This is a genomic window from Flavobacterium sp. (genome assembly GCF_034111225.1).
In the GTDB taxonomy this organism is placed as follows: Bacteria; Bacteroidota; Bacteroidia; order Flavobacteriales; family Flavobacteriaceae; genus Flavobacterium.
The window spans coordinates 1-115343 of the sequence record NZ_JAWUXR010000011.1 but is presented as its reverse complement, the minus strand read 5'-3'; the positions used below and the strand labels follow the sequence as shown (position 1 = coordinate 115343).

Sequence of the window (115343 nt, the reverse complement as noted above, 5' to 3'; positions counted from 1 at the left end):
CTTTAGTAGTATTATAAATCAGCACACTATGAAAAATAATCACTGGATTTGGATGGTTTTAGGTTGTGTCCTACCATTACTGTTCATTTTTTTAGCACCTACTCTTGGTATAGGAAGTAGTTCCTCACTTTTCCTTTTCATCCTTTTTATGTTTGCCTGTCACCTGTTTATGCCTCATGGATCGCATCGACATGATAATCACTCACTTCATAATCAAGAAGAGTTAAAAAAGAATAACAAACACTAAAATATTAAAAAAACAAATAAACTAAGTATAACGGATTTATTAATATTAAAATAAAAAAAATGAAAACAATTGTAAAAACAGTAATAATTATCATAACAGTAGGTACAATGATTAGCTGTAAATCAACATTTAATGCCTCTGAAACAATGGGTGTTCAGGGTAATCGAACTGCAGTTTATCAGGAAATAATTTCAAACCCAAGCCAATTTAAAGAATTTATAGATCTGGCTCAGCAAGATGAAGAAGCAAAAAAGATAATGATGCAAAACCACATGAAAATGATGGAATCTGGAAACATGAAAATGATGATGGAGAAAAACCCTGAAATGAAGCAAAAGATGAAAATGCACATGGATAAAATGATGGAAGAGAATCCTGAAATGAAAGAAAAAATGCAGGCGAAGATGCTAGATAAAATGATGGAAAGTCCTGAAGGAAGAATAATGTTGATGCAGAGAATGCAAGAAAACAAAGATATGCAAGAGGAAATGAAAGAAAAAATGAAAGAAAAAATGAGAGAAAACCCAGCAATGATGGAAGAGATGATGAAGAAAATGAAAAATGAAAAGCAATAATTTCCTTCCTGGTGATTGGGGTAACTAAAAATAAAAACATTTATTAACTATTAAACTATAAAATTATGATGATGTGGTTATGGATACTAATACCGATTGTGCTTGTATTGATCTTTTTTAAATACAAAGGACGAAATAGATAAAATACCTGAAGATGGAAAATCAAATGGATTTTCTAGAAATCCTATTCACAAAGGGCAGAAAGTCCAAAGTGGAATAGTAAGAAATAAACAAATGTTAAACTCTAAAAAATAAAATTTAAAAATCATGGAATATTATTTCAGTAAAACAATTACAGACAGTTTCGAAAATGCCATTCAAAAAGTTACAGAAGCGCTTAAAGCTGAGGGATTTGGTATATTAACAGAAATTGACCTAAAAGAAACATTGAAAAAGAAATTAGATGTGGATTTTTACAATTACACCATTCTTGGCGCCTGTAATCCGCATTTTGCATACAAAGCACTATTGGCAGAAGATAAAATAGGAACAATGTTGCCTTGTAATGTAATTGTTCAAGAGAAAGTAAAAGGTCAGGTAGAAGTTTCAGCGGTTGATCCTGCAGCATCTATGAAAGCGGTAGAAAACGCAGCACTTGGGGAAATTGCAATAGAAATTAGAGAAAGGCTTCAAAAAGTAATTAGAAATTTATAAACCCTATTTAGACCATGCTCTTAGCCAACAAGTCAAATGGCATTTTTAAATTAATTAAAATCAAATAACATGAAAACACTAGTAATTATTTTTTCGGTAATCGGACTCTTAAGCTTAAACAGTTGCGATCAAAAAAGCGATTTAAAAACAAAGCTTAAAAATCCTGAAACAAAGAGTGAAATCATTAAAAATATTGCAGAAAATATAGATTATATCTCACCCTTTCACAATGGTGTTTCTGCGGTCAAAAAAGGGAATAGTTGGGGGTTTATGGACGAAAAAGGTACTATAGTCATCAATTTTAGGGATGATTTGGTTTCCACCGAAACAAGCAATGATAATTACCCAATTTTCAGTAATGAAAGGTGTCTCATCTACAACGAAAAAGCGGGTATCTCATATTTCGGATACATAGATAAATTTGGAAAGACAGTTATTGAACCTCAGTTTCTAAATGCTACCAATTTCAATAAAAATGCAGCTATTGTATTAAAATTGGTCAAAGAAAAATTGGGTACGAATGAATTGATGAAGGATGTGGTGAGTTACGATTACTTCGAAGTAGTTATTGATAAGAATGGTGAAATAGGTCAATATTTAATGGAAGAACCTATACACATTACACTCGCCAATCAGAATGTGAAAAACAAACCTGTAATTACCTCCAAGTTTATTTCTGATAACCTGATTGCTATCTGGAATGATTCTAAAAAATGGACAATAAAAGCAATCAACGAAAAACAGGGAGAAATTCAATAAAAACAATCATTAATTAAAAATAGATTTAGATGAAAACAGTAGTGATTATTTTTGAAAACCCTGATTCAAGAAAGTAGCTTTTTAGTACGATTACATAAAGATTATGCACAATTACGAAGCACATTATGGAGGAATGCACCTTATATGGTGGATTATATGGATGGTATTAATCATATGGATTTTGCAACACCATGGAGTATTCCTGGGCAAAGAGCAAAAAAAGATTCACCACTCGATATTTTAAAAAAACGCTTTGCTAAAGGAGAAATTACAAAGGAAGAATTTGAAGAATCGAAAAAGATTTTAAACGCGGGCAAATAACTTAAAATCCCAATACTATGTATCAATTAAACGTAAAAAAGCTTGGTTTTGCATTCGGTCTAACAGCTGCCTTTCTTTATCTCGGCTGTATGATTGTAATGGCAACTTCAGGAAAAGAAGGAACCATTACTTTTTTTAACAGCTTGTTACACGGACTAGATACTAGGAATATTATAAGAATGGATGTGCCTCTTTTAGAAGCTTTCTTTGGGATTATTCAAACATTTATTTTAGGTTGGCTTATAGGGGCTTGTATTGGAGTATTTTATAATATTCAAATTAAAGTAAAAAAATAATTCATTATTAAAACAGGTTTCCTATCTGATTTAAAATATAAAAAGAGGAAGCTCATACAAATATTTTAAATAATTAGACATGAAAAATATTGCAGTTATAGGCTATGGTGTAATAGGAAAAAGAGTGGCTGATGCCATAAATAAACAAGACGACATGAAACTTTCAGGAGTTTGTGATATCATTAGCGATTGGCGTATTCAAAATGCTGTAAGAAAAGAGTATGATATATATGCAGCAACAACTGAAGCTGCAGATAACATGGAAGCAGTAGGAATCACTGTAAAAGGAGATATGCAGTTGCTTTTAGAAAAGTCAGATCTCGTTGTAGATTGTACACCAAAAAAAATTGCAGCACAAAATGTAATAATATACAAAGCCCAAAAAATAAAATTCATTTTACAAGGTGGCGAAAAACACGAAACTACTGGTCATTCCTTTAGTGCCGAAAATAATTACCAATCAGCATTAAATTTAGAGGCAACAAGAGTTGTTTCATGTAATACCACTTCCATTTTAAGGACATTAACTACCTTAAAAAAAGCGGGTTTATTGGAGTATGCAAGAGGTACATTATTAAGAAGAGCTACAGACCCATGGGAAAGTCATTTAGGAGGTATAATGAATACAATGGTGCCCGAAAAGGAAATTCCAAGTCATCAAGGGCCTGATGCAAAAAGTGTAGACCCAGACTTAGATGTAATTACCGTTGCGGTAAAAGTTCCGGAAACCTTAAGCCACATGCACTATTGGAATGTAAAGTTAAAAAAAAGCACAACTAAAGAAGAAGTACTAACAGCTTTCAAAACATCAAGTCGTATTAAATTAATTCGCTACGACCAAGGATTGGTTTCTAACAATACCATTAAGGAAATGTTTCTGGATATGGGAAGACCATGGGGAGATATGTACGAAGTAGCTCTTTGGGAGGATATGCTAAAAGTAGTGGGCGATGAACTTTTCTATGCCTACGTAGTAGATAACCAAGCTATTGTTATTCCTGAAACTATTGATGCCATTCGTGCACTCACAGGAATTGAAACGGATGCTCAAAAATCCATTACGAAAACCAATATAAGTTTAGGAATTAGTTAAACACTATAAAAATGAAAGCAACCGAAAGTATAACCGAAATTCTAGGAAAAAAAGCGACATTTTATTTAGACCATGTTTGTGAAAAAATAACCAAGGATGAATTACAAAATCCTTCAAAAAGGAGTCTGGATAATATTTTTATTCAATCAAATAGAAGTCCTCAAGTTCTTCGTAGTCTTTCTCAATTATACAACCATGGAAATTTAGGTAAAACAGGTTATTTAAGTATTCTTCCAGTTGACCAAGGTATTGAGCATAGTGCAGCTTTTTCATTTTATAAAAATCCTGATTATTTTGATCCAGAAAATATTATAAAATTAGCTATTGAAGCTGGTTGCAATGGTGTAGCATCAACTTTTGGTGTACTTGGTCTTAATGCTAGAAAATATGCACACAAAATTCCTTTCATTGTAAAAATTAATCATAATGAACTACTGACTTATCCAAACAAATATGACCAAACACTATTTGGAAAAGTAAAAGCCGCTTGGGATATGGGTGCAGTTGCAGTTGGTGCAACCATCTATTTTGGTTCGAATGAAAGTAACAGACAACTCAAAGAAATAGCCGAAGCTTTTGAAGAAGCCCACAATTTAGGAATGGCGACCATTTTATGGTGTTACCTTCGAAATGATGCCTTTAAAACAGATAAAGAAGATTATCATGCATCAGCTGATTTAACTGGACAAGCCAATCATTTAGGGGTTACAATACAAGCAGATATCATCAAACAGAAACTTCCAACAAATAATTTTGGGTTTAAAAATATTGGTTTTGGGAAATATGATGATGAAATGTACAAAACACTAACTACTACCCACCCTATCGATTTATGTAGATTACAAGTTGCAAATTGTTTTATGGGTAAAATTGGGTTAATCAATTCGGGGGGTGGTTCTAAAGGCGAATCAGATTTGGTTGAAGCCATTACGACCGCAGTAATCAATAAGCGTGCTGGTGGTTCTGGTCTAATATTAGGGAGAAAAGCGTTTCAAAAAACTTTTAAAGAAGGTATAGAATTGTTGCATACGGTACAGAGTGTATATTTAGATAATAGTATCACAGTTGCATAACATCTTCAAAACTTTAATGAATTATTTAAAAATGAAAAAAGAAAATGAAAACAACCATATTTAGTACACATAAATTTGAAGCGCCATATCTTATCAAAGCCAATAATGGAAAGCATGAACTAAAAATGCTTGAGACTCGCTTAACTAAAGAAACAGCTATACTTGCAAAAGGTTCTATAACAGTGAGTATATTTACTGGTGATGATGCTTCAGCAGAGGTACTAAAGCAATTAAGTATTTTTGGAATTAAAAATATTGCTTTGCGTTCAGCGGGTTTTAATCATGTTGATTTAGAACAAGCTGCAAAATTTGGGATTAAAGTTGTTCGCGTTCCGGCATATTCTCCTTATGCTATTGCAGAACATGCCATTGCTTTAATATTGGCTTTAAACAGAAAATTAATTAAAGCTAATAATAGAGTTCACGAACAGAATTTTTCATTGAATGGATTAACAGGTTTTGACCTTAATGGAAAGACTGTTGGTATTATAGGAACTGGTAAAATTGGAGCTGTTATGGTTAAAATTCTACATGGTTTTGGTTGTAGAATACTGGCTTTTGACATACAGGAAAATGAGGAAATAAAACAAAAATACCAAGTTGAATACACAGATTGTAAGTCATTATGTAGACAATCCGATATTATCACATTGCACGTTCCTTTGAATGAACAAACCAAACATATTATTAATAAATTATGTATTGAGAATATGAAATATGGTGTAATGCTTATCAATACCAGTCGTGGCGCTTTAGTCGATACTAAAGCAGTTATCGGTGGTCTAAAGACTAAAAAGATCGGCTATTTCGGCATGGATGTTTATGAAGAAGAAGAAGGATTGTTTTTTGAAGACCATTCCGAAGACATTTTATTAGATGATGTGATTGCACGACTTATGACCTTCAACAATGTTTTAATAACCAGTCATCAGGCTTTTTTAACCGAAACAGCATTGACCAATATTGCCGAAACTACCATATATAATCTGGATTGCTTTGAAAAGCGCAAAGTTTCAGGAAATGAAGTTACCATAGATTGATTTATAAAGAAAAATAATTCAAAATGAAAAATATACTCGTACCCACCAATTTTTCCAATAACTGCATTAAAGCAGCGCAACTTGGCATAGCAATGGCTAAATTATATAATTCGGAAATACACTTTTTACATTTACTGAAAACACCCGTAGATTGGGTAAAACTGGATAAACTAAAAGAAGACATAACCGATGCTTTTAAAAAGGTAATAGCCATAGCCAACAAATGTGATGCTCGAATTCATTTATTACAAATAAATACAAAAACAGATTTTAATAGTATTGAAAGTAGCTTAACAAATATCGATTTACTATTGAAAAAATTTCCGGATTTTGAAAATTATTCAAAAGCAGTCTATAATGAGGAATCAGTAGAGGTAGGTATTAATAAATTCATAGAGCAACAACCAGTAGATTTAATTGCAATGGTAACACATGTTAAAACCGGTTTTTTAAGTTTATTCTCTAAAAGCATAGTTGAAGGTGTAACAAATCACAGCACATTGCCAGTAATGACCTTACATATTTAAAAATGGAAAACACAATAAACATAGTAAAATATTCTGGAGAAACTGTTCCGTTTAAAGTTGAAAAACTTATCAATTCATTGAGACGTTCCCAAGCAACAGAAGAATTGATTCAACAAATAGTGTCGCAAGTTGAAAATCAAATTTATGAAGGCATTACCACTAAAAAAATATATCAAATGGCCTTCAAGATGCTAAAGAGTAAATCGAGGGTTAGTGCTTCAAAATACAAGCTAAAAAAGGCCTTAATGGAATTGGGACCTACAGGATTTCCTTTTGAAAAATTTGTGGGAAAGATACTGGATCACGAAGGCTTTAAAACCCAAGTAGGTGTCATTGTGCAGGGTAATTGTGTGCAGCACGAAGTAGATGTGATAGCACAAAAAGACAATAACCATTTTATGATTGAATGCAAATACCACAGCAGCCAAGGTAGATTCTGTGATGTAAAAATTCCATTGTATATCCAGTCAAGATTTTTAGATGTAAAAGCAAAGTGGGAACTTCAAACAGGTCACGAATCAAAACTCCACCAAGGTTGGGTATATACCAATACACGATTTACTACCGATGCCATTCAGTACAGCAACTGTGTTGGGTTACAACTCTCAAGTTGGGATTACCCAATAGGAAACGGTTTAAAAGACAGAATAGATAAGTTGGGGCTACATCCTTTAACGGCATTAACAACGCTGACTAAAGCCGAAAAAGCAAAGTTGTTGAGCACAGGCATTGTGCTTTGCAAAGAACTTCACCAAAACCCTAACATACTAGAACAAGTAGGAGTGCCAAAAGCTAGGCATAAAAATATTTTAGACGATTCAAATGAACTATGTAATAATCATTAAATAGTATGGACAAATGAAAAATAACAAAATAAACATTCACTTTTTAGGTGCAGCAGGAACCGTAACAGGTTCAAAATATTTAGTGGATACAGGAGATAGAAAGATATTAATAGACTGTGGCCTTTTCCAAGGTCTCAAGGAGTTACGACTTAAAAACTGGGAACATTTACCTGTGGATGTTTCAGAAATTGATATGGTATTGCTTACTCACGGTCATTTAGACCACACGGGCTACCTGCCAAGGTTGGTAAATCAAGGATTCAAAGGTCCCATTTACGGTACCAATCCCACATTGGACATTGTAAAAATAATTTTGAATGACAGTGCGAAAATTCAAGAACAGGAAGCAGAACGTGCCAATAAGGAAGGTTATTCAAAACACAATCCAGCTGAGCCGCTATATGGTTTAAAAGATGTTGAAGTTACAATCCCACATTTTAAAGCTATCCCACAAGCACAATGGATTTTTTTATTCGATGGTATCAAAGCACGTTTTCAGTACAATGGGCACATTTTAGGAGCTACTTACATAGAATTAGATATAAATGGTAAACGCTTTGTCTTTTCAGGCGATATAGGAAGAATTAATGACTTATTACTTTACCCACCACTCAAACCTAAAAAAGCGGATGTTCTGTTCATAGAATCAACATATGGAGGACGATTTCATCCAGATGAAATCGAAGCTATTCCACAAATAGAAAAATTAGTAAATGAAACCATTAATAACGGAGGGAGTTTATTCATTCCAAGCTTTTCAGTTGAAAGAGCGCAACTAATGATGTTGATTTTTTGGAAATTACTCAAAGAAAATAAAATACCAAAAGTACAAATGATTATGGATAGCCCAATGGGAGCTAATGTTTTGGAACTCTTTCACCATACAAGGGATTGGCATAGATTGGAGGACAATGAATGTGATGAGATGTGCTCGCACTTTACGGTCGTAAAAAGTTATCGGGAAACATTAGAATTACGTGCTGATAATAAACCAAAAATTGTGATTGCAGGAAGTGGAATGCTTACAGGAGGACGAATGCTCAACTATCTTGAAACTCAGGCCCAAAACCCAAATAACACTTTACTTTTTGTTGGATATCAAGCGGAAGGAACTCGTGGAAGAAAAATATTAGAAGGTGAAAAAGAATTAAAAGTGTATGGAAAATGGGTGCCTTTTCATATGCAAGTAGCTGAAATTGAAGGATTATCAGCTCATGCAGACCATAAAGAACTTATAGATTGGATGAGTAAAATAAAAAACAAACCAGAGAGAATCTTTATAGTACACGGCGAAAAAGAAGGTGCAGAAGCATTACGAAAAGGCATCAAAGAAACCTACGGTTGGGAGAGTGAAATTCCGCAGCTTTATAGTATTGAAGAAGTATAATTTTAAATGCGAAAAAATTGAAAGAAACAAATAAAACAAACAGTACCAATTGGTATGTTATAACAGGTGGTCCAAGTTCAGGCAAGACTACCACAATAAATATGCTTCACGCAAAAGGTTACAAAACCACGATAGAACACGCCAGACATTATATAGATACCATGCGAGAAGTTGATGAAACTGTAGAAGAAATGAGAAACAACAAAAGAAAATTTCAATTAGGTGTTTTAGACATGCAAATTGAACAAGAAGCTTCAATAAAACCTGAAGACGTTGTTTTTCTGGATAGAGCCATTCCAGATGCCTTGGCATATTATCGTTTTTTGAATTTGGAAGTAGATAAAATTCTAAAAGAGGCGTTGCAAAATGTAAATTATAAAAAAATATTTATTCTAGATAAACTACCTTTGATAAAGGATTATGCACGAATAGAAAGTATGAATGACCAAATAAAAATCCATAATCTTATAACAGAAGTTTATGAAAACCTTGCTTTTCCTGTACTACACGTACCAGTTTTAAAACCAGAAGAAAGAGTTCAATTTATATTAAATAATTTATGAAACACATATATCACATAAAAGGAATGACCTGTTCGGGTTGTGAAGCCAAAGTAAAAGCCGATTTGTTCAAAGTAGAATATGTTACAAATGTTGTGGTTTCAAAAGAAGATAAATTGGGCACAATTACCATGTCAAAACATGTAGAGTTGTCAGTTTTCCAAAAAGCATTAGGAGGAAAAGACAGTAAATACCAAATTTCATTGCCTAATGCTAATCCAAAAGTAGAAGAAAAATCAAGTTGTTGTTCAACAGAAAATAAATCTCATAATTCTAATCATCAAAAACAAAACCATCCTGCAGGAAAATACTATTGTCCCATGCATTGTGAAGGAGACAAAGTATATGATAAAGCTGGAGATTGTCCTGTTTGCGGAATGGATTTAGTTAAAGAACCAACATTAGTTCAAAATACACAGTTCACTTGCCCAATGCATCCTGAAATTATTCGTGATACACCTGGAAGTTGCCCAAAATGTGGAATGGATTTAGTGCCAATGGAACCAACAGATTCGGAAGAAGATAAAACCTATCAAAAGTTATGGTATAAAATGAAAATTGCGATGCTTTTTAGTATTCCAGTTTTTATTATTACCATGTCGGATATGATTCCAAATAATCCATTATACAAATTAATGGATTTAGAAAAATGGAATTGGGTGCAATTCTTTTTAACCATTCCAATAGTTTTTTATGCTTGTTGGATGTTTTTTGAAAGAGCTTGGAAATCTATAGTGAACTGGAATTTAAACATGTTTACGCTAATAGGTATTGGAACTGGAGTAGCATTTGTTTTTAGTATTGTTGCAATGTTATTTCCATCTGTATTTCCATCCGAATTTAAAACAGAAAGTGGAACCGTTCATTTGTATTTTGAAGCAACGGCAGTTGTTTTAACTTTGGTTTTATTAGGACAATTATTAGAAGCAAAAGCGCACAGCAGAACAAGTGGAGCAATCAAAGAATTACTAAAATTAGCACCAACGGAAGCTACTTTAGTTAAAGATGGAGAAGAAACTGTTGTTTCCATTCACGATATTCAAAAAGGAGATATTATTCGTGTTAAACCAGGTGAAAAAATTCCTGTAGATGGAATAATAGTGGAAGGAAGCAGCACTATTGATGAATCTATGATTTCTGGAGAGCCAATTCCTGTTGATAAAAAGAAAGATGATGAAGTAAGTTCTGGAACCATAAACGGAACTAAATCATTTTTAATGTTAGCTGAGAAAGTAGGTTCTGAAACTTTATTGTCTCAAATCGTTCAAATGGTTTCTGATGCTAGTCGATCAAGAGCGCCTATTCAAAATTTAGTAGATAAAATTTCAAAATATTTTGTACCAATTGTAGTATTAATTTCGGTTGTCACTTTTATCGTTTGGTGGCAATTTGGACCAGATCCAAAATTAGTCTACGCTTTTGTAAATGCTATTGCGGTTTTAATTATTGCTTGTCCGTGTGCTTTAGGTTTAGCTACGCCAATGTCAGTAATGGTTGGAGTAGGTAAAGGAGCGCAATCTGGTGTGTTAATTAAGAATGCGGAAGTCCTAGAGAAAATGGATAAAATTGATGTTTTAATTACTGATAAAACAGGAACACTAACTGAAGGAAAACCTTCAGTTGAAAAAATCATAGTAAAAGAGGGAGATGAAAAAGAAGTATTAGGAAAAATAGCATCATTAAACCAAAATAGTGAACATCCATTAGCAACAGCTGTAGTTACTTTTGCCAAATCAAAAGAGGTCTCTTTTTTTAAAGTAGAAAACTTTGATTCTGTAACAGGAAAAGGTGTTATAGGATTTATAGAAAATGTAAAAATCAGTTTAGGAAACAAAAAATTATTAGAGCAAGAAGGAATTCAAGATTTTTCAATTATAGAACAAGAAGTAATTGCAGAACAAAAACAAGGGAAAACCGTTTCTTATATTGCTATTGATAAAAAAGTTATTGGTTATATTACAATTACGGATGCAATTAAGAAATCAAGTTTAGACGCAATTAATGAATTAAAACGTCAAGGAGTACAAGTCATCATGCTAACTGGCGATAATGAAAATACTGCAAAATCTGTAGCTTCTACCCTAGGACTAACTGATTTTAAAGCGAGTTGTTTACCACAAGACAAATTAGAATATATTAAAACATTACAAGTACAAGGTAAAATTGTTGCTATGGCTGGTGATGGTATAAATGATGCTCCTGCTTTAGCACAATCTGATATTGGTATTGCTATGGGAACTGGAACCGATGTAGCCATTGAAAGTGCCAAAATAACATTAGTAAAAGGAGATTTACAAGGAATTGTAAAAGCGAAGAATTTGAGTCATGCTGTGATGAAAAATATCAAACAAAATCTATTTTTTGCATTCATCTACAATACAATTGGAATACCAGTTGCAGCAGGGGTTTTATTTCCAGTTTTCGGAATTTTATTATCTCCAATGATTGCAGCTTTAGCAATGAGTTTTAGTTCGGTTTCCGTAATTGCAAATGCACTACGATTACGAACCATAAAAATTTAAAATGAAAAAATTATATATATTATTTACGTTAATTTTAGCCGGTACAACTTTTGCCCAAAAAGTAGTACGATACGATTTGCACATTCGTGATTCAATTGTCAATTTTTCGGGAAAAGAAAAAAGAGCGATTGCTGTAAACGGACAAATTCCGATGCCAACGTTGACTTTTACCGAAGGTGATGTTGCCGAAATTCACGTGTACAATCATTTAAAAGAAGGCACTTCGTTGCACTGGCACGGATTGTATTTACCCAATAAAGAAGATGGCGTTCCATATCTTACACAAATGCCAATCGAACCAGGAACAGAACATGTGTATCGTTTTCCAATCATTCAGTCTGGTACGCATTGGTATCATAGTCATAGTGGTTTACAAGAACAAATAGGAATGTATGGCTCGTTAGTTTTAAAAAAGAAGGAAAGTGATAAAACATTCAGAAAAGGAATCGATGATATTCCACAAATACCCATTATTTTAAGCGAATGGACGGATTATAAGCCAGAAAACGTACATAGAATGTTGCACAATGCTTCCGATTGGTTTGCTATTAAAAAAGGAACCACACAAAGTTACGCGGAAGCCATTAGAGAAGGTCATTTTAAAACCAAATTAACCAACGAATGGAAACGTATGTTGGCTATGGATGTAAGTGATGTCTATTATGATAAATTCCTAATCAACGGACAAAATGAAAGTCAACTTTCCCAATTTAAAGCTTTAGATAAAATACGATTGCGAATTTCAAACGGTGGAGCATCTTCTTATTTTTGGTTAAAGTATGCTGGAGGAAAAATGACAGTTGTTGCTAATGATGGAAATGATGTAAAACCAATAGAAGTTGACCGATTAATTATTGGTGTTTCGGAAACATATGATGTAGTGGTTACTATTCCGGCTGAAAATACTTCTTATGAATTTCTAGTCACTCCAGAAGACAGAACGAAATCGACTTCTATTTATATTGGAGCTGGAATTAAACAGTTGATTAGCCCAATGCCGAAATTGAAGTATTTTGAAGGAATGAAAATGATGAACGACATGATGAACATGGACGGAACTATGAACGATATGGGAATGGATATGTCACTTCAAAAAATGGATATGAATGCAGTAATGTATCCTGAAATTTCTGGAAGTGTTATGAAAATTAAGAAAGATGAAAATCTAAAAGATATAGTGACTTTAAATTATTCGATGTTAAAATCACCAAATAAAACAACTTTATCAAAAGATGCACCTGTTCGTGAATTGCGATTTGAATTAACCGGAAATATGAACCGCTATGTTTGGAGTATGGATAATGTAGTCCTTTCAGAAACAGATAAAATTCTGATTAAAAAAGGCGAAATTGTTCGCATTACGTTATACAATAACTCCATGATGCGTCACCCAATGCATTTACACGGTCATGATTTTAGAGTTTTAAATGGTAAAGGTGAATATGCGCCTTTAAAAAATGTATTGGATATTATGCCAATGGAAACCGATGTGATCGAATTTGAGGCTAATATAGAAGGAGATTGGTTTTTTCATTGTCACATTTTGTACCACATGATGGCAGGTATGAATCGAGTTTTTAGTTATGAAGACCAACAACCTAATCCATATTTGCCTAATAAAGCAAAAGCATATAAAAAGCTACAAGCAGAAAGTAATCAGTTTCATTTTATGGCTGAAAATGATTTTGCTACCAATGGAAATGATGGGAAGGCAATGTTTCAAAACACACGATGGAGTTTCGAAACTGAATGGAGATTAGGTTACAGCGACCACCATGGTTATGAATCAGAAACTCACATTGGAAGATACATTGGAAGAAATCAATGGTTTATGCCTTTTATTGGTTTTGATGCCCGTTATCGAAAATTAGATATGGGTGAAATTGAAGAAAATATTTTTGGACAATCCAGTACAAAAGATAAAAGGCTGCAAGCCAGTATAGGTTTTAATTACACCTTACCTTTGTTGCTAATTTTTCAAGCTGAAGTTTTTCATGATGGAAATGTAAGAATGCAATTGATGCGTGAAGATATTCCAGTTTCAAAGCGATTGCGAATGGCTTTTATGGTAAATACCGACAAAGAATATATGACAGGTTTTAAATATATTGTGGGTAAAAATATGGGAATTACCACGCATTATGATAGCGATATGGGAATAGGTTTAGGTTTAAATTTTAATTACTAGACCAAAATGCTACCGCCTCAAAATTGCATAAGTAAAAAAATAATGGGGTTTTAAAACCCCATTATTTTTTTGTCTTTTTGAAATATTTTAAAAAACTTACAACTGATACTTCAGCAAAGTAGCTACAACCTCATAGTATTCCTTTTCAATTTCAAGAAAAGAATTATAAGAGTTATTATAATAGTTCAATTCCACAAAGTATTCCAAAACAGAAATTTGACCAGCTGCTAAAGCTTTATCCAAAAGTGGTATAGGAGCAACAGACTGATTTATTTTTTGATAATCTTCCAAAATACTTTTCAAACTTTCATAGCGACCATACAATTGCTTGTTTTCATAATAATGTTCGTTAGTATGGTCTGTTAAAGCACTTTCAGCAAAAGTCATTTTAGCCTTTTGAAGCTTTACAGTGTTTTTACTTTCCCAAAGGGGCAACGAAATACCAGTATGAATTCCATTATATGTTTGTCCCAAAATACCTTGATAATGATACCCAACTTCCATTTTTGGCAAAGCCATAGCTTTACTTACATCAATTTGCTTTTGAGCAATAATCTTTTCTTGCTCTAACGTTTTTCGGATATAATCTTGTGTTTCAATTTCCTTTTCTAAGGTTTCAAAATCTGAAATAACAGGAACATCAAAATAAGCAACATCAGTAATAACAAGTGCATTGCCACCATTCAAACTCGTCAATTGTTCATTAAGTTTAGCAATAGCAGAAGCATTGTCTTGAAACTGTTTTTTAATTTCAAGCAACTGAATTTCGGCTTTGTTAACATCTAAAATAGTACCGTCACCAATTTCCAATTTCTTTTTAAAATGAGCCAACCATTTTTCAGTAGCTTCTTTTCTTTTAGTTAAGGGAAGTTGCAATTTGTTTCGGTAAACCAATTCAATACAAACTTTTTTAGCTTCTAACAACAAATCTTGATTAGCTGCTTTTAATTCTAAATCAGCTTGTGTAGTTCGTGCTGTTGCCAATTGATTTTTCTTTCCATAAACCGTTGGAAAATCAAAAGATTGTGCAATAACAATATCCGTTTGATTTCCTGCATTTGCAGGAGTACCTTTCAAATAGTCATACTCAACCGTTGGGTTATACAAAGAATTTCCGGTTTTATATTGGACTTTCTGTGCATTCCAATAGTTAGTATTTGCTTGTATGGTCTTGTTATTTTTGGCAATCTCGCTTAATGCTTTATCAATAGTAGATTGAGCAGTAATGGTACCAAACGATAAAAGGACAAAACCAAGTAGTATGTTATATTTCATTTGTTGCTTTTTTACGATTAGACAAATAATAGACTACAGGAACAATAAAAATGTTCAATAATGTAGAAGTAAATAAACCTCCTAAAATAACTTTTGCCATCGGACTTTGTATTTCATTACCTGGCATATCACTTGCTATTGCTAACGGTATTAAAGCCAATCCTGCCGTTAAAGCAGTCATTAAAATAGGACTTAATCTATCTTTTGAACCCTGAATTACGGTTTCATAAAGTGCTAATCCTTCTTTTTCCAATGTTTCATAATGCGATACCAATAGAATTCCGTTTCGTGTAGCAACTCCAAAAAGTGTAATGAAACCTATAATAGCAGGAATACTCAAAATACCACTGGTAAAATAAATACTAAACACACCACCAATTAAGGCTAAAGGAAGATTTAACAAAATAATAGAAGCAGTTTTTACTTTTTTAAATTCTTGGTACAGAATTAAGAATATAGCCAATAACGAAATTAGTGAAGTTAAAACCAACGTTTTGGAAGCTTCGGCTTCAGCTTCAAATTGTCCACCATATTCAATATGATATTCTTCTGGTAATTGTACTTCGTCAGTAATGATTTTCTGAATATCAGCCACCACACTTTTTTGGTCACGACCTGAAACATTAGCAGAAACAACTGTTTTTCGTTGCACGTTTTCACGATTAATAGTGTTTGGTCCAGATGTACTTACAATATCTGCAACATAATACAACGGAACTTTTTTACCATCATGTGTGTCAATCAGAGCATTTTTAATATGTTCCATTTTACCTTTATTGGCATCATCAAATCGAAGAATTAAATCAAACGTTTTATTACCTTCATATATTTCAGATACTTTTTCTCCTGCAAAAGCAACATCAACAAATTCATTAAACTGACCAATGGTAATACCGTAATGATTCAATAAATCACGTTTTGCCTTAATTTGAATTTGCGGAATTTCTACTTGTTGCTCCACACTCAAATCAACTAATCCTTCTATATTCTGAATTTTAGTTTTAATTTCGTTAGAAAGCGTAAACAATTTATTCAAATCAGAACCAAAAATCTTAATAGCTATATTCGCTCTCGTACCCGATAGCATGTGGTCAATTCTATGTCCAATTGGTTGTCCAATAGTTATATTAACACCAGTAACACCAGCTAATTTTTCACGAACATCAGCCATAAATTCCTCTCGGTCTCTTTCTTCTAAAACAAATGGAGCGTCTATTTCAGCAGCATTCACACCTTGTGCATGTTCATCCAGTTCGGCTCTTCCTGTTCTTCGGGTTGTAATTTTAATTTCAGGAACGGATAGCAATGCTTTTTCCACTTGCGTTCCTATTTTATTACTTTCTTCCAAAGAGATTCCTGGTAAACTAACGGCACTAATAACTAAAGAACCTTCATTAAATTCAGGTAAAAAACTTCTACCCAGTTGGCTCATAATAAATAAGGCAACTAAAAATAAACAACCAGCACTTATAAGCACTACTTTTTTCATTTCCATTACTTTTTGCAAAGCATTAGAATATCCTTTTTGCAAACGTTCTACCAACCAACTTTCCTTGTGCTGTTTTAAAAGCATTTCATCACTAGTTAATAAGTAACTTGCTAAAACGGGTGTAAGTGTAATAGAAACAATTAACGAAGCAAATAAGGCAACTATAAAAGCTATTCCAAGTGGTGCTAACAATTTACCTTCCATTCCAGATAAAAAGAATAAAGGCAAGAAGGCAACAATGATAATAAAGGTTGCGTTAATTACCGAACTTCTTATTTCAAATGAACCGTCAAAAATTACAGTAATTTTATCTTTCTGTGCTGCTTTTGGTTTTAACGCATTTTCTTTGAGTCGCTTAAATACGTTTTCCACATCAATTATGGCGTCATCAACTAAATCACCTATAGCAATTGCCATACCTCCTAAACTCATCGTATTGATGGTAAAACCAAGCCATTTTAAAGTTAATATGGCAACAATTAACGAAATAGGAATAGCTAATAAGGATATAAAAGTCGCTCTCCAATTCATCAAAAACAAAAACAAGATGATAATAACAAAAGCGGTTCCTTCTAATAAGGTTTTCTGAATATTACTAATAGATGCATTAATAAAATCGGCCTGACGGAAAATTTTAGTATTTATATGTACATCCTTTGGTAAATTCTTTTGAATATCAGCAATAGAAGTATCAATAGTTTCAGTAAGTTCCAAGGTATTGGTTGAAGGTTGCTTCATTACCGTCATAATTACAGCAGGTTCTCCTTTCAAAGAACCGTCTCCAATTTTTAAAGAAGCACCAATTTTAATTTCAGCAACATCTTCAATTTTAATAGGATTTCCATTTTGAATTTTTATGATAGACTTTCCAATTTCTTTAATGTCGTTAGTTCTACCAATACCTTTAACAATATATTCGTTATTGTATTCATTCATAAAACCACCAGACGAATTTCCATTCGCTTCCTCGCTGGCTTTTAATAATTCATTTAAAGAAACATTATAGTAACTCATTTTTTGAGGAGAAGCCAATATTTGATATTGTTTGAATTCTCCACCAATAACAACTACTTGTGCAACTCCACCAGTTGCTAATAATCGTGGTCGAATAGTCCAATCAGCAATAGTTCTTAAATCAATTTGAGAAGTACTATCTGCTGTTACACTAACCAACATAATTTCTCCCATAATAGAAGATTGTGGTCCCATTGTAGGATTTCCAACTCCTTGTGGTAATTTTTCAGATACTGCTATTATTTTTTCATTTACAATTTGTCGGGCTTTGTAAATATCAGTATTCCATTCAAACTCTACCCACACAATAGAAATACCTGCAGATGAGGAAGAACGAACACGTCTTACATTCGTTGCACCATTTACCGAAGTTTCTAACGGAAACGTTACAAGTTTTTCTACTTCTTCTGGAGCCATGCCATGTGCCTCCGTAAGTATTACAACCGTTGGAGCTGTCAAATCAGGAAATACATCCACTTCCATTTTAGAAGCGACAACACTACCAAAAATCAACAGTAAAACGGATGCTATCACTACAAAAAATCGATTGTGTAGTGAAAATTTAATTATTTTATTTAGCATAAGTTATAGATTAATGTTCGTGTCCGTGAGCAGGTAAAGCACCTGATGCACTAGATAATTTAATTTGATAACCACCTTTTGTAACTACTCTTTCACCTTCAGTTATACCTGATAAAACCTGCACATTTATTCCATCGCTTGCACCTAATTTTACTTCTCTTTTTTGGAAACTTTCACCACCTGTTTGCACATAAACATAAAACAATCCTTGTTCTTCAATCAAGGAAGTTGTCGGAATTAGTAAGGCATCAGGTATAGCAGTAGATTTTAAATAAACTTCTACTATTGAACCAGGTATAAAATCACCTGTATTGTTAATTTCAAAAGTTATTGGAATAAAAGGAGTAGAAGCAGAAGCACTCTTACCATAAGAAACAATTTTTCCGTTTAATTCAGCTGTATTGTAAACAACATCATTTTGAGGTGTTTTAAAATTAGCAGAACGAATACTAGATAAACTACTAAAATTGTTTTGAGATACATTGGCTTGCAGTAGTAAATTCTTGTTTTTTGAAAGAGTAGCTAATGGTGTTCCAGAAGACACATATTGTCCTTCTGTTACCAATACATTTTTAACAAAACCAGACATTGGAGAAAGTACATTCTGACCTTTAGTAGTATAATTTTTTGCTACTGTATTATAAGCAGTTTGAGCATTATCATATTGTAATTTCACTTGTTGATGGTCTCTTTCCGAAACAATTTTATCTACTACTAATAGTTTCGAACGTTCATAATCGGCTTTGGCTTTTAAATAATTGGATTTAGCCTCTTTAACTGAAGCATCAATATTACTTTCTGTCATATCTGCACCACTAATAGTAAAAAGTGAATTCCCTGAAGTTACAGCAGAACCAACAATAGTGTTTTTACCAGAAAAAACAACCACACCACTTGCTTTTGCAGTGACTATCATTTCATCTCCAGGTGCAGAAAGAAGTTGACCGCTTGTTTTAATAACAGCATTAAAATTTTGTTTTGTTATAGCCATATTGGCAAATTCAACTTTCCATGCTTGTTCTTTCGAATAAGCTATATCACCACTTTCTGCATGTTCAGGTTGTTTGGATAAAGCTGTTTTTTCATCAGGATAAACCACTACATTTTCTATTGTAATTTTGTCTGTATAGTCTTTAGTTACAATATCAAAAACTAAAGTTCCTGTTCCAGCAGTTTTGGGTGCTAGAGCCAATCGGAATATTCCAGGAGAACTTGGAGCAGCAACCGAATTTTTAATGCCTTTAACTCCAACAATCAAACTTACTGTAACTGTTGCATCGGTTAAAGCTTTAAAGTTTTCACCCAAAATAGTGAAATGAGCAGCAAACTTTGAAGTGCTACCAACAATTAAAGGTTTAAACTCTACAAACAATTCAGTATGTTCTGTATAAAGTGTATAGGCTAATGGTTCAAGGGAAGAAGCAGTATCAGCTTGTTCCTTATTATTGCAACTTGTAAATCCTATCATAAGGAAAACAAGAAGCGTTATATTTTTTATTATTTTCATATGTTTATAATTTATTTTTAGCGGTAACATATGGTATCGCTTTTAAATAAATGGTGTTTGCTTTCGCAAACTTTTTGTTTTGGCGATTTCATATATATAAAAGTAAAATGAGATGCCTATAAAAATAAATGTATAGGCATCTCATAAGATTAATGTTCGTGTTTTTCTCCGTTTTCATGTTCATGACCGTGTACGTCCTCTTTAACGATACTATCACTTGTAACTGTAAACTCTTCTTGGTCTATAGTTTCGTCTGAATGATTCTCATGAGTTTCACCATCTGCGTGTTCATGAGTTCCATTCGTATGGTCATGTCCGTGTTCGTCTGTTTTTTTTCCATTACATGCAGTAAAAAGCATAGCTACAACTGCCATAGAAAGCAATAGTTTTTTCATTTTTTTGGATTTAAAAATTAATATATATGAAAATGACTTATAGCCTAGAAATGGCAATAAGTGTCTTGTAATTCAAATATTGAATAGTTTAGATAAAAAGTGTGGGTGGTCCACGAAATTGCAAGGAATGTAAATAGGGAGAAATAAAGACATGCGATTCTTTATTTTGAATCACCTCTTTTTTAAAATAAAACCCAATAGAATTGGTAAAAGCTGAAATATCTTGAACTAAGACAATTGAATTAGTGACTTTTTTATTGGTTTTTACAGCATCTTCTAAATGATTATTCGGAAAAAATTCAGAAGAATGATTAAAATGGCAAAAGAAATGTGACAACGTATTTTCTTCAGAACCTTCATCGTGATGATGGTGATGTTCTCCATTATGATGGTGCTCCTCTACATGAGTATGAGGAAACAAGCTATGTCCTAAATAAAGAGAACTAGCTAAAACAAGAAATAATATAGATACTGATTTCTTAAACATCTTTACAAATGTAAATAAAAATAAATTAAGTTTTTGGTTTGATTGTTTTTTGATTTTAAATGATATACATAAAATAATTATATTAATTCTTGGAGGAAGTGAGTATGCTTATTAATCATTTTAAATGAAGTTAGAATTCAATGAATGAAGTTTAAAAACAATAATTAAATCACAACTCATTATGATAGCGACATGGGAATTGGTTTAGGTTTAAATTTTAATTACTAATTAGAATTAACTTATATGAAAAATCCTGCAATTTTGGGATTTTTAGTTTATTTTTTAATTTGTTTTATTGCTATTTTAACTTCATTAGTTGGCAATTTACAGGCTTTGTTTTGACAAACATAAATGATGGTTTCACCCTTAATTAATTTGTCTTTCAATAAAGAAAGTGTTCCTTCTTTTTTTCCGCCAAGGAAAATCACATTAGGTAAATAATTTTGGTCTAATTCACTTCTAATTTTTTTAAATTCATTACCCATAATGGCAACTTCGTACGGTTCTTGAACCAAACTAATTTCTAAACTTCCCCAATTGGAATAAAAACGAATGTTATTATTTACATCATTTTGAACATTGGTAAACATTTGTTTTGCTTTAGTATCGTAGTCTTTATTGTCGAAAAATAAACCGAGTTTATACAAGTTTTTTGCCATTTGAGAATTAGAAGATGGAATTACATTATCTGAAATTTCCATTTTTCGAGCAATAAGATTTGAATGTTTCTTATTGGTATAAAAAAACATTCCTGACGTTGTGTCAAAGAAATTAGTTAGTACATAATCATTTAGGTCTTTTGCTTTATAAAGCCATTTTTCATCAAATGTTACTTGATACAAATCAATAAAACCTGAAATGGTAAAAGCGTAATCGTCTAAGAATGCAGGAATAGTTGCTTTTTCATTTTTGTAATTACGATATAATTCATTGTCTTTTGTAATCACTTTATTGGATATGAATTCAGCATTTTTAAGTGCTTTATTTAAGTATTTTTCATCGCCAAGAGCCCTATAAGCATCTACATATCCTGAAATCATCAAACTGTTCCAAGCGGTAATGATTTTGTCATCTAATCTTGGTTTTGTTCTTTTTGAACGTTCATTTAGTAAAACAAAATTGCTCTTTTGTATTTTATTTTGAAGCGCTTCAATTGATATATTATATTTTGAAGCAATTTTAGACTCATCGTCTTTTCTAAAAAGAATGTTGTTTCCTTTTTCCCAATTTCCAGATTTACTAATGTTATAATAATCGGCAAATATATTTGTTTCAGTACCTAAGACAGACTTAATTTCGTTATACGTCCAAACGTAATATTTTCCTTCTTCTCCCTCGCTATCGGCATCTAATGAAGAATAAAATGCGTTTTCTGGAGAAGTTAATTCGGTTTCAATAAAATCTAAAGTTTCAATTACTGTTTTCTTATATAATGGATTTTTAGTTAATTGATGTGCATGGCTGTATAAACTTACTAATTGTGCGTTGTCATATAGCATCTTTTCAAAATGAGGTGCTTTCCAATTGACATCTGTTGAATAGCGAGAAAATCCACCGCCAATTTGATCATAAATACCACCAAGAGCCATATTGTCTAAAGTTGCCGTTACAGCATTTAAAGCATCTTCATTTTTTGTTAGATTATAATATTGCATTAAATATTCCCAGTTGGAGGGCATTGGGAATTTTGGTGATCTATTGTTACCACCTTTTTTAAAATCAATACTAGGTTTCCATTTTTTGAAAACAATATTCAAATCTTCAATGGTAGCAATAGTTTTTTGGTCAACAAATATTATGTTTTCTGTTCCTTTAATGCCTTCCGTAAGTTTTTGGGCTTGTTCTTCTAACGATTCTGGATTTTTGTTTTTAATGTTTACAAAGTAAGCTAGCAGTTTTAACCAGTTTTCTTTTGGATAATAAGTTCCTGCAAAGAATGGTTTTCCATTTGGAAGCGCTAATGCATTTAAAGGCCAACCACCACTCCCGTTTATCAATTGAGCGGCAGTCATATAAATTTGATCTACATCTGGTCGTTCTTCTCTGTCTACTTTAATACAAACAAAATGTTCGTTCATATAATTGGCAACATCAATATCTTCAAAACTTTCGTGTTCCATAACATGACACCAATGACAAGCTGCGTAACCAACACTAATTAATACTAATTTATTTTCAGATTTTGCCTTTTGCAGCGCTTTTTCTCCCCAAGGATACCAATTCACTGGATTGTGAGCATGCTGGAGTAAATATGGACTGCTTTCGTTTATTAATTTGTTTGTAAAAGGATGTGAAGTATTGGTATTTTCTTTTTCTGTTTGACCTTTACAAGAAGAAAATAAGAATATGACTAAAAAGGATGATATTAGTGCATTAGTTTTCATATTTCTTAAAGGTACGAAATATGAACTAGTTTTAACTTTCAATAGTATATAAACAAAATCGGAAAAGAGCTTTGCCTTTTCCGATTTTGTTATTTATAAAATGAATTAATTTAGAATCTCTTATTTCTTTTTTCTCATCTTCATGTTCAAAAACTCCACAGCAAGAGAGAAAGCAATTGCAAAATACAAGTAGCCTTTAGGTACTGCGCCTACACTTTGTCCAACAAGTTGCGAATTTGATAAATGCATACTTTCAGTGATTAACATAAATCCAATTAGGATTAAGAAAGCTAATCCAAGTATTTGTATAGATGGGTTTTTATTTACGAAATTTCCAACAGGAACAGCAAATAACATCATAATTCCAACAGAAATCACAACAGCTGTAATCATAATAATTAATGCGCCTTCAACACCATTTGTCATACCAACTGCGGTTAAAATACTATCTACAGAAAATATAATATCAATCATTAAAATTTGTACTAAAACACTTCCAAAAGTTGCTGAAGTACTTCTTTTTTTCATTTTATTTTCCTCTTCATCAGGATGATCTACTTTCTCGTGAATTTCTTTGGTACTTTTATAAATCAAAAACAATCCACCTACTAAAAGTATTATCGCTTGTCCAGTAAAGTCTGCACTAAAGAATCCCCAATCAACAGAGAAAAAAGGCTCTTTCATTGCAATTAATAAGGTTATACCAAATAGTAATGCAATACGCATAAACATAGCTAAGAACAAACCTATTTGTGTTGCTTTTTTCCTTTTTTCTTCAGGTAGTTTGCCAGTTACGATTGAAATAAATATAATATTATCTATACCTAAAACAATTTCTAAAAAGGTTAATGTTAAAAGGGCAATCCAAGCATTTGGGTCTAAGAAAATTTCCATTTAGTTTAAAAGTATTATGAATTATGTGAATTTAATTATTAAAGTTTAGTAACAGTTCCTTTGTGTTTATTGGTGTCGCCAACATAGTTGTACTCAAAAAAATAAGTATTGTCTTTTGTGGTTAAAATTTTCATTGAAACCGATTTTTTTTCTGCCATATTTTTCGGATTACTGTTTTTTATTATGTATTCACAATCGTTAATCCATCTAATATTAAATGTATCCGTAACCCCTTTATATGTTTCAATTTGAATGGAATCATTACGCTCAAAAGTTGAAGTATGTTTTACCTCGTCTATTATTATTTCCGATTCAAATGTTCCAGTTTTAAAATCACTACAATTTCGCTCTTGTTCGTAACAAGAAGTCATTAGAAATGGAATGAAAACGAATAGATATTTATTTATCTCCATCAAACAAACTTTTCATTATTAAATTAATTCCTCTAAACATGCAAAAAATGGCAGTAGCACACAATAAGATGCCTAATCCTAAAATAAAAGGATATAGTGGGTTTTCTTTATTTTTAAATGAACTGTTTATTACTACTGGGCCCATGAACAATAGAGGTAAAGCTCCAGATAAAAACTGAACACCTTTAAGTAATATTTTTTTATTGGTCGGCATTAAAATGTAATATTTAAGCCTATTCCATTTTGATTGGTAATAAAGTTCATGTTAAAATTATAACCTAATGTTTTTTCCTTAGGCTCTAATCCGTTGTTGTACAGTTCAATGCTGTTTGTTCTCATTTTGTTTTTACCTGACATAATAGGTATAGAAACAGCAACAAGACCAACGCCAATATAAGTCATTGCTGAGGGATATGTTTCATTCGAAACAGCACCTTTAACAGCATCAGCAACACATAAGGCAATTCCACTTCCTATTAAAACACCGCCCCAAGTTTCTTTTCTTTTGGCCTTATTGAAAAGGTTTAAAGCAGCTGGGTTAGCGGCTAAAACTGTTTTGATTTCATGTTTGTAAACATGAATACCATCTACATAATATTTCTTGTTTTCTGTAGTTATTTCTTGTGAAAAAAGTAAACTTGTAAAAAGTAATCCAAAAGTTAAAATTAATGCTTTCATAGTTTAGAGGTTTTTGTGGTTTTATGTTTTATAATTTAAAATTGCATTTCTAACGCTTCCGTATTTTTTTAATAATATTCCTCCGATTTCATATGTAACCGGAATTTCTTCCATAATCATTTTAATTCCTCGGTCGACCAATTTATCGTTGCTTAATTGCATGTCGACCATTTTGTTGCCTTTTACTTTTCCAAGTTGAATCATAGTTGCTGTTGAAAGCATGTTTAACACCAATTTTTGAGCTGTTCCAGCTTTCATTCGGCTACTTCCTGTAACAAATTCGGGGCCTACTACAACTTCAATAGGAAATCCAGCAACTTTAGACAACGGACTTCCTTCATTACAAGTAATACAACCTGTAACAATGTTATTTTTATTACATTTTTCTAAACCACCAATAACGTATGGCGTAGTTCCTGACGCAGCAATTCCTACCACAACATCTTTATTTGTAATTAAACACGATTCCAAATCAATCCAAGCTTGTTCAGCGTCGTCTTCTGCATTTTCAACTGCTCTACGAATTGCTTCATCTCCACCAGCAATTAAGCCAATTACGGTGTCAAATGAAACACCAAAAGTTGGTGGACATTCAGAAGCATCAACAACACCTAATCTTCCCGATGTTCCTGCTCCAATATAAAATAGTCTTCCGCCTTGTTTCATCTTGGCGACAATCTGAGTCACCAATTTTTCTATTTGAGGTAATGCCTTTTCTACTGCTAACGGAACCGTTTTGTCTTCATTGTTGATGTTTTGCAATAACTCATTGACCGACATTTTTTCTAAATGTTGGTATTTGGAAGCTTGTTCGGTTGTTTTGGTAAAGTTCATTTTAATATTTAGTAATGAATTAGCTAAGTTACAAAGTTTTTTGATTTAAGAATAAAGATTGCAGAATTTTGATTTAAGAATGTTGCTTTTACGTTAGGGATAGAGGTAAGCACCTTGTGCAGCCGAAAGCCCGTCCGAAATGAAATGGAGGGAACACTCAAAAACTAAATAAAATAAGCCAATACTATACCTAAAACAATTACGCTAAGTTTTGCCAAGTTGAATTTATGGCCTTCGCTACTTTCGAAAATAATGGTTGATGAAATATGGAATAGAATTCCAATTACAATTCCAGAAATTTGAGCATAATATTCTTTTAAAAACGGTAAACTTTCAGATAAAATAGTTCCTAATGGAGTCATGAATGCAAAAACAACCATAAAAAATAAAATTGCCTTCTTGTTCAATAAGGCATTACTGAAAAATGTAGTTAGAATGATAGCAATAGGGAAGTGGTGAATGGCAATTCCGTAAGCTAGATGATTGTGATTACTAATTGGCATTCCTTCTAAAAGTGCGTGTAAACACAAACTAAAAAATAATAACCACGGAATAGTTTCCATTTTATCATGTCCGTGAACGTGTCCGTGTTCTGCTCCTTTTGAGAAATATTCTAAAATGATTTGGAACACAATTCCTATCATAATATAAATTCCTATTGCGCTTGAATGTTCGTGATGATGCTCAACTGCGTGATGTAAGTCGGCTTCATATACTTCTGGCAATAAATGCATTACAGTAAGTGAAAGTAAAAAGGCACCACTAAAAGCTAATAATAATTTTAAATTACTTTTGCTTTTTGGACGAAAGAAAATGGCAATTATATAACCTAATATTACTGATAATAAAGGAAGTATGTATATAGAGTTGATCATTATTTGAAAATCATGATTAGACGTTCCGATGAATTTTTGTAGAATGTTTTTAATTTATAATCGCCAAAAACATCTAAAAGGTAAATACCTGCTTCCTCCATCATAGCCTCAAAATCAGCTAAACGAAGCGCTTGTACTTTTTCTGTAAAATGGTATTTTTCTCCTTTGTCTTCAAAATCTATTTCTTTAAAAATATGATTGTCTTTTACATATCTTTTAATGTGAAAATCGATTCCTTCTACGGTTTTAATTTCTGATGGAACCAAGTTGTTAATTACAAAATCAACATTCATAAAATCAATAGCTGCAAAACCATATTCGGTAAGGCTTTCTTTAATTGAAATTAAAGTTTTAAGATTGTCGGAATCACTTTCAAAATACCCAAAACTGGTAAAAAGGTTGAAAATGGCATCATATTTTTCTTCGAATGAATCGCGCATGTCGTGCACTTTAAAATGTAAAGTGTCATTTGCATCTTTTAACGCTTCTTTGATGCTGTTTTCAGACAAATCTGAACCTGTAACATCAAAACCTAATGAATTTAAATAAATTGAATGTCGCCCTTTACCACAAGCCAAGTCTAATATTTTAGCTTCTTCAGGTAAGTTTAAATAATGGGTAAGATTATCCATAAATTGCTGCGCTTCTTCATAGTCTCTATCTTTATATAAAATATGGTAATAAGAGGTGTCAAACCAAGAGGCAAACCAATTTTGGGTAGGCGTGTTATTATTTTCAGTCATTATTCTTTTTCTCGACAATTAATCTTGCAAATTTAGTGTATTTTTGCGCTATAATTTCAAGATTTAAGGTTTTTTAGATTTAGGTTTTATAAGTATTTACACATTTTGCAATTGGTTTTTGCAATTGAAATTGATTTTTGATAATGGAGAATTTTAAAATGGTTGCCAAAACCTTATTTGGTTTTGAAGAGTTATTGGCTAAAGAATTAACACAATTAGGTGCTCAAAGAGTAGTGCAAGGGGTTCGTGTTGTTTCTTTTGAAGGAGATAAAGGTTTTATGTATAAAGCAAATTTAGGTTTGCGTACGGCTTTAAAAATATTAAAACCAATTAAGACATTTAAAGCTATTAACGATGTGGCTTTGTATAAAGGAATTCAGTCAATTGACTGGTCTGATTATTTTTCGGCACACCAAACATTTTTAATTGATACCACTTTACATTCAGATCATTTTAACCACAGTCAATACGTTGCTTTAAAATCGAAAGACGCTATTGTAGACCAATTTAGAGACAATCAAGGTAAAAGACCAGATGTAGATAAGGATTTTCCAGATTTAAGAATTCATGTACATATAGATAGAGATCAAGTTACGGTTTCTTTAGATACTTCGGGTGAATCTTTACACAGAAGAGGATATAAAACAGCAACAAATATTGCGCCTATTAATGAGGTTTTAGCTGCAGGAATGTTAATGCTTTCTGGTTGGGATGGAACGTCTCATTTTATTGATCCAATGTGTGGAAGTGGAACTATTTTAGCTGAAGCTGCAATGATTGCTTGTAATATACCAGCAAATATTAATAGAAAAGAATTCGCTTTTGAAAAGTGGAGCGATTGGGATAGTCAATTATTTGATAACATTCTAGAATCGTTATTAAAGAGAACACGTGAGTTTCATTATACCATTACAGGTTATGATAAAGCACCAAGTGCTGTTTCTAAAGCGATTGATAATATACAAAACGCCAATTTATCGGAGTATATAAACATAAAACAAGCCAACTTTTTTGAAACTGAAAAAGAAACAGACGGACCTTTACATATGGTTTTCAATCCGCCTTATGGAGAACGTTTAGATATTGACATGGAACGTTTTTATAGAGAAATTGGTGATACTTTAAAACAAGGTTATTCTAATACAAATGCTTGGCTAATAACGGGTAATTTAGATGCTTTGAAGTTTGTAGGATTGCGTCCTTCAAGAAAAATTAAACTTTTCAACGGTAAGTTAGAAGCTCGTTTTGTGAAATACGAAATGTATGCAGGTAGCAAGAAAGGAAAGTATATGAATAAAGAAGAGGAAGAGTAGGTTTTAGAATTCAGAAATATTCAACGAGTAACAAAATCAACAATAGAAAAATGAACAAAAAAACTAAAGCCTTTTTATATAACTTTTTAGGATTTACAGGTATTTATGTGCCAACGTATTTATTAGTTATGAATTTTACTAATTTAGTTGGTTTATGGATTGCTGGAACAGCTTTTATGATTTCGGTATTAATAGCACCAAAATACCAAGCTATTAAAACCAAAGATGGCGAAAAACTATTCGTAAAATGGTTATTCATAAAAGGTGTTAAAGAGGTTAAGTAAATTTTATTTTTTTACATTTTTGATAATAAATAAACCTTTTAAGTTAATTAAAATCAATATTTTTATCTTTTTTAACATTTTTTTTGTAGTTTTGCACTGACTAATTATAAAAAAAAATAAAAAATGACAAACTTATTAAAAAAATTAACTAAAGTTACTGCTATTGTTATAGCAACTAGTTTCGCAGTTGGATGTTCAGGTGAAGACGGTAGAGATGGTGTAGGTTTCGCAGACTTAACAAAGTATGGTTCTATTTCTATATCTCTTGACGGAACTAGACCAGACAACTTACCTTTTACTAAATCTGAAGTATTTAAATTTACTCCTACTAATGATGTTGATGATTACAACTCAATGTATAGAAGTGGAGATAATTTGGAATTTTATGTTGGACGTTTTTTAAGTGCTCCAGATGATACTTATCAAGAAACTTATCTAGAGTTTTATTTAGATGTTACTGATGCAGGTTTAGCTACTGAATCTATTTCATTAGAAAATTTTGCAGTAAATGATTACGCTGTTATTGCAGATGATTTTACTTATTTTCGATTGAGTGATTATTATAGATTATATGACCCTATAACTTACGGAATAAGTAACTTAACAGTTACAAATTATAGTTTTAATGACACTACAAATAGATTGAGATTTGATTATTCTTTTGTAGTTGATGGTGCTAATAATGACTCTAATAATGAACTTACAATTACTGGAACAGTAAATGTTGTCGTTTTAGAAGATATAGATTAAGCATAAAATTAAGTTTTTAAAAAGAGCCTAATATTTATTAGGCTCTTTTTTTATTAAGCTTTTTTATATTCTTTAAGTTAAAAAAGTAAAATCAAAGAAGGCAAGAAACTTTTCATAAAAGACTTGTTTATAAAAGGGGTGAAGGAAGTGAAGTAGTTTTATACTACTCAACTTTAGTTCACTTTTTTACAGTTTAATTGGTATTCTGTTTTTTTTAATAATTCAACTTCATTTAGTTTAAATTTAGATAAGTATATAAACTGAATAGCACCATTATTGTACTAAAGGCTATTAAATTAATGATATATACCAGCGTACTTTTGAAAAAAGAGAGTAAAAATTTATCTCCATAGAAACGACGATGTGCAGGAAAAAAGTAATACATCATAAATACATATCCAAAAGTTTTTAAACTGAAATGAACCCAGCCTAAAACAGGATAAATATTTAACAATGGCTTTAACTTATCGATAAAGAAAAGTACTAATATCATTAAAAGCAGAAAAGAAAAATAATGTAGTGTAAATATTGCATGGTCAAAATAAAACCACTTCTTTTTATCATGAAAAAGCCATAAAATAAAAGCAAAAACAGGCATATAAATAAACAGTATCTTAGGTAAGTTTAGATTAAAAGCCATTGAAAACTCTTTAAAGATTTCTTCTTCTGTCTTTTCCTCCTCAATTGTAAGCCATTTTTTAATAAACCAGTACTTTGTTGAGTTAGCTGTTATGTTTTTGGAACCTGTTTTTCGCAAAGAATCCACTTCAACTATATTTTCTAAACCTAAGTTTACAATTTTTTTAGAATTAACCTCTTTGGTATCGCTTAAAAATTTTTTAATAGTATCATTGTTATCTTGAGAGATAACGCCCATATCTGTTAGACCGTCAATACTTTTATCTTGAATATGTATTGAATCTACAGAAGTTATGTCGGTTTGAATTATTACCTCTTCTTTTGGAATTTCCTTTACATCCTTAACTTCATTAGTTTCATGAGAAAATACCGATAATATAAAAAAGGTAATGAAACTGATAAAAAGATAAAGGCGTATTGGATTCAAATAGAGTAAGCGTTTTCCTGAAATATAAGCTTTAGATAATGCTGCAGGTTTAAACATCAAATTAAAGATAGTTTTCCAAAAAGCGTTATCATAATGTGTTAAGTCTTTAAAAAAATGAGTAAATATATAATGAAAACTTTTACGTGTTTCAGTATTTTGTTGCCCACAATTGGGGCAATAGCGTTCCTGAACCAAATGATCGCAATTAAGACAAGTCTTTTCTAATCGTATAGGTTCTTTTGCCATGATTTAAAATTGTATAAAATATTTTTTTTAGTAAAAGTATTGAATTATAACCCACGAAATAATAATTAAATTAAGTGTTGTTGCGCTAGTTATTTATAAGGATGGTTAACTTTTTACAGTTATGGCTTGTTGAGGTGAGCCAAAACAAATCGAATACAAATGTAACGTAATCTTTTGAATTTTTGAATAAAATACAGAAGTATGAATTTGTCTAGGTGATCTTTTACAATTACTTCTTTTTATAAAGCGGAATCATGTAACTCAACGTATAATTGAAACCAGCTCCAAATTTTCCATCATAGGTTCTATTGAAACCAGGAATGTATAAATTATCAAAAGTGTCTGGTTTTTTATTTGAAACTAAATAATTCAAACGTACAGAAAATCCTAAATACAAGTTGTTTATAATTTTTGCCTTTACTCCACCTACAACTTCAATCCAACTTGCAGTTAGTCCATTAAATTTTTCGCCAGAAACAATTGTGTTTTCTCCGTAATAATTCGTTGGGTCATAAATGGTATAGGTGTTTAAAGTCTGGCTAAAACTACTTACTCCATAACGCATTCCGGCGTAAATCATGTTTTCCATGTCTAGCCAGTTTTCATAAGCATTATAGTCAAAACCTACTTTAAAATAAGTTCCTTTTGTTGTAAAGTTAAACCTATCGTCATCAACTGTTTTGTCTTCGTTACCCAATTCTCCAGCGATATAGAATTTTTTAGTAATTCTATAATCACCTACAATTTCTAAACCTTTGTAATCTTTATCATAAAACGATTTAGTTAATCGTTGTAAATCTACACCCACACGTAAACCGTATCGTTGAGCGATTTTTGTAGTGTCTTTTTTTTGCGCATTTCCAACAATTGAAAACAATACAAAAAGAAGACTAAAAGTATATTTTAATATGTGTTTCATTTTCGTTTGCAATTGTTATTTGTTCAATTGTTATACTTTGTATCCAGTTACTTGCATCAGCAGTTAAAACAGCTCCAGTTGCAGCGTCAAGCGTAAAGTTGGTTTTGTAGCCACAAGCTCTTGAAACATATATGTCTTGACGAGTGTAGTTGAATGTTATTTCGTCTACATTGTCATTTACACTATCAGCATCGCTACCGTTTTCAATAAATTGAAGTGAAGAAGTATTATCAGTTGTTTTTAATGGAACTGTTATTTTACTTACTCCATTAAAACCAAAACCTTCCGTAAATCCAGGAGCAATTATTCCTAAATTAGTGACTGTTTTTAAAACTGTAGGATTTGCAGCATCATAAAATTCAATTACAACTCTAGGTGTAGAAGGAGTACTGTCTGCGCAAATGTCATCTTTCTCACAATTCCAAAAAGAAAAAGCAAATAAAGTTATAAGTGTAAGAATGGCATATTTTTTCATGTCCAAATTATTTTCTTTTTTCTAACAAAACAACGTTTTCTACATGATGCGTTTGCGGAAACATATCTACAGGACGTACACGAGTTACTTTGTAAGTTTCGTCCATTAAAGCCAAGTCACGTGCTTGTGTAGCACTGTTACAACTTACATAAACTATTTTTTCAGGAGCAATTTTTAAAATTTGTGCCACCACATCTTTATGCATTCCGTCTCTTGGTGGATCGGTAATAATAATATCCGGTTGTCCGTGTTGTGCTATAAATTCATCATTAAAAACATTTTTCATGTCTCCTACAAAGAACTCACAATTAGTAATGTTATTGCGAACAGCATTTGCTTCTGCATCTCTAATAGCATCAGGAACTGCTTCTACACCAATTACTTTCTTGGCTTGTTTAGAAACAAATTGAGCAATTGTGCCTGTTCCAGTATATAAATCGTAAACTAGTTCGTTTCCGGTTAAACCAGCAAACTCTCTAGTTATTTTGTACAATTCATAAGCTTGGTCAGAATTGGTTTGGTAAAAAGATTTTGCATTTACACTAAAATGTAAACCTTCCATCTCTTCTAAAATGTATTCGCGACCTTTAAATAAAACTACTTCTTGGTCGTAAATAGTATCGTTTGCTTTGTTGTTCACAACATATAATAACGAAGTGATTGCAGGAAAACGTTCGCCTAAGAAGTTTAAAATTAATTCAATATTCTTCTTGTCGTTTTCAAAAAACTGAAGCAATACCATTATTTCACCTGTTGAAGAAGTACGAATCATTAATGTTCGAAGAAAACCACTGTGTTCCCTTGGGTTGAAAAACGTTAAGTTATGCTCATTTGCAAAAGCACGTATTTCGTTTCTAATTTCATTTGAAGGGTCTGCTTGTAAGTGACATTTTTCAATGTCTAATATTTTATCCCACATTCTTGGAATATGAAATCCAAGGGCATTTTTATTATCAAATTCTTTTCCCGATTGAATTTCAGCATCGGTCATCCAACGAGCATTTGAAAAACCAAATTCCATTTTATTACGATAGAAAAATTGTTCTTTTGAACCTAAAATAGTTTCAAATTCAGGTAATTCTATTTTACCAATTCGTTTCAGGTTATTAAAAACTTCTTGATTTTTATAAAACAATTGTTTTTCGTACTTCATGTTTTGCCACTTGCAACCACCACAAACACCAAAATGTTCGCAAACTGGTTCAGTACGATCTTTAGAATAGGTATGTATTTTTGTAGCTTTACCTTCGTAATAGGCTTTGCGTTTTTTTAAGGTTTGTATGTCAACCACATCACCAGGTACTACATTAGGTAAAAATATTACTTTTCCATCTGGTGCTTTTGCTACTGATACACCTTTCGCTCCTGCGTCTAGAACTTCTACGTTTTCAAAAGCGATTTTTTCTGTTCTCTTCTTTCCCATGACGCAAAAATAAGGATTGTTAGTTGTTTTTAATAAATTATTTTACTTTTATAGCAAATTTACTATAAGTCATGATTACACACTTGGTTTTACTTCGCGGAATAAATGTTTCTGGACACAATATGATGAAAATGGATGCGCTTAAAAGAGCATTAGAAAAAATTGGCTTTTTAAATGTACAAACCTATATTCAAACAGGAAATGTGTTTGTAGATACAGAAGAGGAACACGCACCAACTGTAGGTTTCAAAATAAAACAAGAAATTTTTAAAACTTTTGGTCATGAAGTGCCTACGGTTGTAATTGGAAAATCAGATTTAGAAGCTTGTTTTAAAAACAATCAATTTTTAAATGAGAATGAGGTTGATACTAAGAAACTTTACGTTGCCTTTATTTCAAAAGAATTGTTTGAAGGCTCTATAAATGATTTAAAAATGAGCATGGTTAAACCCGATGCTGCACAAATTGATGGACCTAGAATTTTTATTAAGTATGCAGTAGGAGCAGGGAAGACTAAGTTTGATCAAAAATATATTGAAAAGAAATTAAGTGTTACGGCAACTATAAGGAATTGGAATACTATAACTAAATTGTTGGAAATGTATAACGAAAGAACATAAAATAAAAAATCCGGAAGTAATTACTTCCGGATTTTTTATTTAGAAAATTACTTTTACTGTTCTTTCTTTATTGGTTGCACTTTTAACTTTGACTAAAAGTGTTTGTTTTTGACTGGTTAAATTTTTGATTTCTAATTCATTAGAATTTACATTTTGTTTGTGATAAAGTTTTCTGCCAAGAATATCAAAAACCAATACTTCTTGTATTTCTTCATTATTTGAACGAACTGTAATTACTTCATTTGAAGAATATATTTGTAATCCAGTAAAATTAAAGTCATCAACTCCTAAAATAGAGTTTTTGAAAATAATTTCAAATCTATTATTGAATGTGCCTATAGTTGCATAAAATTGATAAGGACTCATTTTTACATTATGAATAGTAGCTGTTAGATTGTCCTTAATAAAAATGTCTTGATTTATAAATAATCCGTCTGCATTTTCAAAAGAAATAAAATAGTTCCCATCTGTATCTATTTTTAACCCTAAAGGAAGAATATCTTCATTTGTAAACGGTAAACCTCTACCTTGAATAACAAATTCTTCATTGTCAATTAAACTGTATAAAGTGGTTTGTGATAAATCTAAGGTTCTACCATCAATTTGAGAATCTATATTATTAGTAGCAAGCTCTGTGTAACCAATCAATATTTGATTATAGTTGTTACTGTTGTTATTTAAATTCAGCCAAAAACGATGAGTTTCATTTTCTTCTGTTCTAAAAAATTGAGAGCTAGCAGAAGCATTTATTCTTTGGTTGTTTTTAAAAATTATATTACCACCAGCTATAGTTTTATTTATATAAAATCCTTGACCTGTATTAATTATCCCGTTTGGTGTTTGTCCACCTGCGGCAGCTGCTGTACCTCCTAAAGTAGTATATGATGCATAATTGTTTACAGTATAACTTCCTCCAGATGCAGCAGCGGTATGTGTCCAAAAATATAACGCATCTATAGATGGATTTTGACCTAAAAAGGAATTTCCGCTTATAGGCGAAGAATACGGGTTTCCAAGCAAATTGTATCCAAGTCCAACAGAAATATTCATAGTTCCATTTGAAGGAATTCCATTAAAAATTCCATTAAAATTTGTTGGAGTAGAAGCAGACCAATTATTTGCAGCTCTAATTAAGTAACCTTTTCCAGATAAAAAGTTAGTATTTGAATTTACAACTTGAAATGCAGTTGCTGTTGTTGTTCCAGTATATAAATATTCATAGAACCTATTGGATAAAGTATTTGGTGAAAAAGTTTGTAATTGTTGTCCGGCTACTGGTGAAGACCATCCGGTATAATCTAATCTAATCATAGGAGATGAGTTTCTTTTTACAACAATATTTCCAATGTTTGCAACATCATTTACTTGGCGTAGTGCTCCGTTATTTTCGATGGTTAATAACGAACCTGAGTTAACATTAATAGCATCATTTAAAATTAAAGTATGATTTGTATTGATGGTAACTTGAGCATTTGAATTAAGTGTTGCAGAACAACCTAAAACACTTCCTGTTGAATTATAGTTCCCACTAAAAATAATAGATTTAGTTAATGCAGGGTTTCCATTATTCCAACTAGATCCATTCCATGTAGTTGTAATGTCTCCGCAATTTAAATTTGCTAAAACTGTAAAATTATAAGCACTCTCATTACAATCGTTATTATTTACTGTAATTATTGCAGTTCTAGAACCAATATCAGTTGGGGTAAAAGTAACAGTAAAAGTTGTAGAACTTCCAACTGTTATTGTTTTTGGTAAAGTAATGTTCCCAATAGTAAAGTTACTTGAGTTTGTACCTGAAACCACAATAGTACTAATGTTCAAATCTGCTGCGCCTGTTATGTTTTCAATAGTAAATGTTTTAGTAATTGTAGTACTATTGATAAGCCCAAAATCGGTATTATCAGTTGTAGATGGAGTAGAATCGCCAATTAGTATAGAATTACCATTTCCTGTAATGTTGATTTCCGGAGCTGGATTTACTGTAATTGTTGAAGATGCACAAGATCCACCCGAAACACAAGCTCCTTCTCCACGAATATAGTATGTTGTAGTAGAAGTTGGGTTCACATTAAAAGTTGAATTTGTAGTTGAACCAACTAAAGTTCCTCCACAAGAACCAGAATATATATTCCAAGCCGTGGCGTCATTTAAGTTTCCAGTTATTGTAATTGTACTCGTTTCTCCAGAACAAACTGTTGTTGGAGATACGGATAAAGTTGGAACACTAGGTAAGTTACAAGATGTATTACAATTCCAATTTGCAATCCATCCTGATTTTACTGTTGAATTATCCGAAGTAAATTTTATAGTTAAACTTCCACCACTTGATGTTATGTTTGGAGGTGTATTTGTATTAGTATAAGTTCCTAATAGAGTAGAAGCAGTTGTTGGTCCGTCATAAATATAAATAAAATCGTAATTGTTTTCTATGTTAAAAGCACTAAAAGATAGATTTACAGATGAAGCTCCCGTTGGAGAAATGGTATAGGTGTAATTTTGATTATTAGGATAGTTTCCTAAAATCCCACCAGTATCCGTAAATGTTCCTGAACAATTAGTGTCTACAACATTTGTAATTATACTTGTATTCGTAAACTCATTAGAATTAGCTACTGATTTTACGCCAGCTCCACAAACCGATTTTACGGTCCAAATATATTGCGCTCCAGCTGCTAAACCATAAATTACGATATTATTCGTTGTTGATGTGTAAATTGTAGGACTTGATTCTAATGTTTGTTTAAAAGAGATTTCATAGCTTAAAGCACCTGCAACAATATTCCAATTTAACTGTACACTATTATGGTTCATATTGCTTTGGGATAATCCTACAGGCATTTCGCAAGCAACAGCTGATGTGTTACAAGAATAATTTGCGACCCAACCAGAAGCTACCGTTGCGCAATCTGTTCTAAATTCCATTAGCATTTTTCCGCTATTTGCTGTAATTGCTGGTGGTAAAGTTGTTCCGTTTAAAACTGCAAGTAATGGGTCATTATGCGAATCGCCATCATAAATATATAAGTAATCGTAGTTAGTTTCTAAATTTAAAGAACTAAAGTTTATGGTTACACTTGTTGCTCCTGTTGGTGCAATTCTATAAAAAACACGTTCATCACTACCATAATTTCCACCTGCACCTCCAGAATCATATATTGTTCCGCTACAAACAGTATAGTTTACAGTATTTGCACTTGCAACATCGTTGATTAAATCATAATATCGATTCCAATCCCAAAACGGACCTGGATCAACATGTGTTTGCGATGGGAAATGTTGGTGTCCTTTAATTTTAAAACAGCCATCACTAATTGAATTCACACCAACATCGCCATTTTTATCATACGTTCTAATAATTGGGATTCCATTTCTTGCAGCAATATCTTTAGTTAAAATTGCAGAAACTTGATAGGTTATATTTGTGTACCAAGTTGGGTCGTCAATATAACCTTCATGTTCAATACCTACAGCATAAGGGTTAGAATTACTTACGTGCCAAGCTTTATCAATTTCACAAACAGATTGGGTAATTTGCCCATCAGATGCTCGCATATTATAATGTGCAGAAACATTTGCAAGAGGGTTTTGAAACCAAGAAATTGCTCCAGCATAAGAGCCTTGCATGGTGTGAATAGTTACGTGTGTTATTGTAGCAGTTCCCCTTGAGCTATAATTAGAAGGGTCAGCTGCCGCAGAAAGTACCGTGTATGGAAAGCTTCCAGAAACATCGTTACAAGGCGGTGCTAAACGATTGTATGTTGAATTGTAATTTCTACCATTAATTTGATTGTTTTCAATTGAAACGCTTGAAGAATTAAGTATTTGAAAATTTTCTCCACCAAAAATGGCTTCTAAACTAAAACTGTACTTAGGTAAATTATACGCTTCCTGAAATTTAGAATCTAATAAATTTTTAAAGATCGAATATAATTGCGTGTCAAAAGCAAAGTTGTTTGCTGCGTTTTGATTGTTTGGAATTTCTGATAAAGCGTCAATTACTATTTTATGATTTTGAACAGCTTGGTTTCTTAAATTATTCAACTCTAATAAAGCATCATATGCTTTTGCAAATGCAAGAATATTCATTTTTGGATCTAATTTAATATCCTCAATAGTATATTTTGAAATAGAAGCAACTTCTAATAAGGAATTTCTAAAATAGTTTTTACCATCTTCCACTAAACCCATAACGCCAAAATGAAAAGGTAAACCTGTACAACTTGGAACGCCATATTCTGGTTCAATGTGTTGGATGTGGGTTTTAGTATATGCAATAGATTCTAATATTCCTCTTGGTATAGAAGGGTAAGTAGCATACGCTTCTTCAAAATGTTTTTCAAATTGGCTATTTGGAGTGATTTCCCAAGTTTGCGAATTTGCAAAAAGAAAACTAAATAACAGGGAAACAGTAAAGAGTATTTTTTTAATCATAGTAGAATCATAATCAATTGATTTCCAAATATAAATGTTTATTTTGATTAATTAAACAATATTAATTTATTGTGATTTTTTTTAAATATATGTTTCCATTTTCTTTATAAAAATACTTTCATTTTGTATTTTTGCTAAAATAGGGATGATTTCTCTCCAAAAGAAGGAATTGAGATTACAAAAATCAATAAAAATTAAAGAGTATGTCAGTTTTAGAGAAAAGAAGTTCAGCTGAAGTAATTAAATTAGAAGACAAGTACGGAGCGCACAATTATCATCCATTACCAGTAGTTTTAAGTAAAGGAGAAGGAGTATATGTATGGGATGTAGAAGGTAAGAAATATTACGACTTTCTTTCTGCTTATTCAGCTGTTAACCAAGGACATTGTCATCCAAAAATTGTTAACGCAATGATGGAGCAAGCCAAAACATTAACATTAACTTCAAGAGCATTTTATAATGATAAACTTGGTGTTTATGAAGAATATATAACAAAATACTTTGGTTTCGATAAGGTTTTACCAATGAATACAGGTGCAGAAGCAGTAGAAACAGCTTTGAAAATTTGTAGAAAATGGGCATATGAAGTAAAAGGTATTGCTGAAAATGAAGCGCAAATAATTGTTTGTGAGAATAACTTCCACGGTAGAACAACTACTATTATTTCATTTTCAAATGATGAAAATGCACGTAAAAATTTTGGACCATATACTGCCGGATTTATTAAAATTGCATATGATGATTTAGATGCTTTAGAGAAAGCAATTACATCTTCAAAAAACATTGCAGGATTCTTAGTTGAGCCTATTCAAGGTGAAGCTGGAGTTTATGTGCCAAGTGAAGAATATTTAGCAAAAGCGAAAGAACTTTGTAAAGCAAATAATGTATTATTTATTGCAGATGAAGTTCAAACAGGTGTTGCAAGAACGGGTTCTTTATTGGCTGTTTGTGGTAACTGTTCTTGTGAATCTAAGTGTGAGAAACAAGCTACTTACGTTCAGCCAGATATTTTAATTTTAGGAAAAGCACTTTCAGGTGGAGCATATCCAGTTTCTGCAGTTTTAGCTGATGATGAAGTAATGAATGTAATTAAACCAGGACAGCACGGTTCTACATTTGGAGGAAATCCAATTGCTGCAGCTGTTGCTATGGCTGCCTTAGATGTTGTTAATGAGGAAAGTTTAGCGCAAAATGCAAGAAAGCTTGGAGAATTATTCCGATCTGAGTTGGCTAAATTTATTGAAACAAGTTCAATAGCTACTTTAGTAAGAGGGAAAGGGCTTTTAAATGCGGTTTTAATAAACGATACAGAAGACAGTGATACTGCATGGAATATTTGTATGGCTTTAAGAGATAATGGTTTATTAGCTAAGCCTACACATGGCAATATTATTCGTTTTGCGCCACCATTGGTTATGAATGAAGAACAATTATTAGATTGTGTTTCTATTATTACTAGTACATTAAAACAATTTGAAAAATAATAATTCAAATTAATACAATAAAAAAGCTCTGAAATATTTCAGAGCTTTTTTTATTTATAACGATTCGAATTTTTTACTGATTAAATCCCAATTTAATAATTCGAAGACTTTCTTTAAATATTCTAGTTTTCTATTTTGGTATTGTAGGTAATAAGCATGTTCCCAAGTGTCAATATTAAAAAGAGGGGTTCCTTTTATTAATGCGTCTTTCATTAAGGGGTTGTCGTTATTAACTGTAGTAATAATTTCTAGATCTCCTTTTTTATTGAGGATTAACCATGTCCACCCAGAACCATTAACATTAGATGCTGTCGCAATGAATGTTTGTTTAAAAGCTTCAAATGAACCAAAATTTTTATCGATTGCCATTGTTAATGTGTCGCTTGGCTTTAAGTTTGATTTTGGTGCTAAATTTTCAAAAAACAAATTATGATTATAATAACCACCTGCACTTTTTCTTAATTCTAAATTGTTTATGTCTAAATTTAATAAGATGTCTTCAATCTTAGTTTTTTTAGACCATTTATTTTCTGTGACTATTTTGTTTAATTTGTTTGCATGACCCAAAAGATGCTTTGAATAATGAGTTTCAATTGTTCTTCCGTCTAAATTTGGTACAAAATCTTCAAATTTATAGTTCAATTGAACTAATTCAAAAGGTCCAGTTTCTGTTTTTACGTCATTAGGGTCTCCAAAGTTAGAGGTCTTTTGGTCAATAACTTCTGGTTCTGGAATTTGAACTTCTACTAAATTATTGTCATTTTTACATGAAATAAAAAGGAAAGCAATAATTAATAATTGAAATTTCATATGTTTCGTTCTTTCATTAAATTATTAATGATTTCAATATATTGCTCCATTGCTTCTTCAATAGATAAGTGTTTTACTTGCATCCACGCGTTAAGTTTAAATGCGTTTCTTATGTCTTGGTTATTTTGAAAATACACATTTTTAGTATTTCCACTTGTAGCCTGTTTATATAAACCATATAAGATTAATTGTAAATCTTGTGGCACAGAATCTTGTGGAATCAGTTGAGCATTGTTAAACGCTTCATCAAATAATATTTCTAACTCTTCTTTAGTCATTAATTTTTCTTTGAGATTACAGTTTTCCCTCCTGTAGCAATATCATTTAATTTTACATTAATTTCTGTTCCAATAGGGAAATATAAGTCAACTCTTGAGCCAAATTTAATAAAACCAGCATCTTTACCTTGTACAACTCTCATTCCTTCTTCAGCGTAATTTATAATTCTTCTAGCTAAAGCACCAGCAATTTGTCGGTACATTACTTCTCCATAAACTCTATTGTTTATAACTACAGTAGTTCTTTCATTTTCTAAACTAGCTTTTGGGTGCCAAGCTACTAAGTATTTTCCAGGATGATATTTGCTGTATTTTACAATTCCATTTAATGCATAACGTGTTACGTGTACATTTATTGGAGACATAAAGATTGAAACCATTAATCTTTTGTCTTTAAAGTATTCTGGTTCAAATACTTCTTCAATTACCACAACTTTACCATCAACTGGTGCAAGAATATGGTTGTCGCTATTGTCAACTTCTCTTTTTGGGTTTCTAAAAAACTGTAAAATCATTACTAAAAAGAATATTGCTAATAATATAACTATGTTTTTTAGCCATATAATAGAAATAAAAGCATCGCTTAAAAAAATCACACCCACTACTAATAAAAGTGTAATAAAAATTATTTTTGAACCTTCTTTATGAAACATAACGTAAAATTAAATAAAACAAATTAATAAATGGAATTACAAATATAATACTATCTAGACGATCTAGAATTCCTCCATGACCGGGCATTATTGTGCCGCTATCTTTAACTCCTGCAACTCTTTTAAGTTTAGACTCAATCAAGTCTCCTAAAGTACTAAATATACTAACTATTATAGAAATAATTATCCAAAAATAAATATGTTTTACTTCTATAAAATACTTTGCTAATAATATTCCACAAATTATTGAGAAAATTAACCCTCCAACAAATCCTTCAATTGTTTTTTTAGGGGAAACTGTAGGGAATAGTTTGTTTTTTCCAAAGTTTTTACCGACTAAATAAGCAAATGTATCATTTGTCCAAATTAATACAATTATACTAATTAGGATATCAGAATTATAACCTTTTACCCCAATAGGAACATAGTTTGTTAAAATAAACGGAAATATGATATAACCAATTAAAATAATGTATTGTGTAATTACATCAAACTCTTTATCGCTTTTTTGGAATAAAAAATACAACAACCTAATTGAAACTATAATGGTAAATATAGTTATAGTGTTGTTGATTAAAATATTATGTGATTGATTGTGAAAAGAATAATAGCAAACTCCTGCAATTAGTATACCTGCATAAAAATTTACAGATGTCATCTTTGCAAATTCATAAACACCAAAAACCAATAAAATAGAAAAAAGTATAGCTAAACTTTCTTTAGAATATAAAATACAGCTTAATAATAAAATTATATAAACTGCTCCAGAAAGAGCTCTTTTTAAAGTTTCATTCATACTATAAATCTTCTAACAGAAGTAAGTAAAGGTTTTTATGGCAACTTCCATAATGTAAAAAATCTTCGTCTTTTACTTCTTCAAAGTATTTTATTGTAGTAATATTTGTAGGGTATTCTTTATTGTATTTTTTGTTCATGTAGCGCAAACCATCTCCTTTACTTAAAACTATTTGACTTGTTTTAGCAAAAACGACCATGTTTATAGGAAGTTCATTTGGCTTATATGATTTTATTTGATTTGATGAAAATAAAATGGAACCTTCGTCTCCAACTAAGTTTTCGCAAGATGAAAGTAAAAATTGAGCTTCATCAATGTTTTTAGTTACGTCAAGTTTATTATCTTTAAGCAAATGGTTTAATGAATCGTCAAAACACATTACATTGCATTCAAACCAATCATTTTCCTCTAAAATATTTAAAAAATTATCAGAAACTTCATTTATATTTTCACAATAAATAAATTTACCCCCATTTTTTTGAAAATTGCGTGTAAACATTTCGTCCACAGGTAAATTTTCCTCAGGAGTGTAAGGACTTTTTTGTTCTTTGTCCTTGTCACTATTTGAGGAATCACTGGAACTTCCAAAAAATTTTCTAAAAAGACTCATTTATCTTTAGCAGGTAAATTATAGTAAGTATCAAAGATAAAAAAAATCTTAGTTCTTTTGTCAGAAGAACTAAGATTTTTTATACAAAATATTTTTAGAAACTTTAAAGTCTATTCTTCAATAGGAGTTTCTATTTCTTTATTGAAATTTCTTTCACCAAAAATAGCTTCTAAGTCATCTTTAAAAATAACTTCTTTCTCTATTAAAATATCAGCTAATTGGTTTAATTTGTCTTTGTTGTTTTCTAAAAGTTTAATTGCTCTGTCGTATTGACCTTCTATTAATTCAGAAATTTCCTGATCAATTATGCGAGCAGTTTCTTCAGAATATGGTTTTGAAAAATTATATTCACTTTGTCCTGATGAATCATAATAAGTTATATTTCCTAATTTTTCATTCAAACCATAAATTGTAACCATAGCACGTGCTTGCTTTGTAACTTTTTCTAAATCACTTAACGCACCTGTTGAAATTTTATTAAAAATAACTTTTTCAGCAGCTCTACCACCCATAGTTGCACACATTTCATCAAGCATTTGCTCTGGGTGTACAATTAAGCGTTCTTCTGGTAAATACCAAGCAGCTCCAAGACTTTGACCTCTTGGAACAATCGTTACTTTTACCAGAGGAGACGCATGTTCAAGCATCCAACTAACTGTTGCGTGACCTGCTTCGTGAATAGCAATTGATCTCTTTTCTGCAGGTGTAACAATTTTATTTTTCTTTTCTAATCCACCAACAATTCTATCAACAGCATCTAAGAAATCTTGTTTGTTTACTGCTTTTTTATCTTTACGAGCAGCTATTAAAGCGGCTTCATTACAAACATTTGCAATATCTGCACCAGAGAAACCTGGAGTTTGTTTTGCTAAAAATTCAGTATCTAATTCTTCTTCTTTTTTGATAGGTTTTAAGTGAACCTCAAATATTTCTTTACGTTCCCTAACGTCTGGTAAATCAACATAAATTTGTCTGTCAAAACGTCCAGCACGCATTAATGCTTTATCTAAAACATCTGCTCTGTTTGTTGCTGCAAGTACAATTACATTTGTATTGGTTCCAAAACCATCCATTTCAGTTAATAACTGATTTAATGTATTTTCTCTCTCGTCATTTCCGCCTGACATATTACTTTTTCCACGAGCTCTACCTACGGCATCAATTTCATCAATAAAAATAATTGCGGGTGATTTTTCTTTTGCTTGTTTGAATAAATCACGTACTCTCGAAGCTCCAACTCCTACGAACATTTCTACAAAATCTGAACCAGATAATGAGAAAAAAGGAACTTTAGCCTCACCTGCAACTGCTTTTGCTAGTAATGTTTTACCCGTTCCTGGAGGACCAACTAATAATGCTCCTTTAGGTATTTTAGCTCCAATAGATGTGTATTTCTCTGGATTTTTAAGGAATTCTACAATTTCTTCAATTTCTTCTTTTGCTCCCTCAAGTCCTGCTACATTTTCAAAAGTAATCTTAACGTCGTTTTTCTCATCAAATAATTTAGCCTTCGATTTACCGATATTAAATATTTGTCCTCCGCCACCTCCAGAACCACCAGACATTCTTCTCATCATGAATATCCAAAGTCCTACGATAAGTATAATAGGAAGTAATAATGATATTACTTCACCCCAAGCACTTTCGGGTTCTTTTTCATAATCTGAAATTAATCCTTTTTGTCTCGCTTCTTCAAGTGTTTTTTGGAATATTTCACTATTTCCAGTTTCAATTATATAGTGTGGACCTTTTTCGTTTGTTTTTCCAAAAGTCCCTTCTTTAACTTTAGAATGTTCTTTATTGTTTAAAGCTTCTTTTTTTAATATTATAGAGGCTTTAGTGTTTGAAAAAACAACTTTTTCAACCTGATTAGAATCTAAATATTGATAAAATTTAGATAATGTAGTTTGTTTTGGACTGTTAAAGTCAAAACCATTTCCAAATATATTAATAAGTAAAAATACACCTATAATTAGTCCGTAAATTGCCCAAGGACTAAGTTTAAACTTAGGTTTTTTAGTGTTGTCTGACATGTTTTTTTAGTATTTACTTTCTATAGAAGTTATTTTTGCATCACCCCATAGTCCTTCAATGTTGTAATATTCACGAATATGTTTTTGAAATACATGGACCACTACGTTTACATAATCCATAAGAACCCATTCTCCGTTTTCACTACCTTCTACATGCCAAGGTTTGTCTTTTAATTCTTTTGATACTACTTTTTGAATTGAACTTGTAATGGCATTTACTTGAGTGTTAGAATTTCCATTACATATAACGAAGTAATCACAAACTGTATTTTCTATCCCTCTTAAATCTAAAATATTAATATCAGCTCCTTTTACATCTTCAATTCCTTTTATGATATTGGCTAATAAATCGTCGTTACTTATATTTTTAGTACTCATTTAATTTTTTTATGTTTATGCAAAGTTATCATTTTTTGTCTTTAAATTTGAACCTTAACAAAAGATTAAATTTTTTCTTTGCTTTTTTATCTAAATGAATATAATCAAACTCAATGCCATAGAATCTACCAACTCATTTTTAAAGGAGTTGATTATGAATCAATATGTAGAAAATTTCACAATTGTAAGTACAGATAATCAAACAAAAGGTAAGGGTCAGGTTGGTGCGGTTTGGAATTCAGAAGCAGGTAAGAACCTTACTTTTAGCGTGTTGGTTAAAGATGTGATTGTAGAGAGTGTGTCCGTTTTTATTTTAAATACATTAGTTTCTATTTCAATTATAAAAGCGCTTGAAAAATTTAAAATAAATAATTTAGCTATAAAATGGCCAAACGACATTCTGTCAGACCAAAAAAAAATAGCTGGCATATTAATTGAAAATATTTTTAAAGGTAATAATGAAATTGTTTCAATTGTTGGTATTGGTTTAAATGTTAATCAGTTTTATTTTGATAATTTACCTCAAGCCTCATCTTTAGCAATATTAAATAATAAGGAGTTTGATAAAGATTTAATTTTAACAGAAGTTCATCATCAATTAAAATTTCATTGTACACAAATTGCAAATAGTGTTAAGAAAGATTTTTGGAAAGAATATCATGATTATTTATTTAAGAAAAGCATACCTTCTGTTTTTTTAGACATTGATAATCATAAGTTTATGGGTATAATTAAAGGTGTATCTAAATTCGGAAAACTTCAAGTGATTTTAGATGATGATTCTATAAAAGAATTTGATTTAAAAGAAATTAAAATGCTGTATTGATTTTAAGTTTCTTAAAATTGAGTAAAGCTTTGTTAAACTTATTTAAAAGTTTTTCTTTTTAAGTACATTTGTAACCGTTTTACAATTACTACACTAAAATGGATAAAAAAATATACGCTTTCTTATTTTCTACACGTTTAATGGCAGTCTTATTTATTGGATTTGCTATTGCAATGGCAACTGGAACTTTTATTGAAAATGAATACAATACTGAAACAGCAAGAATTCTAATATATAATGCTTGGTGGTTTGAGGCTATTATGGTGTTTTTTGTAATTAATTTTTGTGGAAATATTAAAAGATACCAATTGTATAAAAAGGAAAAATGGTCAACACTTTTAGTGCATTTGTCTTTTATTTTCATATTGATTGGTGCTTTTATAACACGTTACATAAGTTATGAAGGATTAATGCCAATTAGAGAAGGAGCAACTGAAAATGTTTTTTATTCGGACAAAACTTTTTTAACAGCATTTGTTGATGGAGATTACAAAGGTGAAATGAAGCGTAAATCATTTGAACACAATCAATACTTTTCTCAAGCAACTAGTAATGACTTTTCGATTAAAAATGAATTTAATAAAATTCCATTTGAAATTGAATACGTAGATTTTATTATGAATGCTAGCGAAACAGTGACGCCTTCTGAAAATGGAATACAGTATTTTAAAATGGTTGAATCTGGTGACGGAAATCGTCATGAACATTATTTAAAAGAAGGAGAAGTTCAAAATATTCATAATGTACTTTTCGCTTTTAATAAATATACAGAAGGAGCGATTAATGTTTCAAATATAGAAGGAGCGTATTTAATTCAAACTCCATTTGAGGGGAATTTTATGCGAATGGCAGATAAAATGCAAGGAAATGTTGTAAAAGATTCTGTTCAGCCATTGATGCTTCGTTCTTTATATAATATTGCAGGTTCTCAATTTGTATTTCCTGAACCAGTAGAAAAAGGTGAAATTACTTATAAGTCAAATAACGATTATAAAGATAAGCAAACAGATGATGCTTTAGTTGTAAAAGTAAAAAGTCAAGGTTTAGAAGAAACATTAACTTTAGTTGGGTCCAAAGGAAAACAAGGAATTCCACAGACAGTTAAATTGGGTAATTTAGAATTTACTTTGTTTTTTGGAAGTAAAGTTTATAATTTGCCATTTAGCATAAAAGTAGATGATTTTATTGCTGAAAAACAACCAGGAACTGAAAAAAGTTATGCTTCTTTTAAAAGTAAGTTAGAAGTTATAGATACTGAAATGAAAAACACTTTTAAAGACAGTGTTTTCATGAATAATATTTTAGATTATAGAGGGTTTAGGTTTTTTCAAGCTTCATTTGATCAAGATGAAAAAGGAACTGTGCTATCGGTAAGTCATGATGCAGTAGGAACATGGGTAACTTATATAGGTTATTTTTTATTGTATTTTGCATTAATGGTTATTCTGTTTGATAAAAACACGCGTTTTGGAGATTTAAAAAGAAAATTAGATAAAGTGAAAGCAAAAAAGGCCAGTTTAATGATTTTGTTTTTCTTGTTTTCATTCAACGGATTTTCACAAGGACATAATCATATAGAAGATAATGTTGCAAAATCAAGTGAAATAATTGAAAAGTATAAAGTCTCAGAAGAGCATGCTGCTAAATTTGGACATGTAATTATCCAAGATGCAGGAGGAAGAATGAAACCTATTAATACATTTTCATCTGAGTTATTACGAAAAGTTTCAAAAAGCGATACCTATAACGGAATGAATGCTGATCAAGTATTTATTTCAATGACGCAATTTCCAAGATATTGGTTTAATATTCCAATAGTTTATTTAAAAAGAGGAAACGATAGTTTAAGAAAAATTATTGGTATTGAAAAAGAAGCTAAGTATGCGAATTTACTAAGTTTCTTTGATGCAAAAGGGAATTATAAACTATCACCTTATTTAGATGAAGCTTTCAAAGCAACTGTGCCAAATCAGTTCCAAAAGGACTTTATTGAAATTGATAAAAGAGTTAATTTATTAAATAATGCCTTAAGCGGACAAATACTTAGAGTTTACCCAATACCAAATGATCCAGGTAATAAATGGGTTTCATTTCTAGAATTAAACGAAACAACAGGTACCGATTTAGACAAAATCAAAAATTTAATTCCTTATTATTTAGATGCTGTTTCAAAATCAACAGAAACAAAAAATTATAATACACCCGATTCTTTATTGGTTGGTTTAGGGCGTTATCAAAAAATGTATGGTGCTAAAATAATGCCATCTGAAAATAAAGTAAAAGCAGAAATCACATATAATAAGTACGATATTTTTAAAAAATTGTACTATTTGTACATGATTGCTGGAGTTTTAATGTTAATTTTTACAATAGTTCAGTTGTTTACACATTCAATTTTAGTTAAAAATGCTGTTAAGTTTTTCCATGTATTAATTGGATTTTTCTTTGCCTTACATACTTTAGGATTAATTGCTAGATGGTATATTTCAGGACATGCACCTTGGAGTGACGCCTATGAAAGTATGATTTATGTAGGCTGGGCAACCATGTTTTTTGGTTTAGCCTTTGGAAGGAAATCACAACTTACAGTTGCGTCAACTGCTTTTGTAGCTTCTATGATCTTAATGATTGCACATTGGAATTGGATGGATCCAGCGATTGCAAACTTAGTTCCAGTTCTTGATTCTTACTGGTTAATGATTCACGTTGCGGTTATTGTTGCGAGTTATGGTCCATTTACTTTAGGAATGATTTTAGGTTTAGTAGCTTTATTGTTAATCATTTTTACAAATGAATCAAACAAAAAGAAAATGAAATTAGCTATTGATGAAATTAGTTATATCAATGAAATGGCAATTACCGTTGGTTTAGTAATGCTTTCTATTGGAAACTTTTTAGGAGGTCAATGGGCAAATGAAAGTTGGGGTCGTTATTGGGGTTGGGATCCAAAAGAAACTTGGGCTTTAATTAGTATTATGGTTTACGCCTTTGTAATTCATGCGCGTTTTGTGCCAGGCTTAAAAAATAAATGGATATATAGTGTAATGAGTATTTTTGCTTTTTATTCTATTTTAATGACTTATTTTGGGGTAAATTTTTATTTATCGGGACTTCATTCATATGCAAGTGGTGATAAAGTAGTAACACCAGATTTTATTTTCTATTCTATTGCGACAGTGTTATTTTTAAGCATAATTTCCTATTTTAAATACAAGAAATTTTACAAGAAATAAAAAAAAGGAGCTTATTGCTCCTTTTTTTCTTCCATCATTTCTTCAATTTTTCTATCAATTCGAGCATTCATTTTATCCTCAGATTTTTTAAATGCTCTATTTTTTAAAATTTCCCTTTTTTCTTTATGCTTCATATAAGTGTAATGATGCTGAATGGTATTAATAAAGCTTAGAATCATTCCAATACCCACAATTATATACAAAACTGTAAATAATTTTCCTCCATCGGTTTGCGGTGAAAAATCACCATATCCAATAGTAGTTAATGTAACAACCGAAAAATAAAAAGAATCAATATAACTCCATCCTTCTAGGTAGTGATAAACGAATGTTCCAGAGAAAATTATTATAAGTGTGGTAATTAATAAATCTCGATATTCATCATCTCTTAAAAAAGAAATTAAGGTTCTTATGAAAAACATATTTATTGCTTTGTTTCCTGCTAAATTAAGTAATTTAATTTAGATTTAAGATTTGTTTAGTATAATTTGAATTTCAAATCAATTAACTTTGAATAAAAACCATATAAATATGAGAAACATTTTTAGATTATTTGCTTTCGCTCTAACTATTATTGGGTGTAAACAACAAGAAAGTTTAAATAAAAATTTAGCTACGAGTAATAATGAAACAATGGAAAGAGCAACAATTCACCAGTTTAAAGTGCAAGATTTAGAAGGAAAAGAATTTGATTTTAGCACTTTAAAAGGTAAAAAAATAATGGTGGTAAATACTGCTTCAAAATGCGGATTAACGCCCCAATATAAAGACTTACAATCTATATATGATAAATATAAGTCAGATGATTTTGTAATTGTGGGTTTTCCTGCTAATGATTTTATGAGTCAAGAGCCAGGGACAAATGATGAAATTGCTACTTTTTGCGAAAGAAATTACGGAGTTACTTTTCCAATGATGAATAAAATTACTGTAAAAGGAAAAGAAATGAACCCTGTATATCAGTTTTTAACTCAAAAAGCTAAAAATGGTGTTGCAGATAGCGAAGTAGAATGGAATTTTCAAAAATATCTATTAAATGAAGAGGGTCAGTTAGATATGATTATTTCACCAAAAACGTTACCAACAGATGTGAAAATCATCAATTGGATTGAAGGGAAATAATTATTCTAAGATTAATTGCATAAAAACAGAGTCTAACCATCGGTCAAATTTATAGCCCGATTCTTTAATGATTCCAACGGTTTTAAAACCGTATTTTTCATGAAACTTCACACTACTTTGATTTTCCGAATCTATAACGGCAATCATCGTGTGGAGTTTTTGTTTTTTAGCCATTTCAATAAGTTCTTCCATTAGCAAATGACCAATTTTCATACCTTGAAAATCTTTATTTACATAAACTGAATGTTCAACTGTGTATTTATAAGCTTCTCTAAAACGAAAATCACTATAATAGCCAAAACCAACTACTTTTTCGTCTAAAACAGCAACAATTACAGGAAAATTTCTATCTACTTTTTCCTTTAACATCTCAGTTTGTTGTTCTAAAGTTCTTATGGTATAATCATATAGAGCAGTAGAATTTAAAATATTAAAATTGATTACTTCTAAAATAGCTTGAGTATCAGTTTCTTTATAAGGTCGAATAGAAATTTTCATTAAAAACAATTTTGAGTTGTAAATGTATTAAAACCTTTGCAACTTTGTATCTTTACAACTTAGTAAATATAAAATGATTTATCCAGAAATTCCTTTAGCGCAAAGTGTCATAGAAATTTGTAAAGCTAAAGGCGTAGAACATATAATTATTTCTCCTGGTTCAAGAAACGCACCCTTAACAATTGGGTTTGCTAATCATCCAAGTTTTAAATGTTACAGCATTGTGGATGAAAGATGTGCGGCTTTTTTTGCATTAGGAATTGCCCAACAAATCAATAAACCTGTTGCTGTTGTTTGTACTTCAGGTTCAGCATTATTGAATTATTATCCGGCTGTAGCCGAAGCTTTTTACAGTCAAATTCCACTTGTAATTATTAGTGCAGACAGGCCTCATGACAAAATAGATATTGGTGACGGACAAACCATTCGTCAAGAAAACGTATTTACAAATCATATTTTGTATAATGCTAATTTACACGAAATTGCTTCTATTGAAAACGATTTAACAATCAATGAAGCATTAAATACTTCAATTACTAATAAAGGTCCGGTTCATATTAATGTTCCTTTTGAAGAACCTTTGTATAGCACGGTTTCTGAATTAAGTGTTACATCTAAAGTTGTTCCAATAGTTGAAGAAAATAAGACTTTAGAACTAAATAATGATTTTGTTTCTAAATGGAATTTAGCTAGTAAAAAACTTGTTTTAGTTGGAGAATTAAAGCCCAATTCAATTGAAACTTTTGTTGCAGAACAATTGGCAAAAGATGAATCAGTAGTTGTAATGACGGAAGCTACATCAAATCTTCACAATAAAACGTTTGTTTCAAATATTGATGCGATAATTACTCCTTTTACTACTGAAGATTTTGAGCATTTTAAACCTGAAATATTAGTCACTTTTGGAGGAATGGTGGTTTCTAAAAGGATAAAAGCTTTTTTACGAAAATACCAGCCCATTCAACATTGGCATATTGATGAATTAAGGGCTTATGATACATACGGTTGTTTAACAAATCATGTAAAATCCAATCCTAATTTGTTTTTTAATCAATTGTATTTAAACTGTAATCTAGTTTCGAGTACTTATGCTAAAGAATTTGCTGATATAATTACATTTAGAGAGCAAAAGCATAAAGAGTATCTTGCAACGGTTCCTTTTTCTGACTTTAGTGTTTTTGAATTAATTACTAAAAAGTTACAAGGAAATATCAACCTTCAAATTAGCAATAGTTCGGCCATTCGGTACATGCAATTATTTGATTTAAATGAAAATATTGAAGTGTTTTGTAATAGAGGAACCAGTGGAATTGACGGAAGTACATCTACAGCTATTGGTGCAGCAACAACCTCAGAAAAACTAACTGTTTTAATTACTGGAGATATTAGTTTTTTTTACGACAGTAATGCATTGTGGAACAAGTACATTCCTAATAATTTTAAAATCATTTTAATTAATAATTCTGGTGGTGGAATTTTTAGAATTTTACCAGGTCATCAAGAAAATAATGTTTTCAATGAATTTTTTGAAACTTCACATAATTTAAAAGCTAATCATTTGGCTGAAATGTATGGTTTTAAATATTGTTATGTTAATGAAAATGATGATTTAGAAAATTTGTTGGATAAGTTCCTGAATTCAAACGAATGCCCTTCATTATTAGAAATAAACACACCTGAAAAGTTAAATAATCAAGTTTTATTAAATTATTTTAAAAAGTTGTAGTTTTTGAATAAAATAATTGGCTTTTAAGTTTTATTAATTGCTAAAAAATATTAAATTTGAGAAAATCTTAACAATAAAAACTATAATTATGAGTAAAAGAGACGACTTAATTGCAAAATATGCTGCAGATTTAAAAGATAAATGTGGTATGGCTGCAAATATGGATTTATTAACTAAAGTAACTATTGGTTGTGGTCCTTCAATTTATAACGCTGACGCTTCAACAGTATCAGGTACAGATGAAAAAGAATTAGCAACAGTTAAAAATAATTTTTTAATTAAAAAATTAGGTTTAAAAGATGGAGCTGATTTAGATAAAGGTATTGATGCTGTAATTGAAAAATATGGTCGTTCAAACAGAAATAAATATAGAGCAGTAGTTTATTATTTGTTGACTTTGCATTTTAAAAAAGAATCTGTTTATAAATAATAGATTAAAAGTTATATCAACCCAAGCAATGCTTGGGTTTTTTTTATGCCAAAATTGTAGTATTATTTTTAAATTCTATTACTTATTGTTAATTTAGCCAAACAATATTTTATTATGATTTCACAAGAACAATTTCAAAAAGAAATAGATTTAATTATTGCAAATGCAATTAGAGAAGACATTGGAGATGGTGACCATAGCTCATTAGCATGCATTCCAATTGAAGCTGAAGGTAGTGCTAAATTATTAGTAAAAGATGAAGGTATCATTGCTGGAATTGATTTTGCGAAACAAGTTTTTCATTTTGTTGAACCTTCTATGAAAATTGAAACCTTTTTTAAAGATGGTGATTTTGTGAAATATGGCGATGTTGTTTTTCATGTTTATGGAACTTCTCAGGCAATTTTAAAAGCAGAACGTTTGGTTTTAAATGCAATGCAGCGAATGAGTGCAATTGCAACTAAAACAAAGAAATTTGTAGACTTATTGGAAGGAACAAAAACAAAAGTATTAGATACAAGAAAAACAACACCAGGAATAAGGGCTTTAGAAAAATGGGCTGTAAAAATTGGAGGGGGTGAAAACCATCGTTTTGCTTTGTATGATATGGTAATGTTGAAAGATAATCATATTGACTTTGCAGGTGGAATTACTAAAGCCATTGCAAAAACAAATGCGTATCTAAGAGAAAAAGAGAAAGATTTAAAAATTATTGTAGAAGCTAGAAATATGGAAGAAGTAAAAGAAATATTAGCTTCTGAAAATGTATATAGAATTTTACTTGATAATTTTGATTATGAAACTACAAGAGAAGCTGTTGCTTTAATTGGTGATAAATGTTTGACAGAATCTTCAGGTAATATAAACGGAGAAACTATTCGTCAATATGCAAATTGCGGAGTGAACTTTATTTCATCTGGTGCTTTAACGCATTCGGTTTATAATTTAGATTTAAGTCTAAAAGCGATATAATTAATGTCTGAAGAAATAGAAAATAAATTGAATAAAATTCCAGTTGTAAAACAATTGGTTTTTTTGACTAAAAAAATATCTCTGTCTTCTTTACAGGGGCTTTCCTTATATGATATATTAGAACTGTATATTTTAGGTATTTTCAAAGGTGCTTTTTCATATAGAGCAAGCGCTATTGCATTTAGCTTTTTCATGGCGCTGTTTCCATTTGCACTATTTATTTTAAACTTAATTCCTTACATTCCTATTGAAGGTTTTCAACAAGATTTTTTGTATTTTGTAGAGCAAGGTGTGCCTCCTACAACCTTTGAAGCTATTCAAGTTATCCTTACCGATATTATGAGTAATAGTTATCAAAGTCTACTTTCTTCAGGTATTATTTTTTCTATTTTATTAATGACAAATGGTATTAATGCTATTCTTGGAGGGTTTGAAATGTCAACGCATATCACTTTGTCTAGAGGTTTTGTTAAGCAGTATTTAATGTCTCTAGCTATTTCATTAGCTCTAACAGCTTTATTGTTAATTACTGTTGCAGCTATAGTTGTTTTTGAGGTGTTTATCCAAAAAATAAAATTAAGTGGCTTCATTTCAGATGATGTTTATTTGATTATTTGGGGCAGATATCTTTTCGTTGTTTTAATGATTCTTATAGCAACTTCAATTTTATATAAATTTGGCACAAGGGAAACTAAAGATGTTAATTTCATTAGTTATGGAGCAGTTTTTACAACACTTTTAATTATTCTATCTTCTTATTTATTTGGGGTCTATGTAGAAAAATTTTCAAGATATAATGAATTGTATGGGTCAATTGGCACACTTCTTGTTTTAATGTTCTATATCTGGATAAACTGTATGGTACTTTTATTAGGGTTTGAAATAAATGCAACCATTACTAAATTAAAAAGAAAAAAATTATATATTTAACAAAAATTATTAAAAAAAGAAAATCATGAAAAAACAAATCTTAACATTATTATTAGTTGCTTTTACAGGAATTTTTTCTGCAAATGCACAACAAACGGTATCAGGTGTAAAAGTTGATTCAAAATTAACAGTAGAAGGAGAAACTCTTTTATTAAACGGAGCTGGAATTAGAGAAAAAATGTGGATTGATTTATATGTTGGTTCTTTGTATTTAACTGCAAAAAGTTCAAACGCAAAAGATATAATGGACAGTAAAGGTGCTGCAGCAATGAAGCTTGATATTGTTTCTGGGATGATTTCTTCAGAAAAAATGATTTCTGCAGTTAATGAAGGTTTTGAAAAATCTACAAATAAAAACACAGCTCCTTTAAAAGCGAAAATCGATAAATTTAAATCTTTTTTCAAAGATGAAATTAAAAAAGGAGATACTTTTATTATAGCAAATATTCCTGGTGAAGGAGTAGTGGTTTTAAAAAATGGAGTAAAAAAAGGAACTATTGATGGACATGACTTTAAAAAAGCATTATTTGGAATTTGGTTAGGAGCTAAACCTGCGGATGATGATTTAAAAGACGGAATGTTAGGAAAATAATTTCTCAACAAATACCATATAAAAAGCACCTTAATTTAGGTGCTTTTTTTTGTTTATACATTAAAATATTTCAAATCTATTCACAAAAAACTATCTTTGTTTTATGCAGTATTTCATAGAGACAGTTTTACCTATTGCGGTCTCAAAAAACTTTACCTACCAAGTTTCTGAAGCCGAATTTGAATACATTCAAATTGGGATGAGGGTTGCTGTTCCGTTTGGTAAAACGAAAATTTATACTGCGCTTGTGTTGGGTAAAAATAACAATCCGCCTCAACTATATGAGGCTAAGGAAATTCTTCAAATTTTAGACGAAAAGCCTGTTGTTAATCCTTTCCAAATTTCACATTGGCAGTGGATAGCAAATTACTATATGTGTTCGTTAGGTGAAGTTTATAAATGCGCATTTCCATCAGGTTTTATAATTGAAAGTGAGACACTAATTAGTTTAAATAATGAAGCTGATTTAATCGAATCAGACTTAAAAGATGATGAGTATTTAATAGTAGAAGCTTTAAAAATTCAATCTTCTTTACGAATAAATGAAATTGTAAGCATTCTTAATAAAAAGAATATTTTTAATACAATTAATGCTTTAATTGCTAAAGGTATAATTCTTTTACAAGAAGAAATAAAAGAACAATATAAGCCGAAGCAGACTAAATATATTCAATTACATGAAAGCTACGATAGTCAAGAAAGATTGTCTGAGTTATTAGAATCTTTGAGTCGAGCAAAAAAGCAAAGGGAATTGGTTTTAAGTTTTTTTCAATTAAAAGCAACTTTAAAAAAACCTATTTCAGTAAAGTTGTTATTAGAGACTTCAAAAAGTTCTACTTCAATTGTAAATTCTCTCATTCAGAAGCAAATTTTCGAGGACTACTATATTAATGAAGACCGCGTTGTGTTTAGTAAAAAAGACAATGTAGGGTTTACACTTAGTATTGCGCAACAAAAAGCTTTTGAATCGATAAAAGATAATTTTCAAAATTTCGATGTCAATTTATTGCACGGAGTTACTGCTTCAGGTAAAACCGAAATTTATATAAAATTAATAGAAGAATATATAAAACAAGACAAACAGGTTTTGTTTCTTCTTCCGGAAATAGCACTAACGACTCAGTTGGTTCAACGTTTAACCGACTATTTTGGAAATCAAGTTGCAGTTTTTCATTCAAAATATACCAATAATGAAAGGGTAGAGGTTTGGAATCATTTGGTTGAAAAATCTGAGAAAGCAAAAATTGTTATTGGCGTTAGAAGTGCTTTGTTTTTGCCTTTTTCAAACTTAGGATTTATAATTGTAGATGAAGAGCACGAGCAAACGTTTAAACAACAAGACCCGGCGCCAAGATATCATGCAAGAGATGCTGCAATTGTTTTGGCAAATCAGTTCAAAGCAAAAGTCTTGTTAGGTAGTGCAACTCCAAGTCTTGAAACTTATTTTAATTGCAAGTCAAATAAATATGGTTTAGTTGAATTGAAAGAGCGTTATGGAAATGTTCTTTTGCCGGAAATGGAATTAATTGATTTAAAAGATAAATATTTTCGAAAGAAAATGACTGGTCATTTTTCAGATGATTTGATTAAACAAATTTCGGAAACACTTTCTAACGGAGAACAGGTAATCCTTTTTCAAAACCGCAGAGGTTTTTCTCCTTATGTAGAATGCAAAACGTGTGGTCATGTTTCGCATTGTCCAAGTTGTGATGTAAGTTTAACATATTATAAATTTAAAAACCAACTTAGATGTCATTACTGTGGTTATTCTATTGCTAATCCTACACATTGTCACAGTTGTCATTCGGTTGAATTATCTACGAAAGGTTTTGGTACGGAACAAATAGAATTAGAACTAAAACAGCTTTTTCCAGATAAGAACATTGGTCGAATGGATCAAGATACAACAAGAGGAAAACATGGTTATGAAAAAATTATTAACGCCTTTAAGAATGAAGAAATTGATATTTTAGTTGGAACTCAAATGTTGGCAAAAGGACTTCATTTTGATAAAGTTACTTTAGTTGGAATTTTAAATGCAGATAATTTACTAAATCAGCCTAATTTTAGGGCTTACGAAAGAGCTTTTCAAATGATTGTTCAAGTTTCGGGTAGAGCGGGAAGGAAAGATTTGCCAGGAAAAGTAATGATTCAAACGTATAATCCTTTTCATAATACATTACAGCAGGTTTTAGGTAATGATTATATGGCTATGTTTAAAGAGCAAATCTACGAGCGCAAGAATTTCAACTACCCTCCTTATGTAAGATTGTTGAAATTAACATTGAAACATAAAGATTATGAAAAATTAAAAGAAGGTTCATTATGGTTATATAGTGTATTGAACCAAAGTTTGAACATGACTGTTCTTGGTCCAGAAGAGCCAGCAATAAGTAAAATAAGAAATGAGTTTATTAGAACAATTTTAATTAAAATACCTTCAAATGCACATTTGGGAAATAGCAAACAAAAAATTAATAAAATATTAATGAGTTTTGATGCAATTGCTCAATACAGGTCAATAAGAGTTATTGTAAATGTTGATAATTATTAAAGATTTTCAATTGCTACAGCAATAACTTCTTTTTTATTTCTACTAATTGGTATTTTGGTTTTACCAATTTCCGCAAATTTACTGTTGAATTTTTCAACTCTTTCTAAATTTACAATGTATGATTTATGTACTCTCGCAAATTTTCCTTCAGGTAATTCCTTTTCAAAAGATTTCATAGTAGATAAAACCAAGTGGCTATCTTCGTCGGTAATTATTTTAATATAATCACCAAACGCTTCTACCCATTTAATTTTAGAAGTATAAATTTTTAGTTTCTTAAGATTGCTTTTTATAATTATAGCCTCACCTAAATCTTCAGCAACTTCGTTTCTTAATTGATGTAGTTCTAAAGCTTTTTTAACTGCTTTTAAAAAACGTTCTTTGGTGATTGGTTTTTGAAGAAAGTCTGTAGCTTCATAATCAAAAGCTTTAACAGCATAATCTGCTTTTGAAGTAATGAATACTATTTGCGGTTTTTCTTTTAAACCGTCTAGCAAATCGAAACCGTTAATCAAAGGCATTTCAATGTCTAAGAAGATTAAATCAACGGAATTATTGTTAATTGCGTTCTTTGATTCAAGTGCATTTGCGAAATCTCCAACTAAATTTAAATTAGTTGATTCATTTACAAGTTTGGTAATTGTCATTCTTTGAATGGCACTATCATCAACAACTATACAATTCAACTTCATAATATATCTGATTAAGTATGTTAAATGTATAGTAAAAAACTTAACAAAACAAGTTAATTGTTTTAAAATTATAAAATATTTAAGTTGGGCTTTGTTAGTATGGATAATTTATCTATTTTTGCATCCAAATTAACAATAAATACTCATATTATGAATCATTATGAAGCTGTTTTCATCTTGAATCCCGTTTTATCTGAAGTACAGGTAAAGGAAACAGTAAGCAAGTTTGAAGATTTTCTTACTTCTAGAGGAGCCGAGATGGTATCGAAAGAAGATTGGGGCTTAAAAAAATTAGCCTATGCAATCCAGCACAAAAAAAGCGGTTTTTACCACTTATTTGAATACAAAGCGCCAGCTGATATTCTTATCGCATTTGAAACTGAATTAAGACGTGAAGAGCGTATTATGCGTTTCTTAAATGTATCATTAGACAAGCACGCTATTTCATGGGCTGAAAGAAGAAGAGATAAATTAAAATCTAAATCAAACTAAGTTATGTCTACATTAGAGCAATCTGCAAAAGGAAAGAAAGACGGAGAGATTAGGTATCTTACGCCATTAAATATTGAAACTAACAAACAAAAGAAATACTGTCGTTTTAAAAAATCAGGTATTAAATATATCGATTATAAAGATGCTGATTTCTTATTAAAGTTTGTAAACGAACAAGGTAAAATTTTACCAAGACGTTTAACAGGTACTTCATTAAAGTATCAAAGAAAAGTGTCTGTAGCTGTTAAAAGAGCTCGTCACTTAGCATTAATGCCATACGTGGCCGATTTATTAAAATAATAATTAACTAAAGTTGTTGGTTTTCAATATCATGAAACCTAACTTCTCATAACAAAGGACAACAACATGGAACTTATTTTAAAACAAGACGTACCAAATTTAGGATTTAAAGACGATATGGTAACTGTAAAAAACGGTTATGGTCGTAATTTTTTAATTCCTCAAGGTTTTGCTGCTTTAGCAACTCCTTCAGCTAAGAAAGTATTAGCTGAAAACTTAAAACAAAAAGCACATAAAGAGCAAAAATTAGTTGATGATGCAAATAAAATTGCTGAATCATTAAGAGCTCTTGAAATTAAAATTGCTGTAAAAGCAGGTGGTGGAAAATTATTCGGATCTGTGACTAATGCTAATATTTCTGAAGTATTAGCAAGTAATGGTCATGATATCGATAAAAAATTCATCTCAAGTGGAATTGTTAAGCGTGTTGGAAAATACAATGCTAACGTAAGATTACATAGAGATGTAATTATTGAATTACCGTATGAAATTGTTGCTGAACAAGCATAATTTAATTTCAAAAATAATATTAAGCTCCGCTCTTTGCGGAGCTTTTTTTTTATATTTACATCGTAGAATTAGTTTAAAAATATTTTTTTAATATTCTATGTCCCAATACATAAAGACATTTTTACATGAAATATGCAAGATTAACCAAAGAGCAATTAGAAGAATTACATCCAGAATTTATAAATTTTTTAGCAACTCAGTCAATTGATAAAAAAGAATGGGATGGTTTAAAAGCAAATAAACCTTTAATTGCAGAACAAGAAATTGATGTTTTTTCAGATATGATTTGGGATAAGGCATTAACTAATGTTAATTATATAGATCATTTTTCAAAAAATTATATATTTCTATTCAAATGTGTAGATGCAAATGTATATTCTTATGTAATCAATTCTACAGATCCTTCTACGGATTTTTTATCTGCTGAAGGTATTAATTGGTTGAGTGAAAATATTTTTTCTGATTCAGTTCAAATCCAACAAGGAAAAAAAGATATTTCAGAGGGAAGAAACGAATCTCTTTTTGAAATTATCAAAAAAGGTGGAATAATAAGTAAAGGCGAATTATTTGGTAAACTTGAAATATTACTAAAAAAATAATTAATAGTTTTTATATGGATACTTTAGAGTCAATTCAATTTTTACGTAAAGAGTTAGAAGCACATAATTATAGTTATTATGTATTAGATAAGCCTACAATTTCTGATTTTGAATTTGATGCTAAGCTAAAACAATTGCAAGAGCTTGAATCTCAAAACCCACAATTTTTTGACGAAAGTTCACCAACGCAAAGAGTTGGAGGGACTGTTACTAAGAATTTCGAGACCTTAAAGCATAAGTTTAGAATGTATTCTTTGGATAATTCTTATTCTAAAGATGATTTATTGGATTGGGAAAAAAGGTGTCAAAAGGTTCTTGGAGATGTTCATTTGGAATATGTTTGTGAGTTAAAATACGACGGAGCATCTATTAGTATTACTTATGAAAACGGTATTTTAAAGAAAGCAGTAACTAGAGGTGATGGATTTCAAGGTGATGATGTGACCAATAATATTAGAACAATAAAATCTGTCCCTTTAAAATTAAAAGGAAATTATCCTGACTTTTTCGAAATTAGAGGTGAAATTATTTTGCCTTTAGAAGGTTTCGAAAAAATGAACCAAGAGTTAATTGAAATTGGAGAGACACCTTATTCAAACCCAAGAAATACGGCTTCTGGAAGTCTTAAATTACAAGATAGTGCTGAAGTTGCGAAGCGACCATTGGAATGCTTGCTGTATACAATTATGGCAGATGATAAAGTCATTGAGACTCACTATAGTGGATTAGAACTAGCAAGAAGTCTTGGTTTTAAAGTTCCAGAGCAATCAAAGCATGTTAGAAACATAGATGAAGTTTTTGATTTTATTAATTATTGGGATATACATAGGCATGATTTGCCTTACGAAACCGATGGAGTTGTTGTTAAGGTAAATGAAGTATTTCAGCAAGAAGAATTAGGTTATACGGCAAAATCTCCTCGTTGGGCTATAGCTTATAAATTTAAATCTGAGCAAGTTAGTACGGTTTTAAAATCAATTTCCTATCAAGTAGGAAGAACAGGTTCTATAACTCCTGTGGCTAATTTAGAGCCAGTTCAATTGGCAGGAACTATAGTAAAACGTGCTTCTTTACACAATGCAGATCAAATTGAGAAACTAGATGTTCGGGTGAATGATACAGTCTTTGTAGAAAAGGGAGGAGAGATTATTCCTAAAATTATTTCGGTTGATTTAACTAAGAGAAAAGAAGATTCAGAACAAGTTAAATATATTAAGCATTGCCCGGAATGTGAATCAGAATTGGTGAGAACAGAAGGTGAAGCAAACCATTATTGCCCAAATTTTTATGGTTGCCCTCCGCAAATTATTGGTAGAATTCAGCATTTTATTTCAAGAAAAGCAATGGATATTGACGGACTTGGTGGAGAAACAGTTGCTCTTCTATTCAATGCGGGACTTATTAAAGATTATGCTGACTTATATGACTTAACTAAAGAGCAAGTATTGCCATTGGAAAGAATGGCGGAAAAGTCTGCAGATAATTTAATCAATGGTGTTGCTGATTCAAAAAAAATTCCGTTTGAAAGTGTTTTGTATGCTCTAGGAATTAGATATGTTGGTGAAACGGTTGCTAAAAAACTAGCTAAACATTATCAAAACATTGATGCAATTGCTAGCGCATCTTTATTAGACTTAATGTTAGTTGAAGAAATTGGTGAAAAAATAGCGCAAAGCGTTGTCTTGTTCTTTGAAAATGAAAAGAATATTGAAATCATTAACCGATTAAAAATTAAGGGGATACAACTTGAGATTAATAATAAAAACAGTACATTTATTTCAAATATATTAGAAAATAAAATCTTTGTAGTGTCTGGAGCGTTTGAGTTATACTCTAGGGATGAATTAAAAAAAGCCATCGAAAATCATGGAGGTAAGGTTGGTAGTTCTATTTCTTCAAAAACAAACTTTGTTGTCGCAGGAGATAATATGGGGCCAGCAAAATTAGAGAAAGCAAATAAATTAGGAGTAACAATTATAAACGAAATAGAATTTAATAAACTAATTAATGACTAAGAAAAACCATTCTGTTATTCTTTTTAGTGTAGCTGGAATCTTGTATTTTCTTGCTGTTTTAGCAGGAAATGAATATTTGGCTTTATTGACAAAGCCAATAATTATTCCTTCAATGTTTGTTTATTATTTTTTAGAGTCAAGAATGAAAATTAATTATTTATTTCTGTTTTCGTTACTTGCTTTTTTTGTTGGAGATATGCTTTATCTTGTGAATATTGATGATTATTATATTATAGGTTTATTTATTTTTTTAACTCCTTATTTAGTTATTTTGTTTTTTTTATTTCAAGATTTTTTTAGTTTATTAAAACGAAAAGTAGTCAATAAATTCAATATTACTTTTTTGATAATTTTCTTTTTTATAATTTATTTACTAATAAGTATTTTGAATGTATTGGAAGCAGAATCTAAACAAGAGTTTATTTATTTTTTATTGTTTGGTATAGAACTAGCTCTAATGGGAATCTTTGCAACTCTATTGTATATCAATGAAAATTCAAGAGTAAATTTCTTTTTAATTATCGCAGTTTCTTTATTTATAATTTCAGATATTTTTTTTATTCTAAATAAGAACTTTTTTCCATTGTTAGTATTTAAGCTTGGAAACGTTTCTTCTCAAATTATTTCTTATTATTTTTACACAAGATATTTTATTGAAAAACAAAACCAATTAAAACAACCAAAATGAAAAACATAAGCCCATCGTTAGTTTTACATTTTATATCATACATTCTTTATTTATTCTTTTTTAGAATTATTGAGGACAAAGAATCTATAATTATTTTTAAGCCTATAATTCTAGCTTCAATTGCATTTTATTATGTCAATCAATCATATGTGAAGAAAAATATTTTACATTTTGTAATAATTGGGTTGTTGTTTATTAGTGATAATATGAATTTATTTGGAGAAGTAAAGTTTCATGAAATATCAATAGGAGTATATCTAATAGTATTATTTACATTACTTTTTTTAATAGTTAAAGATTCAAAATTACTAACTAAAGGAAGTTCTTTTGATAAATATTTTGGGATAATTATTTCTATTTTAGTGCTATTGTTTGTTTTAGCGAAATTAACATCCACCTTCATATTAAAAACTAAAATTCATCACTATTATTTTATACTTAACTATATAGTTGTATTTTTAAGTGTTTTGATTTTAAGTTTTTATAATTTCTTTAAAAGAAAAACGTTGAGTAGTAAATTTTTAGTAGCTACTTTAATGTGTTTGTTTTTATCTGATTTATTCTCAGTAATTAATTCATACTACTTTCCATTTAGACCTTTGGTTTATATAAGTTGTTTGAGTGAATTACCTGTGTATTATTTTTTAATAAAGTACTTTATAAATAGAGATTTAGAAAAAATTAAATCATAATATTTTGAGTTAAAGAATCGTATTTTTTATCATTAGACAAATAGAAATCAATTCGACCTAAATTAATACCGTAACAACCTACTTGGTTTACTAAAACAGGTTTGTTTTCTGCATTTTGTTCCACAACAGGTTTGTCTAAAAAAGTATGCGTATGTCCACCAATAATCAAATCAATATTTTTTGTTTTTTGTGCTAATGTAATGTCGCAAACTTTATTAGGGTCATTTTTATATTGGAAACCTAAATGAGAAAGGCAAATAACCAAATCGCATTTTTCTTTTTCTTTAAGGGTAGAAGTAATGTCTTTTGCAACTTCTATGGGGTCGTTATAGACAGTTTCTTTGTATAATTTTTTATCAACTAAACCATTAAGTTCAACACCAAGTCCGAATATTCCAATTTTAACACCATCTCTCTTAAATACTTTATATGGTTTTACAATTTCATTTAAAACGGTATTTTTAAAATCATAATTTGCAGAAACGAAGTCAAATTTAGCATGTGGTAGTTGAGTATAAAATCCATCTATACCGTTGTCAAAATCATGATTTCCCATTGTTGCTAAATCATACTTCATCATGCTCATAAGCTTGAATTCTAATTCACCACCATAATAATTAAAATAAGGCGTTCCTTGAAAAATATCTCCAGCATCAAGTAATAAAACATTTGGTTCTTCGCTTCTTATTCTTTCAACTAAAGTTGCTCTTTTGGCTACACCACCTTGATTTGCATTCTTTGGGTGATCTATAGGGAAAGGATCAATATGACTGTGAACATCATTGGTGTGTAATATTGTAATTTTAGTTGATTTTACTGAGTCAAAACTGCTTAAAGATAAACCTCCTAAAGATAATAAAGCCGAACCAGCTACTGTTTTTTGTATAAAATCTCTTCTTCTCATTATCTCTGGCTTTATTCGGTTATTATATGTTTTGTAGTGATGTTTGGAATAGTATCAACCTTCTTAAAATAATCAATAAACAAGTTTCTTAATTTATAATCCAAATCGTATTTTATAGTACTGTTTTTGAAAAAAATCATATTATCGCCACCGTTTCCAAGATAATCTGATGTTGCTACATAGTATATTTTATTTTCATCAAGATCTATGTTGTTGATTTTAATAGAAAGTACTTTAGAGTAATCTTCATTTACTTTTATTACAATGCCTTCTAGCGGGTGTGGTTTTTTTTCAGTCAAAACATAATTTGCTAGTTCCAGCACTTCCTTTCCTGTTAAACCAATTACAACAACACTGTTTTCAAAAGGCATTATTTCATAAGCGGTTCTAGAAGTTACATTTCCGGCTGGTATAATTGCTCTAATTCCTCCATGATTTAACAAACAAAAATCAATTGTTTTGTTTTCTCTTTTCTTGAAAATGGGTCTAGTTAATTCTAAGGTTACATTGGAAAAAAGATTGCCAATATTTGTTTCCCATTGACCTTTGCTTTTGTCTTGAGTTATTGGATTGTAAGCTAAAACACTATCTAAATCTCTATTAATATGCTCTTTGAAAGGGTTAACAAATTTTTGAATTTTACTATCAAGTAGAATGGTGTCGTTAATGTTTAAAAGTGCCGCAGAAGTTTGGTAATTATTGTATTTTTTTGAAGAACATGCTAAAAGCATCGATAATGTTAATAATATAACAAAATTGTATAAATATATTTTTATCTTTTTTACTTTTACCATACCTTAAATAGGTTTAAATTTTTATTTTTGTCGAATACGTAAAATTACTATGTTTTCTAAAATAATTAAGGGTTTTTTTCTTAAAAAAATTATTTCATCTAAGTTATCTAGTGCTAATTTAGAGGTTTCAGTCGATAAAATTCAAACAGTAGGTGTTATTGTCGATGAATCATATTTTTCAGATATTGATTTGTTGAAAAAAGAGCTGGAACAATATGGAGTTGAAGAAAAGAATATTCAAATTCTTTTGTTTAAAAAGAAAGTATCTAAAAAAGAGATAGTAAAAGAACTTTTTTTTACAAGAAGTAATGTAAAGTTTAACGGAGAGATTGATAAGCTAGAAGTAAATAGTTTTTTGGAGCAGTCTTTTGACTTGTTAATTAATTATTATGAAGTAGAAAGATCGTCGTTATTACTTGTTTCTAAAGCTTCAAAAGCAAAGTTTAAAGTTGGTTTTTCCACTATCGACAAAAGAGTGAACCATCTTATGATAAATACGAGTGTAAATCAATATAAAGGATTTGTTTCCGAATTGTTTAAATATTTAAAAATACTAAATAAGCTATAATATGCAAAAATTTATAGGTACAGGAGTTGCTTTGGTAACACCTTTTAAAAAAGACTTTTCTGTTGATACAGAAGCATTGTCAAGAATTGTAAATCATGTTATTAATGGAGGAGTTGAATATTTAGTTGTTTTAGGAACAACTGCTGAATCTGCAACACTTTCTGCTGATGAGAAAGAATTAGTTATTAATACAATTATAAAAGCTAATGATAAAAGGCTTCCATTAGTTCTTGGTGTAGGTGGAAATAATACTTCTAAAGTTGTTGAAGAATTGAAAACAAGAGATTTCTCAAATTTTGACGGAATTTTATCTGTTTCTCCATATTACAACAAGCCAACTCAAGAAGGTATTTATCAACATTTTAAAGCTATTGCTGAAGTTTCACCTTTACCAATTATTTTATATAATGTTCCTGGAAGAACGGCAAGTAATATGTTGCCGTCAACAGTTGTAAGATTGGCAAATGATTTTGAAAAGGTAGTTGCAATAAAAGAAGCAGCGGGTGATATTGTTCAAGCAATGAAATTAATTCAAACAACTCCAAAAGAGTTTTTAGTGATTTCTGGAGATGATATGATTACATTGCCTATGGTTTTAGCTGGTGGAGCAGGAGTAATATCAGTTATAGGGGAAGGTTTTCCAAAAGAATTTTCGGAAATGGTTCGTTTAGGTTTGAATAGAAAGGTTGATGATGCATATGCATTACATTACTTGTTAGCAGATTCAATCGATATGATTTTTGAACAAGGAAACCCTGGCGGGATTAAAGAAGTGTTTAAAACATTAGGTTTGTCTGAAAATACAGTAAGATTACCGCTTGTAAATGTAAACGAAGATTTGGCAACTAGAATTAATAAGTTCACAAATAGTTTAACCTAAAAAAAGATTTTTTTAGAAGATAAATAATGACTAAATTTGCAGTTGCTTTTTTAGGGATTGATTTAACTGAATATAAAGCATAAAATAACAATCAATGAGTAGATTTTTAGGATTCCTTTTATTAGTAATAAGTATTGCATCTTGTAGCCCTTATCAAAAAGCTATAAAAAGTGACGATGTTACTGTGAAAAGCGAGATGGCAAATACAATGTATGAGAAAGGAAAGTATTCAAAAGCAATAAGATTATATGAACAAGTTGCTCCAGTTTATAGAGGTAAGCCTCAAGCAGAGCGTATGTTTTATATGTATTCAAAAGCTTTATATGATTCTAAACAATATTACTTAGCAGGATATCAATTAGAGAGTTTTGTTGCTAATTATCCAAAAAGCGAAAAGAGAGAAGAAGCTGCGTTTTTAGGAGCAGAGTGTTTTTATAAAAAATCACCAGTTTACAGCTTAGACCAAACAGATTCAGAAAAAGCGATTAATAAAATGCAGAAATTCATTGATACTTATCCAAATTCAGAATATTTGCCTCAAGCAAATGTTTATGTAAAGGAATTAAGAGAGAAAATGGAAAAGAAAGCATTTGAAATTGCTAAACAATACAATACAATTTCAGATTATAAAGGAGCTTTAAAGGCTTTGGAATTATTTATTGCTGATTATCCAGGAACACCATATAAAGAGCAAGCTTTATTTTACAGATTAGATTCTGCTTATAAACTTGCAATTAATAGTGTTGAACATAAAAAAGAAGAAAGATTAAATTATGCGAAGACTACTTTTACTAATTTAATTAAATTTAATAGCGCTACAGAATTTAAAGCGCAAGCAGATGAAATGGCTGCAGGTATTGAAACAGAGTTACAACAATTTTCTAAATAAGACTTAAATCATGGATTTAAAAAAAACAAATGCTCCAGTAAATACAATTACATATGATAAAAATGTAATTGAGGCTCCAACAGGAAACATTTACGAAGCTATTACAATCATGGCAAAAAGAGCTGGACAAATTAACACTGAAATTAAAAAAGAGTTAATTGAAAAGTTAGAGGAGTTTGCTACATATAATGATAGCTTAGAAGAAATTTTTGAAAATAAAGAACAAATTGAAGTTTCTAAATTTTACGAAAAATTACCAAAACCACACGCTTTAGCTGTACAGGAGTGGTTAGAAGAAAAAATCTATTATAGAGATACAAAATAATACAACAACTATGTCTGTACTAAGCGGTAAAAAAATCTTACTAGGAATTTCTGGTGGTATTGCTGCTTATAAAACAGCTCATCTTGTTAGACTTTTTATAAAAGCAGGTGCACATGTCCAAGTGATAATGACACCTGCTTCTAAGGATTTTATAACTCCATTAACTTTATCAACTCTTTCTAAAAATCAGGTATATTCAGATTTTTTTAATGAAGATGATAAAGAGGCAATGTGGAATAACCATGTAGATTTAGCTCTTTGGGCTGATTTATTTATTATTGCACCTGCAACTGCAAATACCATGTCTAAAATGGCTAATGGGAATTGCGACAATCTTTTAATTGCTACATATTTATCGGCTAAATGTCCAGTTTACTTTGCGCCAGCAATGGATTTAGATATGTATAAACATGCTTCTACTTTGTCTAGTTTTTCTAAATTAAAACAATTTGGAAACATTATTATTCCTGCAGAAAGCGGTGAGTTAGCAAGTGGTTTATCTGGTGAAGGAAGAATGGCAGAACCAGAAAATATAGTTTCTTTTTTAGAAAACGACATTCTCTCTAAGTTGCCACTAAAAGGAAAAAAAATACTAATTACTGCTGGACCTACATACGAAGTTATAGATCCTGTGCGTTTTATTGGAAATCATTCTTCTGGTAAAATGGGATATGATATCGCATCAGAAGCTGCAAACAAAGGTGCAGAAGTAATTTTGGTTTCAGGACCAAGTCATCAAGTTCTTAAAAATGATTCTGTTAAACTAATTAGGGTTGTCTCTGCTCAAGAAATGTATGATGCTTGTCAAGCTTATTTTGCAAACGTTGATGTGGCTATAGCGGCTGCAGCCGTTGCAGATTACCGCCCAAAAAACGTTGCAACTCAAAAAATTAAAAAACAAGATGCTAATTTTACTATTGAATTAGAGAAAACTCAAGATATTTTAGCTACTTTAGGTGAAAAGAAGAAAGCTCAATTTTTAATTGGATTTGCGTTAGAAACTGAAAATGAAGTAGAACATGCGAAAATTAAAATTAAGAAGAAAAATTTAGATTTAATAGTGTTGAATTCATTAAACGATAAAGGAGCAGGCTTTGGTCATGCTACCAACAAGGTTACTTTTATCGATAAAAATTTTAATGAAACACCTATGGATTTAAAATCTAAAGAAGCCGTAGCTCAAGATATTGTAAACTTAATTATTAAGCATTTTGAAGTCGCAATTAATGAATAGTTTGTTGTAAATAAGCACCAATGAAGATTTAAGTGATACCATATGAACTTAAAAAAAATAAATATTAACATATGAAAAGTAGAATTGTATATATATTATTAGCTTTCATTAGTTTTCAATCTTTGTTTTCACAAGAGTTAAATTGCACTGTATCTGTTAATTATGATAGAATGACAGATGTGAATCCTCAAATATTTAAAAATTTAGAAAAACAACTTACAGAATTTTTAAATACAACAAGATGGACAACTAAAGAGTATAAACAAAATGAAAAAATTACATGTAATTTTTTCATAAATATTGCGAAGTATAATTCTAATAATTTTGAGTCTACATTACAAATTCAATCATCAAGACCTATTTTTAATTCAACATACGAATCTCCTATTTTGAATATCAATGATAAAGATTTTAACTTCAGATATATTGAATTTGAACAATTAATTTATGACCAGAATAGTTATACGTCTAATTTAATTTCTGTTTTGGCTTTTTATTCAAATTTAATAATCGGCTTAGATAAAGATTCTTTTGAAGATTTAGGAGGAACAAAACAACTAGAAGTAGCTTCAAATATTATGAATGTTGCTCAAACTAGCGGGTATAAAGGATGGAACCAGTCAGATGGTGGGAACTCTAACCGTTACTTCTTAATTTCTGACTTGCTGTCAAATACATTTCAGCCTTATAGAAAATCCTTATATCAATTTCATTTTGAAGGATTAGACTTAATGTCTGATAATTTATTGAAAGGTAAAGAAGGTGTCGCAATTGCTGTAGAAACAGTTGCTAAAATCCAAAAAAGTAGGCCTAACGCTTTATTAACTCGAACTTTTTTTGATGCTAAAACAGATGAAATTGTAAGTATATTTTCAGGTGGGCCTATTACAAATAACGCACAGTTAATTGAGACATTAAATAGAATTTCACCGTTAAATTCTGTAAAATGGAACAAGATTAATTAATTTGTTCTTAACTATATTTTTCAAATGCTTTTATCGTTAACTATAAAAAACTATGCTTTAATAGAATCGTTAGAAATTAATTTTTCTGACCAATTTTCTATTATTACAGGTGAAACCGGAGCAGGTAAATCTATTCTTCTTGGCGCTTTAGGTCTTGTTTTAGGAAATCGAGCTGATTTATCAGTTTTAAAAGATAACGAACAAAAATGTGTTATTGAAGCACATTTTTTATTAAAAAACTATAATCTTCAAAGTTTTTTTATTGAGAATGATTTAGACTATGAAGATCAATCTATCATTAGAAGGGAAATTTTACCTTCAGGTAAATCTAGAGCTTTTATTAATGATAGCCCAGTAAATTTAAACGTCCTACAAGAATTAGCTAATTTTTTAATTGATATTCATTCACAACATCAAACAAGAGAAATTTTAAATGAAGAGTACCAATTAGAAATTGTTGATGCAATTGCTAATAATACAGAGATTATTGTTAATTATACTAAAGAACTGAAGCAATTCAATTCTATTAATAAAAAATTGAAGCATCTTAAATTAGAAAAAGAAACACTTTCAAAAGAACAAGAATACAATAGTTTTCTATTGAACGAATTGTTGTTGGCTAATTTGAAAGAAGATGAACAAGAAATTCTTGAGGAAGAGTTGGAGCAACTTTCAAATGTTGAATTTATTAGTGAAAGTTTAGATAAGGCTTTGCAAATTTCTAGCGATGAACAAGTAGGGATTTCAATAAATTTAAATGAGGTAAAGCAGTCTTTGCAAAAAATAGCAGGTTTGTCTAAAAATTATTCAGATATTTCTGAAAGAATAAACAGTATTCAAATTGAATTTCAAGATATAATTAATGAATGTTCATCTCTTTCTGATAAAGTAATTAATAACCCTGCAAGGTTAGAAGAAGTAAATACAAAATTACAATCAATCTATACCTTACAGAAAAAACACCAAGTCAATTCTGTTGAGGAATTAATTATAATTAGAGAAGATTTAGATGCAAAAGTTATAAAGGTTGATGATTTAGATTTTCAAATCAATAAATTGGAAATTGAAGTTGCTGAAGCTCAAAATAAAGTAAATGAATTTGCGAATAAAATATCTGAAAGAAGAGCTAAAAGCACAAGTGATTTATCAAAACAAATAGAGACGATACTGAGTGGTTTAGGAATGCCTGACGCTCAAATTCAGTTTAATATTTCACCAACTGAATCTTATTTTAAATCGGGTAAAGACACAATCGAAACTTTATTTACCTCAAATAAAGGAATGCAATTAGGAATGCTTAAAAAAGTAGCTTCTGGAGGAGAAATGTCGCGAATTATGTTGGCTATAAAAGCAGTTATGGCAAATTACACGAAACTTCCATCTATTATATTTGATGAAATTGACACAGGTGTTTCGGGAGAAATAGCAATAAAAATTGGCGAAATAATGAAGGAAATGAGTAAAAACATGCAAGTTTTCGCAATTACTCATTTACCACAAATTGCTGCTAAAGGAATACAACATTACAAAGTTTATAAGTATACGGATAATGAAACAACAGTTTCAGAGTTAAAATTATTGACTTTAGACGAAAGAATAAAAGAAATTGCCGAAATGTTATCTGGGAAATCAATTTCAGATTCGGCTTTAAATCACGCAAAAGCACTATTAAACTAAATATTTTTAATAGTTTTGTAAATCAAACAAACTAATAATAAATTCAACAAATTAACATCTAAGTTATGATTATTGAACCAAGAATGAGAGGATTTATTTGTTTAACATCTCACCCAAAAGGATGTGAACAAAATGTAAAAAATCAAATTGAATATATTAAATCAAAAGGAAAAATTAACGGACCAAAACGTGTATTGGTAATTGGTGCTTCAACTGGTTTTGGGTTGGCTTCTAGAATTACAAGTGCATTTGGAGCTGATGCTTCAACAATTGGAGTTTTCTTTGAAAAACCACCTAGTGAAGGTAAAACAGCTTCTCCAGGATGGTATAACTCTGCTGCTTTCGAACAAGAAGCAGGAAAAGCAGGTTTGTATGCAAAAAGTATTAATGGGGATGCTTTTTCAAAAGAGATAAAGCAACAAACTATCGATATGATTAAAGCTGATTTAGGTCAGGTTGATCAAATCATTTATAGTTTAGCTTCTCCGGTTCGTATGCATCCAGAAACAGGAGTTTTGCATCGTTCTACTTTAAAGCCTATTGGAGGAACTTTTACAAATAAAACTGTCGATTTTCATACTGGAAAAGTTTCGGAAATTTCTATTGAACCAGCAAATGAAGAAGATATTGCTAATACAGTTACTGTAATGGGTGGTGAAGATTGGATGATGTGGATTGATGCTATGAAAGAAGCTGGAGTTTTAGCTGATGGATTTACTACAATTGCCTATTCATATATAGGACCAGAAGTTACTGAAGCCGTTTATAGAAAAGGTACAATTGGTCGTGCAAAAGATCATTTAGAAGCTACTGCATTTGAAATTACAAATAAATTAAAAGACATTAATGGAAAAGGATATGTTTCAGTAAACAAAGCATTGGTTACACAAGCTAGTTCTGCAATCCCAGTAATTCCATTATATATTTCATTATTGTATAAAATCATGAAAGCTGAAGGAATTCACGAAGGTTGTATTGAGCAAATCCAGCGTTTATACGCAGAAAGGTTGTATACCGGTAATGCAGTTCCAACAGATGAAAATGGAAGAATTCGTATTGATGATTGGGAAATGCGTGCAGACGTTCAAGAACGTATTGCAAAATTATGGATAGAGTCTACGACTGAATCATTGGTTGAATTAGGTGATTTAGCGGGATACAAACAAGATTTTTTAAACTTGTTTGGTTTTGGGTTTGAAGGAGTAGATTACGATGCAGACGCTAACGAAATGATACAAATCCCTAGTATTATCTAATTTTTTAAGTATAAATCACTGTTTTAAATATAACATTTAAAACTAATTTGTTACAAAGGTTTGAGTTTTACTCAAGCCTTTGTTTTTTGTCGGTGTTTTAGTACGTTTTGCCGATATTAACATATTGACTTCGTGTAACGTAAAGGGATAATGTTTACTTTTATTAATAATTTAAAAATAAACTATATGAAAAAAATTACTTTATTATTTACATTTTTAATAGCTTTTGGGTATTCGACCTATGCACAAGTTAGTGCATATGCGTTTTCTCAAAGTGTGGGAACTTATACTCCAATTAGTGGAGGTACAATTGTTGCAACAGCTACTGGAGCTTCAGGAGCAGCGTCTCTTGATGATTTAAATTATTCTGCAATTCCTATACCATTTACATTTAATTTTGATGGAACAGGATATAATGATTTGACAATAAATACAAATGGACATGTTGTATTTGGTACAGCAGGTGCTACTGGTAATTATACTCCAATTTCAGGAACAGGTACTTATTCTGGTGCTATTTCTGCAGCTGGAAGAGATTTAAATTCGCTTTTTAACATATCTGGTTATACTGGTGAAATCCGTTATGAGACTCTTGGGTCAGGGTCAAGCCGTACTTTTGTGGTTCAATTTTCAAACTTTAGACCATGGTCAACTTCAACTTTAACTACTCCTATTTGGAGATGGAATTTTCAGATTAGATTAAATGAAACTACAAATGTTATTGATATAGTTTATGATTATAATTTTGTTGGAGCACCAACAGCTTCTACTACAACAAATGAAGTTGGTTTACGAGGAGCAAATAATACATTTGCAACAAATGTAAATAATAGGTTAATAACAACTGGTACACATACTTGGGCTACAAGTGCAGCAGGTACTACAAATGCTTCAAAATGTGCTTATAGCACTACTTTATTACCAGTTTCTGGTAGAATATTTACTTGGACACCACCAAATCCTTGTTCAGGAACTCCAGTTGCAGGTACCGTATCACCGCCAACTCAAACACTTTTAGTTGGGCAAGCACCTGCTGCATTAGTTGCGAGTGGGTATAGTTCTGGTGTTACAGGATTAACTTTTCAATGGCAAGAATCTGATGATGATGGTGCTGGTGATGCTTGGGCAAACGCGGTAGGTGGTACAGGAGCTACAACAGCTTCTTTTACTCCTCCGGCTTTTTCTGGAACACCAATTTACTATAGATTATTAGTAACTTGTACAAATTCTGCTTTATTTGCAAATACGACTTCTGTTTTATTAACGAGTTGTTCTACTGTAACAGCATTTACTGAAAATTTTGATGGAGTTACAACTCCTGGTTTTCCATCATGTTGGGCAAAAGTAGGTACAACAGGTTCTGTGTCAACTCAAACGGCAAATTCAAACTCTGCACCAAATACATTATACATGTTTGCTACTAGCGGAACTACGCGTCCTGTATTAGCAATGAAACCAGTTTCCAATTTAGGAGCTGGTACACATAGATTACGTTTTAACATGAGAGCAAACTCAGCAATTAATGGTGTTGTAGAGTTTGGTTATCTAACAAATCCATCAGATGCAACAACTTTTGTTTCACTTGGAACTGCTACTGCTGCTGCATTAACTTATGCAGAGTATATTATTACACCTGCGGCTGGTTCTTACACTAATTATCCAGCTTTTAGACATACTGGAGTTCCAGCAAATAGTCTTTTGATTGATGATGTTAAATGGGAACCAGTTCCAGCTTGTTTAGCGCCAAATACATTATCAACTTCTAACATTACTTCTACATCAGCAAATTTATCATGGATTGATGGTTCTGGAGGTTCTATTTTTGATTATGAATATGTTGTTCAAGCTCAAGGAATAGGTATGCCTGCAGGAGCAGGAACTCCTCTAGATATCAGTTCTTTTCCATTACCTGTAACTGCAGGTTCTTTAACTGCAAGTACTCCTTATGAGTTTTGGGTTAGAGCAAATTGTGGTGGAAGTGGATTTAGTACTTGGACTGGTCCTATTAATTTTACAACTGCTTGTGCAACTTTAAATACTTTCCCATTTACTGAAACATTTGAAGTAGCTTCAACTTCTAGATCTTGTTGGTCAAATAGTTTTGTTACAGGGACTTCGAATTGGACTTATGCAACTGGTTCAAGTGGAGGTACTATTACTACTGCTTTTGCTGGTACTTTAAACGCAAGGTTTGTTTCTGTTTCAGGAACAGCATCACCTGTTACTAAATTAGTTTCTCCTACTTTTAATTTAACATCACTAACTGCTCCGAGATTAATTTTTCAATATGGACAAGAAGATTGGGCTGGTGATCAAAATGAATTAAAAGTTTATTATAGAATAAGTGGAACAGATCCATGGGTACAAATTGGATATTACACTACTAATGTTGCTTCTTGGACAGAAGTTATTTTAGCTTTACCTGCTCCATCTGCTACTTATCAAATTGCTTTTGAAGGAATTAATAATTGGGGAAGAGCAAATGTTTTAGATAATGTTACAATTGAAGAATCGCCTGCTTGTGCTAACCCAATTGGTTTAGCTATATCTGGTTTAACAGACACTGCTGCTACTATTTCATGGACAGCTACAACAGGTAGTTATCAATATGTTTTAGACATGATTGCAACTGATCCTGCAGGTCCTGGTACAGCTTTAGCTTCAGAAACGTATAATGCTAGTAGTTTAACACCATCAACTACTTACTATTTTCATGTAAGAACAGTTTGTTCGGGACCTACATATAGTACTTGGTCTACTATTTCATTTACAACTCCAGCTACACCACCAGCAAATGACAATTGTTCAGCTGCTCAGGTTTTAACTCCAGGAGGTGTGTTTGCTGATAATGCAGTTATCGGAACTACTGTAGGAGCAAATACTGTAACAGGTTTAACTTATGGGTGTCAAACAAATAGAGCGAATGATGTTTGGTATAGTGTTGTAGTTCCAGCATCTGGAACAATTTCAATTGAAACTCAAGCTGATGGCGCTTCAGCATTAACAGATACTGTTTTAAGTGTTTTTAGTGGAGCTTGTGGTTCTTTAGTTGAAGTTGGTTGTGATGATGATGGAGGTACTGGTACTTTTTCACTTTTAAATTTAACTCAACCTGCTGGTTCAACTTTATACATAGGAGTTTGGAGATGGGGATCAGCAACTAATGGAACATTTACTGTTTCTGCTTACGACGCTTCATTAAGTTCAAACTCATTCGATTCTAATGCTTTCTTAGCATATCCGAATCCAGTGAAAGATGTTCTTAATTTAGAATATAATTCTGAAATATCTTCAATTAAAGTAATGAACTTACTTGGACAAGAAGTTATCTCAAGAAACATAAATGCTAACTCAACTCAAGTTGATATGTCTCAGTTAAGTGCTGGTGCTTACATTGTAAATGTAGTTATTGGTGACGCTGTGAAAACAATTAAAGTTGTTAAACAATAATAAATTCTTAAAAAAAAAAATATTTTAAAGTCCCACATTTGTGGGACTTTTTTTATTTTAAAACTATCTTTGTTAAAATTTAAGTCATGGTTTTTTCGTTTATTATTCCAGTATATAATCGTCCAGATGAGATAGATGAACTTCTTCAAAGTTTAGTATTATTAGATTTTGAAAACAACTTTGAAGTAGTAATTATAGAAGACGGTTCTTCAATATCATGTGAGCATATTGTTGAAAAATATAATAAAGACTTAAAAATTTCTTATTTTTTTAAGCCAAATTCTGGCCCTGGAGATTCAAGGAATTATGGAATGCAAAATGCAATAGGTGATTATTTTTTAATATTAGACTCAGATTGTATTTTACCAAGTAATTATTTAAAAGAAGTTGAAAAAGCATTAAAGAATGAATTTGTAGATTGTTTTGGAGGTCCAGATAAAGCTTTAGATAGTTTTTCAGATATACAAAAAGCAATAAACTTTACAATGACATCTTTTCTAACTACAGGAGGAATAAGAGGCGGAAGTGAGAAAATTGGTAAATTTCAGCCTAGAAGTTTTAATATGGGGCTTTCTAAGTCGGCTTTTGAAGCTTCTAAGGGATTTGGTAATATTCATCCAGGCGAAGACCCCGATTTGTCAATTAGACTTTGGAATCTAGGTTATAACACAAAACTAATTAAAGAAGCTTTTGTTTATCATAAAAGAAGAATTGATTGGAATAAGTTTTATACTCAAGTGAATAAGTTTGGAAAAGCCAGACCTATTTTAAATAAATGGTATCCAAAACATTCTAAAATTACGTATTGGTTTCCATCGTTATTTTGTATTGGATTTATTTTAAGTCTGTTCTTTTTTATTTTTAGTATTTCAATTTTTATAAAATTGTACTTTATTTACTTTGTCTTGTTAGCTATAAATGCATTGATTGAAACGAAATCAATTAAAATAACAAGTTATGTTGTTATTGCAACAACAATTCAATTTTATGGATATGGAAAGGGTTACTTAACCTCTTTTTTTAATTTAAAAATATTAAATAAGTCACCTGAAAAAGCACACCCTGAATTATTTTTTAAACTGAAATAATATGACAAAAATTATTGGATTAACAGGAGGTATAGGAAGCGGTAAATCTACCGTTGCATCTTATATTGCTTCAAAAGGAATTCCAGTTTATATTGCAGATGAAGTTGCTAAAAAAATAATGAATAGAAAGTCAGTTGTTCTTGAAGTTTCGGCAATTTTTTCAGAAAAAGTTCTAGATGATAAAAATAAATTAGACCGTAAAAAAATTGCATCAATTGTATTTAATAATCCAGAGAAATTAAAAGAATTAAATGCAATTATTCATCCAAAAGTAAAAACACATTTTTTAAATTGGCTAAAAAGACATAAAAATCACCCTTTTGTTATTAAAGAAGTTGCTATTTTATTTGAAACAGGTGGGGATAAAGATTGCGATGCGGTTATTTTAGTTACAGCTCCTGAAGAATTAAGAATTCAAAGAACTATTTTAAGGGATAATAGTGATGAATTAAGTGTAAGGGAGAGGATAAAAAACCAGCTTTCTGATGAGGTTAAGAAAAAAAGTAGTAATTTTATTATTAATAATGTAAAATTAGAGAATACTTTAAAAGAAATTAACAAAGTGATTGAAATTTTGAAGAATTCGTAAAAATGAGCTTTAATGTTAATCTTTGGTTAATGTTTTTTAACTTGAAATGTTAAAAAGTTAAATTTGTATCGATGAATAAGCAAAGATTCCGATTATTAGTATTTTTAATGAGTTTGTCATTAATCGGCATAATTGTAGTTCAATTATACTGGATTAATACATCTTTAACAGTAAACCAAGAACAATTTAAGAACCACGTTCAACAAGTTATTGGTAATGTTGCTGAAAATTTAAACAATCAAGAGTTTATTTCATTTATTACAGATTACAATAAATTAAAAGATAGTATTGGTGAAGAACCTGAAAGAAATGTTTTAAAAGAAATATTCTTTTATGAGAGAAATACAAATACTAATGAAACCATAATATATACAAATACAGTTATTGCTGAGAATTATGGTATTAATGGATCGTTCTTTGATAAAAAAGCCGACAGTATAAATGTTGGTAATATAGTATCTAATAGAAAAACTGAAATTTATAACGGAAACGGAATTGATAACTCATTAATTGAGTTAAACAAAATGCCCGATGTTACTATTAAAAAAACAGGAAGTGTTACCGCATATGATAAGGCTCAATTTGAGGTAATGTTTAAAGATATGGTTGCTCAAAGACCTATTCAAGACAGAATTTCAAATGAAAAATTACAAAAAATATTAAAAGAAGAATTAGATAAATATGGTGTTAAGACACCTTTTGAATTTGGAATTTACAGTAATGGATTAGCAACAAAAATCCGTTCAGATAGGTTTAAGTATGATAAGAAATCAACTTATGGGATTCCTGTTTTTCAAGATAATGAAGATAGAAGCATGTATCAACTATTGGTTTCTTTTCCTCAAAAAAACAAATTTGTTTTCTCTTCTATTTTAGGAATTACTTCACTGTCATTACTATTTACATTAATTATTGTATTGACATATTCAAGTGCTTTAAATCAGTTGATTAAGCAAAAACAAATTTCAGAAATAAAAACTGACTTTATAAATAACATGACGCATGAGTTTAAAACTCCTATTGCAACTATAAATTTAGCTTTAGATGCTATAAAAAATCCAAAAGTGATTAATGATCATGAAAAGGTAATGCGTTACCTTCAAATGATTAAAGATGAAAATAAAAGAATGCATGCACAGGTTGAAAATGTTCTTAGGATTTCTAAATTGGAAAAAAACGAATTAAATATTTCCAAAGAACCAAGAGATGTAAATGAAATAATTGAAGACGCAATTGTTCATGTTGGACTTATTGTAGAGGATAGAGAAGGACAAATAAATGTTCATTTTAATGCAAAAAGAACAACAATATTATTAAATGAAATGCATTACACTAATGTCTTGGTAAATATATTAGATAATGCAATTAAATATTCTCCTGAAGCACCTATAATTGATGTTTATACTGAAAATATTAAGGATTCAATTTTAATAAAGATTCAAGATCAAGGTTCAGGAATGAATAAATTAGCTCAAAAAAGAGTTTTTGAAAAATTCTATAGAGAGCATACAGGAGATATACATAATGTAAAAGGTCACGGTCTTGGTTTAGCTTACGTTAAGCAAATTATAGACGACCATAACGGAGAAATATACGTTGAAAGTGAAAAAGGAAAGGGTAGTACCTTTATCATTAAAATGCCATTAATAAATTAAAAATTAAAAAATATGGAAGCTAGAAAAATTTTATTAGTTGAAGATGACCCTAACTTCGGAGCTATTTTGAAAGACTATTTAATGCTAAATGACTTTGATGTTACTTTAGCCAAAAATGGTATGGAAGGATTTGAAAAATTTAAAAGGGAAGTTTTTGATTTATGTATTTTAGATGTTATGATGCCTTATAAAGATGGGTATACATTAGCAAGAGAAATTCGTGAAAAAAATCAGGAAGTGCCAATTATATTTTTAACTGCAAAAACATTAAAAGAAGATGTTTTAAAAGGGTATAAAGTAGGTGCAGATGATTATTTAAATAAGCCTTTTGATTCTGAAGTTTTATTGATGAAAATTAGAGCTATCATGACTAGAAAAGCTTCTGAAGTAAAACCAGATACTACTAAATTTGAATTCATTATTGGTAACTTCCATTTGAATTCAAAATTAAGATTCTTAACTTACTTAAAAGAAGAGCCAATTAAGCTTTCTCCAAAAGAATGCGAATTGCTAAAGATGTTAGCTTTACATGAAAACGATTTAATGCCTAGAGAATTAGCACTAACAAAAATATGGAGAGATGATAATTATTTTACTTCTCGTAGTATGGATGTTTATATTGCCAAATTAAGAAAGTACTTAAAACTAGACGAAAACGTTGAGATTTTAAACATTCACGGTGAAGGTTTTAGATTAGTAATAAGAAAATAATTTAATAAAAAAAGCTCTGCAATTGCAGAGCTTTTTTATTTTATATCCTTTTCGATTTCCTTTATTATCATTTCTGTTTTAAATGGAAATGTAAACCATTTTGTGTTTTCTGTTCGTTTAAACCAGGTCAATTGTCTTTTTGCAAAACGACGTGTGTTTTTCTTTATTTCTTCAACAGCTACTTCTAAAGTTGTTTTATGGTCTAAATAATCAAACAATTCTCTATAGCCGACGGTTTGTAGCGCATTTAAATTTTTATGAGGAAAAACGGTTTCAACCTCTTTTAGTAAACCTTCATTCATCATAATGCCTACTCGTTGCTCAATTCTATCGTACATTAATTCTCTGTCAGCTTCTAAGCCAACAATAATAGGTGTGAAATTACGCGTGTTGCTTTTCTTCTTTAAAAACGAAGAATAAGGCTTTCCAGTTCCAATACTAACTTCAACAAAACGTTTCATACGTTGTGGGTTTTTAAAAGTTTGGGAATTGTTTTCTGCTATATAAGTATAATACTCAATATCTAATTCTTTTAAAGTGTCAACTAAGTAGTCAAGTCCTTTTTCTTCAAAATCAGCATTTAGTTTTGTACGAATGGCTTCATCAATACTTGGAAAATCATCAAAACCATTTAAAACTGCATTTATATATAATCCTGAGCCACCAACCATAACTTGAACATTATTTTCTTGAAATAAGTTATCTAGTTTCTCAATGGCTTCTCGTTCAAAATCGCCTACATTATAATTTTCTAAAATAGATTTATTTTGAATGAAATGATGTTTAGCAGCGGCTAACTCTTCTTTTGAAGGGACAGCAGTTCCTATTGAGGTTTCCTTGTAAAATTGTCTGCTATCGCACGAAATAATGTCACAACCAAAATGTTGCGCTAATTGAATACTTAAAGCTGTTTTACCAATTGCTGTTGGGCCAATAATTGTAATAAGATAATTAGTCATTTAGTAAATGATTTCCGCAATTATAACAATAGTTAGCGTTTTTAGGCTGATTTTTTGCGCCACAATCAGTACAAGATTCATCAGAATTGTTTTTTTCTTTCTCATTACCTTGTTTTGCAATTTCAGCAGAAACAATACCTGTTGGAACAGCGATGATTCCGTAACCTAAAATCATTACAAAAGAGGCTAAAAACTGTCCAAAAGGGGTTACAGGAGATATGTCTCCATAACCTACGGTTGTTAAAGTTACAATGGTCCAATAAATACTTGTTGGTATACTTGTGAAACCGTTTTCTCTTCCTTCGACAACATACATAACCGAACCAATAAGAATTGTACTGATTAGTACAAAGTAGATGAAAACTATTATTTTCCCTTTACTACCAATTAAAGCATCTTTTAGTTGATTGCTTTGACCTGAAAATTTAGGGTGATTTAATATTTTAAATAATCGAAGTAATCGAAGTGCTCTTACAATTGATAATATACTTGAACCTACAAAAATTTGCGCTATGTACATAGGCAATGTTGCAATCAAATCAATTATTCCATAAAAGCTAAAAATGTATTTTATAGGTTTGTTGATGGTTATGATTCGTAAAAGATATTCAATAGTGAAAAATATAGTTATTACCCATTCTATTATAATTCGTTCATCGTGATATTTAGCTTCAAAACCTGCAACAGTTTCCATCATAGTTAAGAAAACACTCAATAAAATAAGACCGAGCAAAATTAAATCAAACAATTTCCCAGATACAGTATTGGTACCATATATGATAATATAGGCTTGTTTTCTAAATTTTTGATATCTTGATTTTACTTCACTCATTCTTCAAAAATACTAAATTTAAAATCGAATTATTTTTAAAGCTTTCTTTTTTCTTATGTACGATTGAATTATGGTTTTAACATCCTTATTATTCTGCATAGAAATAATAATTTTTTTCAAAACTTCAATATTGGTAATTTGATAATTTAAATCATAAAAAGCATAACCTTTGTAAACTCCATTCTCAATAAGTACAGCAGTTCGTTCGCTTTTAGTTCTTCCTATATCTATAACAACCATGTTTTGATTCTCAAACGAATTTTTAGCAATGCACTCTTTGACCCTAATGTTATAATCTTCTGGCGATTCTTTATCAATACAAGCTCCATAACATTGTTCAATATCATATTGAAAACAACTTTTTTTAGTGTCGTATAAACCGTTTATTTTTTGACAAAGGTTAAATTGTTCTGTCATTCTGAATAAAGCATTTTTGGCGTCTTGTGTAGTTGTAAAAGATGTAATTTCTTTTTTTCTTCCATCTGATTTGTCAATATTAAAAGCCAAGTAACCTTTTTCATTTTTCTCCACATACAAAGCCCATGGAAATAATGTTTTTCGTTGTGCTCTGTTGTATATAGGTTTGTTGATTTTTATTTCTTCGCTTTCTTTTAATAAAGCAACCAACTCACTTCCAGTTTCTTCAAAAGTAACAGCATATACGTCGCGTTGCATTTTTTTGCTTTTTGCGCTTGTTCCTGTAAAATGCTGATTGATTCTTTTCTTAATGTTTTTACTTTTACCAATGTAAATGATATCGCCTTTTTCATTATGAATGTAGTAAATACCTGTTTTAGAAGGCATTGTTTCTACTAAATCTAATAATTTTGGACTTAAACCCGATTTTACTTCGGTTCTAATGAAACTTCTTACTATTTCTTTGGTAGAATCTTTTGAAAGTAGAAGTTTAAATAGTTTTACGGTTGCTAATGCATCTCCACTTGCTCTATGTCTATCAGTAACCGGAATTCCTAATGAGCGCACTAACTTACCTAAACTATAAGAAGGTTGTTCTGGAATTAATTTTTTTGATAATTCAACCGTACACAAAGTCTGTTTTTTAAAATCGTAACCTAATCGTTTGAATTCGGTTTTTAAAATTCGATAATCAAAAACAGTATTGTGTGCTACAATTATACAACCTTCTGTAATTTCAATAATGCGTTTAGCCACTTCATGAAATTTTGGTGCAGAACGAAGCATAGCATTATTAATACCAGTTAGTTTTACTACAAAGGGTTGTATGGGTTTCTCTGGATTTACCAAGCTTATGAATTGGTCTACAACCTCATGACCATTGTATTTATAAATGGCTATTTCGGTAATTCCTTCTTCATTATATTGTCCACCAGTGGTTTCTATGTCTAGTATTGCGTAAATATGTTCTCTTTTTTGTGTTTTGTCATTTCGACGTTAGGAGAAATCTCACTTATATGCCTAATGTGATTTCTCCTAACGGCGAAATGACAAAGTGAATTATACTTTATCTCGTTCCAAAGATACTACTTCCTATTCGAACCATAGTGCTTCCGCAAGAAATGGCAAGTTTATAATCGCCAGACATTCCCATTGAAAGAGTATTCAGTTGATAGTTTTCAGTATTCAGTTTGTCAAAAATGGTTTTCAAATTTTTAAATTCTTTTTCAATCTGCGTTTGATTATCTGTAAACGTTGCCATTCCCATTAAACCAACAATTTTTATGTTTTTAAGTTTTTTAAATTCATCAGAAACTAGAATTTCATTCAATTCATCTTCATCTAAACCAAACTTGCTTTCTTCTTCGGCTATAAATACCTGAAGTAAACAATCAATTACTCTATTGTTTTTTGCGGCTTGTTTGTTGATTTCTTTCAAAAGTTTAAAGCTATCAACACCATGAACTAAACTCACAAATGGCGCCATGTATTTTACCTTATTGGTTTGCACATGACCTATCATATGCCATTTAATGTCTTTTGGCATTTGTTCCCATTTATCTGCCATTTCTTGGATTTTGTTTTCTCCAAAAATAAGCTGACCAGCATTATAAGCTTCCATTAAATCTACAATAGGTTTGGTTTTAGAAACCGCTACAAGTGTTACATTTTCTGGAAGTTGGGTTTTTATGTTATTGAGGTTGGTTGCTATTGACATATTTAAAATAATATTTTATCTTTTTGAAAAACTCTTTTTAAATTATTAGAAAGTTCTTTCTCTTTAATATTTAAAAGTGAATATCTCAAAAATATTATATTTCTTCCCATTGTTCTAAAATTTAATAAAAAACACTTTTTAATATAAGAGGAAGATAACTGTTCCTTTATTTTTTTAAAACTATTAAAATGTATTACTAATAGTTTTCCATTTCCATGATAACTATTACTAATAAGTTGTATTGTATTTATATCTATTTTTAGGTTTAAAACACAATATATTATTTCACTTTCTCTAATGATTAATACAGGTTGCTTTTTGAATATATAAATGAAATTTACGATAAAAAATATATTATGGAATATAAATAGAAAGAAAGGAAGTGTTAATAAATAAACATCTTTATAAATCCCAATTATAGCAATAATAATCTGACATAATACAAATAGAAATAATAATATTACTTTATAATTCTTGAAGTAAATATTTACATCTTTCATAATCTAAAGTTCATAAACCACAAGTCCACTTCTAAACTTAGGCTCAATGTATGTGCTTTTTGGAGGCATAATTAAATTATTGTCGGCAAAAGCTTTAATTTCATTAATATTAGAAGGATACAACATAAAACCAACAGCAAATTCACCTTCGTCAACCTTTTGTTTAATTGCCGTAACTGATTGTTTTCCTGAGATATAATCAATACGTTCATCGTTACGTAAATCACCAATGGCTAATAAAGGTTCTAAAACCGTATCGTATAAAATTTGAGCATCGAGTTTTTGTTTTATTCCTTCTCGTTTTTCTTTGTGTTTGAATATTAATGCGTAGAACTTATTATCCAAATACATTCCAAACTCTTTTTTGTTTTGTGGTTTCCAAAGTTCTTGTTCTTTAGATTCGATTTCAAAATTCTCTTTCAACTTACCCAAAAAAGCTTCTTTGGAATAGCCGTTTAAATCACGAATGATTCTATTAAATTCATAAATTTTCACATTGCTTTCGGCAATTAAAAAACTCATAAAATAATTTAGGTTTTCATTGCCTAAATGTTTGTCTTGCTCTAAAAGCATTTCTGCCGAAGCCGAACGATGATGTCCGTCGGCAATATATAAATTGGGAATTTCTTCAAAATGATTTTCAAGCCAATCAATATCGCTTTGAGTATCTATTTTCCAAAGCGTATGTTTTTCCTTATTTGTAGTAGAAAATTCATAAATGGCTCTATTTTTCTTTTTCAATAAAATCCATGTATTTATTTCTACACTATCTGGATACGTAATTAAAACTGGTTCAGTATTGAAACGCGTTTGATGCAAGTAATCTTTAAACATTTCTACACGATATTGTAACGTGTCTTCGTGTTTTTTAATTACATTGTTTTTATAATCTTCAACCGATGCGCCTGCAACAATACCAGTAAAAACATCTGCTTTTGTTTTTATTTCATACAAATAAAACGCCGGAATTTCATCTTCGACAAAAACCTCATTGTTTTTAAAATCTTGAAATTTATTGGCAACTCCTTTAAAACGCTTCTCTAAACTAATGTTGTTCACATTTTGATAGGCCGGATTTATAATGTGTAAAAAGGAATACGGATTAAAGTTTAACCAAGCAGCAAGCTCAGCAGCACTATAATCTTCATAGTTTCTACACGTTACAAGTCCAACTTTATCGGTTGTAGGACGAACTGCTTTAAAAGGGATTATTTTTGACATCTTTTGAGTGATTAGTAAATAGTGAATAGTAATTAGCTTATTTAGCTAGAACTATTCACTAATCACTTTTTACTTTTTACTATTTACTAAATTGAGAAGAAACTTTCTCAGCTTTTCTGCTTTCTGCATAATCGTAGAAACCTTCACCAGATTTTGCGCCAAGTTTTCCTGCCATTACCATATTTACTAATAAAGGACAAGGTGCATATTTTGGGTTTTTGAATCCGTCGTACATAACGTTTAAGATAGCTAAACATACGTCAAGTCCAATAAAGTCAGCTAATTGTAATGGTCCCATTGGGTGACCCATTCCTAATTTCATAACTGTATCAATTTCTTCTACACCTGCAACACCATTGTATAATGTTTCAATTGCTTCATTAATCATTGGCATTAAAATACGGTTAGCCACAAAACCAGGATAATCGTTAACTTCAGTTGGCGTTTTTCCTAATTTGACAGATAAATCCATGATGATTTTTGTTACTTCATCAGAAGTAGTATAACCACGAATGATTTCAACCAATTTCATAATAGGCACTGGATTCATAAAATGCATTCCAATTACTCTTTCTGGATGCACCACTTGTGCCGCGATTTGAGTAATAGAAATAGAAGAAGTGTTAGATGCTAAAATTACATTATGGTCGCAAACTTCGCTTAGTTGCTTGAAGATGCTCATTTTTAAACCTACATTTTCTGTAGCAGCTTCTACAACTAGATCACAGCCTACAACACCATCTTTAATGTCAGTGTATGTAATGATATTAGCAATCGTTTTGTGTTTATCATCTTCAGAAATAACACCTTTAGTAACCATACGGTCTAAGTTATTGGCAATTGTTGCCATACCTTTTTCTAAAGATTTTTCAGAAATATCAATTAATTTTACAGTAAATCCTGATTGAGCAAATGTGTGAGCAATTCCGTTACCCATTGTTCCAGCTCCAATTACAGCTATTTGTTTCATTTTGTTTTTAGTTTAAAATATTGTATAAAGTATAAATTGCAATACAAATTAGTGCAATAAAACTTCCAAATTCAATTGTTTTTGATATTATGGTTATTATGTTTTTGTTTTTATCAGATAAGTTTTTATAAATTATGTCTAAAATGAATCGAAGTGTTCCAAGAAATAATATAATTCCAAAAAACCAAGCTAAAATTAAAAAAAGTTCTCTTTCATTACTATTAGAATAAGATATTACCTGCGTAAAAAAATATACGGCATAAATTAAAATTAATAAATATAAAATTGGCTTTAATCTATTATTTAGAGTTATTATAAAATCTTTTCTTGTCATTTATTTTTTTTCCATTGAGTCAATAATCATGTACGCAACGCGTAATGCTTCTGTACCGTCTTCTAAAGTTACAATAGGAGTTGTGTTATTGCTTATAGCATCTGCGAAAGCATTCAGCTCATCTAAAATGGCATTGTTTGGTTCAACACTTGGATTATCAAAATAGATTTGTTTTTTTTCGCCTTCTGCATTTTGTAAAATCATATCAAAATCACCAGGAACTTCTGGAGCATCTTTCATTTTTACAATCTCACAAACTTTATCTAAATAATCTACCGAGATGTAAGCATCTTTTTGAAAGAAACGTGATTTACGCATGTTTTTCATTGAAATTCTACTCGAAGTAATGTTGGCAACACAACCGTTTTCAAATTCAATACGTGCATTTGAAATATCAGGGGATTGACTCAAAACAGAAACGCCACTTGCATGAACTGCTTTAACTTTTGATTTTACAACACTTAAAATAGCATCGATATCATGAATCATTAAATCTAAAACCACAGGAACATCTGTTCCACGGGGATTAAACTCAGCTAAACGATGAGTCTCAATGAACATTGGGTTTAGAATTTGATCTTTCACCGCAGTAAAAGCAGGGTTAAAACGTTCTACATGTCCCACTTGACCTTTTACGTTATATTCTTTAGATAATGCAATAATTTCTTCTGCTTCTTCAACCGTTTTGGAAATAGGTTTTTCTATGAAAACATGTTTCCCTGATTTAATTGCAACTTTTGCACATTTATAATGTGATAAGGTAGGTGTTACAATATCTATAACATCAACAGCATGTATAAGTTTTGCAATAGTATCAAATTGTTTGTATCCAAATTCAGCTGCTACCTTCTTTCCATTTTCATGATTTTCATCGTAGAAGCCTACTAATTCGTATTTTTCAGATTGATTCAATAATCGTAAATGTATTTTTCCTAAATGACCAGCACCTAGTACGCCAACTTTTAACATAATAGAGTATTTTCAACAAAAATAACAATTAATTGATAAAATAAGATTGATAATTGTCTTTTTGTTTTCTATTTTTACAAAAACAAAACTCCCTTAAATTGAAAGACACCTCAAAACATCAAGGTCTTAGAAATCAGCTGGCTAAACTGCTTGAAGAAAAAGGAATTACTGATAAAAATGTATTAGAAGCAATAAAAAAAATTCCACGCCATTTGTTTTTAGATTCAAGTTTTGAAAATTTCGCATACCAAGATAAAGCTTTTCCAATTGGAGCAGACCAGACCATTTCTCAGCCTTATACAGTTGCTTTTCAAAGTGAGTTGTTAGAAGTTAAAAAAGGAGATAAAATTTTAGAAATAGGAACAGGAAGCGGTTATCAAACAGCAGTTTTATATGCTATGGGGGCAATTGTTTATAGTATAGAAAGGCAAAATAAATTGTTTAAAAAAACCTCATTGCTGTTGCCGAAATTAGGATATAAACCAAAAAAATTAATATTTGGCGATGGGTATAAAGGTTTGCCCGAATCAGCTCCTTTTGATAGCATAATTGTTACTGCTGGCGCACCTTTTATTCCAAAGCCTTTAATGGCGCAATTAAAAATAGGAGGTAAGTTGGTTATTCCGTTAGGTGAAAAAAATCAAATAATGACGATGCTAGTTCGTAAAAATGAATCTCAATTTGAAAAGCATGAATATGGAGAGTTTCGATTTGTGCCTCTTTTAGAAGATAAAAATTAACTATTTTAAATTAGTAAGTTTTTGTTTTAGAATTTCAATTTCGTCTAAAATAGAAGCAATTTTTTCTTTGTTTTCATGTTTTACGACATCAAACCCTTTTTCGTTAAAAAGTTCTGTAATGGCTTGAATAACAAACGGATTTAGTTCAAATTCATTTTGAATTTTAACTTTGTACCATACAACTAATGTTGTTTTTAAATTGAGATTTAAAATTTCAACTAGTTTTTGAACTTGGATTTTTGTTGGAATTCTATTTCCTGTTTCAAATTTACTTATTAATGCTTGGTCAATTGAAGTTAGTTCAGCTAATTTTCTTGTTGAAAATTGTTTTTCAAGTCTAGCATTTTTAAGTATTTCTTTCAAAAGGAAATATTTAGAGGTTAAAAGTTCTTTTTAATTCTATCAATTTCTCTTTTAGAATCATTTTCTTTCATTGTTTCACGTTTATCATAGTTCTTTTTACCTTTACAAAGAGCAATTTCAATTTTTGCCATTCCTTTTTCATTGGTATATAAACGTAATGGAACAATAGTTAATCCTTTGTTGTCACTGTCTTTATGAAGTTTTTTAAGTTCTTTTTTATTTAAAAGTAATTTTCGTTCACTTTTAGCTTTATGATTGTAGTGTGTTCCATATAAATATTCTTCAATTGTTGTATTTATTAAAAAAAGTTCAAGATTGTGAAATTCACAGAAACTTTCTGCAATAGAAGCTTTACCTAAACGAATAGATTTAATCTCAGTTCCTGTTAATACAATACCTGCGTTGTACTTGTCAAGTATTTCATAATCAAAACGAGCTCTTTTATTAAGTATGTTTATGTTTTTTTGCATAGAGTACAAATGTAGAATATTTTGAATATATTTTCTGAATTAATCTTCATTAAAAATTGTATATTTGATTTCCCAATAAATATATAACTACTAATGAAATTTAAAATTACATCCCTTTTATTGTTATTTTCTATAACTTTTTCTGCTCAAACTATTTGTTCTGCAGGTTTTGCAGGTGTTTATCCTTGTAATAAAATAGATTTAATGTCTCAATTAACCGCAATTCAATTAGGGGGTACTGTTTCAACCGAAGCTAATGATATTTGGGGTTGGACTGACCCTTTAAACAATAAAGAGTATGCAATTATAGGCTTAACTAGCCATACTGCATTTGTAGATATTTCCGTTCCAACTTCTCCTGTTTATTTAGGTAAATTGCCTACAGCTAGTGTGAATAGTATTTGGAGAGATATTAAAGTGTATAATAATCATGCTTTTATTGTGAGTGAGGCTTCTGGTCATGGTATGCAAGTTTTTGATTTAAAAAGATTAAGAGGTGTTTCTACTCCACAGACTTTTACTGCAGATTATCATTATACTGGTTTTGGAAGATGCCATAATATAGCAATTGATGAAGTTAATGGTTATGCTTATGCAATAGGAACTAGAACTTATGTTCCTGGCAGTAGCGGAGTAAGTAATGGAGGAGGTCCACATATTATAAATATTCAAACACCAGCAACTCCTGTTTTTGTAAATGAATATAACGCACAAGGATATTCTCATGATGCACAAATAGTTGTATATAATGGCCCAGATACAGAACATGTTGGAAAACAACTTTATTTTGGGTCAAATGAAAATAAAGTAGTAGTAGTAGATGTAACTAATAAATTGGCACCCGTTTTAATCTCAAGCTTTACTTATACAAATACAGCTTATACACATCAAGGTTGGTTAACCGGAAACCATAAATATTTTCTTTTAGGTGATGAAGTTGACGAACAAACTTTTGGTTTCAATACTAAAACTGTTATTGTTGATATGTCAAATTTAGATGCTCCTGTTTTAAAATGGAACTATAGTGGACAAACTGCAGCAATTGATCATAACGGCTATACAAAGGGAAATGATTTTTATTTAGCTAATTATAGAGCAGGAATTAGAATTATGGATATTTCAGATATTGATAATACTAATATGAATGAGATAGGTTTCTTTGACACTTACCCTTCGAGTAATTCCAATCAATTTAATGGAGCTTGGAGTGTTTATCCTTATTTTGCAAGTGGTTCTATTATTATAAGTGATATTGAAAGAGGATTGTTTATAGTAAAGAAAAACGCAGTTTTAAGTAATAATGACTTTACTACTTCAAATATTTCTTTATATCCAAACCCTACAAATGGATTGGTTAATCTAAGTTTAGATATACCTATTCAAAAAGTTGAGGTTTTTAATTTATTAGGCGCTAAAGTAATGTCAATGAATAATTTTAATTCAAACAATGTTCAATTTAATGTGAATGAGTTGGCTTCTGGAATGTATATATTGCTTGTAAATGATTCTATTTCACAAAAATTAATAGTAAAATAAGATGAAGATATTTTCAGTTATATTAAGTTTTTTTTTATTGTTTTCATGTACTGATGATTATAACGGGAGTCAAAATAATTTTAATGGAGAAGTTCAATGGGTTAAAACTTTTGGAGGTGCAGACGAAGAAATAATTAGAGGAGTTTGTGCTACTTCTGATGGTGGAGTTGTAGTTGTTGGTAATACAAAAAGTTCTGGAGGAGACATTACAGATAAAAGATACTTAGAAGAAGATATATGGTTGTCTAAATACGATGTAAATGGAAATTTACTTTGGAGTAAAACTTATGGTGGAAATTTAGATGATTTGGGATATAGTGTTATTGAAAATGATGATTTATCACTAACTGTTGCCGGTTACAGTAAAAGTAGCGACGGAGATGTTCCAACTAATCTAGGAATGCACGATTTTTTTATTTTTAAGACAGATAGTAATGGTAACTTAATTTGGAAAAAAAGTTACGGTTTCATGAGTCACGATCATGCACATAAAATTATTTCTACTTCAGATAGAGGTTATTTTGTTACGGGTTATGCAGATTATTCTGGTATAGTTCGTTCGGCTAATGTTATTCTACATGGTGTTGGAGAGTATTATGGGATAAAATTAAACTCAGTTGGTGAGAAAGAATGGGATATTTATTTTGGAGGTACACAAAATGATAGAGTATTTGATGTAGTTGAGTCTAAAGATAAAGGTTTAATTATGGTTGGTTATTCAGAAAGCTCAGATTTTGACGTAACTGATAATCATGGTGGTTATGATTACTGGGTAATTAAAATAAATTCTACAGGAAATTTAGTTTGGAAAAAATCTTTTGGAGGTTCAGGCTTAGACCAAGCTTATGGAATTGCTAAATCAATTAATAATACTTATTTAATTGCAGGGACATCAAATAGTACAGATGGAGATATTTCATCAAACAAAGGAAATAATGATGTGTGGGTTATTAATATTGATGATAATGGAAATAAAATTTGGGATAAATCTTTTGGAGGGACAGGATTTGATTTTGCAAACTCTATTAAAGCTATGTCTAATGGTAATTTTGTTATTTCTGGTCATACCCGAAGCGCAGATTTAGACATTAATGAAAATAAAGGTGAAAATGATTTTTGGGCATTAACAATAAGCCAATCAGGATATTTGTTATGGCAAAAAACATTTGGAGGTTCTAGTTATGATTTTGCTTATGACGCAACAGAAACTGCCGATAATGGAATTGTAATTGTAGGAGAAACAGAGAGTAATGACTATGATGTAATAGAAAACAAAGGAATAAAAGACTTGTTGATTATTAAAGTTAAATAAAAAAGAGAGCTGAAAAGCTTTTTTTTTATTTAAAAATCAAATTGTTTTAAAAAAAAGCCTAACTTTATGTTAAACTAACCAACTAATTATTGACTATGACTGCGGAATACCAAATTATAGATAAAGAATCAATCCCAACTTTGTCATTTCCTAATACTGAAGTGTTGGAAGAAATAGGTGCTATAAAACAAAGAAAACAGGATTTAGATAGAGCTTCAACCTTAGGAAATATTGAGCATGTTAAAATGAAAATCTATTTTGAAGATGATTCATCTTATAAAATGGTTGAAACGACAATATGGGGAGTTACTGACAATAGAGTAATTTTAAAACAAGGAGTTGTGATACCCGTGAATAGAATTCATAAATTAATTTAAAATACTAATCCTGTTGAAAAACAGGATTTTTTTATATTTCAATTTCAATTTTACATTCAAATGTACAATTTGGTTTTAAAATTTGAATCCCTTTCTTTTCAAATATTTTTCCAGTAGTGTTGACGTCATCTGCGTAACCAGTCCATGGCTCTATGCACAAAAAAGGAGCTTTGAGTTTTTTCCAAATTCCTAAATGCGGAAAATTATAAAAGTTTATTTTTATAAAATCTTTTTTTAAATGCCTAAGTTTTATGGAGTTTGATTTTATATTTTTAAAAACCAAAGCATCATTTTCAAATAGGCTTTCCGTTAAAAACAAAGTGTTATTATTGTTTTCTATTTTTTGGGTAACGCCAGAGAATAAACCATTGTCTAATTTATGCGTTTTAAAGCTTTCTAAGACATTAAACTCTAAAGAATACTCATCTGTATTAAGCGGTAAATTAAATGCCGGGTGAGCACCTATGTTAAATGCCATTCTAACTTTAGAATGATTTACTACTTTATAAGAAATGATAAGTTCATTAGCCTTGAGTTCATAGTTTATAAATAATTCAAAATGAAACGGATAGTTTTTTAAAGTAAATTCATTTGATTTTAAACAAAATAGGGCAGAAGCTTCTTTTTGTTCAATAAGTTCAAACTCACAATCTCTTGCAAACCCATGTCTAGTTAACGAGTATTTTTCATCATCAATAGTAAACTCATTATTCTTTAAACTTCCAACAATAGGAAATAAAACGGGCGAAGTTTTGTTCCAATATTTTTCGTCAATTTCCCAAATGTAGTTGAAGTCATTTTTGGATAATGAAATCAATTCAGCACCCAAACTATTTATAGACGCTGATATTTTTGTATTTGAAATAGTAACTATCACTTTTTGAAATTTCTTTTTAAAATACTGTAAATTACAGTGTCTGTAAATTCATTGTTGTAGAAAAAATTTTCTTTAAAATGCGCTTCTTTCGTAAAGCCATTTTTTATTAAAACGCGTTCAGAGCTAACATGACGAGAATCTATAGTAGCTTCGATAGAGTGGAAGTTAAGTTGGTTGAAAGCAAAGTCTAAAAGTGTATTTACCCCTTCGGTAACATAACCTTTTCCTTTATGTTGAGGTAGTATCATATAACCTAATTCGGTTCTAAAATGTTCAGGTTGTGTTCTAAAAAAGCCTATTATTCCTATGCATTTATCACTATTTTTTTCAGTTACAGCCCAATTAATGTCTAAATTCTCGTCAATTTTATCATTAATCATTTTTATATGAGCTAAAGCACCTTCTATATCTAAAAGTAATGGTCTTGGTATAAATTTCATTGTTTCGGGATTGCTTCGTAACTCTAAAATTGCTGGTGCATCTTCATTTGTTAGTTTTCTAAAACGTAAACGTTCAGACTTTAGTTCTGGAAAAGGTTTAAACTGCATTTTTTATGAAAAAATTAAGGTTTCAAAACAAAAATAACGATTAGTATTCTTTCTTTTTTTTGTTAATTTGTTAAATATAAAAATTATTAATTATTAAAATTAATAAGGCAAACAAAAAAAATCAAATTATGAAAAAACTTTTATTAAAAGCAACCATTTTCATGGTTCTTTGTATAGGATTTTCTAGTGCATTTGCACAAAATTCTAATTACAGTTATTATGATGCATTTGCACCAAATTTTTACACAAAAAATGCCACAGAAACGCGTTCGGCAAGTGGAAAGCCAGGTGTGAAATATTGGCAAAACAAAGCAGATTATAAATTAACAGCGTCTTTAAATGAAGCTACAAATGAAATTAAAGGATCGGTTAATTTAACTTATACAAACAATAGTCCAGATGAGTTAAATTATATTTGGATGTATTTAGATCAAAATTTATTTTCGAAAGATTCTCGTGGAAATGCTGTTGTACCGGTTTCAGGTTCAAGAAACGGAGCAAAAGGAGAAGAGTTTGATGGAGGTCATAAAATTAGCCTATTAACCGTTAACGGTAAGTCTTCAAAATATGAAATTGTAGATACGCGCATGAAAGTGTATTTGGAAAAACCATTAAAATCAAATGGAGGAAAAATAAAAATTGCAATTAATTTTTCATTTGTTTCTCCAGAATACGGTTCAGATAGAATGGGTTATTTACCTACTAAAAACGGAACTATTTATACAATTGCACAATGGTATCCAAAAATGGCAGTTTATGATGATATAAGAGGATGGAACACACAACCTTATTTAGGGGCTGGAGAGTTTTATTGTGAATATGGAGATTTTGAAATGGCTATTACTGTTCCTGCAAATCACTTTGTAGTTTGCTCGGGTGAAATTATAAATGCTTCAGAAGTAATGAGTAAAGAAGAGCAAAATCGTTGGGCAAGAGCTAAAGAAAGCGAAAGTACTGTTATGATTCGTTCTTTAGACGATGTTAAGAAAGCAAATAAAACTTCGGCTACAAAAACATGGAAGTTTAAAATGACAAATTCAAGAGATGTTGCTTGGGCATCCTCAGCTTCTTTTATTATTGACGGAGCACGTATAAATTTACCTAGCGGAAAAAAATCAATGGCACTTTCAGCTTATCCAGAAGAAAGTGAAGGACAAAAAGCTTGGAGTCGTTCTACAGAATACACAAAAGCAAGTATCGAAGGTTACTCAAAGAGATGGTTTGAATACCCTTATCCAGCGGCAATAAATGTTGCAGGAAATGAAGGTGGAATGGAATATCCAGGAATTGTTTTTTGTAAATACTCTTCTAAAGGTTCATCTTTATGGGGTGTTACTGACCATGAATTTGGTCATGCATGGTTTCCAATGATTGTTGGTTCTAATGAAAGACAATTTGCTTGGATGGATGAAGGTTTTAATACGTTTATTAATGGTGTAAGTGCTGAAGATTTCAATAAAGGAGAATATGAAGAAAAGAAATTCAACATGCACCTTATGGCAGAAATGATGACTAAACCGGGCTTAGAGCCTGTTTATACTGCTCCAGATGGAATGAAAGAAAGAAACTTAGGTTTGTTAGCTTATATGAAACCAGGTACGGCATTAGCAACTTTACGCGAGCATGTTTTAGGAATTGACCGTTTTGATACTGCGTTTAAAACATATATAAAGAATTGGGCATTTAAACACCCAACTCCAGAGGACTTTTTTAGAACAATGGAGAATGCTTCAGGTGAAGATTTAGGTTGGTTTTGGAGAGGTTGGATTTTAAACAACTGGAGACTTGATCAAGCTGTTACAGATGTTAAATATGTAAAAAATAACCCAACAAAAGGAGCAATTATTACAATTGAAAATTTAGAAAAAATGGCAATGCCTGTTGTTTTAGAGATTGAAACAGTTAGTGGTGTTAAATCGCGTGTAAATTTACCTGTTGAAATTTGGCAACGAAATACTTCATGGTCATTTAGTTTTAATTCTACAGAAGAGTTGAAAACAATTGTAATTGACCCTGATAATGTATTGCCAGATTTTAATGATGAAAATAATAAATGGAAAACGGAAGGATTTGTAGCGCCAGCTCCAGGAAAATTGAGTGTTTACTCAGGAGTGTATTCTAGTAAGCAAATTCCAATTAAAGTTGAGTTTACTGAAGAAGACGATCAATTAGTATTAAATGCTACTGGTCAAGGACCTCTTCCATTAGATGATATGGGAAATAATACTTTCGGATTTGAACCTGCAGGTTTAGAAATTAAATTTTCTGACGATAATAAGAGTTTTAAACTAAACTATAATGGTCAAAGTTTTGACTTTGTCAAAGAATAATTAAATTACAACAATTATAAAAATTAAACAAAAGGCTATCCGAATTCGGGTAGCCTTTTGTATTATGTGTGTATATCATTAATTATTTTTTATATGCATTAGAGCAACTTTAATGTCTACTAGTTAAGTTCTTGGAATAAATTTTATTTAACATATTTATCTATGAATGGCATATATATAAGTTTAAAATAATAGAATGTAAATTTATCCGACAAGGGTAAAATGAGGTTAAAAGTATAACTATAAATTAACAATTTTAATCACATGTATTAACAGATATTTTAAGCTATATAGGTTATATTAGTGGAGTTAAGCGTTTTTATCAAATCAAGAAATTATAATTAAAAAAATATCAATAATAAAAAGGGGAAGTAAATTTAAGCCTTAAAATTTAAAATTATTTTAGTATAACTAATTTAAAAAACCAAACATTATGAAAACTAAAAAACCAATTATTATGAAAACAATTGCTTTAGTATTATTATGCATGACAACGACATTGTCTTTTTCGCAAAATAGAAATAATCTTAGTGATTCAAATAATGATAATTTAGAATTGAGAGAATTACCAGAAATCGTATTAACCAAAATCGGAGATGACTTTTCTATTTATCTTCCAGAAAAACATCCTGATTTATATGTTCAACAATTACAAGACTTTTTTATATCCTACGACTTAGGTAAAGATTTTGAAGGTTATGATAACTATTTGGTTATCATGAAAAACGATAAAGGAGTCTTAACAGCTAGATATAATGAAAAAGGAAAATTAATAAATGTTATTGAGAAGTATGAAAGTATTATCTTACCTAATGAAGTATTGTACTCTGTATCCAAAAACTTTCCGGGATGGGATATTGTTAAAGATAAATATTTATATGCCCAAAGTGATGGTCATATAGACAAAAAAGAATATTCTATAAAAATTAAAAATGATAAAAAAACTAAAAGACTTTTGTTGTCTTCTAACGGAGAGATATTAAAAGGATTAGATTAATAATAGTTAATTTTTTTTTTAAAAAAAAAGCCTCAAATTGAGGCTTTTTTGTTTTTTTTAAATGTAGGAAATCACTATTATTAAAGATAGAATTTCTATATGCTTAATAGTATAACCATCAAATGGTGTGAAATTAAATGGCCTCATTTATTTAACATATTTATCTATGAATTGCATATATATAAGTTTAAAATAATAGAATGTAAATTTATCCGATAAAGATAAAATTAGGTTAAAAAGTATAACGTTTAATTAACGTATTGATCGTTAGTAATTAACAGATGTTTTAAGAAGTATAGATTAAATTTGTTGTGTAAATATATAAATACGATAGAGATAATAATTTAAAATATAGCCAACAATCAAAAAGGGGAAGAAATTGTAAACCTTAAATTTTAAATTATTTAATATAACTAATTTAAAAAACCAATTATTATGAAAACATTTGTTTTAATATTATTATGTATAACATCATTATCTTATTCGCAAAATAAAATTAACCTTAGCGATTCAAATAATGATAATTTAGCACTAAGAGAATTACCAGAAATTGTATTGACTAAAATAGGAGATGATTTTTCTATTTATCTTCCAGATAAACATCCTGATTTGCACGTTCAACAAATGGAGGATTTTTTTATATCATATGATTTAGGTAAAGATTATGAAGGTTTTGATAACTATTTGGTTATCATGAGAAACGATAAAGGAACCTTAACAGCTAGATATAATCAAAAAGGAAAATTAATAAATGTTATTGAAAAGTATGAAAGTATTACTTTACCTAATGAAGTATTATATTCTGTTTCTAAAAACTATCCAGGCTGGGATATTGTTAAAGACAAATATTTATATGCTCAAAGTGATGGTCATGTAGACAAAAAAGAATACTCTATAAAAATTAAAAACGATAAAAAAACGAAAAAACTTTTACTTTCATCTAATGGAGAAATCTTAAAAGAATAGATCAACAATAGATCGATATTTAAATTTAAAAAGCCTCAAATTGAGGCTTTTTTGTTTTTATTTCTTTTTTAAAATTAATGCAGAAATTAAAGAAACAACTATACCTATAGGTAAAATTTCCATAAGAGTTAAAAGTACAATCATTATTGGGCTTTTATACCACTCTTTCATCATTTCCATTTCTTCTGACTTAGCAGCAAGTTCTTCTAAATTTCCTTCTGCTTTTAATTTATTAAGAACTAAGTCACTGTATTGTTCCATAAAATTTGGAAAGAAATTATAATAGATTACTAACCAAACTAGTACATAAATAGTTGAAATAATTAGCGCTATGTATAAACCAGTTAAAAATGCTTTGCCAAATGTAATTTTATCTTCATTTGTTTCTCTAACTTTTTTTACGCCTAAAAATAAAAATGTAAAAGCTAATAGCATACTTGCAAAACCTATAATCGCACTTGGCTCGTTATTAGGATTTGATTTCATGTACAAAGTCATACAAGTCATAACAATTGAAACGATCAATCCGCCTAGAAGTCCATTTTTTAAAATAATATTTTTCATACCTAAATGGTTTATAGCCAAATATAAATAAAAAATCCTCAAGGAAATTATTTCTTTGAGGACTTAAACTAACTTAAATATATTAATTATTCATTTCTAAAAACTAATTTTCCTTCAAAACTATCAAGTAGGATAATACTATCTGTTGTGATTGTTCCTGCTAAGATGTCTTTTGATAAAGCGTTTAATACTTCGCGTTGAATAACTCTTTTAACTGGTCTTGCTCCATATTGAGGATCAAATCCTTTTTCTGCTAAATAATCTATCGCTTCTTCAGTAACATCCATTGTAATTTGTTGTTGTGCAAGCATTTTAGTTACGTTTTTCAGCTGAATAGCAACAATTTTTCTAATGTTTTCTGTTGTTAAAGGTGTAAATAATACGATTTCATCAATACGATTTATAAATTCAGGACGAACGGTTTGTTTCAATAAACCTAATACTTCTTTTTTAGCAACTTCGGTTATATCTTCAATATTACCTTTTAAGTTTTCAAACTTTTCTTGAATAATTTCACTTCCCATATTAGAAGTCATAATTATAATAGTGTTTTTAAAATCGGCAGTTCTTCCTTTATTATCGGTTAATCTTCCTTCATCTAAAACTTGTAATAATATATTAAAAGTATCAGGATGTGCTTTTTCAATTTCGTCTAATAAAACAACCGAATAAGGTTTTCTACGAACAGCTTCTGTCAATTGACCTCCTTCGTCATAACCAACATATCCAGGAGGTGCGCCAACTAATCGACTTACACTATGGCGTTCTTGATATTCACTCATATCTATACGAGTCATTGCATTTTCATCGTCAAATAAGTATTCTGCAAGAGCTTTTGCAAGTTCTGTTTTACCCACACCTGTTGTTCCAAGAAATAAGAATGAACCAATAGGTTTTTTCATGTCTTGTAATCCTGCGCGACTTCTACGAACAGCATCACTAACTGCTTCAATTGCTTCTTCTTGTCCTACAACTCTATGGTGCAGTTCGTCTTCTAGTTTTAAAAGTTTTTCCCTTTCTCCTTGAAGCATTTTCATTACCGGAACACCAGTCCATTTTGCAACAATTTCTGCAATGTCTTCGCGTGTTACTTCTTCTTTAATTAAAGCTGTTCCATCTTGGTTTTCTGCTAATTGTTTTTGTAATGCATCTAAACGTTCTTGCGCTTCTTTTGTTTTACCATAGCGAATTTCAGCTACTTTTCCATAGTCACCATCGCGTTCTGCGCGTTCCGCTTCTAATTTGAAGTCTTCTAGCTCTTGTTTTACATTTTGAACAGCATCAACAACATCTTTTTCCGCTTTCCATTTTGTATATATTTCGTTTCGATCTTCTTTTAAATTTGCTAAATCTAAACCTAATGATTTTAGTTTGGTTTCGTCATTCTCTCTTTTAATGGCTTCAATTTCAATTTCTAATTGCATTATTTTGCGATCAAGAACGTCTAATTCTTCTGGTTTAGAATTGATTTCCATTCTTAATTTTGAAGCCGCTTCATCCATTAAGTCAATTGCTTTGTCTGGAAGAAAACGATTGGTAATATAGCGTTGAGATAATTCTACAGCAGCTATAATTGCATCATCTTGAATACGAACTTTATGATGTGTTTCGTATTTTTCTTTAATTCCTCGAAGTATAGAAATGGCACTTTCTGTATCAGGTTCATCAACAATAATTTTTTGAAAACGTCTTTCTAGAGCTTTGTCCTTTTCGAAATATTTTTGATATTCATCTAAAGTTGTTGCTCCAATAGCGCGAAGTTCTCCACGTGCAAGTGCAGGTTTTAGAATGTTTGCTGCATCCATAGCGCCTTCGCCACCACCGGCTCCAACAAGTGTGTGAATTTCATCTATAAAAAGAACAATATCTCCTTCAGCAGATGTTACTTCTTTTACAACCGATTTTAATCGTTCTTCAAATTCTCCTTTGTATTTAGCTCCGGCAATCAAAGCTCCCATGTCTAAAGAGAAGACGATTTTATCTTTTAAGTTTTCAGGCACATCACCATCTACAATTCTATGCGCTAAACCTTCTGCAATTGCTGTTTTACCAACTCCAGGCTCACCCACAAGCATTGGATTATTTTTTGTTCTACGTGTAAGAATTTGTAAAACCCTACGGATTTCTTCATCACGACCAATTACTGGGTCTAATTTTCCATTACGAGCCAACTCATTTAAATTCTTAGCGTATTTATTCAATGCATTATAAGTTTCTTCGGCAGAAGCAGATGTTACATTTTCTCCTTTACGCATTTCTGCTATGGCGCTATCTAAACCTTTTTCAGTCACTCCTTGATCTTTTAATATTTGACCAACTTTGCTTTTTGATTTAAAAATACCCAATATCAAATGTTCAATTGAAACATATTCATCTTTCATTTTTTGAGCAATTGAAATGGCTTCATTTAGCATTTGTGAAGCATTTCTTGATAATTGTATTTCTCCTCCCGTTACTTTAGGGAAACTTTGTATTGTACTGTCTAGAATTTTCTTAAATAAGTCTAGGTTTACATTAAGTTTTTTAAGTATGAACGGAGTTACATTTTCATCAACTTCTAAGATTGCTTTGAAAATATGTTCATTTTCAATTTGTTGGTTTTCAAAACCATGTGCAATTTGCTGTGCTTGCTGCAAAGCTTCTTGCGATTTTATAGTTAAATTATTTAAGTTCATTTGTATTTGTGTTAGTTGTATTACTATTTACTTGAAATATTTCTTGTAAATTTGTAGTGTAGAAATCAATAAGTGTACCTCTACAAAAGTAACGACAAAATGGCTTGTTTTATATGATATTTATCACTTAAAGCAGACAAAATGTCAGAAAATAAGACAAAAATGAGTTTTTTTAATAAAATGTTTGGAACAAATGAAGAAGGAAGTTCTTCTCCAAAAGTGAATTGGAATCAGTTAGATGATTTAAAAGTAATTGATGAAGCTATTGCTCTTTCTTATGAAAAGCCGGTTATTCTTTTTAAGCACAGTTCACGTTGTAGTATAAGTAGATTTGCTTTAAAGCAGTTTGAAAACGATTATAATTTTAGTTCAGAGCAGCTAGAGCCGTTTTTCCTAGATTTAATAAATCATAGAAATATTTCAAATGAAATTGCTGAACGTTTTCAAGTTGAACATCAGTCACCTCAATTAATTGTGGTAAAAGAAGGAGTAGCGATATTTAGCTCGACCCATAGCGATATAGAAGCTGAAATTTTAAATAAATTTGTATAAAAAAAGTCCTGCAATTTGCAGGACTTTTTTTTATCGTCTAAATTTATTATTGGTAATAATACTTTTTAGTTTGGCTTTTAAATCTTCGCCAGTATCGTAGACCATTTGTTCATTTGAGGGAAAAGGAACTGATCTTCTGTCAAAATATTGGTAATAAGTATCTTCGCAAGCGCGCTTATCTCCATTGTAATTTGCATATATATAATCAAAAATGAATTCGCTTGCAACAGGAAAAGCATCGATTAATTGATTGTTTCTAAAATCAATATAGTCTACTTTAGCTGTTACTTGACACGATTTGAATTGTGTGAATTCATAAATACTTACAGAGATTGTTTTGAAATTATCTACTTTAATAGGGTTTCCTAAACTGTCTTTTACAACATTTCCATTATTATCTAAAAGCGTTTTGACACCGTCTTTGATTTGCTTTTCTTTTACGAATTGTTTCTCTTTTACTTGTTCAGGTGAGATATTGATTTGTCTAAAATTAACAATCATTCCAAAATCATATTTAATATTTTTTTGCTTGTTGTTATGATATACTGTCCATTTGTCGTTAATTCCGTAAGTGCTAAAATCTAGTAAATCATCTTGAAGACGAGCAGGAATTACCATGTTTGTTTCATTCTTAGTGTATACATGAACAAAATCAGTTCCTTTAAACTGTGCTTGATCCATTAAAGATCTTACATCTTGATAATTTGGATTTAATTTATCCAAATACATTAAATCATCAAAAGCTTGTCTGAAATCCATTTTATTAGATGAACCCATCATTTTTTTAGCATTATTATATAAGTACCCTGATAAATTACTTTTACTATTTACAATTTGATCTGAATAATCATCCATAGGGAAAATAGCATTTCTTCCTTCTTTATGAAGAGGTAATGGTAAAAGAGGTTTAATTCTCTCTTGACGATTTCTTAACTGCGTATATAGGTTAAAAATGCGTTCGTAGTTAGCTGGATTATTTTCCTTTTTTATAAGGTTTAAACTGTTGATGTCTCTGGCTTTAGCTTTAGCAAATGCTTCTTCTAATAAATAAACATAATCTTGTTTTCCTTTTGAAGTTTTATTTGAACTTAAGCTATTTATTGCATTATCAATTGCAGCATCGTAATTTCCATTGCTTAAAAGCGTTTGTGTTTGCTTTACACCACAAGCAATAAATAGGGTTGCAATAAATAAAAGAGTAATTTTTTTCATATATATAGGTATTTATTTTTCAAAGATAATATTTTGAAGTATTTATCTTTAATTCAGTTCGTTTTTTTTGAAAATTCAAAAACGATGCCAATTATTTTTCTTTTCTATATTCTAGATCGTATTCAGCTGTCCAAGTTGTTCCATTATTCTTTGATATTTCTCCAAGTTGACGCACAAAACCGTTTTGTAATTTAAAAAAAGTTAATTTTCTAATTGCTTTTGTTTTTTCATCTAATTGAAATTCATTGGTTAAAAATTCCATTTTATTGTTTTCAAATTTTCCAAAAAGATATTCAGTACTGCCTCCTACATTATCAACCCAAGTTTGTTGCCATTGTTTTGTATTTGAGTTATATGTGTTATAGCTTTTTCCAGCATAAATTAATCCACTAGGTACTTTATTTGCTGAAGTCCATTCTTCAAGAACAATACAATTGTCTAATATTTTAGATATTTTACTATGTCCAGCAATATTTCCTTTTAATTCATAAACTGTCCATTCTCCAACCCAAAAATCAAATTGATTATATGTTGTGTCTTTTTCACATGGTTTTTGAGAAAAAACACTAAAAGTTGTTAGTAAAAGGACTATTGTGATTTTTGATAATTTAATAATATTATATTTTTAAAATAAAAACAAGGGTGATTTAATAAAAAATTCCCTTGCATTTATATAAAAGTAAATTGATTTTATTTTAAATCTAAAGCAGGTAATAGTTTGCTTGAGCATTCTCCAAAACCTATTCTTACTTCATTATTTTTACAATGTCCTTTGATAATTACAGTGTCATTGTCGTTAATGAACTTTCTTTCAGAACCATCTTTCATCGGGATTGTGTTTTTTCCTCCCCAAGATAATTCAAGCATAGATCCATAACTAGCGGGAGTTGGTCCAGAAATTGTACCACTTCCCATCATATCTCCAGAATTCACTCTACATCCATTAACGGTATGATGTGCTAATTGTTGCGACATTGACCAATACATGTGCTTGAAATTAGAATTAGAAACAATTGTTTCTTCTCCATTTTCTGGTTGAATGCCCACTTGAAGGTTAATGTCATAAGAATGGTTTCCTTCTTGTTGTAAATAAGGTAATGGAGTAGGAGATTGGTCTGGTCCTTTTACTCTAAACGGTTCTAAAGCATCCATAGTTACAATCCATGGAGAAATTGAAGAAGCAAAGTTTTTAGCCAAGAATGGCCCTAATGGCACATATTCCCATTTCTGAATATCACGTGCGCTCCAGTCATTAAACAATACCATTCCAAAAATATAATCTTCTGCTTCATTAATAGGAATAGGTTCTCCCATTAAGTTAGCATCTGTGGTAATAAAAGCTGTTTCTAGTTCAAAATCAACTAAACGTGAAGGTCCAAATACTGGTGTAGTTTCCCCGGCAGGTAAAGTTTGTCCATTTGGTCTTCTTACAGGGACGCCACTTGGTACAATTGTAGAACTTCTACCATGATATCCTACAGGAATGTGTAGCCAATTTGGTAATAAAGCATTTTCTGGATCACGAAACATTGTTCCTACGTTAGTAGCATGTTCTTTACTGCTATAAAAATCAGTATAATCACCTATTTGTACAGGAAGTAACATTTCAATTTCGCTCATTTCAAAAAGAATAATTTCTCTTTCTTTCACATTATCACGAAGCAACGGATTAGTTTTGTCGAATAACTCAGCAAGTCTATTTCTAACCAAGCGCCATGTTTTCTTTCCATCAGATATAAAATCGTTTAAAGTATCCTGCATGAACATGTCATCAGTTAACTCAATTCCTTTAAAATAACCTAATCTTTGTAAAGCTCCCATGTCAATTGCAGTATCTCCAATTCGGGTTCCAATAGTAATATCGTCATTCTTTGTTATAAAAACACCAAAAGGAATATTTTGAATTGGGAAATCACTGTTCTGAGTAACATTTATCCAAGAAGTTCTCTTCGGGTCGTTTGCTATATTTGACATATTTTTATATGTTAATTTGTTGTTGAAAAATTATAAACCAAATATAAAGTTTACTATCAATTTAACAAACCTTTTTCGTAATTTTGACCTAATTTTAACGAATATTTATTGAAATGCAACGCGACGAACAAATTTTTGACCTTATTCTTGACGAACAAGACAGACAAATTCACGGATTAGAACTTATCGCTTCAGAAAACTTTGTAAGTGACGAAGTAATGGAAGCAGCTGGTTCTGTATTAACTAATAAATATGCTGAGGGATATCCTGGAAAGCGTTATTATGGGGGTTGTGAAGTTGTAGATATTGTGGAGCAAATAGCAATTGATAGAGCGAAAGAACTTTTTGGTGCTGCATATGTAAATGTTCAGCCTCATTCTGGTTCACAGGCTAATACTGCTGTTTTTGCAGCTTGCCTTCAGCCTGGAGATAAAATTTTAGGTTTTGACTTGTCTCATGGTGGGCATTTAACGCACGGTTCTCCTGTAAATTTTTCAGGTAAATTATATTCGCCAAGTTTTTATGGAGTTGATAAAGAAACGGGAGTTTTAAATTATGATAAAATTCAAGAAATTGCTTTAGCAGAAAAGCCAAAAATGATTATCGCTGGAGCTTCGGCTTATTCTAGAGATATGGATTTTGCTCGTTTTAGAGTGATAGCTGATAGTGTTGGTGCATTGTTGTTAGCGGATATTTCACATCCTGCTGGAATGATTGCTAAAGGTTTGTTATCTGACCCAATTCCACATTGCCATATTGTAACAACTACAACGCACAAGACTTTAAGAGGTCCAAGAGGTGGAATGATTATGATGGGTAAAGATTTTGAAAACCCTTGGGGTTTAAAAACGCCAAAAGGAGATATTAGAATGATGTCTCATGTTTTAGATATGTCGGTTTTTCCTGGAAATCAAGGTGGACCTTTAATGCATATTATTGCTGCAAAAGCAGTTGCTTTTGGAGAAGCTTTAACTGATGAATTTTTTAGATATACTTTACAAACGCAAAAGAATGCAAAAGCAATGGCTGAAGCATTTGTAAAAAGAGGATATAATATTATTTCTGGAGGAACGGATAATCACATGATGTTAATTGACTTGAGAAATAAAAATATTACAGGAAAAGAAGCTGAAAATGCATTGGTAAAAGCTGAAATTACTGTGAACAAAAATATGGTTCCTTTTGATGATAAATCGCCATTTGTAACTTCTGGTATTAGAGTAGGAACACCAGCGGTTACTACAAGAGGTTTGGTTGAAAGCGATATGGAAACTATTGTTGCTTTAATGGATAAAGTAATTATGAACCATACAAATGAAGAAGTTTTAGAACAAGTTGCCGATGAGGTTAATGAGTTAATGGGTGAAAGAGCAATGTTTGTTTTTTAACTCCTTAATTATATATAAAAAAAACTCCCGAAATTTTCGGGAGTTTTTTTATGATTTAAATTGTAACGAAAAATTATTTTCCATCTCTATCTACTTTAATTTTTTCGGGTCTATTTGCAATTTCCCAAGCTAATGTAAAAGCTAGTTGTGCTCTTTTTGCCAATGCATCATATTCAATTTTATCAGGTGTATCAGATGCTTTATGGTAATCATCATGAATTCCGTTAAAAAAGAAAACAGCCGGAACTCCTTTTTTTGCAAAGTTATAATGGTCAGAACGATAATAAATACGTTCAGGATCGTTTCTGTCGTTATATTTATAGTCCAATTCTAAATTTGTATATTTTGCATTCATTTCTTCATTAATAGAGTGAAGTTCACTACTTAATCTGTCAGAGCCAATTACATAAATATAGTTATTTGTATTTGGATGTAAAGTATCTCTTCTTCCTACCATGTCAATATTTATATCAACTACCGTATTCTTTAATGGAAAAAGAGGATTTTCTGAATAATATCTAGAACCATGTAAACCATGTTCTTCACCAGTTACATGTAAAAATAAAATAGACCTTTTTGGTCCATGACCTTCTTTTTGGGCCATTTTAAAAGCTTGTGCAATTTCTAATAATGCAACAGTTCCAGAGCCATCATCATCAGCGCCATTGTATACTTCTCCATTCTTCATCCCAACATGGTCGTAATGAGCAGATATTACTACAATTTCTTCAGGTTTCTCGCTCCCTTTAATAAAGGCCCAAATGTTTTCTGAATCTGGTAATTTAGGTGCAAAGCCTTTTGACATAAATTCTGATGGCACTTTTTGATACCAATTTTGAGCACCAAGAGGAAATGAGATTCCGTTTTTAATATATTGTTCAATTAAGTATTTCCCTGCTTCCTTTTGTCCTTTTGTACCAGTATCTCTTCCTTCCATTGCATCAGATGCTACAATATATAAATGATCACTTAATTCATTTGCAGTAATTGAGTTCATGTATTTTGAAACATCCGCAGTGTTAGATTGAGTTTTCTTTGTTGAAGAGCAACTAGAAACTAATAAGCATAAAATTGAAATTGGTATTAAAATTTTTTTCATGTATATTTTAATTATATAAGGTAAATATAGATATTAGTTATTAACTAAAAAGATTTGTTACAAAATTTTTAACTTAATTTTAATTATTGTTTTAATAAGTTGTAAATCGAAAAATATTGTGAAATAAATTTGCTAGATTGTTAAGATTAATCTAAATTTCATCCGAAAATCTATTTAAGCTGTTAAATTATGAAAAAAACTACATTATTATTATTTATTGCATTTTTGTGCTATAATTTTGTAAGTGCTCAAGAATCAAAAACTTCTAATTACAACCTACCCCCAGGTTGTGTCTTAAAACAAAAAGTTAAGCTTTTTGATTTATCATATAAATTAGAAGGTAAATCATCAACACATAATTTTTCTCAATCTGACCTAGCAGTAATAAAAGATATTCCTTTAAGTGAAATAGAAAATTATAAAAACATAGACCTTTCTTATTATAATTATTATAAAGAGGGACTATCTTTTTTTGATAGCTTATCTAGCAAGGTAAAACAAACATTTACCATAACTGAACTATGGTATATATATGTTTTTGATCAAGATTTAAAAAACAAACTAATAACTATTAAATAATTTACTATGAAAAAAATTTACTTATTAGTTTTAGGGATTGTTTTATTATGTGACTTTTCATTATATAGTCAAACTTATACAATGGCAAATGGTGCTAATGGAACAAGGACTACATGTACTGGAACATTTGTAGATGGTGGTGGAGCAGGTGATTACGCTGCATCTCAAAATAGTACGATTACTTTTTGTCCAACAACACCAACAGATAAGATTAGAGTTTCATTTACTGCCTTTAATACAGAGTCAATTGGAACTACTTGTTATGATTACTTGGATTTATGGCAAGCTAATGCTGTAGGAGCTCTTGGAACTCAAAGCGATAGGTTTTGTGGCAATCTTGGAGCTTTTGTGGTTACTTCTACTAGCCCTGACGGCTGTGTCTCTTTTCGGTTCATTTCGGACGGATCAGTCCAACGTGCAGGCTGGTCAGCAACAATTTCATGTGTTACCCCATGTACTCCACCTTCAGCAGCTTTAGTAACAAGTTCAACCGTTGATATATGTTCTAGTAATTCTTTAAATCCAGGTTCAACTACTGTTGCTTTTGATGCTTCAAATTCAACTACACCAAGTGGAACATTAGTTAGATATGAATGGGATTGGGGAGATGGTACAACAAATATTACAGCAACTCCAACAACAAATCATACTTTCCCAACCACTGGAGGTTTATACTTAGTTAGACTTAGGGTTAGAAATAATAATTTTGCCACAGATCCACTTGGATGTTTAAGTTCCAATTCCGTCACAAGGACAATACGTGTGATGCCAACACCTCTTTTTACAGGTACATCAGGAACTCCAGTTTCTATCAATTGTGGTAGTTCGGTTACCTTAGATGGCCAAGCTTTATCTCAAACAATAGTTCAAACTACTCCAACTATAATATCAGGGCCAGTTAGTTTGCCTGATGGTTCTGGAGCTAGTTATAATTCAACATTAGACTTTTCAGGGTTGTTTCCGCCAGGATCAACTATGACTGCCGGCTGTTACCCTACATTATCTTTTGATTTAGAACATTCTTTCTCAGGAGATTTACAAATTTCATTAATTGCCCCTTCTGGACAGACCGTTATGGTTTTTAATCAACATGGTGGCGCTAATAACTTCGGTACTTGTACAAATGGTGCAGATGACGGAGTACCAGGGTGCGTAGCTACTTATTCAGTAGTTAATGCAGGTGGGGTGGCATGGACTGCTGCAGGAGTAACTACTACGGCTACCGCAACTTGTGGTGTTTATGCCGGGGCTTGTGAAACAGGGAATTATTATATTCCTCAAACTTATACCTCAACAAATCCTTTTACACCTTTAAATGGGGCAGCTTTAAATGGGGTATGGACATTGCGAGTAACAGATAATTTGACATATGATGATGGTGTATTATCAAATTGGTCTTTAACTTTTCCAACATCTTGTTATGCAAATTTATTGTCAGAAACACCTGACTTAGTTACTGCAACATGGAGTCATTCAGGAGCAGGCCCTACTATTCCTGCTCAAACAACGACTAGTGTAGTGGTTAATAATCCTGGTCCATCGTGTCCAGCGCCAGGACCATGTGTTGGAAATGAATTGTCTAATGATATTAATTTAGGTCCATTTACTACAGCTGGTGCTTATACTTATACTTTTACTGTTACTGATCAATACGGGTGTCGATATAATAGAAATGTAGTTGTAAATGTTACAGCTGTATGTCCAACAGCAGCAATTAGTTATGTGGGAACTCCTTTTTGTAGATCTAATGCAACAGCCCAATCGGTTACTTTATCTGGAACAGGGCCTTATACTGGAGGAACATTTAGTTCAACTGCAGGATTGACTATCAATGCTACAACTGGTGCTATCACTCCTAGCACAAGTACAACGGGAACATATACAGTTACTTATACTATTCCAATTAGTTCATGCTGTGCCTCAGTAGTTACTGCAACTACAAGTGTAACTATTACAGCAGTGCCAACCGCAATGATTAGTTATGCAGGGACGCCATTTTGTAGAAGTGTTGCTACTGCACAGTCAGTTACTATATCAGGAACTGGCGCATATACTGGTGGAACTTATAGTTCAACAGCTGGATTAAGTATTAATTCATCAACAGGAGCTATAACACCAAGTACAAGTACAGCAGGAACTTATACAGTTACGTATACTATTGCTGCAAGTGCAGGATGTTCAGCAGTTCCAGTTACCACAAGTGTAACTATTACTCCATTAAATACTGTTGCACCAGGAACAAGTCAAACAGTTTGTGTCAATTCAGCTATTACAACAATAAATTTAGCTACTACCGGAGCTACTGGAGCTACCGTTGCAGGATTACCTGCTGGAGTTACGGGTTCATGGGCTGGAAATGTTGTTACTATAAGTGGAACACCAACAGCATCAGGAACGTTTAACTATACAGTAACAACAACTGGAGGTTGTCCACCAGCAACAACAACTGGAACAATTACAGTTAACCCAATAATAAGCCCTACAATTAACTGTGGTATTTCTACAGCATCATCAGTTAATTTTACATGGACGGCAGTTCCTGGAGCTACAAGTTATACAGTATCTTATACTGTAAATGCAGGAGCACCAACGGCAACAACCAATATAGGAAATGTACTTACTTATTCGGTAAATTCATTGTCACCATCAGATTCAGTTCAACTGACATTAACACCAGTTGGGGGAGTCGGAACCTGTTTTGCTTCATCTTCAATAACATGTGTTGCAAGCGCATGTGTTCCACCTACTTTGACTTTAACATCAGCAGCAGGTACAAACTCACAAGCCGTTTGTATTAATTCTACATTAACATCGATAGTATATACTTTAAACCCTGGTATACCAGCAGCTACAAATGTCAGTTTAACGGCAGGGGCTTTCCCAGCAGGAATAACTGGAAGTTTTGCAGCAGGAGTTTATACTATAAGTGGAACACCAACGGCATCAGGAACGTTTAACTATACATTGTCAACTACAGGAGGTTGTACAACAACGACAGTAATGGGAACAATTACAGTTACTCCATTAAATACTGTTGCACCAGGAACTAGTCAAACAGTTTGTATCAATACAGCTATTTCTACAATTACATTAGCTACAACCGGAGCTACTGGAGCTACAGTTGCAGGATTACCAGCAGGTGTTACAGGTTCATGGTCAGGAAATGTAGTAACAATAAGTGGTACACCTACGGCTTCAGGAACATTCAATTATACAGTAACCACAACTGGCGGATGTCCACCTGCAACTACAACAGGAACTATTACAGTTACTCCTTTAAATACAATAGCTCCAGGAACTAGTCAGACAGTTTGTGTCAATACAGCTATTTCTACAATTACATTAGCTACAACCGGAGCAACCGGAGCAACGGTAACCGGCTTACCAGCAGGAGTTACAGGTTCATGGTCAGGAAATGTAGTAACAATAAGTGGTACACCTACAGCTTCAGGAACATTCAATTATACAGTAACCACAACTGGGGGATGTCCACCTGCAACTACAACAGGAACTATTACAGTAACAGGAGCTATTATTCCCGTTACAGGATTTACATATACTACTCCAGTTTGTTCAAATAGTGCAAATGTTTCACCGATATTAGTTCCTGGATTTACTTCAGGAGGAACATTTTCTGCTTTGCCAGCTGGACTATCTATTAATGCTGCAACTGGAGAAATTACAGTGTCAACAAGTACACCAGGGGCATATACAGTTACATATAATTTCCCAGCGTCTGCATGTGGATTAGCAGCTAGTAGCAACGCTAATATTACAATTACATTATTACCTACTGCAATGATTAGCTATACAGGTACGCCATTTTGTACAAGTTTAGTTGGTTCTCAGCCTGTTACTTTGTCAGGAACAGGAGCTTATACTGGAGGAACATTTAGTTCAGCAGTAGGATTAACTATCAATGCTACTACTGGAGCGATTACTCCAAGCTCAAGTACAGCAGGTACTTATACTGTTACTTATACAATCCCAGCAAGTGGAGGATGCCCAGCCGTTCCAGTTACTACCTCAGTAACAATAACAGCTGCACCAACCGCAATGATTAGTTATGCAGGTACACCATTTTGTACAAGTTTAGTCGGTTCTCAGGCTGTTACGTTATCAGGAACAGGGGCTTATACTGGAGGAACATTTAGTTCAACTGCAGGATTAACCATCAATGCTACAACAGGAGCAATTACACCAAGCTCAAGTACAGCAGGTACTTATACAGTTACGTATACAATTCCAGCAAGTGCAGGATGTTCAGCTGTTCCAGTTACTACCTCAGTAACAATAACAACAGCGCCTACAGCAATGATTAGTTATGCAGGTACACCATTTTGTACTACTGTTTCTACAGAAGAGCCAGTTACTTTATCAGGAACTGGAGCTTATACAGGCGGAACATTTAGTTCAACTGCTGGATTAACTATTAATTCAACAACTGGAGCAATTACTCCAAGTACAAGTACAGCAGGTATTTATACAGTTACGTATACAATTCCAGCAAGTGGAGGATGTTCAGCAGTACCCGTTACGACAAGTGTAACTATTACAGCTGCACCAACAGCAGCAATTAGTTATGTTGGTACGCCATTTTGTACAAGTGTTGCTACAGCTCAATCAGTTACTTTATCAGGAACTGGAGCTTACACAGGAGGAACTTACACAGTTACACCAGCTGGATTGAGTATCAATTCAGGAACAGGAGCAATTACACCAAGTACAAGTACAGCAGGTACTTATACAGTTACTTATACCATTCCAGCAAGTGGAGGAT

Annotated in this window: 107 protein-coding genes; 59 read left to right on the top strand and 48 right to left on the bottom strand. The window is 30.9% G+C overall.

The genetic code is table 11. The features are described 5' to 3' along the window. Nucleotides 1–306 precede the first annotated feature (306 nt). The 14 genes from UXY25_RS05765 (at nt 307) to UXY25_RS05700 (ending at nt 14087) form a co-directional block, all read left to right on the top strand. Entirely contained in the window at nt 307–822 is a 516-nt protein-coding gene (locus tag UXY25_RS05765; RefSeq protein ID WP_320815056.1) for a hypothetical protein, read from the top strand. A gap of 267 nt (nt 823–1089) precedes the next feature. Then, the gene (locus UXY25_RS05760; RefSeq protein WP_320815055.1) at nt 1090–1476 is read left to right on the top strand and encodes a DUF302 domain-containing protein; all 387 of its coding nucleotides are present in this window, start codon (nt 1090–1092) and stop codon (nt 1474–1476) included. A 69-nt stretch (nt 1477–1545) separates the two neighbouring features. Continuing rightward, nucleotides 1546–2235: a WG repeat-containing protein gene (locus UXY25_RS05755; protein WP_320815054.1), complete on the top strand. Its 690-nt coding sequence runs from the start codon at nt 1546–1548 to the stop codon at nt 2233–2235. Between the two features lie 51 nt (nt 2236–2286). Continuing rightward, the gene (locus UXY25_RS05750) at nt 2287–2556 is read left to right on the top strand and encodes an SHOCT domain-containing protein (protein WP_320815053.1); all 270 of its coding nucleotides are present in this window, start codon (nt 2287–2289) and stop codon (nt 2554–2556) included. A gap of 17 nt (nt 2557–2573) precedes the next feature. Beyond that, nucleotides 2574–2852: a DUF5676 family membrane protein gene (locus UXY25_RS05745; RefSeq protein ID WP_320815052.1), complete on the top strand. Its 279-nt coding sequence runs from the start codon at nt 2574–2576 to the stop codon at nt 2850–2852. A 79-nt stretch (nt 2853–2931) separates the two neighbouring features. Further along, complete coding sequence (locus UXY25_RS05740; RefSeq protein WP_320815051.1) at nt 2932–3945, top strand: type II glyceraldehyde-3-phosphate dehydrogenase; 1014 nt, start codon at nt 2932–2934, stop codon at nt 3943–3945. An 11-nt stretch (nt 3946–3956) separates the two neighbouring features. Beyond that, nucleotides 3957–5018 carry a class I fructose-bisphosphate aldolase gene (locus UXY25_RS05735; protein WP_320815050.1) on the top strand — a complete coding sequence of 354 codons (1062 nt, stop codon included), beginning with the start codon at nt 3957–3959 and terminating at the stop codon, nt 5016–5018. Between the two features lie 44 nt (nt 5019–5062). Beyond that, nucleotides 5063–6058 (top strand): 2-hydroxyacid dehydrogenase, encoded by a 996-nt coding sequence (locus UXY25_RS05730; RefSeq protein ID WP_320815049.1) that lies wholly within the window; start codon nt 5063–5065, stop codon nt 6056–6058. A gap of 23 nt (nt 6059–6081) precedes the next feature. Continuing rightward, nucleotides 6082–6585 (top strand): universal stress protein, encoded by a 504-nt coding sequence (locus UXY25_RS05725; RefSeq protein WP_320815048.1) that lies wholly within the window; start codon nt 6082–6084, stop codon nt 6583–6585. A gap of 2 nt (nt 6586–6587) precedes the next feature. Then, nucleotides 6588–7430 (top strand): ATP cone domain-containing protein, encoded by an 843-nt coding sequence (locus tag UXY25_RS05720; RefSeq protein ID WP_320815047.1) that lies wholly within the window; start codon nt 6588–6590, stop codon nt 7428–7430. Nucleotides 7431–7443: 13 nt separating this feature from the next. Then, the gene (locus UXY25_RS05715; RefSeq protein WP_320815046.1) at nt 7444–8817 is read left to right on the top strand and encodes an MBL fold metallo-hydrolase; all 1374 of its coding nucleotides are present in this window, start codon (nt 7444–7446) and stop codon (nt 8815–8817) included. Nucleotides 8818–8834: 17 nt separating this feature from the next. Further along, nucleotides 8835–9380: an ATP-binding protein gene (locus UXY25_RS05710; RefSeq protein ID WP_320815045.1), complete on the top strand. Its 546-nt coding sequence runs from the start codon at nt 8835–8837 to the stop codon at nt 9378–9380. Then, nucleotides 9377–11899 (top strand): heavy metal translocating P-type ATPase, encoded by a 2523-nt coding sequence (locus UXY25_RS05705; RefSeq protein WP_320815044.1) that lies wholly within the window; start codon nt 9377–9379, stop codon nt 11897–11899. The genes UXY25_RS05710 and UXY25_RS05705 overlap by 4 nt, the downstream gene beginning before the upstream one ends. Before the next feature lies 1 nt (nt 11900). Continuing rightward, nucleotides 11901–14087, top strand: a complete 2187-nt coding sequence (locus UXY25_RS05700; protein WP_320815043.1) for a multicopper oxidase family protein — start codon at nt 11901–11903, stop codon at nt 14085–14087. A gap of 96 nt (nt 14088–14183) precedes the next feature. Here UXY25_RS05700 and UXY25_RS05695 read toward each other — a convergent pair whose 3' ends face one another. From UXY25_RS05695 to UXY25_RS05635, 13 genes are all read right to left on the bottom strand, one after another. Beyond that, nucleotides 14184–15362 carry a TolC family protein gene (locus tag UXY25_RS05695; protein ID WP_320815042.1) on the bottom strand — a complete coding sequence of 393 codons (1179 nt, stop codon included), beginning with the start codon at nt 15360–15362 and terminating at the stop codon, nt 14184–14186. Beyond that, nucleotides 15352–18447 carry an efflux RND transporter permease subunit gene (locus tag UXY25_RS05690; RefSeq protein WP_320815041.1) on the bottom strand — a complete coding sequence of 1032 codons (3096 nt, stop codon included), beginning with the start codon at nt 18445–18447 and terminating at the stop codon, nt 15352–15354. The genes UXY25_RS05695 and UXY25_RS05690 overlap by 11 nt, the downstream gene beginning before the upstream one ends. 10 nt (nt 18448–18457) lie before the next feature. Next, on the bottom strand, nt 18458–19954 hold the full coding sequence (locus UXY25_RS05685; RefSeq protein WP_320815040.1) for an efflux RND transporter periplasmic adaptor subunit: 1497 nt from the start codon (nt 19952–19954) through the stop codon (nt 18458–18460). Between the two features lie 149 nt (nt 19955–20103). Continuing rightward, nucleotides 20104–20349 (bottom strand): hypothetical protein, encoded by a 246-nt coding sequence (locus tag UXY25_RS05680; protein WP_320815039.1) that lies wholly within the window; start codon nt 20347–20349, stop codon nt 20104–20106. Nucleotides 20350–20437: 88 nt separating this feature from the next. Next, nucleotides 20438–20836 (bottom strand): hypothetical protein, encoded by a 399-nt coding sequence (locus UXY25_RS05675; protein ID WP_320815038.1) that lies wholly within the window; start codon nt 20834–20836, stop codon nt 20438–20440. A gap of 275 nt (nt 20837–21111) precedes the next feature. Then, entirely contained in the window at nt 21112–23220 is a 2109-nt protein-coding gene (locus UXY25_RS05670; RefSeq protein ID WP_320815037.1) for a thioredoxin domain-containing protein, read from the bottom strand. Between the two features lie 120 nt (nt 23221–23340). Further along, nucleotides 23341–24114: a TerC family protein gene (locus UXY25_RS05665; RefSeq protein WP_320815036.1), complete on the bottom strand. Its 774-nt coding sequence runs from the start codon at nt 24112–24114 to the stop codon at nt 23341–23343. A gap of 38 nt (nt 24115–24152) precedes the next feature. Then, nucleotides 24153–24527 (bottom strand): DNA topoisomerase IV, encoded by a 375-nt coding sequence (locus tag UXY25_RS05660; protein WP_320815035.1) that lies wholly within the window; start codon nt 24525–24527, stop codon nt 24153–24155. After that, nucleotides 24514–24741, bottom strand: a complete 228-nt coding sequence (locus tag UXY25_RS05655; protein WP_320815034.1) for a DUF6095 family protein — start codon at nt 24739–24741, stop codon at nt 24514–24516. Before UXY25_RS05655 ends, UXY25_RS05660 begins: the two co-directional genes overlap by 14 nt. Next, complete coding sequence (locus tag UXY25_RS05650) at nt 24741–25205, bottom strand: hypothetical protein (RefSeq protein ID WP_320815033.1); 465 nt, start codon at nt 25203–25205, stop codon at nt 24741–24743. Before UXY25_RS05650 ends, UXY25_RS05655 begins: the two co-directional genes overlap by 1 nt. A 21-nt stretch (nt 25206–25226) precedes the next feature. Next, the gene (gene murQ, locus UXY25_RS05645; protein WP_320815032.1) at nt 25227–26039 is read right to left on the bottom strand and encodes an N-acetylmuramic acid 6-phosphate etherase; all 813 of its coding nucleotides are present in this window, start codon (nt 26037–26039) and stop codon (nt 25227–25229) included. Between the two features lie 164 nt (nt 26040–26203). Next, nucleotides 26204–26914 carry a ZIP family metal transporter gene (locus UXY25_RS05640; protein ID WP_320815031.1) on the bottom strand — a complete coding sequence of 237 codons (711 nt, stop codon included), beginning with the start codon at nt 26912–26914 and terminating at the stop codon, nt 26204–26206. Continuing rightward, nucleotides 26914–27657 (bottom strand): class I SAM-dependent methyltransferase, encoded by a 744-nt coding sequence (locus UXY25_RS05635; protein WP_320815030.1) that lies wholly within the window; start codon nt 27655–27657, stop codon nt 26914–26916. The genes UXY25_RS05640 and UXY25_RS05635 overlap by 1 nt, the downstream gene beginning before the upstream one ends. A gap of 143 nt (nt 27658–27800) precedes the next feature. Here UXY25_RS05635 and UXY25_RS05630 point away from each other — a divergent pair, with 143 nt between their 5' ends. From UXY25_RS05630 to UXY25_RS05620, 3 genes are all read left to right on the top strand, one after another. Then, nucleotides 27801–28970, top strand: a complete 1170-nt coding sequence (locus UXY25_RS05630; protein ID WP_320815029.1) for a THUMP domain-containing class I SAM-dependent RNA methyltransferase — start codon at nt 27801–27803, stop codon at nt 28968–28970. Between the two features lie 50 nt (nt 28971–29020). Next, complete coding sequence (locus UXY25_RS05625; RefSeq protein WP_320815028.1) at nt 29021–29254, top strand: hypothetical protein; 234 nt, start codon at nt 29021–29023, stop codon at nt 29252–29254. A gap of 123 nt (nt 29255–29377) precedes the next feature. Then, nucleotides 29378–30004: a hypothetical protein gene (locus tag UXY25_RS05620; RefSeq protein WP_320815027.1), complete on the top strand. Its 627-nt coding sequence runs from the start codon at nt 29378–29380 to the stop codon at nt 30002–30004. A 232-nt stretch (nt 30005–30236) separates the two neighbouring features. On the opposite strand, the gene UXY25_RS05615 is transcribed toward UXY25_RS05620, so the two are convergent. The 4 genes from UXY25_RS05615 to rlmD form a co-directional block, all read right to left on the bottom strand. Then, the gene (locus UXY25_RS05615) at nt 30237–31316 is read right to left on the bottom strand and encodes a DUF3667 domain-containing protein (protein WP_320815026.1); all 1080 of its coding nucleotides are present in this window, start codon (nt 31314–31316) and stop codon (nt 30237–30239) included. Nucleotides 31317–31545: 229 nt separating this feature from the next. Then, on the bottom strand, nt 31546–32235 hold the full coding sequence (locus UXY25_RS05610; protein WP_320815025.1) for a DUF6048 family protein: 690 nt from the start codon (nt 32233–32235) through the stop codon (nt 31546–31548). Next, nucleotides 32207–32710: a DUF6452 family protein gene (locus tag UXY25_RS05605; protein WP_320815024.1), complete on the bottom strand. Its 504-nt coding sequence runs from the start codon at nt 32708–32710 to the stop codon at nt 32207–32209. Before UXY25_RS05605 ends, UXY25_RS05610 begins: the two co-directional genes overlap by 29 nt. Nucleotides 32711–32717: 7 nt before the next feature. Then, entirely contained in the window at nt 32718–34133 is a 1416-nt protein-coding gene (rlmD, locus tag UXY25_RS05600; protein WP_320815023.1) for a 23S rRNA (uracil(1939)-C(5))-methyltransferase RlmD, read from the bottom strand. Nucleotides 34134–34204: 71 nt separating this feature from the next. Here rlmD and UXY25_RS05595 point away from each other — a divergent pair, with 71 nt between their 5' ends. After that, complete coding sequence (locus UXY25_RS05595; protein WP_320815022.1) at nt 34205–34753, top strand: DUF1697 domain-containing protein; 549 nt, start codon at nt 34205–34207, stop codon at nt 34751–34753. Between the two features lie 39 nt (nt 34754–34792). On the opposite strand, the gene UXY25_RS05590 is transcribed toward UXY25_RS05595, so the two are convergent. Next, complete coding sequence (locus tag UXY25_RS05590; RefSeq protein WP_320815021.1) at nt 34793–39187, bottom strand: CUB domain-containing protein; 4395 nt, start codon at nt 39185–39187, stop codon at nt 34793–34795. Nucleotides 39188–39390: 203 nt separating this feature from the next. On the opposite strand from UXY25_RS05590, the gene rocD reads away from it, so the two are divergent. Further along, complete coding sequence (gene rocD, locus UXY25_RS05585; protein ID WP_320815020.1) at nt 39391–40671, top strand: ornithine--oxo-acid transaminase; 1281 nt, start codon at nt 39391–39393, stop codon at nt 40669–40671. 54 nt (nt 40672–40725) lie between these two features. Here the strand turns inward: rocD and UXY25_RS05580 are convergent, their stop codons facing one another. The 7 genes from UXY25_RS05580 to rsfS form a co-directional block, all read right to left on the bottom strand. After that, nucleotides 40726–41481, bottom strand: a complete 756-nt coding sequence (locus tag UXY25_RS05580) for a superoxide dismutase (protein WP_320815019.1) — start codon at nt 41479–41481, stop codon at nt 40726–40728. Further along, entirely contained in the window at nt 41478–41759 is a 282-nt protein-coding gene (locus tag UXY25_RS05575) for an acyl-CoA-binding protein (RefSeq protein ID WP_320815018.1), read from the bottom strand. Before UXY25_RS05575 ends, UXY25_RS05580 begins: the two co-directional genes overlap by 4 nt. Beyond that, the gene (locus UXY25_RS05570) at nt 41759–42412 is read right to left on the bottom strand and encodes a phosphatidylserine decarboxylase family protein (protein ID WP_320815017.1); all 654 of its coding nucleotides are present in this window, start codon (nt 42410–42412) and stop codon (nt 41759–41761) included. Before UXY25_RS05570 ends, UXY25_RS05575 begins: the two co-directional genes overlap by 1 nt. Beyond that, complete coding sequence (locus UXY25_RS05565; protein ID WP_320815016.1) at nt 42402–43208, bottom strand: phosphatidate cytidylyltransferase; 807 nt, start codon at nt 43206–43208, stop codon at nt 42402–42404. Before UXY25_RS05565 ends, UXY25_RS05570 begins: the two co-directional genes overlap by 11 nt. Nucleotide 43209: 1 nt before the next feature. After that, complete coding sequence (locus UXY25_RS05560) at nt 43210–43818, bottom strand: LUD domain-containing protein (protein ID WP_320815015.1); 609 nt, start codon at nt 43816–43818, stop codon at nt 43210–43212. A 110-nt stretch (nt 43819–43928) separates the two neighbouring features. Further along, nucleotides 43929–45851, bottom strand: a complete 1923-nt coding sequence (gene ftsH, locus UXY25_RS05555) for an ATP-dependent zinc metalloprotease FtsH (RefSeq protein ID WP_320815014.1) — start codon at nt 45849–45851, stop codon at nt 43929–43931. A 6-nt stretch (nt 45852–45857) separates the two neighbouring features. Next, the gene (rsfS, locus tag UXY25_RS05550; RefSeq protein ID WP_320815013.1) at nt 45858–46229 is read right to left on the bottom strand and encodes a ribosome silencing factor; all 372 of its coding nucleotides are present in this window, start codon (nt 46227–46229) and stop codon (nt 45858–45860) included. A 94-nt stretch (nt 46230–46323) separates the two neighbouring features. Between rsfS and UXY25_RS05545 the strand changes: the two genes are divergently transcribed. Next, entirely contained in the window at nt 46324–47055 is a 732-nt protein-coding gene (locus tag UXY25_RS05545) for a biotin--[acetyl-CoA-carboxylase] ligase (protein ID WP_320815012.1), read from the top strand. Between the two features lie 98 nt (nt 47056–47153). Continuing rightward, nucleotides 47154–50288: a cytochrome c biogenesis protein CcsA gene (ccsA, locus tag UXY25_RS05540; protein WP_320815011.1), complete on the top strand. Its 3135-nt coding sequence runs from the start codon at nt 47154–47156 to the stop codon at nt 50286–50288. Nucleotides 50289–50299: 11 nt separating this feature from the next. Here the strand turns inward: ccsA and UXY25_RS05535 are convergent, their stop codons facing one another. Continuing rightward, nucleotides 50300–50710 carry a potassium channel family protein gene (locus tag UXY25_RS05535; protein ID WP_320815010.1) on the bottom strand — a complete coding sequence of 137 codons (411 nt, stop codon included), beginning with the start codon at nt 50708–50710 and terminating at the stop codon, nt 50300–50302. 109 nt (nt 50711–50819) lie between these two features. Here UXY25_RS05535 and UXY25_RS05530 point away from each other — a divergent pair, with 109 nt between their 5' ends. Continuing rightward, complete coding sequence (locus tag UXY25_RS05530) at nt 50820–51410, top strand: glutathione peroxidase (RefSeq protein ID WP_320815009.1); 591 nt, start codon at nt 50820–50822, stop codon at nt 51408–51410. On the opposite strand, the gene UXY25_RS05525 is transcribed toward UXY25_RS05530, so the two are convergent. Beyond that, the gene (locus UXY25_RS05525; RefSeq protein ID WP_320815008.1) at nt 51411–51908 is read right to left on the bottom strand and encodes an N-acetyltransferase family protein; all 498 of its coding nucleotides are present in this window, start codon (nt 51906–51908) and stop codon (nt 51411–51413) included. 73 nt (nt 51909–51981) lie between these two features. Between UXY25_RS05525 and menD the strand changes: the two genes are divergently transcribed. The 6 genes from menD to priA all read left to right on the top strand — a co-directional run bounded on the left by menD (nt 51982) and on the right by priA (nt 59112). Beyond that, a complete protein-coding gene (gene menD, locus UXY25_RS05520; protein ID WP_320815007.1) occupies nt 51982–53634 on the top strand; it encodes a 2-succinyl-5-enolpyruvyl-6-hydroxy-3-cyclohexene-1-carboxylic-acid synthase in 1653 nt (550 codons plus the stop codon). Between the two features lie 88 nt (nt 53635–53722). Continuing rightward, nucleotides 53723–54064: a DUF2853 family protein gene (locus UXY25_RS05515; protein ID WP_320815006.1), complete on the top strand. Its 342-nt coding sequence runs from the start codon at nt 53723–53725 to the stop codon at nt 54062–54064. Between the two features lie 114 nt (nt 54065–54178). Further along, nucleotides 54179–55036, top strand: a complete 858-nt coding sequence (nadC, locus tag UXY25_RS05510) for a carboxylating nicotinate-nucleotide diphosphorylase (RefSeq protein ID WP_320815005.1) — start codon at nt 54179–54181, stop codon at nt 55034–55036. 3 nt (nt 55037–55039) lie between these two features. Beyond that, on the top strand, nt 55040–55966 hold the full coding sequence (locus UXY25_RS05505) for a YihY/virulence factor BrkB family protein (RefSeq protein ID WP_320815004.1): 927 nt from the start codon (nt 55040–55042) through the stop codon (nt 55964–55966). Nucleotides 55967–55991: 25 nt separating this feature from the next. Next, complete coding sequence (locus UXY25_RS05500; RefSeq protein WP_320815003.1) at nt 55992–56558, top strand: chalcone isomerase family protein; 567 nt, start codon at nt 55992–55994, stop codon at nt 56556–56558. A gap of 103 nt (nt 56559–56661) precedes the next feature. Beyond that, nucleotides 56662–59112, top strand: a complete 2451-nt coding sequence (gene priA / locus UXY25_RS05495) for a primosomal protein N' (protein ID WP_320815002.1) — start codon at nt 56662–56664, stop codon at nt 59110–59112. Here the strand turns inward: priA and UXY25_RS05490 are convergent. Then, nucleotides 59109–59804 carry a LytTR family DNA-binding domain-containing protein gene (locus tag UXY25_RS05490; protein ID WP_320815001.1) on the bottom strand — a complete coding sequence of 232 codons (696 nt, stop codon included), beginning with the start codon at nt 59802–59804 and terminating at the stop codon, nt 59109–59111. The genes priA and UXY25_RS05490 overlap by 4 nt on opposite strands. Nucleotides 59805–59954: 150 nt before the next feature. Between UXY25_RS05490 and rpsF the strand changes: the two genes are divergently transcribed. The 7 genes from rpsF (at nt 59955) to UXY25_RS05455 (ending at nt 65100) form a co-directional block, all read left to right on the top strand. Beyond that, entirely contained in the window at nt 59955–60296 is a 342-nt protein-coding gene (gene rpsF, locus UXY25_RS05485; RefSeq protein WP_320815000.1) for a 30S ribosomal protein S6, read from the top strand. A gap of 3 nt (nt 60297–60299) precedes the next feature. Further along, on the top strand, nt 60300–60596 hold the full coding sequence (gene rpsR, locus UXY25_RS05480; RefSeq protein ID WP_264558229.1) for a 30S ribosomal protein S18: 297 nt from the start codon (nt 60300–60302) through the stop codon (nt 60594–60596). 66 nt (nt 60597–60662) lie between these two features. Continuing rightward, nucleotides 60663–61106 carry a 50S ribosomal protein L9 gene (gene rplI / locus UXY25_RS05475; RefSeq protein ID WP_320814999.1) on the top strand — a complete coding sequence of 148 codons (444 nt, stop codon included), beginning with the start codon at nt 60663–60665 and terminating at the stop codon, nt 61104–61106. Between the two features lie 125 nt (nt 61107–61231). After that, nucleotides 61232–61705: a DUF6495 family protein gene (locus tag UXY25_RS05470; protein ID WP_320814998.1), complete on the top strand. Its 474-nt coding sequence runs from the start codon at nt 61232–61234 to the stop codon at nt 61703–61705. A 14-nt stretch (nt 61706–61719) separates the two neighbouring features. Next, entirely contained in the window at nt 61720–63720 is a 2001-nt protein-coding gene (ligA, locus tag UXY25_RS05465) for an NAD-dependent DNA ligase LigA (protein ID WP_320814997.1), read from the top strand. After that, a complete protein-coding gene (locus tag UXY25_RS05460) occupies nt 63713–64408 on the top strand; it encodes a lysoplasmalogenase family protein (RefSeq protein ID WP_320814996.1) in 696 nt (231 codons plus the stop codon). Before ligA ends, UXY25_RS05460 begins: the two co-directional genes overlap by 8 nt. Beyond that, nucleotides 64405–65100 (top strand): hypothetical protein, encoded by a 696-nt coding sequence (locus tag UXY25_RS05455; protein WP_320814995.1) that lies wholly within the window; start codon nt 64405–64407, stop codon nt 65098–65100. Before UXY25_RS05460 ends, UXY25_RS05455 begins: the two co-directional genes overlap by 4 nt. Here the strand turns inward: UXY25_RS05455 and UXY25_RS05450 are convergent. Further along, the gene (locus UXY25_RS05450; RefSeq protein ID WP_320814994.1) at nt 65090–66004 is read right to left on the bottom strand and encodes a metallophosphatase; all 915 of its coding nucleotides are present in this window, start codon (nt 66002–66004) and stop codon (nt 65090–65092) included. The genes UXY25_RS05455 and UXY25_RS05450 overlap by 11 nt on opposite strands. An 11-nt stretch (nt 66005–66015) precedes the next feature. Continuing rightward, nucleotides 66016–66798: a 5'-nucleotidase gene (locus UXY25_RS05445; protein ID WP_320814993.1), complete on the bottom strand. Its 783-nt coding sequence runs from the start codon at nt 66796–66798 to the stop codon at nt 66016–66018. Nucleotides 66799–66847: 49 nt separating this feature from the next. Here UXY25_RS05445 and UXY25_RS05440 point away from each other — a divergent pair, with 49 nt between their 5' ends. The 13 genes from UXY25_RS05440 to UXY25_RS05380 all read left to right on the top strand — a co-directional run bounded on the left by UXY25_RS05440 (nt 66848) and on the right by UXY25_RS05380 (nt 82085). After that, a complete protein-coding gene (locus UXY25_RS05440; RefSeq protein WP_320814992.1) occupies nt 66848–67366 on the top strand; it encodes a DUF6913 domain-containing protein in 519 nt (172 codons plus the stop codon). 1 nt (nt 67367) lies between these two features. Then, nucleotides 67368–68246, top strand: coding sequence for a 4-hydroxy-tetrahydrodipicolinate synthase (gene dapA, locus UXY25_RS05435; protein ID WP_320814991.1), 879 nt, complete (start codon nt 67368–67370; stop codon nt 68244–68246). A gap of 94 nt (nt 68247–68340) precedes the next feature. Beyond that, complete coding sequence (locus tag UXY25_RS05430; protein ID WP_320814990.1) at nt 68341–69135, top strand: outer membrane protein assembly factor BamD; 795 nt, start codon at nt 68341–68343, stop codon at nt 69133–69135. A 10-nt stretch (nt 69136–69145) separates the two neighbouring features. Next, nucleotides 69146–69460 carry a DNA-directed RNA polymerase subunit omega gene (locus UXY25_RS05425; RefSeq protein ID WP_320814989.1) on the top strand — a complete coding sequence of 105 codons (315 nt, stop codon included), beginning with the start codon at nt 69146–69148 and terminating at the stop codon, nt 69458–69460. Nucleotides 69461–69470: 10 nt separating this feature from the next. Beyond that, nucleotides 69471–70694, top strand: coding sequence for a bifunctional phosphopantothenoylcysteine decarboxylase/phosphopantothenate--cysteine ligase CoaBC (gene coaBC / locus UXY25_RS05420; protein WP_320814988.1), 1224 nt, complete (start codon nt 69471–69473; stop codon nt 70692–70694). A gap of 71 nt (nt 70695–70765) precedes the next feature. Further along, the gene (locus UXY25_RS05415; RefSeq protein WP_320814987.1) at nt 70766–71659 is read left to right on the top strand and encodes a DUF4835 family protein; all 894 of its coding nucleotides are present in this window, start codon (nt 70766–70768) and stop codon (nt 71657–71659) included. 24 nt (nt 71660–71683) lie between these two features. Continuing rightward, nucleotides 71684–73336, top strand: coding sequence for a DNA repair protein RecN (recN, locus tag UXY25_RS05410; protein WP_320814986.1), 1653 nt, complete (start codon nt 71684–71686; stop codon nt 73334–73336). Between the two features lie 65 nt (nt 73337–73401). After that, entirely contained in the window at nt 73402–74592 is a 1191-nt protein-coding gene (gene fabV, locus UXY25_RS05405; RefSeq protein ID WP_320814985.1) for an enoyl-ACP reductase FabV, read from the top strand. A 186-nt stretch (nt 74593–74778) separates the two neighbouring features. Next, nucleotides 74779–78042: a T9SS type A sorting domain-containing protein gene (locus UXY25_RS05400; RefSeq protein WP_320814984.1), complete on the top strand. Its 3264-nt coding sequence runs from the start codon at nt 74779–74781 to the stop codon at nt 78040–78042. Between the two features lie 86 nt (nt 78043–78128). Continuing rightward, nucleotides 78129–79130, top strand: coding sequence for a glycosyltransferase (locus tag UXY25_RS05395; protein WP_320814983.1), 1002 nt, complete (start codon nt 78129–78131; stop codon nt 79128–79130). Nucleotide 79131: 1 nt separating this feature from the next. Continuing rightward, the gene (gene coaE / locus UXY25_RS05390; RefSeq protein WP_320814982.1) at nt 79132–79719 is read left to right on the top strand and encodes a dephospho-CoA kinase; all 588 of its coding nucleotides are present in this window, start codon (nt 79132–79134) and stop codon (nt 79717–79719) included. 71 nt (nt 79720–79790) lie between these two features. Next, the gene (locus UXY25_RS05385) at nt 79791–81374 is read left to right on the top strand and encodes a HAMP domain-containing sensor histidine kinase (RefSeq protein ID WP_320814981.1); all 1584 of its coding nucleotides are present in this window, start codon (nt 79791–79793) and stop codon (nt 81372–81374) included. A 12-nt stretch (nt 81375–81386) separates the two neighbouring features. Beyond that, on the top strand, nt 81387–82085 hold the full coding sequence (locus UXY25_RS05380) for a response regulator transcription factor (RefSeq protein ID WP_320814980.1): 699 nt from the start codon (nt 81387–81389) through the stop codon (nt 82083–82085). A 35-nt stretch (nt 82086–82120) separates the two neighbouring features. Here UXY25_RS05380 and miaA read toward each other — a convergent pair whose 3' ends face one another. From miaA to UXY25_RS05340, 8 genes are all read right to left on the bottom strand, one after another. Next, nucleotides 82121–83044 (bottom strand): tRNA (adenosine(37)-N6)-dimethylallyltransferase MiaA, encoded by a 924-nt coding sequence (miaA, locus tag UXY25_RS05375; protein WP_320814979.1) that lies wholly within the window; start codon nt 83042–83044, stop codon nt 82121–82123. Beyond that, the gene (locus UXY25_RS05370; protein WP_320814978.1) at nt 83037–83876 is read right to left on the bottom strand and encodes an ion transporter; all 840 of its coding nucleotides are present in this window, start codon (nt 83874–83876) and stop codon (nt 83037–83039) included. The genes miaA and UXY25_RS05370 overlap by 8 nt, the downstream gene beginning before the upstream one ends. A gap of 18 nt (nt 83877–83894) precedes the next feature. After that, entirely contained in the window at nt 83895–85256 is a 1362-nt protein-coding gene (locus tag UXY25_RS05365) for an exonuclease domain-containing protein (RefSeq protein ID WP_320815500.1), read from the bottom strand. 103 nt (nt 85257–85359) lie between these two features. Continuing rightward, nucleotides 85360–86010: a YggS family pyridoxal phosphate-dependent enzyme gene (locus UXY25_RS05360; protein WP_320814977.1), complete on the bottom strand. Its 651-nt coding sequence runs from the start codon at nt 86008–86010 to the stop codon at nt 85360–85362. 2 nt (nt 86011–86012) lie between these two features. Continuing rightward, nucleotides 86013–86510 (bottom strand): hypothetical protein, encoded by a 498-nt coding sequence (locus tag UXY25_RS05355; RefSeq protein ID WP_320814976.1) that lies wholly within the window; start codon nt 86508–86510, stop codon nt 86013–86015. 3 nt (nt 86511–86513) lie between these two features. After that, the gene (locus tag UXY25_RS05350) at nt 86514–87731 is read right to left on the bottom strand and encodes a DUF1015 domain-containing protein (protein ID WP_320814975.1); all 1218 of its coding nucleotides are present in this window, start codon (nt 87729–87731) and stop codon (nt 86514–86516) included. 79 nt (nt 87732–87810) lie between these two features. Beyond that, on the bottom strand, nt 87811–88701 hold the full coding sequence (locus UXY25_RS05345) for a 3-hydroxybutyryl-CoA dehydrogenase (RefSeq protein WP_320814974.1): 891 nt from the start codon (nt 88699–88701) through the stop codon (nt 87811–87813). A 334-nt stretch (nt 88702–89035) separates the two neighbouring features. Beyond that, a complete protein-coding gene (locus UXY25_RS05340) occupies nt 89036–90004 on the bottom strand; it encodes a Gfo/Idh/MocA family oxidoreductase (RefSeq protein ID WP_320814973.1) in 969 nt (322 codons plus the stop codon). Nucleotides 90005–90102: 98 nt separating this feature from the next. Here UXY25_RS05340 and UXY25_RS05335 point away from each other — a divergent pair, with 98 nt between their 5' ends. After that, nucleotides 90103–90744, top strand: a complete 642-nt coding sequence (locus tag UXY25_RS05335; protein ID WP_320814972.1) for a protein-L-isoaspartate(D-aspartate) O-methyltransferase — start codon at nt 90103–90105, stop codon at nt 90742–90744. Here the strand turns inward: UXY25_RS05335 and UXY25_RS05330 are convergent, their stop codons facing one another. Both UXY25_RS05330 and smpB read right to left on the bottom strand, forming a co-directional pair. Next, nucleotides 90745–91107 (bottom strand): helix-turn-helix transcriptional regulator, encoded by a 363-nt coding sequence (locus UXY25_RS05330; protein ID WP_320814971.1) that lies wholly within the window; start codon nt 91105–91107, stop codon nt 90745–90747. Nucleotides 91108–91124: 17 nt separating this feature from the next. Continuing rightward, entirely contained in the window at nt 91125–91577 is a 453-nt protein-coding gene (gene smpB, locus UXY25_RS05325) for an SsrA-binding protein SmpB (RefSeq protein ID WP_320814970.1), read from the bottom strand. Nucleotides 91578–91670: 93 nt separating this feature from the next. Here smpB and UXY25_RS05320 point away from each other — a divergent pair, with 93 nt between their 5' ends. The 3 genes from UXY25_RS05320 (at nt 91671) to UXY25_RS05310 (ending at nt 94802) form a co-directional block, all read left to right on the top strand. Next, a complete protein-coding gene (locus UXY25_RS05320; RefSeq protein WP_320814969.1) occupies nt 91671–93113 on the top strand; it encodes a choice-of-anchor B family protein in 1443 nt (480 codons plus the stop codon). Nucleotide 93114: 1 nt separating this feature from the next. Beyond that, nucleotides 93115–94425, top strand: a complete 1311-nt coding sequence (locus tag UXY25_RS05315; RefSeq protein WP_320814968.1) for a hypothetical protein — start codon at nt 93115–93117, stop codon at nt 94423–94425. A gap of 95 nt (nt 94426–94520) precedes the next feature. After that, nucleotides 94521–94802 (top strand): hypothetical protein, encoded by a 282-nt coding sequence (locus UXY25_RS05310; RefSeq protein ID WP_320814967.1) that lies wholly within the window; start codon nt 94521–94523, stop codon nt 94800–94802. Between the two features lie 31 nt (nt 94803–94833). Here UXY25_RS05310 and UXY25_RS05305 read toward each other — a convergent pair whose 3' ends face one another. Together UXY25_RS05305 and UXY25_RS05300 are read right to left on the bottom strand one after the other, a co-directional pair. Beyond that, the gene (locus tag UXY25_RS05305; protein ID WP_320814966.1) at nt 94834–95679 is read right to left on the bottom strand and encodes an aldose 1-epimerase family protein; all 846 of its coding nucleotides are present in this window, start codon (nt 95677–95679) and stop codon (nt 94834–94836) included. Further along, nucleotides 95676–96227, bottom strand: a complete 552-nt coding sequence (locus UXY25_RS05300) for a GNAT family N-acetyltransferase (protein ID WP_320814965.1) — start codon at nt 96225–96227, stop codon at nt 95676–95678. The genes UXY25_RS05305 and UXY25_RS05300 overlap by 4 nt, the downstream gene beginning before the upstream one ends. A gap of 128 nt (nt 96228–96355) precedes the next feature. Between UXY25_RS05300 and UXY25_RS05295 the strand changes: the two genes are divergently transcribed. The 3 genes from UXY25_RS05295 to UXY25_RS05285 all read left to right on the top strand — a co-directional run bounded on the left by UXY25_RS05295 (nt 96356) and on the right by UXY25_RS05285 (nt 100520). Next, complete coding sequence (locus UXY25_RS05295) at nt 96356–98557, top strand: M1 family metallopeptidase (RefSeq protein WP_320814964.1); 2202 nt, start codon at nt 96356–96358, stop codon at nt 98555–98557. Nucleotides 98558–99044: 487 nt separating this feature from the next. Next, nucleotides 99045–99554, top strand: coding sequence for a hypothetical protein (locus UXY25_RS05290; RefSeq protein ID WP_320814963.1), 510 nt, complete (start codon nt 99045–99047; stop codon nt 99552–99554). 435 nt (nt 99555–99989) lie between these two features. Then, on the top strand, nt 99990–100520 hold the full coding sequence (locus tag UXY25_RS05285; protein ID WP_320814962.1) for a hypothetical protein: 531 nt from the start codon (nt 99990–99992) through the stop codon (nt 100518–100520). Between the two features lie 57 nt (nt 100521–100577). Here the strand turns inward: UXY25_RS05285 and UXY25_RS05280 are convergent, their stop codons facing one another. Next, nucleotides 100578–101084, bottom strand: coding sequence for a DUF4199 domain-containing protein (locus tag UXY25_RS05280; RefSeq protein WP_320814961.1), 507 nt, complete (start codon nt 101082–101084; stop codon nt 100578–100580). A gap of 86 nt (nt 101085–101170) precedes the next feature. After that, nucleotides 101171–103759, bottom strand: a complete 2589-nt coding sequence (gene clpB, locus UXY25_RS05275; RefSeq protein WP_320814960.1) for an ATP-dependent chaperone ClpB — start codon at nt 103757–103759, stop codon at nt 101171–101173. A 141-nt stretch (nt 103760–103900) separates the two neighbouring features. Here clpB and ytxJ point away from each other — a divergent pair, with 141 nt between their 5' ends. Continuing rightward, nucleotides 103901–104311, top strand: a complete 411-nt coding sequence (gene ytxJ, locus UXY25_RS05270; RefSeq protein WP_320814959.1) for a bacillithiol system redox-active protein YtxJ — start codon at nt 103901–103903, stop codon at nt 104309–104311. Between the two features lie 30 nt (nt 104312–104341). Here the strand turns inward: ytxJ and UXY25_RS05265 are convergent, their stop codons facing one another. The 3 genes from UXY25_RS05265 to fahA all read right to left on the bottom strand — a co-directional run bounded on the left by UXY25_RS05265 (nt 104342) and on the right by fahA (nt 107497). Then, nucleotides 104342–105523, bottom strand: a complete 1182-nt coding sequence (locus UXY25_RS05265) for a hypothetical protein (RefSeq protein WP_320814958.1) — start codon at nt 105521–105523, stop codon at nt 104342–104344. Nucleotides 105524–105614: 91 nt separating this feature from the next. Further along, nucleotides 105615–105785 (bottom strand): hypothetical protein, encoded by a 171-nt coding sequence (locus UXY25_RS05260; protein ID WP_320814957.1) that lies wholly within the window; start codon nt 105783–105785, stop codon nt 105615–105617. A 428-nt stretch (nt 105786–106213) separates the two neighbouring features. Beyond that, nucleotides 106214–107497: a fumarylacetoacetase gene (gene fahA / locus UXY25_RS05255; protein WP_320814956.1), complete on the bottom strand. Its 1284-nt coding sequence runs from the start codon at nt 107495–107497 to the stop codon at nt 106214–106216. A gap of 113 nt (nt 107498–107610) precedes the next feature. Here fahA and glyA point away from each other — a divergent pair, with 113 nt between their 5' ends. Next, nucleotides 107611–108885: a serine hydroxymethyltransferase gene (gene glyA / locus UXY25_RS05250; RefSeq protein ID WP_320814955.1), complete on the top strand. Its 1275-nt coding sequence runs from the start codon at nt 107611–107613 to the stop codon at nt 108883–108885. Nucleotides 108886–108958: 73 nt separating this feature from the next. Here glyA and UXY25_RS05245 read toward each other — a convergent pair whose 3' ends face one another. Continuing rightward, nucleotides 108959–109984 (bottom strand): M28 family metallopeptidase, encoded by a 1026-nt coding sequence (locus UXY25_RS05245; RefSeq protein ID WP_320814954.1) that lies wholly within the window; start codon nt 109982–109984, stop codon nt 108959–108961. 189 nt (nt 109985–110173) lie between these two features. Here UXY25_RS05245 and UXY25_RS05240 point away from each other — a divergent pair, with 189 nt between their 5' ends. Both UXY25_RS05240 and UXY25_RS05235 read left to right on the top strand, forming a co-directional pair. Then, a complete protein-coding gene (locus UXY25_RS05240) occupies nt 110174–110563 on the top strand; it encodes a hypothetical protein (protein WP_320814953.1) in 390 nt (129 codons plus the stop codon). A gap of 6 nt (nt 110564–110569) precedes the next feature. After that, nucleotides 110570–115343 (top strand): beta strand repeat-containing protein (locus UXY25_RS05235; RefSeq protein WP_320814952.1); only part of this gene is annotated, 4774 nt, incomplete at its 3' end.

Bases quoted from the DNA above. Each gene is read 5' to 3' on its own strand.
- UXY25_RS05765 (WP_320815056.1), top strand. From the start codon at position 307: ATGAAAACAATTGTAAAAACAGTAATAATTATCATAACAGTAGGTACA.
- UXY25_RS05760 (WP_320815055.1), top strand. From the start codon at position 1,090: ATGGAATATTATTTCAGTAAAACAATTACAGACAGTTTCGAAAATGCC.
- UXY25_RS05755 (WP_320815054.1), top strand. From the start codon at position 1,546: ATGAAAACACTAGTAATTATTTTTTCGGTAATCGGACTCTTAAGCTTA.
- UXY25_RS05745 (WP_320815052.1), top strand. From the start codon at position 2,574: ATGTATCAATTAAACGTAAAAAAGCTTGGTTTTGCATTCGGTCTAACA.
- UXY25_RS05740 (WP_320815051.1), top strand. From the start codon at position 2,932: ATGAAAAATATTGCAGTTATAGGCTATGGTGTAATAGGAAAAAGAGTG.
- UXY25_RS05735 (WP_320815050.1), top strand. From the start codon at position 3,957: ATGAAAGCAACCGAAAGTATAACCGAAATTCTAGGAAAAAAAGCGACA.
- UXY25_RS05730 (WP_320815049.1), top strand. From the start codon at position 5,063: ATGAAAACAACCATATTTAGTACACATAAATTTGAAGCGCCATATCTT.
- UXY25_RS05725 (WP_320815048.1), top strand. From the start codon at position 6,082: ATGAAAAATATACTCGTACCCACCAATTTTTCCAATAACTGCATTAAA.
- UXY25_RS05720 (WP_320815047.1), top strand. From the start codon at position 6,588: ATGGAAAACACAATAAACATAGTAAAATATTCTGGAGAAACTGTTCCG.
- UXY25_RS05715 (WP_320815046.1), top strand. From the start codon at position 7,444: ATGAAAAATAACAAAATAAACATTCACTTTTTAGGTGCAGCAGGAACC.
- UXY25_RS05705 (WP_320815044.1), top strand. From the start codon at position 9,377: ATGAAACACATATATCACATAAAAGGAATGACCTGTTCGGGTTGTGAA.
- UXY25_RS05700 (WP_320815043.1), top strand. From the start codon at position 11,901: ATGAAAAAATTATATATATTATTTACGTTAATTTTAGCCGGTACAACT.
- UXY25_RS05695 (WP_320815042.1), bottom strand. From the start codon at position 15,362: ATGAAATATAACATACTACTTGGTTTTGTCCTTTTATCGTTTGGTACC.
- UXY25_RS05690 (WP_320815041.1), bottom strand. From the start codon at position 18,447: ATGCTAAATAAAATAATTAAATTTTCACTACACAATCGATTTTTTGTA.
- UXY25_RS05685 (WP_320815040.1), bottom strand. From the start codon at position 19,954: ATGAAAATAATAAAAAATATAACGCTTCTTGTTTTCCTTATGATAGGA.
- UXY25_RS05680 (WP_320815039.1), bottom strand. From the start codon at position 20,349: ATGAAAAAACTATTGCTTTCTATGGCAGTTGTAGCTATGCTTTTTACT.
- UXY25_RS05675 (WP_320815038.1), bottom strand. From the start codon at position 20,836: ATGTTTAAGAAATCAGTATCTATATTATTTCTTGTTTTAGCTAGTTCT.
- UXY25_RS05670 (WP_320815037.1), bottom strand. From the start codon at position 23,220: ATGAAAACTAATGCACTAATATCATCCTTTTTAGTCATATTCTTATTT.
- UXY25_RS05665 (WP_320815036.1), bottom strand. From the start codon at position 24,114: ATGGAAATTTTCTTAGACCCAAATGCTTGGATTGCCCTTTTAACATTA.
- UXY25_RS05660 (WP_320815035.1), bottom strand. From the start codon at position 24,527: ATGGAGATAAATAAATATCTATTCGTTTTCATTCCATTTCTAATGACT.
- UXY25_RS05655 (WP_320815034.1), bottom strand. From the start codon at position 24,741: ATGCCGACCAATAAAAAAATATTACTTAAAGGTGTTCAGTTTTTATCT.
- UXY25_RS05650 (WP_320815033.1), bottom strand. From the start codon at position 25,205: ATGAAAGCATTAATTTTAACTTTTGGATTACTTTTTACAAGTTTACTT.
- murQ (WP_320815032.1), bottom strand. From the start codon at position 26,039: ATGAACTTTACCAAAACAACCGAACAAGCTTCCAAATACCAACATTTA.
- UXY25_RS05640 (WP_320815031.1), bottom strand. From the start codon at position 26,914: ATGATCAACTCTATATACATACTTCCTTTATTATCAGTAATATTAGGT.
- UXY25_RS05635 (WP_320815030.1), bottom strand. From the start codon at position 27,657: ATGACTGAAAATAATAACACGCCTACCCAAAATTGGTTTGCCTCTTGG.
- UXY25_RS05630 (WP_320815029.1), top strand. From the start codon at position 27,801: ATGGAGAATTTTAAAATGGTTGCCAAAACCTTATTTGGTTTTGAAGAG.
- UXY25_RS05625 (WP_320815028.1), top strand. From the start codon at position 29,021: ATGAACAAAAAAACTAAAGCCTTTTTATATAACTTTTTAGGATTTACA.
- UXY25_RS05620 (WP_320815027.1), top strand. From the start codon at position 29,378: ATGACAAACTTATTAAAAAAATTAACTAAAGTTACTGCTATTGTTATA.
- UXY25_RS05615 (WP_320815026.1), bottom strand. From the start codon at position 31,316: ATGGCAAAAGAACCTATACGATTAGAAAAGACTTGTCTTAATTGCGAT.
- UXY25_RS05610 (WP_320815025.1), bottom strand. From the start codon at position 32,235: ATGAAACACATATTAAAATATACTTTTAGTCTTCTTTTTGTATTGTTT.
- UXY25_RS05605 (WP_320815024.1), bottom strand. From the start codon at position 32,710: ATGAAAAAATATGCCATTCTTACACTTATAACTTTATTTGCTTTTTCT.
- rlmD (WP_320815023.1), bottom strand. From the start codon at position 34,133: ATGGGAAAGAAGAGAACAGAAAAAATCGCTTTTGAAAACGTAGAAGTT.
- UXY25_RS05595 (WP_320815022.1), top strand. From the start codon at position 34,205: ATGATTACACACTTGGTTTTACTTCGCGGAATAAATGTTTCTGGACAC.
- UXY25_RS05590 (WP_320815021.1), bottom strand. From the start codon at position 39,187: ATGATTAAAAAAATACTCTTTACTGTTTCCCTGTTATTTAGTTTTCTT.
- rocD (WP_320815020.1), top strand. From the start codon at position 39,391: ATGTCAGTTTTAGAGAAAAGAAGTTCAGCTGAAGTAATTAAATTAGAA.
- UXY25_RS05580 (WP_320815019.1), bottom strand. From the start codon at position 41,481: ATGAAATTTCAATTATTAATTATTGCTTTCCTTTTTATTTCATGTAAA.
- UXY25_RS05575 (WP_320815018.1), bottom strand. From the start codon at position 41,759: ATGACTAAAGAAGAGTTAGAAATATTATTTGATGAAGCGTTTAACAAT.
- UXY25_RS05570 (WP_320815017.1), bottom strand. From the start codon at position 42,412: ATGTTTCATAAAGAAGGTTCAAAAATAATTTTTATTACACTTTTATTA.
- UXY25_RS05565 (WP_320815016.1), bottom strand. From the start codon at position 43,208: ATGAATGAAACTTTAAAAAGAGCTCTTTCTGGAGCAGTTTATATAATT.
- UXY25_RS05560 (WP_320815015.1), bottom strand. From the start codon at position 43,818: ATGAGTCTTTTTAGAAAATTTTTTGGAAGTTCCAGTGATTCCTCAAAT.
- ftsH (WP_320815014.1), bottom strand. From the start codon at position 45,851: ATGTCAGACAACACTAAAAAACCTAAGTTTAAACTTAGTCCTTGGGCA.
- rsfS (WP_320815013.1), bottom strand. From the start codon at position 46,229: ATGAGTACTAAAAATATAAGTAACGACGATTTATTAGCCAATATCATA.
- UXY25_RS05545 (WP_320815012.1), top strand. From the start codon at position 46,324: ATGAATATAATCAAACTCAATGCCATAGAATCTACCAACTCATTTTTA.
- ccsA (WP_320815011.1), top strand. From the start codon at position 47,154: ATGGATAAAAAAATATACGCTTTCTTATTTTCTACACGTTTAATGGCA.
- UXY25_RS05535 (WP_320815010.1), bottom strand. From the start codon at position 50,710: ATGTTTTTCATAAGAACCTTAATTTCTTTTTTAAGAGATGATGAATAT.
- UXY25_RS05530 (WP_320815009.1), top strand. From the start codon at position 50,820: ATGAGAAACATTTTTAGATTATTTGCTTTCGCTCTAACTATTATTGGG.
- UXY25_RS05525 (WP_320815008.1), bottom strand. From the start codon at position 51,908: ATGAAAATTTCTATTCGACCTTATAAAGAAACTGATACTCAAGCTATT.
- menD (WP_320815007.1), top strand. From the start codon at position 51,982: ATGATTTATCCAGAAATTCCTTTAGCGCAAAGTGTCATAGAAATTTGT.
- UXY25_RS05515 (WP_320815006.1), top strand. From the start codon at position 53,723: ATGAGTAAAAGAGACGACTTAATTGCAAAATATGCTGCAGATTTAAAA.
- nadC (WP_320815005.1), top strand. From the start codon at position 54,179: ATGATTTCACAAGAACAATTTCAAAAAGAAATAGATTTAATTATTGCA.
- UXY25_RS05505 (WP_320815004.1), top strand. From the start codon at position 55,040: ATGTCTGAAGAAATAGAAAATAAATTGAATAAAATTCCAGTTGTAAAA.
- UXY25_RS05500 (WP_320815003.1), top strand. From the start codon at position 55,992: ATGAAAAAACAAATCTTAACATTATTATTAGTTGCTTTTACAGGAATT.
- priA (WP_320815002.1), top strand. From the start codon at position 56,662: ATGCAGTATTTCATAGAGACAGTTTTACCTATTGCGGTCTCAAAAAAC.
- UXY25_RS05490 (WP_320815001.1), bottom strand. From the start codon at position 59,804: ATGAAGTTGAATTGTATAGTTGTTGATGATAGTGCCATTCAAAGAATG.
- rpsF (WP_320815000.1), top strand. From the start codon at position 59,955: ATGAATCATTATGAAGCTGTTTTCATCTTGAATCCCGTTTTATCTGAA.
- rpsR (WP_264558229.1), top strand. From the start codon at position 60,300: ATGTCTACATTAGAGCAATCTGCAAAAGGAAAGAAAGACGGAGAGATT.
- rplI (WP_320814999.1), top strand. From the start codon at position 60,663: ATGGAACTTATTTTAAAACAAGACGTACCAAATTTAGGATTTAAAGAC.
- UXY25_RS05470 (WP_320814998.1), top strand. From the start codon at position 61,232: ATGAAATATGCAAGATTAACCAAAGAGCAATTAGAAGAATTACATCCA.
- ligA (WP_320814997.1), top strand. From the start codon at position 61,720: ATGGATACTTTAGAGTCAATTCAATTTTTACGTAAAGAGTTAGAAGCA.
- UXY25_RS05460 (WP_320814996.1), top strand. From the start codon at position 63,713: ATGACTAAGAAAAACCATTCTGTTATTCTTTTTAGTGTAGCTGGAATC.
- UXY25_RS05455 (WP_320814995.1), top strand. From the start codon at position 64,405: ATGAAAAACATAAGCCCATCGTTAGTTTTACATTTTATATCATACATT.
- UXY25_RS05450 (WP_320814994.1), bottom strand. From the start codon at position 66,004: ATGAGAAGAAGAGATTTTATACAAAAAACAGTAGCTGGTTCGGCTTTA.
- UXY25_RS05445 (WP_320814993.1), bottom strand. From the start codon at position 66,798: ATGGTAAAAGTAAAAAAGATAAAAATATATTTATACAATTTTGTTATA.
- UXY25_RS05440 (WP_320814992.1), top strand. From the start codon at position 66,848: ATGTTTTCTAAAATAATTAAGGGTTTTTTTCTTAAAAAAATTATTTCA.
- dapA (WP_320814991.1), top strand. From the start codon at position 67,368: ATGCAAAAATTTATAGGTACAGGAGTTGCTTTGGTAACACCTTTTAAA.
- UXY25_RS05430 (WP_320814990.1), top strand. From the start codon at position 68,341: ATGAGTAGATTTTTAGGATTCCTTTTATTAGTAATAAGTATTGCATCT.
- UXY25_RS05425 (WP_320814989.1), top strand. From the start codon at position 69,146: ATGGATTTAAAAAAAACAAATGCTCCAGTAAATACAATTACATATGAT.
- coaBC (WP_320814988.1), top strand. From the start codon at position 69,471: ATGTCTGTACTAAGCGGTAAAAAAATCTTACTAGGAATTTCTGGTGGT.
- UXY25_RS05415 (WP_320814987.1), top strand. From the start codon at position 70,766: ATGAAAAGTAGAATTGTATATATATTATTAGCTTTCATTAGTTTTCAA.
- recN (WP_320814986.1), top strand. From the start codon at position 71,684: ATGCTTTTATCGTTAACTATAAAAAACTATGCTTTAATAGAATCGTTA.
- fabV (WP_320814985.1), top strand. From the start codon at position 73,402: ATGATTATTGAACCAAGAATGAGAGGATTTATTTGTTTAACATCTCAC.
- UXY25_RS05400 (WP_320814984.1), top strand. From the start codon at position 74,779: ATGAAAAAAATTACTTTATTATTTACATTTTTAATAGCTTTTGGGTAT.
- UXY25_RS05395 (WP_320814983.1), top strand. From the start codon at position 78,129: ATGGTTTTTTCGTTTATTATTCCAGTATATAATCGTCCAGATGAGATA.
- coaE (WP_320814982.1), top strand. From the start codon at position 79,132: ATGACAAAAATTATTGGATTAACAGGAGGTATAGGAAGCGGTAAATCT.
- UXY25_RS05385 (WP_320814981.1), top strand. From the start codon at position 79,791: ATGAATAAGCAAAGATTCCGATTATTAGTATTTTTAATGAGTTTGTCA.
- UXY25_RS05380 (WP_320814980.1), top strand. From the start codon at position 81,387: ATGGAAGCTAGAAAAATTTTATTAGTTGAAGATGACCCTAACTTCGGA.
- miaA (WP_320814979.1), bottom strand. From the start codon at position 83,044: ATGACTAATTATCTTATTACAATTATTGGCCCAACAGCAATTGGTAAA.
- UXY25_RS05370 (WP_320814978.1), bottom strand. From the start codon at position 83,876: ATGAGTGAAGTAAAATCAAGATATCAAAAATTTAGAAAACAAGCCTAT.
- UXY25_RS05360 (WP_320814977.1), bottom strand. From the start codon at position 86,010: ATGTCAATAGCAACCAACCTCAATAACATAAAAACCCAACTTCCAGAA.
- UXY25_RS05355 (WP_320814976.1), bottom strand. From the start codon at position 86,510: ATGAAAGATGTAAATATTTACTTCAAGAATTATAAAGTAATATTATTA.
- UXY25_RS05350 (WP_320814975.1), bottom strand. From the start codon at position 87,731: ATGTCAAAAATAATCCCTTTTAAAGCAGTTCGTCCTACAACCGATAAA.
- UXY25_RS05345 (WP_320814974.1), bottom strand. From the start codon at position 88,701: ATGAAACAAATAGCTGTAATTGGAGCTGGAACAATGGGTAACGGAATT.
- UXY25_RS05340 (WP_320814973.1), bottom strand. From the start codon at position 90,004: ATGTTAAAAGTTGGCGTACTAGGTGCTGGTCATTTAGGAAAAATACAT.
- smpB (WP_320814970.1), bottom strand. From the start codon at position 91,577: ATGCAAAAAAACATAAACATACTTAATAAAAGAGCTCGTTTTGATTAT.
- UXY25_RS05320 (WP_320814969.1), top strand. From the start codon at position 91,671: ATGAAATTTAAAATTACATCCCTTTTATTGTTATTTTCTATAACTTTT.
- UXY25_RS05315 (WP_320814968.1), top strand. From the start codon at position 93,115: ATGAAGATATTTTCAGTTATATTAAGTTTTTTTTTATTGTTTTCATGT.
- UXY25_RS05310 (WP_320814967.1), top strand. From the start codon at position 94,521: ATGACTGCGGAATACCAAATTATAGATAAAGAATCAATCCCAACTTTG.
- UXY25_RS05300 (WP_320814965.1), bottom strand. From the start codon at position 96,227: ATGCAGTTTAAACCTTTTCCAGAACTAAAGTCTGAACGTTTACGTTTT.
- UXY25_RS05295 (WP_320814964.1), top strand. From the start codon at position 96,356: ATGAAAAAACTTTTATTAAAAGCAACCATTTTCATGGTTCTTTGTATA.
- UXY25_RS05290 (WP_320814963.1), top strand. From the start codon at position 99,045: ATGACAACGACATTGTCTTTTTCGCAAAATAGAAATAATCTTAGTGAT.
- UXY25_RS05285 (WP_320814962.1), top strand. From the start codon at position 99,990: ATGAAAACATTTGTTTTAATATTATTATGTATAACATCATTATCTTAT.
- UXY25_RS05280 (WP_320814961.1), bottom strand. From the start codon at position 101,084: ATGAAAAATATTATTTTAAAAAATGGACTTCTAGGCGGATTGATCGTT.
- clpB (WP_320814960.1), bottom strand. From the start codon at position 103,759: ATGAACTTAAATAATTTAACTATAAAATCGCAAGAAGCTTTGCAGCAA.
- ytxJ (WP_320814959.1), top strand. From the start codon at position 103,901: ATGTCAGAAAATAAGACAAAAATGAGTTTTTTTAATAAAATGTTTGGA.
- UXY25_RS05265 (WP_320814958.1), bottom strand. From the start codon at position 105,523: ATGAAAAAAATTACTCTTTTATTTATTGCAACCCTATTTATTGCTTGT.
- UXY25_RS05260 (WP_320814957.1), bottom strand. From the start codon at position 105,785: ATGGAATTTTTAACCAATGAATTTCAATTAGATGAAAAAACAAAAGCA.
- fahA (WP_320814956.1), bottom strand. From the start codon at position 107,497: ATGTCAAATATAGCAAACGACCCGAAGAGAACTTCTTGGATAAATGTT.
- glyA (WP_320814955.1), top strand. From the start codon at position 107,611: ATGCAACGCGACGAACAAATTTTTGACCTTATTCTTGACGAACAAGAC.
- UXY25_RS05245 (WP_320814954.1), bottom strand. From the start codon at position 109,984: ATGAAAAAAATTTTAATACCAATTTCAATTTTATGCTTATTAGTTTCT.
- UXY25_RS05240 (WP_320814953.1), top strand. From the start codon at position 110,174: ATGAAAAAAACTACATTATTATTATTTATTGCATTTTTGTGCTATAAT.